We start from the raw sequence: 112,027 nt of genomic DNA, 5'->3' as shown, positions 1-112,027 counted from the left end.
GGAACGGTGGCGGTGCGCACCGCGAACTTTGCGCCAAAGAATATCGCCGACGGCAGCGACGTCCGGCTTGCCGCGGTGCCGGCCTATGACTTGGACGCCGCGGTCGCGCATCTGAGCGCGGCGGCGCAGATTCCGACGATCTCGCATCAGGACGCGGCCGACAACGACATCGCCGAATGGGACAGGCTGCACGCGTGGCTCGCGGCGACCTATCCCGCGACGCACGACGCGATGACGCGCACGATCCTGCCGAACCGCACGCTTATCTATCACTGGCCGGGCAGCGACGCGTCGCTGGCGCCGATCATTCTCATGGCGCACCAGGATGTGGTGCCGGTGACCGAGGGGACCGAAAAGGACTGGAAATATCCGCCCTTCGCCGGAACGATCGCCGAAAATTCGGTGTGGGGGCGCGGGACGGTCGACGACAAGGGATCGCTGATCGGCCTGTTCGAGGCGATCGAGGCGCTGGCAAAGCAGGGCTTCCAGCCGAAGCGCGGCATCTATCTGGTGTCGGGGCACGACGAGGAAGCCGGCGGTTCGGGCGCGGTCGCCGCAGCCGCGAAGCTGAAAGCTGAAGGCGTTCGCGCGCTCTATACACTCGACGAAGGCAGCGTCGTGCTGCTCGATACGCCGGTGATCGACGGGCCCGCCATCCTGATCGGCGTTGCGGAAAAAGGCTATGCGACGCTGAAAGTCACCGCCAACGCGCCGGGCGGGCATAGTTCGATGCCGCCGGCCGATACCGGCGTGACGACGCTCGCGCGCGCGGTGCTCGCGATCACCGAAAAGCCGTTCCCGATCGAGATGCGCGGGCCCGGCGCGGCAATGATCGAGGCGCTCGCCGCGCACAAGGGCGGGACGACGAAGATGGCGGTCGCGAACAAGTGGCTGCTCGGCTACCTGGTCAAGAACCAGTTATCGACGTCACCCTCGTCGGCGGCCGCCTTTCACACCACGATCGCGCCGACGATGCTGCAGGGCAGCCCCAAGGAGAATGTCCTGCCGCAATCGGCCACGGCGCTGATCAACTATCGCATCGCGCCGTGGAACAGCTCCGCCGACGTCATGGCGCGCGCAAAGGCCGCGGTGGGCGACGCGCCGGTCGAGCTCAGCTGGGTCAAGCCGCCGAACGAGCCGTCACGCGTGTCGTCGACGAACTCGCAAGGCTGGAAATATGTGGTGGCGGCCGCGCGCGCCGATACGCCTCGCGCCGTCGTCGCGCCCTATCTGGTCGTCGCCGCGACCGACAGCCGCAGCATGGAGCCGATTTCACAGGATGTGTACCGCTTCATGCCGATGCACTTCACGCTGAAGCAAACCGCGATGATCCATGGCACCAACGAACATATGACGATCGACAGCTTCAAACGCATGATCGATTTCTATGCGCGGCTGATTGCGACGTCTGCGGGATAGACTTGGCGTCAAAGCCTGTCTAAGGCGCCCGCAGCGTCGGGGAGTGGCGCAGCCCGGTAGCGCGCTTGCTTTGGGAGCAAGATGTCGCAGGTTCGAATCCTGTCTCCCCGACCATTTGCTGCTCGATCAGCCCCGTTTCTTCGCCGACGTGCGTCGTGGCGCTCGCGGGGCGAGCGACGCGGGCGGCTCGATCACCGCACCGCTTCGCGCATCGACTGTGCCGCGTAATTTGGCGGGATCCATGCGAACCTCCGCCGCCCAACGGCGAAGGTCGGGCGGGCGATATCCGGACGATTTGCGCCAGCGGTCGAACACGCTGGCGTCGATCGTTTCGTTGACGCTGAGCCATGTCCCTTTTTCACCCGGAACGGCGGGCGCGGCGACACGGCGGTGAAAGCGTCGACCAAGCTTGAAGATGCGATAGAAGCCCCCCAGAAAACTCCTGAAACTGTCGTGGATTGGCGCTCCGATCTCATGGCCGGTGGGAACAACTTCGCCGCGCCAGGCGAGACCGAGATCGCTGGCCTTTTTCATCAACCAGGCGAGTGGCAGCTGCGGCAGGTCGTCGCCGGCAATGCCGCCGCCGACATTGGCGTGCGCGCCCGCGAACCAGCGCTGTTCGACGATCGTCGGCCGGACGCGGCGCTTGCCCGGCGGATCGGGCGTGTCGGGGGTGAAGCGCGTCCAGAGCGTCGGCGCGAACGCCGCGCGATGCTCGTCGAGCGCGAGCGCCTGATAGGCATGCTCGAAGATCGCCGACAGCCGGGTGTTGTGAAAGCCGAAGCGTCGGCGGCTGATCCCGGGAATATTGCCGAACGGAATACCGAGCGCGCCGACGGTGTCCCAAACGCCGATCATCTTGACCGGGACGCGCCGCGAGTGGCGCAGCAGGCGCTTTTCCCCGGGCGGGAGCTTTTTCGTCTGGTGCAGTTCGACGAAAGAGGGCGCCCTGTCGTCGAGCCGATAGCGTTCGTAAAGCTCCTCGACCGAGAGCGGCGAGCCGGGGCGCAACAGGCCGCAGCGCGCGATCATGCCCGCAACGCTGCGCGCGGTGAAGGCACCGCGGCTGAAACCGAAGAGGAATATCTGATCGCCCTGGTCGTAGTGACCCATCAACCAGCGATAGGCGCCGATGACGTCGCGATCGAGGCCATAGCCGAGCGCGCCGCCCCGGATGCGTTCGCCGCGCGGGGTGCCGACCCCGGCGGTGTAATAGCAAGGCTGGGGCACACCCGCCGCATCCTGCGGCGCGACGAGCTGGCTGAGCCGCCAGACGCTCGTATTGTCTTCGGAACTGTTCCAGGTGCCGTCGAGCAGGAGGACGAGCCTCTTTCCCGGCATGGTCACGGGCCCTTTTGCCATCGCGCGCTGCTCTCCCATCGGGGTGGGGTCTTCTCATGTCCGCGGGGAGGCCGCAAGGCGACGGGCGCGAAAACCGCGGACACAAAAAAAGACGGCCTTCCCGAAGGAAGACCGTCCTTTTTCGTTTCAGTCAATGCCCCGAAGGGCTGCGACTTACTTCGTTTCTTCGGCCGGAGCGGCAGCGGCGTCAGCCGGAGCGGCAGCGGCGTCGGCCGGAGCGGCAGCGGCGTCGGCCGGAGCAGCGGCTTCGGCGCCAGCGGCAGCAGCGTCGGCACCAGCGGCAGCGGCTTCGGCGCCGGCAGCAGCGGCGTCAGCGCCTTCTTCAGCAACAGCTTCAGCAGCCGGAGCTTCGGTGGTGGCTTCTTCAGCAGCCTTTTCACCGCAAGCGGCGAGGGCGAACATGCTGGCAGCAACGGCGATAGCAGCAAACTTCTTCATGATGTGTGGGCTCCCTAAAATGCCTTTCCGCGTCCGGGAAAACTTCCCGTACCGCGAGCGGCGGGATTTAGCCGTTCCGCGTGAATCGTCAACAAAAATAATTGAGATGGTCGGCGTGCGCGGGAATCTGTCATTTATCCGTAACCGTCACGGAAGTTCGCTATCCTCGCTGTTCGCGAGAATCGCCAGAACCGCGCTCCAGACCACCACATTCTGCCGCAATTGGGCAGGGTCGATCTTGTCGAGCGTGTCGTCGGGCGTGTGGTGCAGGTCGAAATAACGTGTCCCATCCTGTGCCAGATCGATCGCCGGAACGCCCGCCTGAACGAGCGCGCCGATGTCGGCGCCGCCGTTCGCAGGCTGCTTGCCGCGAACGACGCCAAACGGCATCACCGCGGCCGCGAGCCGGTCAGCCAGGCCCTTGGCGCTGTCCGGCAATTTGAAGTCGATCCGCCACACGCGATCGGCGCCGAAATCGGATTCGAGCGCGACGGCGTGCTTCTCTTTGCCGTGCGCATCGAAATAGGCCTTGCCGCCGAACACGCCGACTTCCTCGGCGCCCGCCCACAAGATACGGATCGTGCGGCGCGGCTGGCCTGCGCTCATCACATGTTTGGCAGCGGCGGCGACGATGCCGCAGCCCGCCGCGTCGTCGATCGCGCCGGTGCCGAGGTCCCAGCTGTCGAGGTGGCAGGCAACGACAACCGGGCTCGCGGCGGGATCGCGCCCGGGAACCTCGGCGATGACATTGCCCGACTTCTTCGTCCCGAGATTCCGCGGGGTGAGGACGAGTTTCATGCGCAGCGGTCCGGTTGCCGTGCCTGCGGTCACGCGCTTCCACTGGCGGACGAGTTGGTCGGCATCGGGGTTCGAGATGGCACCGGCGGGGATTGGCTTCACCCCGGGCTCGAAATTGGTGCCGCCGGTGTGCGGGTTACGATGATCGTCGGTGCCGATCGCGCGGATGACGGTCGCGATCGCGCCCTTCTTGGCCGCGACATTGGCGCCGGTGAAGCGGCCGCGGCCGTAATAGCCATAGCCGCTGCCGTCCTGCGCGGGCGCCATCTGGTGATCGATGAAGACGATCTTGCCCTTCACTTGGGTGTCGGGCGCCGCAACCAATGCGTCGAAGCTTTCGAAATAGGCGATTTCGCCCTCGATGCCCTTCGCGCCGGTCGAGGCGCTGGTACCGAGCGCGGTGATTGCGAGCTTCTGCGGCAGGAAGGGACTGGTCAGCCACGCCTCCTCCTCGCCGCGCACCCACACCGGCATATCGAACGGCTCGTCGCGAACGTTGGCGAACCCCATCGATTGCAGCCGCGCGACCGCCCATTTGCGCGCGGCGGCTTCGGCTTCGGTGCCGGCCATCCGCGGGCCAATCTCGGTCGTAAGGTCCTCGGTGATCGACCAGGCGAGGTCGTCTCCGCTTTGTGCGAGCTCGACCGCGCTCGGCGGCGGCGGAATCGATGCCGACAGCGGCGTGGCGAAAAGGGCAAGGCTCGCGCCGCCAAGCGCGAGAAGGCGGGCAGGAATGGGGTTCGTCATGCCTTTGTCCTAGCGGGGCAATTCGGCCCGCCGCAAGCGCCGATTGCCAACCGCGCCCCCATTCGCTAACCGGCCCCCAACTCTCCCGGCCGCACGACCGCGGCCCAGCCACTACCGGAGCTTGACCCCATGGCCGCCCAATATAGTTTCGTGATGAAGGGTCTGACCAAGACCTATCCCGGCGCGCAGAAGCCGACGCTCAACAACCTCAGCCTGCAATTCTATCCCGACGCCAAGATCGGCATCGTCGGCCCGAACGGCACCGGCAAATCGACGCTGATGAAGATCATGGCGGGCATCGACAAGGATTTCGCGGGCGAAGCCTGGCCCGGCGAGGGCATCACCGTCGGTTATCTGGCGCAGGAGCCGCAGCTCGACCCGACCAAGACGGTCAAGGAAAATGTCATGGACGGCGTCCGCCCCGTCGCCGACATGCTCGACCGTTTCAACGAGATCAGCACGCTGATGGCCGACCCGCCCGCCGACGCCGATTTCGACGCGCTGATGGAGGAAATGGGCACGCTGCAGGAAAAGATCGACGCGATCGACGGCTGGACGCTCGACAACCAGCTCGAAATCGCGATGGAAGCGTTGCGCTGCCCGCCGGGCGACTGGAGCGTCGAGAATCTGTCGGGCGGTGAAAAGCGCCGCATCGCGCTCACCCGCCTGTTGCTCGAAAAGCCGTCGATCCTGCTGCTCGACGAACCGACCAACCACCTCGATGCCGAAAGCGTCGCGTGGCTCGAAAAGCATCTGGTCGACTATCCGGGCAACGTGATCCTCGTCACCCACGATCGCTATTTCCTCGACAATGTCGTGAACTGGATCCTCGAGCTCGATCGCGGCCGCTATTTCGTCTACGAAGGCAATTATTCGACCTATCTCGAGAAGAAGGGCAAGCGCCTCGAACAGGAAGCGCGCGAAGACCAGGGGCGCCAGAAAGCGATCAAGGACGAGCTCGAGTGGATCCGGCAATCGCCCAAGGCGCGTCAGGCCAAATCGAAGGCGCGTATCAAGAGCTTCGACCAGCTCGTCGAGGCGCAGGAAAACCGGACCCCCGGCAAGGCGCAGATCGTCATCCAGGTCCCCGAACGCCTCGGCGGCAAGGTGATCGAGGTGTCGAACATCTCGAAGGCCTATGGCGACAAATTGCTGTTCGAGGATCTGTCGTTCACGCTGCCGCCGGGCGGCATCGTCGGGGTCATCGGCCCGAACGGCGCGGGCAAATCGACGCTGTTCAAGCTGATCACCGGGCAGGAACAGCCCGATGGCGGCAATGTGTCGATCGGCGACACGGTGCGCCTCGGCTATGTCGACCAGAGCCGCGATGCGCTCGACCCGAACAAGAATGTCTGGGAGGAAATCTCGGGCGGTCACGACATGATGTCGATCGGCAAGCACGAGATGCAGACGCGCGCCTATGTCGGCGCTTTCAACTTCAAGGGCACCGACCAGCAGAAGAAGGTCGGGCAGCTGTCGGGCGGTGAACGCAACCGCGTCCATATGGCCAAGATGCTGAAGCAGGGCGGCAACGTGCTGCTGCTCGACGAGCCGACCAACGACCTCGACACCGAAACGCTCGCGGCGCTCGAAGAAGCGCTCGAGAATTTCGCGGGTTGCGCCGTGGTCATCAGCCACGACCGTTTCTTCCTCGATCGCCTCGCGACACACATCCTCGCGTTCGAGGGCGATAGCCATGTCGAATGGTTCGAAGGCAATTTCGAATCCTATGAGGAGGACAAGATCCGCCGCCTCGGCGAAGGCGCGACGCGTCCGCACGCGACGACTTACAAGAAGCTGTCGCGCTAAGCCCGATGGCGGGGGAGGCCGCACCCATATCGGAGCCAATCTCTTCGGGCGTGATCCGTTTGGATGCGGACGCGCTCAACGAATTCATGAAGCAGGCGTTTCCGCATTCCGAGCCGGGTTCGCGCGGCTATGTGATATCGGCCGTGCCCGGCCATATCCAGGCGCGGATGGACCCGAACGACAAGGCGCTGCGCCCCGGCGGGCTGATCTCGGGCCCGACGCAGATGGGTTTTGCCGACATGGCGGCCTATGCCCTCGTCCTCGCGCATATCGGCCCCGTCGCGATGGCTGTGACGAGCGCGCTCAATTACCAGTTCCTGCGCCCGTGCCGCCCGGGGCCGCTGTTCGCCGACGCGCATATGCTCCGCCTCGGCAAGCGGCTTGCGGTGATGGATGTGCGGATATGGACCGACGATGCCGACCGGCCGGTCGGGCAGGCGAATGTGACCTACGCGATTCCCTGAGACCGGTGGATGGGGGCCGCCGCTACCGCTTCATGCACTGGCGGACGTCGTCGCGCTTATACTCGCTGCAGTTCCACAGCGCCTTTTCGAACCCCGCCTTGTCGTCGCGGAGATAGGAGAAGCTCATCGCCGCGCGCTGCGTGTCGTTCATCGCGTCGCTGTCGGGCTTCAGCACCGGGTTGGTCCAGCCCATGAATTTGCAATAGGGCTTGTCGCCGCACAGCCGCAGCGCCGTGGTCACGAAGCTTTCGGGCGCGGCCTTGCGGTCGAGCTGGATATAGATGGTATCGCGGCCCGCGCTCTCGCCGGCGCCGGGCACGATCTTCGCCTCGCCGACCGCGGCGTTCGCATCGACCGGAGCGGTGTCGGCGGACAGGCCCAGCGCGATCGCGTGAAGCGGGGAAATCGCTGCCAGCTTTGCCACCGGCCCGTCGCTGCCCGATACCGCGCCGCGAAAGGCGCCCGGCGTCCCCCAATAGCCCGGCCAGCGGAAGAAGAGATGCGTATTGACGATCGCGATCTTTTCGAGGCTGTCGCTCCAATAGGGGCGCACCCAGTCGGTGTGATAATGGGTGGCGAGTCCGACCTTGGGATAGGTGCCGCCCGCCAGCATCAGGTCGGCATTGTCCCGCGCACGCTGCCACGCCGCGTCCGAATAGCGGCGTGCGAGCGCCCCGTCGCAGGTGAAGGTGAACTGGCAGCCGGTGACGCGCTCGGCGCCCTGGAACACGACGCCGCAGATAGATTTGGGGAAGGCGGGGTGGCGCGCGCGGTTGATCACGACCTGGCCGACCGCCTGTTGCCCCTTGGCATCGTCGCCGGCTTCATAGAGCATCGCGGCGGCAAGGCAGTCGCGCGCGCGCGCCTTGGCGTCGCCGCCGCCCGCATAGACGAAGGGGCGCGGCGCGGCGAAACCCTTGGTGACGAGCGGAATCTTCGCATTCTGCGTGCGCGCGTCGGCCTCGGTCACCGGCGCGAGTTCCATCGGCGGCGCTTCGGGCACGATGTCGGCGGGCGGCGCCACGGGGTGCGGCCGCGCCATATAGCGTGCGCCGTCTTTCGCGCCATTGGCATAGAGCACGCCGCCGATCGCCAGCGCGGCGATCAGGACGAACAGCCAGCCCGTCCAGTCGTGCCGCAGCGGCAACGCCGTGTCATCGCCCTCGCGGCGCATGGCGGAAGATCAGATTTCCGGCAGGAAATCGGGGACCGACAGATAACGCTCGCCCGTGTCGTAGTTGAAGCCGAGCACGCGGGTGCCGGGCGGCAGCTCGGCGAGCTTCTGCGCGATGGCGGCGAGCGTCGCCCCCGACGAGATGCCGACGAGCAGGCCTTCCTCGGTCGCGGCGCGGCGCGCGAAATTCTTCGCATCGGCGGCGTCGACCTTGATCACCCCGTCGAGCAGATCGGTGTGCAGGTTGCGCGGGATGAAGCCCGCGCCGATGCCCTGGATCGGGTGCGGCCCGGGCTGGCCGCCCGAAATGACCGGCGAGAGATCGGGCTCGACCGCAAAGACCTTCAGGTTCGGCCAATGCTCTTTCAGGAACTGCGCGCAGCCGGTGATATGGCCGCCGGTGCCGACGCCGGTTATCAGCACGTCGATCGGCGTGTCCTTGAAATCGGCGAGGATTTCGGGGCCCGTCGTACGGACATGAACGTCGATATTCGCCTCATTTTCGAACTGCTGCGGCATCCACGCGCCCGGCGTCGTCTCGACCAGTTCGATCGCGCGCTCGATCGCGCCCTTCATGCCCTTTTCGCGCGGCGTCAGGTCGAAGGTCGCGCCATAGGCGAGCATCAGCCGGCGGCGCTCGACCGACATGCTTTCGGGCATGACGAGCACGAGTTTGTAGCCCTTCACCGCGGCCGCCATCGCGAGACCGATGCCGGTGTTTCCCGACGTCGGTTCGACGATGGTGCCGCCGGCTTTCAGGCTGCCGTCGCGCTCGGCCGCCTCGATCATCGCGAGGCCGATGCGATCCTTGATCGACCCGCCGGGATTGCTGCGTTCCGACTTCACCCAGACTTCGGCGTCGGGGAACAGCTTGGCCATACGGATGTGCGGCGTGTTCCCGATGGTATCGAGGATCGAATTGGCTTTCATGATCGGTGCGCTCTTTCCTTGAATTCGAACCGCGGGTCGCGGCGGACGCGATTTGGCCAGTCCCCGGCGCGCAGCCAGCGGGCCTCGTCCGCCAATGCCGGCGTCGGCGCGGGTTGTAACGAGGCGAGGAGATACTGTCCATAAGGCCAGTCCCCGATCCCCGAGTCGGCGTTGATATGACCGAAGGGCCCGGCGTTGACGAAGCGCGCATCCCAATGCCGCGCGAGGCGCCACACCTGCGCGGTCTTGGCATAAGGATCATTGTCGCTGGCGACGACGATCATCGGCGTGCGCGATGTGAACGTAGGCGAGTCGGCAAAGCGCAGCGTCCTGTGCTTGTACCGCAGCCGGCCGAGGTCGGGCGGCGCGACGAGCAGCGCGCCGGCGATGCGCGTCCGCGTCAGCGCACTCGCGCCGGCGAACCAATGGGCAAAGGCATGGCAGCCGAGGCTGTGCGCGGCGATCAGCACCGGTTCGCTCTCGGCCTCGATCGCGGTGGCGATTTTCCGGATCCATTGGTCCTTGTCGGGATTGTCCCAGCTCCCGAGTTCGATTCGCTCGCTGTTGGGGAATCGATGTTCCCACAGGCTTTGCCAGTGGGTCGGGCCGCTGTTGTTGAGGCCTGGAATCGTGAGGATCTTATGGCGGATCGTCGCGCTGTGCATGACGGTTTCTCCATTGAGGGGACAAGGGGGAACCGCGGTGACGGGTAGGAGATAGATAACTCAACAAATTAAATTGACAATAGGTTTCGGACGAAACGAGCGCGAGGGGCGGCAAATGGTTTTGACCTATTGCTTGCTTTGCCTGAACTGCGGTTCGAAGGTGCGCGCGCGGCGGAGTTCGGGGAATATCCACGCCCAGAGCGCGGTCACGCCGATCGCGCCCGCACCGCCGACGACGACCGCGCCGACCGGTCCCAGCGCCGCGGCCATGGCTCCGGCACGCATTTCGCCCAGTTCGTTCGACGCCGAAATGGCTAGCCCCGATGCGGCGCTGACGCGGCCGCGCATATGGTCGGGGGTGTTGAGCTGGATGAGCGTGCCGCGCACGAAGACCGAGAACATGTCGGCCGCGCCCATGACCACGAGCACGCCGAGCGACAGCAACAGGTTGGTCGAGAGGCCGAAAATCACCGTCCCGGCGCCGAATACCGCGACCGCCCACAGCATCTTCACCCCGACATTGCGCTCGATCGGGCGGATGGCGAGGCCGACGGCGACCGCGACCGAACCCGCCGCGACGGCGGCGCGCATCAATCCCGCGCCTTCGGGCCCGGCGTGCAATATGTCGCGCGCGAAGACCGGGAACATCGCGGTTGCGCCGGCGAGCAGCACGGCGAACAGGTCGAGGGTGATCGTGCCGAGCAGGAAGCGTTCGACCCACACGAACTGCAGCCCGTCGACCATCTCGCGTAGCGGGTGGCGGCGGACTTCGGCGGGCGGGGGCAGAACCGGGCGCACGCGGCTCAAGGTGAAGGCCGAGACCGCGAGCAGCGCGGCGGCGAAGCCATAGACCGAGGCGGGGTGGGCGGCATAGATGAGGCCGCCCGCGGCGGGGCCGATCACCGACGCCGATTGCCAGGCGATGCTGCTCATCGCGATCGCGCGCGGCAGCACGGCGGGGGGCACGATATTGGGCGCGATCGCGCTCATCGCCGGGCCGGAGAAGACGCGCGCGACGCCGTGCAGCGCGGCGAGGCCGAAGAGCAGTGGCAATGTCAGCCCGTCCGTCCAGGTGAACCAGCCGAGCGTCGCGGCGATGAGCAGGTCGATGAGATTCGAGAAGATCGCGACGCTCCGCCGCTCGAACCGGTCGGCCGCCCAGCCGGCGACGGGCGTCAGGATTGCGAGCGGGACGAACTGAAAGAGGCCGAGCAGCCCGAGCTGGAACGACGCCTCCTTGATCGACATGCCATAGTCGGAGCGCGCGGTATCGTAGAGCTGGTAGCCGATCACGACGACCATCGCGATCGTCGCCATCACCGCGGTGAAGCGCGCGAGCCAGAAATAGCGGAAGTCGGGAAAGCTGAGCGGGGAGGGGGCTTTGGGCGCCGGTTCCGGCATCACCGGATCTTCGCCTTCGGGTGGGGGGATCGTCGCCATCGCCGACCGCCGTAATGGTGTTTGCGAAGCTGTCTAGGCCAATTGTGCCGTGGCCGTTTCGGCCGGAAGCGACGTAATCGGTTTGGCGAGCCAACTATAGAACCCGCGTCCCCGAGCGAAGACGAGGGGCTCGTTCGAGCGAAGCGAGAACCGCGTAGCCACGCTGCCTCGACTTTGCTCGGCATAGCCCCTCGTCTTCGCTCGGGGATGCGGTCTATTGAGTTCCCTTAGGGACCTATGTCCGCTCCCCACCCCAAAACTGCCGTTCGTCGATTAGCGGGTGTCACTTGTCGGTCAGGGTGGCAGAAACCCCCATCACTATCAGGGAGATACCGGGAATGACTCGCAAATTCACTCGTTTCGGCGGCGCTGCCATGGCCGTGACGCTGCTCGTGCTGACCGCTTGCAACGCATCCGAAAACAAATCGGCAACGGCCCCGAGCGCCAAGTCATGGACCGAGTTTCGCGACAATTTTCTCGCCGGCTATTTCCCGCTCAACCCGAATTTCGCCGTCTATCAAGGCAAGCATGAGTATGACGGTCAGCTACCCGACTGGTCGCCCGAGGGCCTCGAAAAGCAGGCCGCCTATCTCGAAAAGACGATCGCCGACGCGAAGGCGTTCGATGGCGAGATGACCGACGCCGAAAAATTCGAGCGCGACTATCTGATCCATGTCGCGCAGGGCCAGCTCTTCTTCCTGCGGGACACCGATTTCGCGCAGAAGAACCCGGCTTTCTACACCGGCGCGCTCGATCCCAATGTCTATATCGCGCGTCCTTATGCTGACGCGACCACGCGGATGAAGGCGTTCATCGCCTATGCCGAAAAGGTTCCGGCGGCGGCGGCGCAGATCAAGGCGAACCTCAAGCTCCCGCTTCCCGCGACCTTCGTTAAATATGGCACCGCGGGCTTCGGCGGCTTTGCCGATTATTACAAGGGCGACGCCAAGGCGGCTTTCGCGTCGGTCAAGGACGCGGCGCTGCAGAAGCAATTCGACGAGGCAGTAGCGAAAGCGGGCGCGGCGATGACCGACCTCGCCGAATATGTCGGGTCGCAGCCGGGGACGCCGGACGGCTATGCGCTGGGCGCCGACAAGTTCGCGAAGATGATCTTGACCAACGAGGGCGTCGATACTCCGCTCGCCGAACTCGAACGCATCGGCCGCGCCGACCTCAAGCGCAACCAGGACGCGTTGAAAGCGGCCTGCGCGACCTATGCCGCGGGGATGACGATCGCCGACTGCATGAAGAAGATGAATTCGGACAAGCCCGAGGGCGGCCCCGTCGCTGAGGCGCGGCGCCAGCTTCCGGTCCTGCGCGCCTTTCTGGTCGAGAAGGATATCGTGTCGATCCCCGGCACCGAACAGGCGCAGGTCGAGGAATCGCCGCCATACAACCGGCAGAACAGCGCCTATATCGATATTCCGGGGCCGTATGAGAAAGGCCTGCCGTCGGTCTATTATATCTCGCCGCCCGATCCGGCGTGGGACAAGGCGACGCAGGACGCCTTCATTCCCGGCAAGAAGGATCTGCTCTTCACCTCGGTCCACGAAGTGTGGCCGGGGCACTTCCTCAACTTCCTCCATTCGAACCGCGCCGAGAGCATCTTCGGCAAGCTGTTCGTCGGCTATGCGTTTGCCGAGGGCTGGGCGCATTATACCGAGGAGATGATGTGGGATGCCGGACTGGGCGAGGGCGACCTCGAAACGCACATCGGCCAGCTGTCGAACGCGCTGCTGCGCGATTGCCGCTATCTGTCGGCGATCGGCCTGCACACGCAGGGCATGACGGTCGCGGATTCGGAAAAGCTGTTCAAGGAGCAATGCTATCAGGACGAAGGCAATGCGCGCCAGCAGGCGGCACGCGGCACCTATGATCCCGCCTATCTCAACTATACGATGGGTAAGCTGATGATCCGCAAGCTGCGCGAGGATTGGACGAAGGGCGACCGGACGAAGTGGAAAGCCTTCCACGACGAATTCCTGTCTTATGGCGGCCCGCCGATCCCGATGGTCCGCGCCGCGATGATGAAGGAAGACGCGCCGAAGGCGGTGTTCTGAGGAGGTCTCCTCTTCCCGTCATCCCGGCCTTCGCCGGGATGACGATTCAAGTAGCCGGCGCGTTCGCGTGATTCAGTTTGAAGGCGCGCGCAGCCGTGCGACGAAGAAGCCGTCGAGGCCGCCCGCGTCGGCGAGCAGACCGGGAAAGGTGCGGATGAACCCACTGCCGTCGGGCGCGATCGCGTCGGGCAGTTCGTCGGGGCGGACGGGGTCGACGGCCCAATCCTTGTGATGATCGAGGAAGGCCGCCACCTGATCTTCCCCCTCGGCGCGTTCGAGGGAGCAGGTGGCATACACCAACGTCCCGTCCGGCTTGACCCAGCGCGCCGCGCGCGCGAGCAGATCGGCCTGCAAGGCGGCCATTTCGGCAATCTGCCGCGGCTCGATCCGATGGAGCACGTCGGGATGGCGGCGAAAGATTCCGGTCGCCGAGCAGGGCGCGTCGAGCAGGACCGCATCGGCGGGTGCGCCCGGGTCCCACGAGCGGATATCGCCCCGCACGATCGCGGCCGAAAGGCCGGTGCGCTCGATATTGGCGCGCAGCCGTTCGAGCCGCTTGGCGCTGGCGTCGACCGCGACGACATCCCAGCCCGCGGCGGCGAGTTGCATCGTCTTGCCGCCGGGCGCGGCGCAGAGGTCGAGCACCGTCCGGCCTTCGCCGGCACCGAGCAATCTTGCGGGCAGGCTGGCGGCCAGATCCTGCACCCACCAACCGCCTTCGTCGAAGCCGGGCATCGCCTCCACCGCCTGACCACGCGGCAGCCGGCGGTGGCGCGGCGCGAGCGACAGCGCTTCGGGCCATTCGTCCGCGCCGGGTTCGGCGGCGAAGCTGAGGTCGATCGGTGGCGGTGCGCTCCAACTTGCTTCGGCGGCTTCGACCATCTTCAGACCCCATTGCTCGGCCCAGCGCTCGGCGGCGGGCAGGGGCAGGGTCGCGCGGTCGGGAAGGCTCCATTCCTCCTGCTGCGCGCGCGACAGGATCGCGTGGACGAGCCGCCGCGGCCCGCCATCGACGAGCGGCAGCGCGGTAGAGACGACCGCATGGCCGGGGCTCTTTAGCGCCAGCAACTGCGCGAGCGCGATCCGCAGCACGGCGCGCGATTTGACGTCATCGGGAAGGATTTGCGCCGTCGCCCCGTCGATCAGCGCGTCGATGTCGACCATCCAGCGCATCGTTTCGGACGCGATCGCGACGGCGAACGCGCGGTCTGCGCCGGTCAGCCCCTGCGCGGCGGCGTGCATCGCGACGTCGAGCGGATCGCCGCGGCGCAGGATCGCATCGACCAGGCGGAGCGCGGCGCGGCGCGGCGCCATGCCCGGCGGATCGGCCTCGCCCGGCGACCGGCGGCGACGCGGCGGGCGACGATCAGCCATGACCGGGAAGGGCGTGGTTGGCGTGGCGCATGAAAAATCCTATATTGCGGGCATGACGAACGACAGCAGCCCGAACGCGACCATCGGCGGAACGCCGCGCGCTGTAAAGCGCCCCGCGCATATGAAGGCGCCCGAAGGCTGGACGAACAGCGCGGTTCCGGCGCCCCGGCCGATCGATGAGGACAAGGCCGAGGATCAGCCCGGCGGGCGCAACCCGGTGCGCTATGGCGACTGGGAACTCAAGGGCGTCGCAGTCGACTTTTGAGCCTGCGGCCGAGCGGTGCCGCCAAAACGCAAAAGGCCGCCCCCCGCACCGAGCCGGGAGCGGCCTTGTGTTTATCTGCCTTTAGACGGCGGGCAATTCGGTGTTCAGCGGCATCTTGCCGCTCTTGACCTGTTCGGCGAACACTTCGCGCATCAGCTGCAGCGAGAAGAGATGCGCGAAGATCAGGCCGAGGATGCCGTTCTGCATCAGCTTGCGCAGCACGTCGCCGCGCAGTTCGCGCAGCTTGTTCTCGTCGACCATCTGGAAGCCGCGATAGACATAGGGCTTGTCATTGCCTTCCTGCTGGATCGCGACTTCGCCGTCCATCAGAAGGTCGGCCTTTTTCAGCTCGTCCATGAACATGCCGGTGCGCTGGCCGGCTTCCTCGAAATTCTTGCAGAATTCGAGCACCGCCTTGGTCTGGTCCGACGGTTGCCCATCGACGAACAGCTCGTCGCCTTCGTCGAACTTGCCGAGCGCGCCCGAGGTCGGGTCGAAGCACAGCGACAGTTCGTCCGTATTGGGTTGGAGCTTGGCGAGCAGGAAGGGGTAGCGGCGGATATAGGCCGGGACATAGACCGGGTTGACCAGCTTGCCTTCGTCATCGACGAAGGTGTTGATGCCTTCATTGAGGCCCATCAACGCGAGCGGGACGGGATTGTCGCCGGCCGAAAAGACGATCGGGAAAAAGCGGCAGGCCGACACGAACTCGTCCGACGTCAGCGGAATCGCATGCTGGCCAACCAGAAATTCGGCGCTGTCAAGCGGGCGGGCGCGGAAATCGGCGTGATCGACGCTCGAAAGCGGAGCGAGGTCCTTGTAGAACAGCGGCAGGTTGGCAGGTGCGGGCGCAGTGGCCATGTTTCAACTCCGGTAGGTTCCCGTCGGCGGGACAAAAAAGATACAGCGCCTTATTGGCCCGCGCCGTGCGACGCAAGGGGGCGATCGTATGTGCGATGCGTCAGGCGATGAGTTTGCCGGGGTTGAGGATGCCCGCGGGATCGAGACCGGCCTTGACGCCGCGGAGCGCCGACAGCCGCGCCGGGCTGTCGAGTTCGGCCAATATGTCGCGCTTCATCTGGCCGATGCCATGTTCGGCCGAAATCGATCCGCCGAGCTCGACGACGTGCGAATAGACGAGCCGGCTGACCGCCGCGCCATGTTCGGCGAGCCATGGGGCAGCGTCGACCCCGGCGGGCGGCTGGACGTGATGATGAACGTTGCCGTCGCCCAGATGCCCGAAGGACAGCACCCCGATGCCCGGAAAGGCGCGATCCAGCCGGCGCGGGTTTTCGGCGATAAAGGCGGGCATCAGGTCGACGGGCACGCTGATATCATGTTGCAGCGCGGGCCCCTCGGCGCGCTCGGCTTCGGAAATCGAATCGCGCAGCCGCCAGAAATCGTCGCTTTCGCGCTCGTTTTTGGCAATCACCACATCGCGGATCAGGCCGGCGTCGATCGCCGCCGCGAGCTGCGGGTCGAGCGCGTCGCCCAGCGCCTGATCGCTGTCGCCGGCGAGCTCGATCAGTACGTGCCAAGGGTGCGCGGCGACAAGCGGTGCGCGCGTCTGGGGAATATGGCGCAGCACCGCATCGAGGCAGCTTTGCGGGATCAGCTCGAACCCCTCGAGCGCATCGCCGACCGCCGCGTCGAGACGGCGGAGCAGCAGAAGCGCGCTTTCGGGCGAATCGACGCCGATCCACGCGGTGCGCCGCGCCGCCGCCGCGGGGACGAGGTGCAGGCAGGCCGCGGTGACGATGCCCAATGTCCCCTCGGCGCCGCACAGCAGGTGCCGCAAATCATAGCCGCGATTGTCCTTCTTGAGCGGTGCGAGCCCGTCGAAGACGCTGCCATCGGGCAGCACCGCCTCTATCCCCGCGACCAGCGCGCGCATCGTTCCGTGGCGCAGCACCTGCGTCCCCCCGGCGTTGGTCGACACGAGCCCGCCGATCGTAGCCGACCCCTTGCCCCCGAGAGTCAGCGGAAAGCGCAGACCGTGAGTCAGCACATCGTTATGGAAGGTTTCGAGGATCACGCCCGCCTCGACGACGGCGAGCCGGGCGGCCTCGTCGACATGGCGGATCCGGTTCATCCGCCGCAGGCTCAGCAGCAACTGGTCGCCGCTGGCGTCGGGGGTGGCGCCGCCGACCATGCCGCTGTTGCCCCCCTGCGGGACCAGCGCGACCTTCGCGTCGGCGCACAGCCGGACGATGGCGGCGACCTCTTCGGTCGATGCGGGCGACAGCATCGCGGCGGCGCGGCCGTGATATTTGCCCCGCCAGTCGGTCAGCCAGGGCGCGATCGTGTCTGGGTCGGCGCTATAGCCTTTGGGCCCGAGCAAAGCCGCGAGGTCACGCAGCAGCGATGTCGATGGCGCCTGCGTCATAGCTTACACTCCGTAAATTCCTGCACCCCGATAGCGAATGAGGGGACGACAGTTCATTTGATGTTCAATCATCCTCGTTAAAGGGGGCGATGGACGAATCGCGTGTATTCGTCCAGCGGGGATGGACGCGGGAGCCAAGGGTGAGCAGCATCTTTTGTCAGGACGCCAAGGGAGCGGCGGCGCGGCTGTGCTGACAGCGGCGTTCCTGTGGTTTGCCGCGGCTGCGCCGGCCGCCGATGCAGCGCCGCCCCCGGCGGCGCCCGACCCGCTGGTGGCGATGTCCACGCCGACCGTCGATCAGGCATCGTCCTTCTGGCAGATGGTGATCGAGCAGCAATTGATCATCCGCGTTCCCGCCCGGCGGTCGCCGATCAACAATTTCGCCGCCGAACGCTCGACGCCCAGACGGGAAATCGAGTTGCCGATCGTCTGGAAGGAAAAAAAGGCCCCCAAATGCGTCGCCATGCGCAACATCATGGGGATGCAGGCGGTTCAGCGCGACAGTATCGACCTGATCACGCGGCAGAAGCAGAGATTGCGCGCCCAGCTCAATCGCGGCTGTCGCGCGCTCGATTTCTACGCCGGCTTTTACATGCAGGGCAGCAAGGACGGCAAGCTCTGCGAGGACCGCGATGAGATTCACGCGCGAACCGGCGCGAAGTGCGAGATCGACAAGTTCCGGCTGATGGTCCCGGTTCACGACGACGAGGACGATTGATCGCGTTCTTCGCGGCCTTTCCTTGACTTTTCTCCGCTATTTCCCCAAGGGCCGCGGCAACGTCCGCCTGCGTGGGAGGCGGCACGCTCCTTTTATTTCCGGACATATTGCCTCATGAATTTTGCCGACCTCGGCCTTTCCGACGAACTTTTGCGCGCGATCGACGAGTCGGGCTACAACGAACCGACCGCCATTCAAGCCGGCGCGATCCCCTCGGTGCTGATGATGCGCGACATGATCGGCATCGCCCAGACGGGGACGGGCAAGACCGCTTCCTTCGTGTTGCCGATGATCGACATTCTCGCGCACGGTCGCGCCCGCGCGCTGATGCCGCGTTCGCTGATCCTCGAGCCGACGCGCGAACTCGCGGCGCAGGTTGCCGAAAATTTCGAGAAGTACGGCAAGTATCACAAGCTTTCGATGGCGCTGCTGATCGGCGGCGTGCAGATGGGCGACCAAGTGAAGGCGCTCGAAAAGGGCGTCGACGTGCTGATCGCGACGCCCGGCCGCCTGATGGACCTGTTCGAGCGCGGCAAGATTCTGCTGACCGGCTGCAACCTGCTGGTGATCGACGAGGCGGACCGGATGCTCGACATGGGCTTCATCCCCGACATCGAGAATATCTGCACCAAGCTGCCGGCGAATCGGCAGACGCTGCTCTTCTCGGCGACGATGCCGCCGCCGATCAAGAAGCTGGCCGACAAGTTCCTCTCGAATCCGAAGACGATCGAGGTCGCGCGCCCGGCGAGCCGAAACGAGAATATCGAGCAGTTCCTCGTAAAGACGTCGGAACGCGGCAAGCGCGACACGTTGCGCGACCTGATCGAGGCGGAGGAAGTCGGTACCGCGATCATCTTCTGCAACCGCAAGACCACGGTGCGCGAACTGGCGAAATCCCTCCAGCGCTATGGCTACAAAGCGGGGGAGATTCAGGGGGACATGGATCAGTCGAGCCGCACAGCCGAACTCGACCGGTTCAAGGCGGGAACGATCAACATCCTAGTCGCGTCGGACGTCGCGGCGCGCGGGCTCGACGTCAAGGGCGTCAGCCACGTCTTCAACTTCGACGCGCCTTGGCATCCCGACGATTATGTCCACCGCATCGGCCGCACTGGCCGCGCGGGAGCCAAGGGACGCGCGTTTACCTTGGTAACCCCCTCGGACGATGAGGCGGTCGACAACATCCAGAAGCTGACGGGCTACAAGATCCCCGTCCATGGCGGCGGCAAAGCCGACGCCGCGCCGGCAAAGGACGAAGAAGGCGAACCGCGACGCGAGAAGTCGGGGCGCGGCGGCAGAACGAAGCGCGGCGATACGGAAAAGCCTGCGGCGAAGCCTGCAAAGAAAACCGGCGACCGCAAGCCGACGCCGACGAAGCCGCGCCAGCACGACGACGATGATCCGGACGACGGCTGGAACGGCCCGATGCCGGACTTTCTCTCGGTGGGTTTCGGTAGCTGAAGCCGGATTGGTTGCAGGTCAGAGCCTGACCAGCATTTTCCCGGTATTTTTGCCCGAGAACAGACCCAGAAACGCATCGGGCGTCGCTTCCAGCCCCTCGTGCACGGTTTCGCGCATCGTCACCGCGCCGCTGGCGATCAGGCCGCCCATGTCGGCATAGAATTCCTCCATGCACTCGATGAACTGGTCGGTGTAGATGAAGCCTTCCATGCGGATCCGCGCCGGGATCGCGCGGATGAGATATTTCATTTCCTGTGATTTTCCATCATTATAGACATCGATCATGCCACAGATTGCGAAGCGTGCGAAGTCATTCGCTGTCGCAAAGGCGGCGTCGAGATGCTCGCCGCCGACATTGTCGAAATAGACGTCGATTCCCGGCTTGCCGAGGCGTTCGAGCGCGGCGGCGAGTTGCGGCAGCACCCGTCCCGCCTTGTAATCGATCACGGCGTCGGCGCCGAGATCGAGGACCCATTCGCATTTTTCCGCGCCGCCCGCCGAGCCGATCACCGTCATTTCGCGCGCCTTGGCAATCTGGACCACCGCGGAGCCCACCGCGCCCGCGGCGGCCGAGACGAAAACCGTATCGCCGGGTTTCGCGCTCGCGATGCGCAGTAGGCCGATCCAGGCGGTGCCGCCCGTCAGGCCCATATTGTGCAGGAACGTCTGCGGCGTCATGCCCGCCGCCAGCGCCGCGGCGGGCAGCTTGTTCGGCATCATGTCGAGCCCGATCACGCCGCCGTCGCGCCAGCCGCCCATGTGAAGGATCAGGTCGCCGGGCGCGAAACCTTCCATCCGGCTTTCGACGACCTCGCCGATCGCGCCGCCGGTCATCGGCTGGTCGATTTGAAAGCTCGCCGCATAGCTTTTGGCATCATTCATGCGCCCGCGCATATAGGGATCGACCGACAGCCAGAGGTTGCGGACGCAAAGCTGATCCTTTTCGAGCGGTGCGTCGGGCAGGTCGCGGAGCGCGAAATTGTCGTGCGTCGGCAGCCCCTGCGGTCGACTGGTCAAATGCCATGCCTTGGCCATCGGAATCCCCCCATTCCTCAAATTTTTCCCGCGGCGGCGGCAATCGTCAGAAAAGCCGTTGCCACTGCCAGCCAGTGCCGTTAAGACCCCGCCCGTCGCGGGGCCGTAGCTCAGATGGGAGAGCGCTGCAATCGCACTGCAGAGGTCAGGGGTTCGATTCCCCTCGGCTCCACCAGCGACTTTCCTCCCCTTTCGTCGGCACCGGCCCGCTCCCCGCCCGGCCTCCCCGATGATAGTAGCCTATGGGAGGCCGGATGGGGGAGCGGACCGGTGTCGCTAGCCCTTAACCAGCGAAATCCCGAATCATATTCTTCGCGATCACTAGCTGCTGAATCTGCGTCGTCCCTTCATAAATGCGGTAAATGCGGCAGTCGCGATAGAAGCGTTCGGCCAGATATTCCTTGAGATAGCCGGCGCCGCCGTGGATCTGGACGACGCGGTCGGCGACGCGTCCGCACATTTCGCTGGCGAACATCTTGGTCGCCGCGGCTTCGACCAATATCTTCTCGCCCCGATCGGCGCGTGCGCATGCGTCGTTCAACATGCAATCGGCGGCATAGATTTCGGCCTTGCTGTCGGCGAGCATCGCCTGGATCAGCTGGAAATTGGCGATCGGCTCGCCAAACGCCTTGCGCTCCATCGCATATTGAAGGCCGGCGTCGAGCATGCGCTTGGCATAGCCGACGCTCGCCGCGGCGACCGAGAGACGGCCGTTGTCGAGGCTCTGCATCGCGGCGCGAAAGCCGATCCCTTCCTCGCCGCCGAGCAGCGCATCGCCGTCGACATGCACATCCTCGAGGATCACGTCGGCGATCTGCGATCCCGCCTGACCCATCTTGCCGTCGGGCTTGCCGATCGACACGCCGGGCGCGTCGCGCGGGACGAGGAAGGCGCTGACATGCGCATTCTTGGGCAATGCCCCGGCATTGGTGCGCGCCATGACGAGGATGACGTCGGCGAAGGGCGCATTGGTGATGTAGCGCTTGGTGCCGTTCAGCACATAGCCGTTGCCGCTCTGCACCGCGCGCGTCTTCATCGCCGCGCTGTCCGAGCCGCTGTCGGGTTCGGTGAGGCCGAAGGCCGCGATCGATCCAGCCGCGAGCTTGGGCAGCCAGTGTGCCTTCTGCTGCTCTGTGCCGAAACCGACGATCGATTTGCACACCATGCCGATATTGATCGACACGATCGAGCGATAGGCGGGGGAGGCGTAAGCGAGTTCGCGGATGAAGCCGACATATTGGCTGACGTTCATGCCCGCGCCGCCATATTCTTCGGGCATCGTCACCCCGAACAGCCCCATGTCGCGCATTTCGGCAAGAATATCGTCGGGAACGCGGCCGAGTTCCTCGAGCTGGTCCTCGGCCGGGATCAGCCGCTCGCGGACATAGCGTTGCAACTGCTCGATGAAGGCGTCGTATATGTCGGCATCCATTCCCGGATTGATCATGTCTTCCTGTTCCCTGGTCTATTGTTCGCCATAAGTGTCGATCGCGGCGAAGATGCGCGTCAATTGCTCGCGCTCGTCGGCATCGATGTCGGGGCGCCAGATTTCGAACAGCAGGATGGTGCGGTCGCTGACCCCGCGGTTCCACGCCTCATGCTCGAAGCTGTCGTCGAAAATCAGAAGCTCGCCCTCGCACCATCTGCGCGTTTCGGCGCCGACGCGCAGCCCGCAACCGTCGGGGACGATCAGCGGCAGATGACAGATGAGCCGCGTGTTGAGCATGCCGTGGTGCGGCTGGATATGCGTGCCGGGCGTCAGGCGCGAGAAGAGCGCGATCGGAGCGCGCGCCGGAATCACGGGCTGCGGCGCGAGTTCCAGCGCGGCGAGGGTCGCGGGACACAGCGCCGCCATCCCGTCGGCGACCGCGCCGTCCTTCCAGAGCCAGGCCGCGCCCCAGTCGGGCTTGTCGAGCAGCGGATTGTTCGGCGGTGGCCGACCGGGCGCGGCGGTGACATAGGGACCGAACGGATCGGAGGCGCCATCGACCATGGCGAGCAACTCGGCGCGGATCGCGTCGGTCGCGGCTTCGACCGCTTTCGCCCAGCCGAAATCGGACCGTTCGAAAAAGGGGCGTTGGGCGAGACCCGGAAAATAGAACATGTTCGGCTGTTGCAGGTAGAGCGGCTGCTCGCCGGCGAGCATCCTGAGCGCTTCGGCTACACGTGGCGCGGCGTTTCCGGTGTCGATACCCGCACCGCGCAACTGGCCGAGCAGGTGATCGGCAAAGGCGCGGTCGGTCTCGGCAAGGAACTGCTCGGCGCGTTGGAGTCCGGGATGAAGCGACGGCGGAACGCTGCGGGCCTGCGCGGCTGTGCCCAGCGCGAGGCGGTAATAGCTGCCCGCCGCGCGGTCGTCGGCGAGGCGGCGCTTGAGCTCCGCCATCGCCAGCAATGCGGGGATGTTGCCGCGGTCGGCCCGGATCGCGGTGTCGAGCGCGGCGGTTTCGGCGGCGACATCGCCGCGGCGATGGGCGTCGCGTGCCTGGTCCAGCCATGTCGTCTGCCCCGTCATGGCTCCAGCCATAACGGGGCGCCGGACCTTTGCAAGCGCGCGCCCGGATCTCAGTCGGCCGACGGCGCCGGAACGGCGGGCGTTTTGGAGGCTCCGTGCAGCCATTTCCGGATCGCGAGCGCGGGCGCCGTCCGCCATCCCGCGAGCAGCAACAGGAATAGCGCTGCCCATGGCAGGACCGCCGCCCCGACGACGAGGAGGAACGACAGCATCACGCTGCCGCTACGGATCAGCATGTTCAGCGCGTCGCTGAACGGATTGCCGTAGCCGATGCCGGGGAGCCCGCCGGTGCCGACATAGTCGAATTGCATCGGCGTGGTCGCGAGCATCGCTTCGCCGGCGCGGCGCGTGTCGCGCTCGCCATCAAGCTGCCGACGCATAGCGGAAATTTGTTGCTGCAATTCGGTGCGCTCGCGGTCGCCGAGGCCGCCCTGCTTGAGCCGTGCCTCCAACCGGGCGATTTCGGCCCCTATATCGGCGCTGCGCCGCTGCGAGTCGTTGATTTGCGTCCCGACATCTTCGCCGCTGATCCGCGCTTCCGCCAGCACGCCTTCAGCCCTTTCGACGCTGCCGAGCGCGTCGCGACCGAATTTGCGCGCGATCGCGGGGTCGAGCTTGAACAGCAGTTGCGCCTCGACTTCATTCCCGCGGACGAGGCGATAGGTCATGCCGGTGATCCGGCAGCGCGTCGTGCCGAGTGCTTCGCACGCCGCGGCGTGTTCCTCCTGCACCTTGGCGATGCGATTGTCGTCGAGCCGGAAGGCATAGGCATAGTTGAACGCGACCCCGGGCGCCGCGGTGACGTTGATATTGGGGCTACTCACAGTGGATGGCGCGGGAATGGCCTGGGTCGACACCGCTTCGGAGGCGTCGACCGGCGCCATGTCATAAGCAGGGGCCTCTCTGACCGCTTCAGCGGGTTTTTCCGAACAGCCGACCAGGGCGAGCGCCATCGCGCCCGCTAAGAGCTTGGTTTTCATGAAGTCTCTCCCAACATGCGACTCGGGTCGCATGTAATGTCATATCATAATTGATTGAGTAGACAATATGCGTCAGGCGAGCTTGACGAAGCTGTCGAGCACCCGCTTGCTGCCCGCTTGATCGAATTCGACTTCTAGCTTGTTGCCGTCGATATCGATGATTTCACCGTAGCCGAACTTCTCATGAAAAACGCGGATCCCGATCGCGAGGTCGGCGCGCGGTTTGGCGCCGACCGACGCTGCGGGGCCTTTCTCGCTGGGGGCCGGCGCGCGCGTGACGGTCGACGATGAGGCGAGCGCCCGCTGCCATGCGGGGCCGCGCGTCATCGTGCGCGCAGGCTGGCGTTCGGCGACATGCGCAAAGGGGTCGCCCTGCGCCGACCAATTGGCGCGCCACAGGCTCTGGCCGCCTCCGAAACTATTCTCGCTATCGACATGCTCGGGCGGGATTTCGCCGATGAAGCGGCTGGGGATGCTGCTCATCCACTGGCCATAGATGCGGCGGTTGGCGGCGTGATAGATGCTCGCGCGCTGGCGCGCGCGGGTGATTGCGACATAGGCGAGGCGGCGCTCTTCCTCGAGGCTGGCGGTGCCGCCTTCGTCCATCGACCGCTGCGACGGGAAGACGCCGTCCTCCCAGCCCGCGAGGAAGACATGGTCGAACTCGAGGCCCTTGGCGGCGTGGATCGTCATGATCGTCACCGTCTCGGTCTGGTCGTCGTTGTCGCGGTCCATGACGAGGCTGACATGCTCAAGAAATTCCTCGAGCGTTTCATATTCCTCCATCGCGCGGACGAGTTCGGAGAGGTTTTCGAGGCGCCCCGCGGCTTCGGCGCTGCGATCGGCCTGCAGCATCGCGGTATAGCCCGACTCGTCGAGGATGAGCTGGGTGAGTTCGGGATGCGACAGTTCGTTCGCCTTTGCCTGCCAACCGCGCATCTGCGCCACGAAATTGACGAGCTGGCGGCGCGCCTGCGGCGTCAGCTCGTCGGTCTCGGTGATCCGCGACGCGGCGTGGAACAGCGGCGCTTGCTCGGCCCGCGCGAACTGGTGGATGCGCGCGAGCGCCTTGTCGCCGAGCCCGCGTTTTGGAACATTGACGATGCGTTCGAAAGCGAGATCGTCGGCGCTTGACTGGACGAGACGGAGATAGGCGAGCGCATCGCGGATTTCGGCGCGCTCGTAGAAACGGAAACCCCCGACGATGCGGTACGGCATGCCGATTGCGATGAAGCGGTCTTCGAATTCGCGCGTCTGGAACTGCGCGCGGACGAGGATCGCGGCCCGGTCGAGCGACACGCGCTGGCGCTGGAGGCTTTCGAGCTCTTCGCCGATCCGCCGCGCTTCCTCGGGTCCGTCCCATACGCCGACGACGCGCAGCTTGTCGCCCGGGTCGAGTTCGGTCCACAAGGTCTTGCCGAGCCGGCCCGAGTTTTGCGCGATCAGCGCCGATGCGGCGGCGAGAATCTGCGGGGTCGAGCGGTAATTCTGTTCAAGGCGGATCACCGTCGCGTCTGGGAAATCCTTGTCGAAGCGGAGGATATTTGCGACTTCGGCGCCCCGCCAGCTGTACACTGACTGGTCGTCGTCACCGACGACACAGATATTCTTCCGCGCCTGCGCGAGCAGCCGCAGCCAGAGATATTGGCTGGCGTTGGTGTCCTGATATTCATCGACGAGGATATATTTGAAGCGTTGCTGATATTGTTCGAGCACGTCGCGGTGCGTCTTCAATATCACCAGCATGTGGAGCAGCAGGTCGCCGAAATCGCAGGCGTTGAGCGTCTTCAGCCGCGCCTGATAGAGCGCATAGAAATGCTGCCCCTTGCCGTCTGCATAGGCCTCCTTGTCGGCGGCATCGAGGTCGGCGGGGGTCAGCCCGCGGTTCTTCCACTTGTCGATCAGCCCCGCGAGCTGGCGCGCGGGCCAGCGTTTCTCGTCGAGCCCCTCGGCCTGGATCAGCTGCTTCAAAACACGGAGCTGGTCGTCGGTGTCGAGGATCGTGAAATTGCTCTGCAGCCCTACGAGTTCGGCGTGGCGGCGGAGCATCTTGGCGCAGATGCTGTGGAAGGTGCCGAGCCACGGCATGCCCTCGACCGCGTCGCCGATCATCCGCCCGATCCGCTCGCGCATCTCGCGCGCCGCCTTGTTGGTGAAGGTGACCGCGAGGATTTCGGACGGCCACGCGCGGCGCGTCGCGATGATATGGGCGAGGCGTGCGGTGAGCGCGGCGGTCTTGCCCGTGCCGGCCCCCGCGAGCATCAGCACGGGGCCTTCGGTGGTCAGGACCGCTTGCCGCTGCGGACCGTTGAGGCCCTGCAGATAGGGCGGGTCCGACGGGTCGGGGCGGGTCAGGTCAGGCGTCGAGGTGGGAGACATGTTCACGCGCGAACGATTAGGGAACAGCGAGCAGCCTGTCCAGTGCGGGGAGATGGTCCGAGGGCGTGGTTTCGCGGCGCTTGAGTTCGTCGAGCGTCGCGCGCGCCATCGCACGATAGGCGGGCAGCAGGCTAGGGCTATGCGCCTCGAGTGTTTCGAGATGGCCGCCGATCGTCTGCGCGTCGCCGCGCAAAAGCGGGCCCGACAATCCCGCAAAACCGTGCGCGAGGCTGTTATCGAGCGCGGCGCGGACGAGCGGAGCAAGCAATGCCGCCGGATCATCGACCCCGGCGCGCTCCAGTCCGTGCGCCGCGCCGCTGATCAGCGTGACGAGATGGTTCGACGCGTGGCAAAGCGCGGCATGATAGAGCGCGCGCCGATCCTCGGCGATTTCGACCGCAACCCCGCCGAACGATGCGACGATTTGCCGCGCCCGTTCGATGGCCTCGCCGGGCGCCGCTGTGATCGCAAACCGCGCTCCGGTCATGCGGATAACTTCCGCTTCGGGATCGCCGGTAAAGGTCATCGCCGGATGGATCGCGGCGACCATTGCGCCGGTCTTGCCGAGCGTTTCGAGCGCCGCCGCTCCGTTGCGTCCGCTGACGTGAAAGATGAAGGGAGAGGGGCCCGCGGGGAGCGCCGCCGCGATGCGGGACACGACATCGGTGAGGGCATCGTCGGCGACCGCGATCGCGATGACGTCGCATTCGGCGATCAGGCGACCGAGGTCCGGTTCCGCGACGGCGCCGACTGCGGTTGCCGCGCCGCCTGCCTTTTCGGGGGAGCGGCCCCACAGCATCGGCGGTTCGGTCGCATGTCGTCTCAGCGCGAGCGCGAGCGCCCGCGCGACGCGACCCGCGCCGACGATGCCGGGCCGATGAAAGCGGAAATCGGTCATGGGCCCGGATGTAATGCGCGAGCGGATGTTTGGCGAATGGAACATCGGCGTTCGGCCGGAAGCTGCCGTCGCCCCCGCGAAGGCGGGGGCCGCTGTCGGTTTACGCAGGCGCCGCTGAATAAGGCCGCTAGCGGCCCCCGCCTTCGCGGGGGCGACGCATTCTCTAAACGGCAGCTCCCCACCCCAAAGCCGCCCATAAGGACTTTATCTCCCCATATCCGGCCTCTACGGTCGCGCGATGCAGCGACGCTCGACAACGCAACTCGCCGGAATGACTTTACCCCTTCTGGCGCTCTCCGCGTGCGCCGGCGGCAATTATCGCCCGGTGGCCGACGCCCCCGTGCGTATCGGGCCCGCCTATAGCATCCGCGGCACGACCTATGTGCCCGCCGCCGCGCCCGCCTATGACGCGCTCGGTTATGCGAGCTGGTACGGCGGCGAATCGGGGAACCACACCGCCAACGGCGAGAAATTCCGTCCCGGCTGGGTCACCGCCGCGCACACGACATTGCCGCTGCCGACCTATGTCGAGGTTACCGCGCTCGATAGCGGGCGGCGGATCATCGTCCGCGTCAACGACCGCGGACCGTTCGCGCGCGGGCGGCTCATCGACTTGTCACGCGGCGCGGCCGAACAGCTCGGCATGAAGGCGCAGGGGCATGCGCCGGTGCGCGTGCGCCGCGTCGAGCCGTCGGAGAAGGACCGCGAACGGCTGCGCAAGGGCAAGCCCGCGGCTTCGATGTCGCGGGTGCCCGAGCGCGAGTTGGTGCGCCTGCGCGCGCAACTCGCCGCGGGGGGACGCTGACGTTCGCATTATGCTTGCGCGCGATGGAACGCGCGCCCAAAGCGTCGCCAACTTTGAAGGGGAGGGGCGTTGCCCGTGGATCTGGCACCCTATCGACAGCATCGACGCATCCTGACCGCGAGCCTCGCCGGCACCGCGGTCGAATTTTATGATTTCTACATCTATGGCACCGCGGCAGCGCTGGTGTTCGGGCCGCTCTTCTTTCCCGAAAGTTCGGCCTCGGCGCAGCTGATGTACAGCTTCATGACGTTCGGGCTCGCCTTTTTCGCGCGGCCCGTCGGGGCGATCGTCTTCGGCCATTATGGCGACCGGATCGGGCGCAAGTCGACCCTCGTCGCCTCGCTGATGCTGATGGGTGCCTCGACCTTGCTGATCGCCTTCCTGCCGACCTATGCGATGGTTGGCTGGGTCGCGCCGCTGCTGCTGTGCATCCTGCGCTTCGGGCAGGGCTTCGGGCTCGGCGGCGAATGGGGCGGGGCAGCGCTGCTCGCGGTCGAGAATGCGCCGCCGGGATGGAAATCGCGCTTCGGCATGTTTCCGCAATTGGGCGCGCCGGTCGGCTTCATCGCCGCGAACGGCCTGTTCCTGCTTCTGGGGCTGGGGCTGAGCGACGCCGACTTTGCCGCCTGGGGCTGGCGCATACCGTTCCTGCTGTCGGCGGTGCTCGTCGGACTGGGGCTGTGGGTGCGGTTGAAGATCGGCGAGACGCCCGATTTCGCCCAAGCCGTCGCCAAGGAAGCGCCGGTCGCGGTGCCGCTCGGCGAGCTATTCCGGCACCATCTGGTCGCGACGCTCGCGGGGACCTTCGCGGTCGTCGCCTGTTTTGCGATCTTCTATCTCGCGACCAGCTTCGCGCTCGCGCACGGGACGACCGCACTCGGCTATCCTAAGGAGCAGTTCCTGCTGATCCAGCTCGGCGCGATCCTGTTCATGGCCGCCGGGATCATCGTCGCGGGCTATTGGAGCGACGCGTCGAGCGCGCAGCGTGTGCTGAGCTGGGGCTGCGGCGCGACGATCCTGATCGGTTTCCTGTTCGGGCCATCACTGGCGTCGGAAAGCTGGCCGCTGATATTCCTCGGGCTGGCGACAGCGCTGTTCGTGATGGGGCTGGTCTATGGCCCGCTCGGAAGCTGGCTAACCGGGCTGTTTCCGGTGCGCGTGCGCTATACGGGGGCGTCGGTGGCGTTCAACGCGGGCGGCATCCTGGGCGGCGCGATGGCGCCGATCATCGCGCAGGCGTTGGCCGAACGCGGCGGGACCGAAACCGTGGGCTATTATCTGGCGCTTGCCGGGATTGTGAGCTGGCTCGGCCTGCTGATGGTCCGCGCGCGGATGCTCAGACCCGAAGCCGGTTGAGCCAAAAACGGTCGACGAGGCGGCCGTCGATCGCAACCAGCCCGGCGGCGATCAGCGCCATGCCGACCCAGTGCCGCGGCAACAACACTTCGCCTAGCAGCAGCGTGCCGAGCAGGATCGCGGTGACCGGAATGAGCAATGTGACGAGCAGCGTGTTGGTCGCGCCGGCGCGCGCGATCAGGCTGAAATAGAGGAAATAGGCGACTGTGGTCGAAAACAGCGCGAGCCCGCCGATCGCGAGCAGCGTGGTCGTTCCCGGGAGCGCGAGCCGCCAGGGCGCGTCGACGAACAGCGCGACGGGCAGGATAAGCAATGTTCCCGCGATCAGCTGCCCGGTCGCGACGTCGAGCGGACCGACGCCCCACGCACGGAAACGGCGGCCATAGACGCCGGCGAGCGCGTAGCACAGCGTTGCGCCGAGGCACGCCAATTGCGCGGACAAGTTGGTGCCGATCCCCGATAGCGCGGCGCCGCCGATCATCACGGCAACCCCGGCAAGACCAGCGCAGACCCCGGTGAGCTTCGCGGGCGTGGCCTTTTCGTCAAGGGTGAAGAGGTGCGCGACGATCACGCCCCAGAGCGGCGTGGTCGCGTTGAGGATCGAGGCGAGGCCGCTGGCGATCTGGGTCTGCGCATAGGCGAAAAGCGAAAAGGGGAGCGCGGTGTTGAGCAGCGCCAGAAGAAAAAGCGCGGGCCATAGCCCGGCGCGGCGCGGCATCGCGCGACGCGTCGCGGCCATGAAACCCAGCATCAGCAGCGACGAGAGGCCGAGGCGGGCGAGGACGAGGGTGAAGGGCGGCACCTCGCGCAGGGCGACCCCGAGAAAGAAGAAGGAACCGCCCCAGAGGACCGAGAGCAGGATCAACATGGCCCATTCGGCGGCGCCCATACGGAGGTTGATCGGTGCGGTCATGGCGCGGCCCTAGCGGCGAACCGGGGAGCGCAACGTCCCGCTTCTTGCGGTCAAAGCCCGCCCGCCCGCACAAGCAGCGTCAGCTTCGCCTTGCCGACCTTACGCTCGGCGTCGATTTCGAAGCCGGCGACGTCCACATTCTCGTTATGCGCCGTTTCGACCGAGATCCAGCTGTCGGGCCCGATCCAGCCGAGGCGGCCCAGCTTGTCGAGCGCGACACTCCCTGCACCCGTGTCATAGGGGGCGTCGAGCATCAGGAGGTCGTAAGTGCGCCTTGCCGGACCCAGCGCCAGGACCGATCCGGCGCGAATGTCCGCGCGCGGCGTTGCGCCGAGCGCTCCCAGATTCTTACGGAGCGCGTCGAGCGCATCGCGATCCTGCTCGGCGAACAGACATTGTTCGGCGCCGCGCGACAGCGCCTCGATCCCGAGCGCCCCCGATCCCGCGAAAAGATCGGCGACATAGAGCCCCTCGAAGCTGCCGAGACGGCTCGCGAGCATCGAAAAGAGCGTTTCGCGCGTGCGATCGGCCGTGGGGCGGGTGGCGTCGTTCTTCGGTGCGAGCAGCTTGCGCCCGCGCCATTCGCCCGAAATCACGCGCATCAGCTCAAACGCCGGCGGAACTTGAAGAGTTCGTCGCGCGGCACGACCTCGACCGCGCCCATGTCGAGCCCGGCGAGGGTGAATTCGCCGTAGCGGGTGCGGATCAGGCGGCTGACCTGCAGCCCGAAATGTTCGAGGACGCGGCGGACTTCGCGGTTCTTGCCTTCGGTCAGCGTCAATTCGACCCACTGGTTGCGCCCCGTGCGGCGTTCGAGATTGGCGTCGATCTTGCCATAGCGCACGCCATCGATCTCGATCCCCATCGCCAGTTCCTCGAGCTGCGCCTGGCTGATGTCGCCGAAGGCGCGGGCGCGATAGGTGCGTTCGACTCCGCTCGCGGGCAATTCGAGCTGGCGCTTGAACTCGCCGTCGTTGGTGAGCAGCAGCAGCCCCTCGGTATTATAGTCGAGGCGGCCGACGGGCATCAGGCGCGGCAGTCCCTTGGGCAAGAGGTCGTAGATCGTCTTGCGTCCCTTGGGATCGCGCGCGGCGGTGAGGCAGCCGGCGGGCTTGTGGAAGCGATAGAGCCGCGTCGATACGGGCTTGGCGACCGGATTGCCGTCGACCGTCAGCCCGTCGAGCGAGGCGAGCAAAGGCGCGGGCTGGGCGATCACCTCGCCGTTCAGCGCGATCCGCCCTTCCTCGATCATCCGCTCGACGTCGCGGCGCGATCCGACGCCGGCGCGCGCGAGCGGCTTGGCGATGCGCTGCGGCCCGTCCTCGCGCTCTTCGGTGGGCTTGGTTTTGAGCGCCGATGCGGCGCCGCGCGCGTCGCGGCGGCCTTTCGGGGCGGGGCGGCCTGCGGGGGGGCGGTTTGCGGCGGGGCGAGACGTCGAGCGAGGCGGGCGGCGGGTCGTCATCGGAACGGATGCGGCTTTCTTGTCGTTTTCAGGGGAGAGTGTTGCGTCGTGATCACGCTCATAGCCGGAAAAGACCCGCTTCGTCGATGGCAAGCAGAAGCGATCTTGCGGGACGGCGCGGAGCGAGTCATGGCGACGTCAAAGGGAGTAACTATGCTCTTCGCGTCCCGCCCGACCTGCATCAAGCGGCTGCTGATCATCGAGGATGATCCGCTGACCGCTTTCGACAATGAACACACGCTGAAACACGGCGGGTACCAGGTCGTCGCGACCGTCGATTCGGGCGAGGCCGCAGTGGCGGTGATGGCGGCCGAGCCGGTCGACGCGCTGGTGCTCGACCTGGGGCTTGCGGGCCACATGACCGGGCGCGAAGTGGCAAGGCTGGCGCGCGACCGCGGGATCGCAGTGCTGCTGGTGACGGGTCGTTGCCCCGCCGACGCGAGCGAGATCGCGCTCGCCTGCCTCGGCAAGCCGCACAGCGCGTCGGCGCTCGTCGCGGCGCTGAAGGCGCTCGAAACGATGATCTGCAAGAATGAGGCGCCGCGCAAGGTAAGCGGGCTGACGACTTTTTGGCGACCCGAAGCCGCTTGAGCGCGACCGGTCGAGCGTTGGCGCGGTCGATCCGCCATTTAGCCGCTTCCAATTTGAGGCCAAGGCTTTAGGCCTTTCACCTCCGAGGGTCCGCATGAGCGGATATGGGGAGGTTCGCGATGCAGCTTGGGCTCGATTCTTTGATACTGCTCCTCGTGATCGCGCTCGTTATCGGCCTGGCGTTCGTGATCCCGAGCTTCGCGCCCTATCGCAAGCCGATGCCGATCGTCGCCTTTCTGCTCGGCATTTCGAGCGGCTTTCCGCTCACGTTGCTGCTGGGGACTATGACCTTTTGGCTATCCAAGGTCGGGATCGAAAAATCGACGATCGGCTTCGCGATCGGGCTGACAACGCCCTATACGTTGAAATTCCTCTGGGCGCCGCTTGTCGACCGGCTGCCTCTGCCTTTTCTGACCAAGACGTTCGGGCAAAGGCGCGGCTGGCTGTTCTTCATCCAGGCGCTTCTGGTCGTCGCGATCTGGCAGCTGGGGACGAGTAACCCGACCAATGACAATCTGGCCGCCTTCGCCTTCTGGGCGATCATCGTCGCTTTCCTGTCGGCGACGCAGGACATCGTCATCGATGCCTATCGCATCGAGATATTGAGCGACGCCGAATTGCCGCACGGCACCGCGATGAACCAGTTCGGATATCGGACGGGTAATCTGATCGCGGGTGTTGGAACAATCGCGCTGGCGTCGCCCGAGGGGTTCAACCTCGGCTGGGCGGTCGCCTATGGCTTTACCGGGCTCGCCGTGCTGCCGGCGCTGCTCGGCGCGCTTTATGCGGGGCCCGGACGCTTCGATCCCAGCCGCGCGCGCGCTGCGGGCCAGAGCTTCGGCAGTTGGCTGCAGGACACGGTGGTGAATCCATTCCGCGAATTCTTCACGCGCCATGGCGCTGTGCTGATCCTGCTCTTCGTCCTCGTCTACAAGGTCGGCGATGCGATGGGGCAGGGGATGCTCAATCCGATGATCGTCGAGCTGGGATTCACCGACACCGAATTCGTCGCGATCAACAAAGGCGTCGGTTTCGTCGCGCTGATCGTCGGATCGGCGGTCGCGGCGCCGTTCATAGCGTGGCTCGGCATGGGACGCGCGCTGCTGGTCTCGGGCCTGTTGATGATGTTCAGCAACCTGCTGTTCGCCGTGCTCGCCTCGGTCGGTCATTCGCCGCTGATGCTCGCGATCGCGGTGGGAACCGAGAATTTTACCAGCGGCATCGGGCTGACGGTATTCGTCACCTATCTCTCGGGTCTGTCGAGCCTCGCCTATACTGCGACGCAGTTCGCGCTGCTATCGTCCTTCGCGGCGGTCGGGCGCACCTGGCTCGCCGCGCCGGGCGGATATATTGCCGAAGGGCTCGGCTGGGTCGGTTTCTGGCTGTTCACCGTCGCTATCGCCGTGCCCGGAATGCTGCTGCTCTGGATTCTCTGGAAGAAGGGTTTCGTGGTGCAGACGGTACGCCAGCCAAGCACCGAGGATGACGGGCACGAGCTCGCGCACCCCGAAGAGGACAAGCCTATTCCGGCAGTTCCCGGTTCGCGCTGAGCACTTCGCCGGCGAGGTAGAGCGAGCCCGCGATCAGCACGATTTCGCGCGCAGGGTCTACGTCGAGTTCGCGAAGCGCGTCACCGACCGAGACGGCGGTTTTCGCATCGGACCCAAAGGCGGCGGCGTCATGATGCGCGTGCCCCGGTACCGGGACGACGGTCAGGCTGGCAAGGCGACCGGCAAGCGGCGCGATAATCGCGGCGGGATCCTTGTTCGCGAGCATTCCGGTGACGAGGTGGATGCGCCGCGGTTCGCCTGCAAATTGCCGTGCGAGCGCGAAACCCGCATCGATATTATGGGCGCCATCGAGCCAAATCTCGGCGCGGTCAGGCAGCAGGTCGGCGAGCGGTCCTGCGCCGAGGCGCTGCATGCGGGCCGGCCAGAAGGCATTTGCGACACCGCCTACGATCGCGTCGTCGGTTGGCTGCGGATTGGGAGCGAGTCGCAGCATCGCGATGGCGAGCCCGGCGTTGCGCATCTGGTGTGCGCCCGTCATGCGCGGGTGCAGCAACGGCGCGACCGAGCCCAGTTTCGAGGTCCAGCGAAAAGCGTCATCTTCTTGCTGGATTGTCCAGCCGTCGCCCTCCGGAAAGAGCGTGGCGCCGACATCGGCGACCTTGGCGGCGACGGTGTCGCGCACATGCGGCGGATAGGCAAGCGTCGCGACGGGGGTCTCGGGCTTTATGATTCCGGCTTTTTCCCACGCGATCCGCATTGCCGGATCGTTGGGCGTCCCGGCTTCGGGCGCGAGCAGGAAGGCTTCGTGGTCGATGCCGAGCGAGGCGATGCCCGCGACCGCAGGGGGCGGGATGATGTTGGTCGCGTCGAGACGTCCGCCGAGCCCAACTTCGATGATGCAGTCGTCGGCGGGGATGCGGGCGAAGGCTAGGAAGGCGGCGGCGGTGGTGACTTCGAAAAAGCTCGCCTGCAGGTCGGCCGCCTCGTCGAGCACTTCTTCGAGGAGGGCGGCGAGCAGCATATCGTCGATCAGCGTTCCGGCGAGGCGGATGCGTTCGTTGAAACGGACGAGATGCGGGCTTGTATAGGCGTGGACGCGGCGCCCCTGCGCTTCGAGGATCGCGCGGAGATAGGCGCAGGTCGATCCCTTGCCGTTGGTGCCCGCGACATGAAAGGTGCGCGGAAGCTGGAGCTGCGGATTGCCGAGCCGCGCGCAGAGTTCAGCGATCCGCTCGAGCCCAAGAATGTCGCGCCCCGGCGACAGCGCGGCGAGCCGATCGAGCTGCGTTTGGACCGCGGGGTCGGAGCTGTAGGCGTGGTCGGGCATGGTCGAGCCTTGATCGTGGGACGGTCGTCAGGGCCTGCTTCTCGTTCGTCATGCCGGACCTGATCCGGCATCCATTTGCCGCTGCGGTCGTATGGACCCCGGATCAAGTCCGGGGTGACGAAGGAAAAGGCCTGTCGCCGGGTCCGCTTAGGCCGCCTTCTCGGGCGCCAGATAACCGATCAGGCGCCCCAGCGTTTCGGGCAGGTTCTTGCGGTGGACGACCATGTCGATCATCCCGTGGTCGAGCAGATATTCGGCGCGCTGGAAGCCTTCGGGCAGTTTTTCGCGGATCGTATTCTCGATCACGCGCTGGCCTGCGAAGCCGATCAGCGCCTTGGGCTCACTGATCTGGATGTCGCCGAGCATCGCATAGCTGGCGGTGACGCCACCGGTGGTCGGATCGGTGAGCAGCACCACATAGGGCAGGCCGGCGCGGCGCAGGCGCGCGAGCGCCACGGTGGCGCGCGGCATCTGCATCAGCGACAGCGTGCCTTCCTGCATCCGCGCGCCGCCCGCCGCGGTGATCGCGATATAGGGGACGCCGCGCTTGATCGCATCCTCGACCCCCGCGACAAAGGCTTCGCCAACGGCGACGCCCATCGACCCGCCCATGAAGGCGAAATCCTGGACGCCGATCACCGCGCCCTGGCCCGAGATACGGCCGAACGCATTCTGATAGGCGTCGCGGTCGCCGGTCTGCGCGCGCGCCGCCTTGATGCGGTCGACATATTTCTTGGTGTCGCGGAACTTCAGCGGATCTTCGGGCGCCGCGGGGGCAGCGATCAACTCGTGCAAGCCGCCGTCGAAGAGCTGCGCAAAGCGTTCCTTGGCGCCGATGCGGTCGTGATGGTCGCAGCGCGGGCAGACGTTCAGATTGTCCTGCCATTCCTTGACGAACACCATCTGTTGGCATTGGCGGCATTTGTGCCAGAGATTGTCGGCGGTGTCGCGTTTCGCCCCGAAGGGCAGCGCGTTGCGGACGCGGTCGAGCCAGCTCATGCGGCGATCTCCTTGGCGCTATGGATAGCATCGGCGAGGGTGCGGGTGAAAGCCTCGACATGCGGCGCCGCGGCGTCGCCATGTTCGGCGATGATGTCGATAAACGCCGACCCGACGACGACGCCGTCGGCGACCTTGGCGATCTGCGCGGCCTGTTCGGGGGTGCGGACGCCGAAGCCGACCGCCACGGGCAGGTCGGTCGCGGCTTTCAGACGCGCGACGGCGCCCTCGATACTCGCCTGCGCGGCCTGCTGGAGCCCGGTGATGCCCGCGACCGAGACATAGTAGAGGAAACCGCCGGCGCCATTCAGCACGTCGGGCAGGCGCGCGGCGTCGGTTGTCGGCGTCGCGAGGCGGATCGGGTCGACCCCCGCGGCGCGGAGCGCGGGGCCGAGTTCGGCGTCTTCCTCGGACGGAATGTCGACGCAGATCACGCCGTCGACCCCGGCCTTCGCGCATTCGTCGGCGAACCATTCGGGGCCGCGGATCGTCATCGGATTGGCATAGCCCATCAGGACGAGCGGCGTGTCGGAGTGGCGCTGGCGAAAAGCGGCGGCAATCGCGAACAAATCGGCGGTCGTCGTGCCCTTGGCAAGGCTGCGCAGGTTCGCAGCCTGGATCGCGGGGCCGTCGGCCATCGGATCGGTGAAGGGCATGCCGAGCTCGATCACGTCGGCCCCCCCCGAAACGAGCGCGTCGAGGTTCGCGGCGGTATCGCCGTCGCCACCGGTGATGAAGGCGACGAGCGCGGGGCGCGGCTTGGCGAAGGTGGCGGCGAAGCGGGTCATTCGGCGGGCTTTTTCTGGTTGGCGGCCTTATCGAGCCACACGAACATCAACGACACAAGAACGACGACCACCCAGGACGGCGACTGGAACCGGTCGCCGAGGCCGAAGATCCTGCTGATCAGCGGAAAGCCGAGTGCCTGAACGGCTGCGGCGATCAGAAAGACGACGAGCGCGCGACGTTGATCGGGCTTCACAACGAAACTCCCAACGCATCGGCCACGGTGAAGATATCCTTGTCCCCCCGGCCCGAGCAATTGACGATGATGATCTTGTCCTTGCCCAGCGTCGGCGCGATGCGTTCGGCGGCAGCGATTGCGTGCGCGCTTTCGAGCGCGGGGATGATGCCTTCGAGCTTCGTCAGCTTCTGAAAGCTCGCGAGCGCCTCGGCGTCGGTGACGGGTTCGTAACGGACGCGGCCGATTTCGTGGAGCCAGCTATGTTCGGGCCCGATACCCGGATAGTCGAGCCCCGCCGAGATGCTGTGCGCCTCGGTGATCTGGCCGTCCTCGTCCTGGAGCAGATAGGTCTTGTTGCCGTGGAGGATGCCGGGGCGTCCGCCTGCGAGGCTGGCGGCGTGCTTGCCGTCGAGGCCTTCGCCTGCCGCCTCGACCCCGACGATCTCGACGCTTTCGTCGTCGAGGAAGGGATGGAACAGCCCGATCGCATTCGAACCGCCGCCCACCGGCGCGATCAGCATGTCGGGGAGGCGCCCCTCGGCTTCCAATATCTGCGCCCGCGCCTCGTCGCCGATCACCGACTGGAAATCGCGGACGAGTTCGGGATAGGGGTGCGGCCCCGCTACCGTGCCGATGATGTAGAAGGTGTCGTGGACGTTCGCGACCCAGTGGCGCAGGGCCTCGTTCATCGCGTCCTTCAGCGTCTTCGCGCCGCTTTCGACCGCGACGACTTCGGCGCCGAGCAGTTTCATGCGGAACACGTTCGGCTGCTGCCGTGCGACGTCGACCGCGCCCATGAAGATGGTGCAGGGCAGGCCGAAGAGCGCGGCGACGGTCGCGGTCGCGACGCCGTGCTGGCCCGCGCCGGTTTCGGCGATGATCTTCGTCTTGCCCATCCGCTTGGCGAGCAGGATCTGGCCGATGCAATTGTTGATCTTGTGCGCGCCGGTATGGTTGAGATCCTCGCGCTTGAGGTAAATCTTCGCCCCGCCGAGGTGCTCGGTCAGCCGCTGCGCGAACCACAGCGGGCTCGGGCGGCCGACATAATTTTTGAGCAGATCGTCGAACTCGGCTTTGAAAGCATTGTCCTGCTGCGCCGCGCGATAATGGCGTTCGAGGTCGAGGATCAGCGGCATCAGCGTTTCGGCGACATAGCGGCCGCCGAACTGGCCGAAATGACCGCGCTCGTCGGGCTGGGTGCGGAGGCTGTTGGGTAGGTCGGTCATCGACCCGCCGCTTTAAGGAAAGCCGCGATCTTGTCCACATCCTTGACGCCCGGCGCGCTTTCGACGCCCGACGAGACATCGACGAGCGGGGCGCCGGTTTCGGCGAGCGCCTGAGCGACATTGCCCGGCGTCAGTCCGCCTGCGATGCCCCAGTCCATCGTGTGGCGGTGGTTCTTGAGCAGCGACCAGTCGAACCGCGTTCCCGTCCCGCCGGGCAGGGCGGCCGCGGGGGCATCGAACAGGATGCGGTCGGCGATCCCGTGATATTTCTGCATCCGCACCAGAGTCTCGGAATCCTTCAACCCCACCGCCTTCCAGATTTCCGCCGGCGCGAGCCGCTTCACGACCGCAAGCCATTCGGGCGTCTCGCTGCCGTGGAACTGGATGATGTCCGGCCGCACCATGCCGAGTGCATCGCCAGTCAACTGCTGCGAGGCGTTGACGAGCAACAGCGCGACCTTGACATGCGGCCCCGCGCGCTTGCGCAACGCTGCCGCGGTCTTGAGGTCGACGTGACGCGGGCTCGGCTCATAATGGACGAGGCCGATATGCGTCGCGCCGCCGTGAATGGCGGCGTCAACCGTTTCGGGCGTCGACAGCCCGCAGATTTTGACGAGAGGGAGCATGGCCGCTCTTTGCTCGTCAATCGGCGTCGAGGCAACCGTCGATGTAGGGCATATTGGCAGTCCCGGGCATTATGCTAGGTTCCGCTCAAGGGGGAGAGTGCGGTGTATCGATTATTGCTGGCTTTATCGTGCCTTTGTCTCGCCGCCTGCAATCCGGTCAATGCGACCGCAGAGCTTGCAGCATCGGAAAAGGCCGTTGCCGCTTTTCACGCGTCTGCGAATGCGGGAAAGTTTGACGACATCTATTTCGGATCGGCAGATGAAATGCAGAACACCGCCGATATTGTGGAGTTTGAGGAGTTTCTGGGAGTCGTTCAACGCAAGCTCGGCAAAGCAGGGAAATCGACGCAGCAGGGGTGGCGGGTCAATTACGGGAGCGCGACGTTGATCGTGCTCAATATGCAAACGAAATATGAAAAGGGCGACGCGACCGAAACCTTTACCTTCAAATCGTCGCCGAAGGGACCGATGCTTGTCGGCTACAATATCCAGTCGCAAGCGCTGATCATGAACTGAGGCCTGCCCTTTAAAGCGTCGCCTCGATTTCGCGCGCGGCGAGATCGGGGTCGGCCGACTGGCTGATCGGGCGGCCGACGACGAGGATCGAGGCGCCGTCCGACATCGCCTGCGCCGGCGTCACGATGCGTTTCTGGTCGCCGCTCTTGCCGTTCGCAGGGCGGACGCCGGGGACGACGAAATAGCCGCCGGGCCATGCCTTGCGCGCGGCTTTCACCTCCTGGCCCGAGCAGACGATACCGTCGAGCCCGGCTTTGCGCGCCAGCGCAGCGAGGCGCACGACCTGATCGTGCGGGGTGCCGCCGACGCCGATGTCGTCGAGATCGGGCGCGTCGAGGCTGGTGAGCACGGTGACCGCGACGACTTTCGTATTGGCGCCGGCCACCGCCTTGGCCTCTTCGAGCATCGCGCGGCCGCCCGCGGCGTGAACGGTCAGCACCGCGGGTTCGAGTGGACGCAGCGCCTGGATCGCCTTCGCCACCGTATTCGGAATATCGTGAAGCTTGAGGTCGAGAAAGATCGGCAGGCCGAGTTTCGCCATCTCGTGCACGCCATGGTGGCCGTTGGCGCAGAAGAATTCGAGGCCCAGTTTCAACCCGCCGACATGGCGCCGCACCTTCTGCGCGAGCGTCAGCGCGGCATCGAGGTGCGTGGTATCGATGGCGAGGTAAAGCGGGGAGGTCATGGCTTGTCCGTCGAGAAGAGGTCAGTGGGGGCGGGCGGAATATCGTTCACCGGCTCAGTCGCGGGGGCAGGGGCGACCGGACGGTTGGCGAGCGCGCGCAGGTCGGCGGCCTGCCGCTCGCTGGCGTCGAGGCGGCGCTTCAGCGACCAGCGCGTCGTGCGCAGTGCGACCCACATCGGCACGCTGCCGATCAGGAACGAAGCGAAGATGACGACGGGCAATTTGGTCTCGGCTTCCCAGCCCGGCCAGATCGTGACGGTGACGACTTGCCAGTTCGCCATCGCGAAGATGACGAGCACGGCGGTTAGCAAGACCCAGATGATCGTACGCAGGATTCCCACTTCGTCTTGCTCCTCTGTCGATCCGGCGACGACACTATGACAGAATGCCGCGCGTTTCCAGCCCGCGGCTAGGCCGCTTTGAACACCCTCTCGAAGATCGTGTCGACATGCTTCATATGATAGCCGAGGTCGAAAAGTTCCGTGAGCTGATCCGCCGACAGCCGCGCGGTCACATCGGCGTCGGCCTTCAGCAGTTCGAGCAGCGAGAGCTGGCCGTCCGATTCCCACACCTTCATCGCGTTGCGCTGGACCAGCGCATAACTGTCCTCGCGGCTGGCGCCCGCCTGCGTCAGCGCCAGCAGCACGCGCTGCGAATGGACGAGGCCGCCCATCCGGTCGAGATTCTTTTGCATCCGCTCGGGATAGACGAGCAGCTTGTCGACGACCCCGGTCAGCCGCGCGAGCGCGAAGTCGAGCGTGATCGTCGCGTCGGGGCCGATGAAGCGTTCGACCGACGAGTGGCTGATGTCGCGCTCGTGCCACAGCGCGACATTTTCCATCGCGGGGATGGCGGCGCTGCGCACCATGCGCGCAAGGCCGGTCAGATTTTCGGTGAGCACCGGATTGCGCTTGTGCGGCATCGCCGATGAGCCCTTCTGTCCGGGCGAGAAATATTCCTCGGCCTCGAGCACTTCGGTGCGCTGGAGGTGGCGGACCTCGACCGCAAGGCGCTCGATCGACGAGGCGATGACGCCGAGCACCGCGAAGAACATAGCATGGCGATCGCGCGGGATGACCTGCGTCGAAACGGGCTCGATCGACAGGCCGAGCTTGGCGGCGACATGCGCTTCGACGCGCGGATCGATATTGGCGAAGGTGCCGACCGCACCCGACACTGCGCAGGTCGCGATCTCTGCGCGCGCGGCCTGGAGGCGCAGCTTGCAGCGCGAAAATTCGGCATAGGCCTCGGCCAGCTTCAGCCCGAAAGTGACGGGCTCAGCGTGAATGCCGTGGCTGCGGCCGATCGTCGGGGTCAGCTTGTGCTCATAGGCCCGGCGCTTGATCGCATCGAGGAGCGCGTCGAGGTCGGCGAGCAGGATATCGGCCGCTTGGGCAAGCTGGACCGCGAGGCAGGTGTCGAGCACATCGGAGCTCGTCATGCCCTGGTGCATGAAACGGGCTTCGTCGCCGACATTTTCGGCAACCCAGGTCAGGAAGGCGATGACGTCATGCTTGGTCACCGCTTCGATCGCATCGATCGCGGCCACGTCGATCGTAGGGTTCGTCGCCCACCAGTCCCACAGCGCCTTGGCAGCGGATTTGGGGACGGTGCCGAGTTCGGCGAGGGCGTCGGTCGCGTGCGCTTCGATCTCGAACCAGATGCGAAAGCGATTCTCGGCCGACCAGATCGCGGTCATTTCCGGCCGTGCGTAACGCGGAACCATTGAATTTCCTTCCTTTTCGGGCGGCTTGTCGCGGAATCCCCGCGTAACCGGGACGGGGCGCCCCGTAGCAGGGACGGGGCGTTTCGCCAAATCTCCCGCAGCGGCAACTTTGCCGAAATCCGGTGTGTTGATCTTTCGCCCCATCAGAAAGGCGACCGATCAATCAAGGTCGCCGATACAGGAGAATGAATGTGTTGAAAAAAGTGCTTTTGATCGGCGCAGCGGCCGTCAGCTTCCCCGCCCTGGCCCAGACCACTCCCCCGGCAAGCGAAGAGCAGGCTCCGACGACCCAGACGCCGCCGGCTCCCACCGATAGCACCGCGCCTGCTCCGGACAGCACCCCCATGGACGAAACCAAGCCTGCTGACGAGGCGCCGACCGAGGACGCGGTCCCCAGCGACACGCCCCCCGCGGCTGAGCCGACCCCTCCGGCCGATCAGCCCGCTCCGGACGATGAGGAAAAGCCCGAGTCGGAACCGGAATAATCCGCTACACTGGAGATAGACCATGTTGAAACAGATGCTTTTGATCGGCGCCGCCGCCGTGAGTTTCCCGGCGCTGGCTCAGACGACCCCGCCGGCTTCGGATCCGATGAATCCGCCGACGACGACCGAGCCGGCTCCGATGCCCGACACGACGACGCCGGACACGACCGCTCCGGCTCCGGCGCCCGATTCTTCGACGCCGCCGGCTGCGACCGAACCCGCGCAGTCGGGTGCGGCGACGCCGACGCAGATCGCGCAGATCGTCGATCAGGAATTCCCGACTTATGACGGGGACAAGAATGGCGATCTCAACGAGACCGAATTCGGTGCGTGGATGAAAAAGCTGCGTGCCGCGACCGACCCCGCCGCCGATGTCGAATCGGCCGAGGTGAAGAGCTGGATCGGTCAGGCGTTCGCATCGGCCGACGGCGACAAGTCGGGCGGCGTGAACAAGACCGAACTTACCGGTTTCCTGTCGCGCGGCGCCTAAGCGCGCCTCGCGGGGTGGTGCGGCCGTCGGAGCGATCCGGCGGCCGCATCGCCGTTCATGCGGCGCGTACTGGCTGCTCGACCGCGACGATCGTCAGCCGGTGCTCGATGCCGCCGCGGTCGGGCCAGTTGATCGACTGGCCGACGCTGAGTCCGATCAATCCCGCGCCGACCGGCGTCAGAATCGACATTCGTCCGGCGGCGATATCGGCGTCGGCGGGATAGACGAGGCGCACCGTCCGCTGGGCGCCGCTTTTTTCGTCGAGGAAGGTGACGCTCGACCCCATCGTGACGACGTCGGGCGGGATGTCGGCGCGGTCGCAGATCGCGGCGCGGTCGATCTCGTCGAGCAGCAATTCATGGAAAGAGATCGAATCGCGCTGATTTTGCAGCGTGAGTTCGGTCAGTGCGTCGGCTTCGCTGTCGATCATGCGGATAAGGGGCATCGCGGCCCCGCTTTTCTTCTTGGTCATGGCGCGGACTTTCCGGCTGGCGCGCGGCCTTTCGCCACGCGCGGCAATATGGGACGGAAGGTGCCCCGGGCTCGGGGCGATCGCGCCGGAACCCGGGGCTAAATGCCCGCGAGAAGCTGTCCTCCGTGGAAACGGAAGCGGAGAAGGCCGCGTCGAATCTGCATCACGCGATGATGTCGCCGGGGGCGGAATAAGTCAAATGGGCTAAAGAAGTCCCATCGCGCGAAAGCTGCGATACTCCGAACCGCCGATGACGATGTGATCGTGCAGCGCGATCCCGAGCTTTGCGGCCGCGCTCGCGATCTCGCGGGTGATGGCGATGTCCTGCCGGCTCGGTTCGGGGCTGCCGCTTGGATGATTGTGGACGAGGATGATCGCTGAGGCGCCGAGTTCCAATGCGCGCTTGATCACCTCGCGGACATAGATGGCCGACTGGTCGATCGATCCCTCGCTCGCAAGCTCGTCGCGGATCAGCATGTTGCGCGAATTGAGATAGAGGACGCGGACGCGCTCGACGTCGATCGGTCCCATGTCGGCGCGCAGCCAGTCGAGAAGGGCGTCCCAGCTCGACAAGAGCGGTTTGTCGCGAAACTCGCCTTTCAAAAGGCGCAGAGCGGCCGCCTGGACGATCTTGAGTGCCGCGATCCCGGTGTCGCCGAGCCCGTGGACGCGGCGCAGCGATTCGGGATCGGCGCTCACAAGCTGCGCAAGCGACCCGAATTCGCGGAGCAGCGCCTTTGCGAGCGGCTTGGTGTCCCGGCGCGGGATCGCGAGGGCGAGCAGATATTCCACCAGTTCATAATCCGCGAGCCCTTCGGAATCGGCGAGCAAACGCGATCGCAGCCGCGCGCGGTGCCCGAGATGATCCGGTGTTTCCCTGTCCCCCATGGTGCGGGAATAACCGCCTTGTGGGGCGCACTCAACGGTCATAGGAAAAGGAAGATGGCGAACCGGATCAGTTTCTTGCAGCGAAATATGATGTCCGGCGTTTCTCCCCTGAACAGGATTTGGGGTGAGGGACGAGATTTTGCCGCCATGACGTCATCGGCCAGCCTAGCATGACTGACGCGACGGACGGAGCGGCGCCGAGGTTCAAATACCGGAAGCTGCTGTTCAAGAAGCGATGGCTGACCGCCGGCGCGGTGATCGTCCTCGTCGCGGGGGCCTGGATCGCGCGCGAACCGATCGCCGACGAGTTTATCCGGGGGGAACTCAGTGGCCGCGACGTTCCCGCGCGTTACACGATCGAGCGGATCGGCTTTCGCAGCGAGATATTGTCCGACATCGTTATCGGCGACCCGAAGCGGCCCGACCTGACGGCGCGGCGCGTCGAAGTCCTGCTCGGCTATGGCTGGTCGGGGCCCTATGTGTCGGGAATCAACGCCGAGGGTGTCCGGCTTTATGGCCGCTTCATCGACGGGCGGCTGTCGTTCGGTTCGCTCGACAAGTTTCGCGATCCCGAAAGCAAGGATCCCTTCGCCTTGCCCGATCTGTCGGTGGCCCTCCGCGATGCGCGGGCGCGGGTCGAGACGCCGTGGGGCGACGTCGGCGCGGCGCTGAACGGCGGCGGCAATCTGCGCCGCGATTTTACCGGCAAGCTCGCGCTGATTGCTCCGCGGGTCGCGGCGGCGGGGTGCAACGGCGACGATGTCAGCTTCTATGGGACAATCCTCGTCCGCGATGTCCGGCCGCAGCTGGTGGGGCCGCTGCGCGGACGCTCGCTTCGCTGCGCCGACGGCAGCGTCAGTGCGGCGTCGCCGCAAATCGCGCTCGACCTGTCGCTGACGGAGGATTTGCAGAGCTGGAAGGGCAAGGCCGACGCCAGCATCGTGCGGTTGATCGCCGGATCGCTCGCCGCCGACCGGATGGGGCTGCTCGCCAGCTTCGACGGGACCGCAGTGCTGACCAAACTCGCCATCGACGCCGACATGGCGCGCCTGCGTGGACCCGATTTCGCGGCCGAGAGCGTGAATCTCGAGGCCGAGGGCAGCGTCGGCAGCGCGGCGCCGAAGTTCGACGGCCGCATTGGTTTCGCACGCGCGAGCGGCAGCGCGGATTTGCGCCGCTCGCTCGCCGAAAGCGCGCGCGGACTGGCGGGATCGCCGGTCGGGCCACTTGCGGAAAAGGCGATGGCGGCGCTTGGCCGCGTGCTCGCCGATGCGAGCGGCAGCGCGGGGTTCGCGCTCGCGGGCGAGGGGGCGACCGCGCGGGTCGACCTGATCGCGCCCGAACTGACGAGCGCGAGCGGCGCCCGCTTCACCGGCAGCGCCGACAGCCGCATCGGCTATCTCTATGGCGCGGACGAACCCGCGGTGATCGCGACGGGCCGCTGGAGCATCGATGGCGGCGATCTGCCGTCGGGGACGCTCAGCATCGATCGCGACGAGGACGGCCGGGTGACAGGCCTTGCCAGCTTCGAACCCTATAGCGCCGAAGGGGCGCGGCTTGCGCTGACGCCGGTGCGCTTTTCGGGCGGCGTCGGCGGCCTGCTCCGCTTCGCGACGACCGCGGCGCTGTCGGGCCCGCTCGTGGGCGGGCGCGTCGAGCGGCTGACGGTGCCGCTGAACGGTTTTCTCGCTCCAACTGGAGCCCTTGCGCTCGACGGCGGATGCAGTCGCCTCGCCGTCGACCGGATCGAGGTCGGCGGATTCCGGCTCGGTCGCAGCGCGATCGATCTGTGCAGCCGTCCGGGCGCGCCGCTGCTCAGCGCCGGGCCGGGCGGGCTGCGCGGCGATATCCGCATTCCGCGCATCGCCTTGCGAGGAACGAGTGGCAGCTCGCCGCTCAGCCTGACGAGCGGGCCGGCGAACATCGACCTCACGGCGATGCGCTGGTCGCTCGCGGGCGCCGATATCCGAATGGGCAAGGGGGAGGGCGCGACGCGCTTCGCCGCCGACAGCCTGAACGGGCGCGCGATACCGCACGGCATGGCCGGCGAGCTTCGCGGCGCCGAGGGCAAGATCGGCGCAGTGCCCCTCAACATGAGCGAGATTGCAGGGCAGTGGCGTTTCGCTAATGGCGCGTTGACGCTCGACGGCGGGCTTTTGCTCACCGACGCCGCGCCCGACGCACGCTTCTCCCCGCTCGTCAGCGATGATGCGAACCTGCGTTTCGCCGATGGAATCATCGAAGCGAAAGCCGGCTTCAACGAACGGAAGACCGGAACGAAAATCCTCGACACGCTGATCCGTCACCGTTTCGCCGACAGCAGCGGCTCGGCGGACCTCGTCGTCGAGGAACTCCGGTTCGACGAGGCATTCCAGCCTGACCAGCTGACCAGCCTCGCGCTCGGCGTTGTCGCCAACGTCCAGGGCTCGGTGGTCGGCGACGGACGGATCGAGTGGACCGCCGACGGCGTCACGAGCCGCGGCACCTTCGCCACCGCCGATGCCAGCCTCGCCGCGGCCTTCGGTCCGGTGACCGGGCTGACGACGACGCTGAGCTTCGACGATCTGATCGGACTCAAGTCGGCGCCGGGACAGATCGCGAAGATCACGGAGATCAATCCGGGTATTCCCGTGGTCGACGGTGAGATCGAATATCGGCTGCTCGGCGACAACCGCGTCCGCATCGAGGGCGGGAGCTGGCCCTTCGGCGGCGGCAAGCTGCTGCTCCACCCGACGACGCTCGATTTCAATGCCGACAAGGCGCGGCGGCTGTCGTTCGACATCGTCGGCGTCGACGCCGCGGTGTTCCTGCAGAATTTCGGGTTCGACAATATCAACGCAACGGGTGTGTTCGACGGGACGCTGCCCGTCGAATTCGACGGGCTCGGCGGGCGCATCGTTGGCGGACGCATCGATTCGCGCGCCGGCGGCGGCACGCTCGCCTATGTCGGCGAATTGTCGAACCGCAATCTCGGCACGATCGCCAATTTTGCCTTTGGTGCGCTGCGCAGCCTCAAATATGACGATCTGACGATCATCCTGAATGGGGATCTCGACGGCGAAATGGTGACCGACATCCGCTTTGGCGGCGTAGGACAGGGCGAGGGGGCGACGCGCAATTTCCTGACCAATCAGGTTGCGAAACTGCCGCTGGTCTTCAATGTGAAGATCAAGGCGCCGTTCCGCCAGCTCCTCACCTCGGCGAAGGGGTTTTACGACCCCTCGCTGCTGATCGAACAGAATTTGCCCGCCCTGATGCGGGCCCAGGAAGAAGCCGAAGCCGCCGCAGGGGGTGAGGCCGCCCCCGTTCAGCCACCAGAAAGCGAGCCTGTGCGATGAAGAGAACCAAGATAGGAGCAAGGAGGCCGACCATTGACGTCAGGCATGTTGCGGTGATGATAGGTGCGCCGACCCTGATGGGGGCCCTTACGGGCTGCGTGCAGATCGAAACGCCCGACAAGCCGATCGAGATCAACCTGAACATCAACATCCGGCAGGAAGTAGTGTACAGGCTTGATGGCGATGCCAAAAAGCTCATCGAGCAGAATAGCGAGATATTCTGATGGGGAAGAATGTGATGCGTATGACGAAGTGGAAACCGACCGGATTGGCCCTTGCCGCGATCGCGACGACGGCGGCCGTGGCGCTTGCCGTGCCGTCGGCGATGGCGCAGCGCGACCCGGCCTATGCCGCCGCGCGCGCCGCGGGACAGATCGGCGAGCAGCCAGACGGCTATCTGGGCTTTGCGACGCCGCCGACGCCGGCGATCCGCGCGCTGGTGCAGGACCTCAACATCAAGCGCAAGGCAGCTTATACCGCGAGCGCGCAGTCGACCGGCAGCACGGTCGAGCAATTCGCCTTTACCAGCGGCTGCAACCTGATCGCGAAGACCAAGCCGGGCGAAAAATATCAAACCCCCGGCGGCGTATGGAAAACGCGCGACGCGAGCCCGCCCGAACGCGACGCGCGCTGCCCGTAAGATCCGAAACCGAATAACGGAGCCCGAGGGCTCTCAGATGCCGCCGCGCCCCTAAACGCGGCGGCATTTTTGTGCGCACAAGCAGAAGCATTGACTTAATGGGGCCGCGTTCCTAAACGGACCGCGCCTTAGGGGTCCCCCGAATTTTCGGGCCTTTTTTTGCAGGCGGAATCGGGAGTTTCCGGTTCCGTTTCAGGAGGATGGCGCAAATGACGGGGAATGGCAGCGATCCGGAACTTGACTCTGAGGATTCGCGCCTGGTCTCGCTCGAAGAGCGATTGGACCGGGCCGAAACCGCAGAAGCAAGAAGGACCGCAGCGACCGCCGGACCGGAGACCGATGCCAATTACAAGCTCGGTAATCGCGTCCTGGCCGAGCTGCTGGGCGGGATCGGTGGCGGCGCGTTGGTCGGTTGGACGATCGACCATTTTGCCGGCACGTCGCCCTGGGGCCTGTTGGCGGTGCTGTTCCTCGGAATAGTCGTCGCCTTCAGGAACATATTTCGGATTGCGAACGTCCGGCCCAAGAAGCCGGATTGATTGGATTTTAGGCGAGGTATCGCGTGGCGGATCAAGGCAAAGTGGACCCGATGCACCAGTTCGAGGTGCAGAAGATGTTCGACATGTTCCATGTCGGCAATCATGAGGTTGCCTTCACCACCAGCGCGCTGTGGATGGTGATCGCCGGCCTTTTGCTGTGGGTTTTCATGATCGGCGGGATGAAGCGCCAGCTCGTTCCCGGCCGCTGGCAGGTCGCCGTCGAGGGCTTCACCGGCTTCATTTCGGGGATGATGAACGCGAATATCGGCCCCGAAGGCCGCAAATATACGCCCTATGTCTTCTCGCTCTTCATGTTCATCTTGATGCTGAACGTGCTGGGTCTGATGCCCTTCGGCCTGTTCGGCCTGCATCCCTTCACCGTGACGAGCCATTTTGCGATCACCGGCGTGCTCGCGATCCTCAGCTTCGCGATCGTGCTGATCGTCGGTTTCTGGCGCCACGGCTTCCATTTCTTCTCGCTTTTCGTGCCGCACGGCACCCCGATCTGGCTGATGTGGCTGATCCCCGTTATCGAACTGGTGTCGTTCCTCGTTCGTCCGTTCAGCCTTGCGCTGCGACTTTTCGTCGCGATGACCGCGGGCCACGTGCTGATGAAGGTGTTCGCGTCGTTCATCATCGACGGCATTGCCGCCGGCCCCGCGATCGGGATCGGCGTCGGCCTCCCCAGCATGGCGTTGATGATCGGGATCAGCGGTCTCGAACTGCTGGTGGCGGGCATCCAGGCCTATGTTTTCGCGCTGCTCACGTCGCTCTATCTGAACGACGCGATCAATCTTCACTAATTTTTCAACTGCATAATCTACGTTTTTCCCAAGGAGTATAAAATGGACGTTCAAGCTGCTTCGCTCATCGGTGCCGGTCTGGCCGCTATCGGTGCCGGTATGGCCGCCATCGGTGTGGGCAACGTGTTCGGTAGCTTCCTCGAAAGCGCGCTGCGCAACCCCGCGGCGGCCGACGGCCAGCAGGGCCGCCTGTTCATCGGCTTCGCGGCCGCCGAACTTCTCGGCCTGCTGTCGTTCCTGATCGCGATCCTGCTGTACCTCAAGGCAGCCTGATTTCGTCTGCGGGGTCTGCTCGCTAAAACAGGCCCCGCGACTGCTTTTCTTTTGTCGGTCGAGTATATCCATGCCTCAAATCAGCCAATTCGCTGAAAGCTGGTACGCCGCATCGCAGATTTTCTGGGTGCTGCTGACCTTTGGCTTCGTCTTTTTCGTCATCGGCCGCGGCATGCTGCCGAAGATCGAGGCGACGGTGGACGCCCGCGACCGCAAGGTGGCCGACGATCTGGCGGCGGCGAAAGCCGCGCACGCCGCGGCCGACAGCCTGGAAGAAAGCTACCGCCAGCAGAGCGACGCGAGCCGCGCCGCCGCGCAAAAGGCGGTGACCGACGCCAAGGACAAGGCCGCAAAGGACGCCGAAAAGCGTCTTGCCAAGGTCGATGCCGAACTCGCCGACAAGCTGGCGGCGGCGGAATCCGACATCGGCGCGGCGCGCACGTCGGCGATGGCGGAAATCGAGGCTGTCGCGGCCGAAGCGGCGGGCGACCTCGTCGCCAAACTGTCGGGTGTGAAGGTCGCCGCGGCGGATGCCAAGGCGGCGGTGAAGGCGGTGCTCCATGGCTGATTTCCTCATGATCATGGCCGAAGGGGCGGCTGAACCCGCGTCCTTCGGTATCCTTACGGCGACCACATGGGTGTCGATCGCAATGGCGATCTTCATCGCGATCCTGCTGTGGAAGAAAGTGCCGGCGTTGATCGCGGGCATGCTCGACAACAAGATTGCCGAGATTTCGAAGCAGCTCAAGGAAGCCGAGCAGTTGCGCCTCGACGCCGAGTCGCTGAAGGCCGAATATGAGGCGAAACTCGCCGACGCGGCCAAGGAAGCCGAAGAGATGCGCGCCCGCGCCGACGCCGAGGCCGAGGCGCTCGTGACCAAGGCGAAGGCCGATGCGACCGCGCTGATCGCGCGCCGCAAGCAGATGGCTGAAGACCGCATCGCCGCGGCCGAAGCCGGCGCCCTCGCCGAAGTCCGCACCGCTGCCGCGAAGGCGGCGACCGATGCGGCGGCGAAGCTGATCGCCGACAAGCATGACTCCGCGGCCGACAAGGCGCTGGTCGATCAGGCCATCGCGGGCGTCGCTCGGGGCTGAGCCCAGCCACGCATTGCCGGAATAACGAAACGCCCGCGGTTTTTCCGCGGGCGTTTTGCTTTGAGTGATGTGGCAGGGTTTAGCCGAATGGCCGATCGCGACCGGAAGCGGACGTACAGATCCTCCCCATCGCGAAGCGCTGGGGAGGGGGAGTGTTGGGTCGTCCAGTCCCCCGGACTGGACTTGGATTGCCGGGGGCAATCCAACCCTACACTCCGCGAAGCGGTGGTGGAGGGGGCTGGCCTTGCACCGACGCCTGACGGCGTCGACCCCTCCGTCAGCCCTGCGGGCTGCCACCTCCCCATTGCTGCGCAAAGGGGAGGATCTGGACGACAGCTCCCCACCCCATTTCGGACATCGGAAAATATGTGGGCTTAGCTTTCGGCGTACTCGCCGGGCGTGCCGCTACTCCTCGTCCCGTCTGACCGCCGAAGCCTTTGGCTGCATGATGCGTCTCGCGAGCCCGTGATACAGTCGGGTCGGGCAGATTTGCGCGCTCGTCCAGTCGGCAATCAGCGCGGTGGCGAACAGCGGCAGGATGATGCCGCGCGCCGCGGTGGTTTCGATCAGAATGATCACCGCAGTCAGCGGAGCGCGCACGACCCCGACGAAATAGGCTGCCATGCCCAACATCACGACCGCGCCCGCCGGGCTGTCGGGAAAGGCGGGCGTCAGAAGGTTGCCGAAACCGGCGCCGACCGCGAGCGACGGCGCAAAAATGCCGCCCGGCGCGCCGCTGAGCGTCGAAGCGAGCGCCGCGGCGAATTTGGCCGGAAAAAACCAGAGCTTCCCCTGATTGCCTTCGACGAGGAATTTCGTGACGTCGTAACCGGTGCCCCAGGTGCCGCCGTTGGTTGCAATCCCGACCAGCGCAACGACCAGCCCGCATCCCGCGGCGAACAGCACCGGCTGCGCAGCAGCGCGCCGGGCCCAACCCGCCGACCGGTCGCTCGCCGCGAGAACGATCCGCGCGAACAACCCGCCGGCCAAGCCGCCGCCGATCCCGGCTATCGGCGCGATCAGCAGCACGTCGGCGATGGGTAGCGTATCGCGCATCACGCCGAAATAGACATAGTCGCCCGCGACCGACAGGCTGACGAGACCGGCGATCAGCACGGCGCCCATCGTCAGCACCGCGACGCGCTGTTCATAGGCCGCGGCGAGTTCCTCAATGGCAAAGGCGATGCCGGCGAGCGGCGTATTGAACGCCGCCGCGACGCCCGCCGCACCGCCCGCGATGAAGACGCCGGCGGTGACGCGGACCTTCAGCCAGCGGTGCATCGCGACCATGATCGCGGCGCTGACCTGCACCGTCGGACCTTCGCGCCCGACCGATCCACCGACCGACAGCGTCGCAAGCGTCAGGCCCAGCTTGGCGAAGGCGGTGCGCAGCGAGACGAGCGCGCCGCCGGCCTCCTGTTCGGGACGCCGCCCCGCCGCGATGATCTGCGGAATGCCCGATCCGCGCGAGGCGGGGAAATAGCGGTTCGCCGTCCATACGATCAGTGCGAAGGCAGCCGGGGTCACCACCGCCGGCAGCCACCACGCGAAGTCCGACATCCGGAATATCGCGTGCTGCGCCCGATCGCCCGCTGCGGCAAAAGCCAGCGCGACGAGCCCGAGCAGGACCGCGCCGCCGACCATCGCGATCCGACGGCGGATATCGCCGACTTCATTCCGGGCGCGACGGTGGAAGCGCAACTGCGCGAGGCGCAGCCAGCGCGGAATGACCGGCTTGAAGGACATGATGCTGCTGTGAACCGGCCGAATGCCGAGCGCAACCCCCGGCCTGAAGACGCCAGCTAGGCGGGGGCCTCTTGCCACAGGATCAATTTGGTCGCGTTCACATTGTCGCGCGCCGCCTGCGCGTCGAGGCGGGTCAGTTTGATGTCGCCCTTGAGCGCCCCCATTTCGATCATCGCGTGGATCACCGCGACCCCGCCGGGGCCCAGATCGATCTCGAACTCGGCGGGACGTGCCAGGCTTTTCTTCGCCGTGGCGACATGCAGATGATGACGCCCCGGTTCGACTTCCGCCATCAGCATCTGACCTGATTTGATCTGGCCGCGTTCGCTGCCGTCGAGCGTGACGTCCATCCCCTGCATTGCGGCTACGAAACCCCGGCGGCAAACATAGATGCGCGCCTTTCCTGCCTGCGGCTGCATCGCGCGCGCGTCGGCAAGCGCGGGCCCGTCGGCCTTGATGCCGCGTTTGTTGCTCGACAGGGCCCAGACGCACACGCCGACGAGGAGGATCAGAAGGATCGGCGCGAGGATCATCATCGTCGTGTCGCCCACGGCCTCGAAAATCGGAGGGCCGAGGAAGGCGCCGATAAGGGCCGCGATCGCGATGATCGTCAGCCACATCATATTTCTGAAACTCATCGCATTCTCCCCTGTCAGGCGGGAGCGAATTCTCCCGTCGCGTCGTCCATCACATGCAATATTCCGTCGCTGATTGCGAAAAAGGCGCCGCGCAGTTTCAGGCTTCCGCGCTTTTCCTTCTCCTCGATACAGGGGAAGGTCCGCAGATTCGCTATGCTCACGCGCACAGCTGCCATTTCCATCGCGCGCCCCGCGTCGCGATTGTCGATGTCGGGATGCGCCGCGCGCACTTCGGCGCTTGCTTCGTCCAGCACGCCGATCCAGTCGGCGATGAAACCGCCGCGCCCGGGTTCGGCGCCTTCCATCGACCGGTGCAATGCCGCATGGCAGCCGCCGCAGAGGCCATGCCCCATCACCACGATTTCCTCGACCTTCAGAAACTGCACCGCGAATTCGAGCGCCGCCGAAACGCCGTGGCGTCCGGGATTCGTTTCGAACGGGGGCACCAGCGCGGCGACGTTGCGCACAACGAAGATTTCGCCCGGATTGGTGTCGAAAATCTGCGACGGTTCCGAGCGGCTGTCCGAACAGGCGATCACCATCACCTTGGGAGATTGCCCCTCGGCAAGCTGTTCCCAGCGTTCGCGTTGTTCCGCCCAGCCGCCGTTACGGAAACGCCGGTATCCTTCGATCATGTCTGCAAAGTGAGTCATGGAGGCGCCTTAGCATAGGTAGAGAGGTTGAGAAGAGGCGCGTGCACGACTATGTGGGCGCCATGAACGCTCCCGCTCAATCCCAGCCGGCCTCCGCTACCACTCCCAGCCAGCGCGCGCGCAAGCCCGACTGGATCCGCGTCAAGGCGCCGACCAGCCCAGGCTATGCCGAAACCCGCAAGCTGATGCGCGAGCTCAACCTGCACACGGTGTGCGAGGAAGCGGCGTGCCCGAACATCGGCGAATGCTGGACCAAGAAGCATGCGACGGTGATGATCCTCGGCGACACCTGCACCCGCGCCTGCGCCTTTTGCAACGTCAAGACCGGCATGCCGCGCCCGGTCGACCTGCTCGAGCCCGAGCATACGGCGATCGCCGCGGCGAAGATGGGGCTGACGCATATCGTCATCACCTCGGTCGACCGCGACGACCTGCCCGATGGCGGCGCGAGCCAGTTCGTGAAGGTCATCAACGCGCTGCGCCGCGAAACGCCGCAGACGACGATCGAAATCCTGACTCCCGATTTCCGCAACAAGCCCGAAAGCGCGGTCGCCGCGATCGTCGATGCGCGCCCCGACGTCTATAACCATAATCTCGAAACCGTGCCGCGGCTCTATCCGACGATCCGGCCCGGTGCGCGCTACTATGCCTCGCTGCGCCTGCTCGAAAGCGTCAAGCGCCGCGATCCGTCGATTTTCACCAAATCGGGGATCATGCTCGGCCTCGGCGAAGAGCGGATGGAGGTGCATCAGGTGATGGACGACATGCGCAGCGCCGACATCGATTTCATGACGATGGGCCAGTATCTTCAGCCGACGCCGAAGCATGCGAAGGTCGCCGAATTCGTCACGCCGCAAGCGTTCGACGCCTATGCGCAGATCGCGCGCGCCAAGGGTTTCCTGCAGGTCGCCTCATCGCCCCTGACCCGTTCCAGCTACCACGCCGGCGACGATTTCGAGCGGATGCGCGCCGCGCGCGAGGCGCAACTGGCGCGCGTCAAGGCGGACTGAGCGGCCTTTGCCAAGGCATCACGAAACGCGCGAGTTACCGTACAGCGACGAGCAGATGTTCGCGCTCGTCACCGATATCGCGCGCTATCCCGAATTTCTGCCATGGGTCGTCGCGCTGCGCATCCGCGACGATAGCGAGCATGAAACCGTCGCCGACATGATCGTCGGCTTCAAGGGGCTGCGCGAAAGCTTCTCGTGCCGCGTCCACAAGCAGCGGCCGCACGAGGTTATCGTCAGCTATATCGACGGGCCGATGAAGCACCTCAGCAACGAATGGCATTTCCATGCCCTCGAGGGCGGCGGCTGCCGCGTCGATTTCATGGTCGATTTCGCGTTCCGCAGCCGCATGTTCGAAGCACTCGCCGGACAGATGTTCGACAAGGCCCTGCGCAAGATGATCGCAGCGTTCGAGGCGCGCGCCGACGCGCTTTACGGGGCGGGGAGGGCGATATCCTCCGACGGCCGCAGCCCGTCCTTGTCGGGCTGAAGCAGGTCGAGAGCAAACAGCGTCGCATGGTGGCGGATGGTGGCGCGATCGGTCGATTCGAACTGGACGCGCTGGGTGAAATAATCGTCGGGATTCTGCCCGCGCAGCGCGCGTGCGAAAACGACAAGACCGACGGGCTTCTTTTCCGACCCGCCGCCCGGTCCGGCAATGCCGGTGATCGCGACCGCGACGTCGGCGTCACTGTTCGCGAGCACACCCGCGGCCATCGCCCACGCCGTGGCGAGCGAAACTTCGCCGAAGGTTTCGAGGATTTCGCTGCTGACGTCGAGCTGCGCCTGTTTTGCTTGTCCCGAATAGGTAACGAACCCGGCAGAAAACACATCCGAGCTGCCCGCGATATCGGTCAGCGCGGCGCTGACCATGCCGCCGGTGCAGCTTTCGGCAACGGCGACCCTGCGACCTGCGGACCGATTGCCGGCGAGCACGGCGGCGGCAAGTTCGTCGCGCGCGGCAAGGCGCGCTTCTTCGACAGATTGCAAGATCAATTCTCCGGAAGTTGGATGGTCGCGACGGCCTGGGCCGATATCCCCTCGCGACGGCCGGTAAAGCCGAGCCGCTCTGTCGTTGTCGCTTTCACACTAACCCGTCCGACCGGAATCGCAAGGATTTCGGCAATTCGTTCGCGGATCGCGACGCGGTGCGGCCCGATTTGGGGGGCTTCGGCGATGATTGTCAGATCGAGATGCGCGATCCGTCCGCCGTTCGCAGCGATGCGCTCGCCGGCAAAGCTCAGGAAGCGATGGGATGCCGCGCCGCGCCACTGCGGGTCGGTGGGTGGAAAATGATCGCCGATGTCGCCATCGCCGAGCGCGCCGAGGATTGCGTCGGTCAGTGCATGAAGCCCGACGTCGGCATCGCTATGGCCTTCAAGTCCATGACTATGCGCAATTTCTATGCCGCCGATCCATAGGGGTTTTCCTTCCACCAAGCGGTGGACGTCATATCCCATGCCGACGGCGGTTCGCATCATGGCGCCTGTCCCCAATAGCCCCGAGAGTATCGCCATATCCTCGGCATATGTCAGTTTGTGGAGCCGCGCGTCGCCGGCGACGGTCGCGACGGCGGTGCCGGTCTGCCGCACAAGCTGGGCATCGTCGGTCGCGCTTGCGCCAGCTGCCGCGGCGTGCGCGCGGCGCAGCGCGCCAAGCCGGAACGCCTGCGGCGTCTGGACCCGCGCCAACCGCTCGCGCGCGATAACATCGCCCGCCGCGCTATCGGCCTGCTCGACCAGCGTATCGGGAACGGGAAGCGTGGGAATGGCCGCGTCGGCGTGAGAGAGCGCTTCGAGCAGCCGGTCGATCACCTCGGGGCCGACACCGGGTCGCGCCGCGTCGTGGACCAGGACGATCGCGTCATCCTCCCATTCGGCGAGGGCGGCGAGCGCATTCGCGACCGAATCCTGCCTTTCGGGGCCGGGGTTGGCGGAAATCCATCCTTCGGGAAGCGGAGCGACGACAGCCTTGACGTCGCCGTTGCCAACCAGAACGCCGCCCGAAACCGCCGGATGCGCATCGAATGCCTCGAGGCTCCAGCACAGCACCGGCTTCCCGCCGAGCCATTCAAGCTGTTTTGGCTGTTCGAACCCAGCGCGCGTGCCTGTGCCCCCGGCAAGCAGGATCGCGGCGACGCGCAGAACAGAAGAAGAAACGGACTCGGTCATCGCCCGCGCGGTTAGCGCAGCCGCGCCTTGCGGGAAAGCTGCTTAGCGTGTAGGGGCGCTGCTTAAATTTTAGGCAATTCGACGAAAGCTCCCCGCCATGGCGCCGCTCCGGCCCATCCAGATCGGCAATATCACCATCGCGGATCCCGTGATCCTCGCGCCGATGACCGGCGTCACCGATCTGCCGTTTCGCAAGCTCGTGCGCTATTATGGCTCGGGGCTCAACGTCACCGAGATGATCGCGAGCGAGGACGCGATCCGCGAAACGCGCCAGTCGATCCAGAAAGCGGCGTGGGATCCGGTCGAGGAACCGGTCTCGATGCAGCTCGTCGGCTGCACACCCTATGAGATGGGCGAGGCCGCGAAGCTCAACGAGGACCGCGGCGCGTCGATCATCGACATCAACATGGGCTGCCCGGTGCGCAAGGTCACCAACGGCGACGCCGGATCGGCGCTGATGCGCGACCTGAAGCTCGCCGCGGCGCTGATCAAGTCGTGCGTCGAGGCGGTCTCGGTGCCGGTGACGGTCAAGATGCGTATGGGCTGGTGCCACGACAGCCTCAACGCCCCCGAACTCGCGCATATCGCCGAGGATCTGGGCGCGAAGCTCGTCACCGTTCACGGCCGCACGCGCAACCAGATGTATCGCGGCGAGGCCGACTGGGGCTTTGTCCGATCGGTCAAGGATGCCGTGTCGATCCCGGTCATCGTCAATGGCGACATCTGCTCGGCCGACGATGCCCGCACGGCACTCGCGCAGAGCGGCGCCGATGGCGTCATGATCGGCCGCGGCGCCTATGGCCGCCCTTGGCTGCTCGGCCAGGTCATGGCGGCGCTGCGCGGCGAGGCCGAGCGGCCCGATCCCGGCCTCGACGAACAATATGACGTCATTACATCGCATTACCGCGCGATGATCGACCATTATGGAGAGATGACCGGCGTCAATATGGCGCGCAAGCATCTCGGCTGGTACGTCAAGGGGCTGCACGGCTCGGCCGAGTTCCGCAACAAGGTCAACCAGATCCCCGACAGCAAGGGTGTGCTCGACGCGCTCGAGGCCTTTTACGGTCCGCATTTGACCAGGGCCGCTGCGTGAGCGCTCTGACGTCGAGCATCCCGAGCTTCGACCATGACGAGCTGATCCAGTCGCACCCCGTTCCCACGCTGCTCATCGACGGCGGCGGGGTCGTGCTCTTCGTCAACGCCGCCGCCGAACAGCTTTGCAACGTCAGCCGCTCTGCGATGGTCGGGCGCGTCATCTATGACGTGATCGCGATGGATCGCAGCTATCGTCAGCGGATGAGCGACGCCGCGACGTCGGCGCTTTTCGCGCATCGCGCCGAAATCTCGGTCGGCGGGCGCAAGGCGGTCTTCGTCGACATGCAGATGGTCCCCTATGGAAACAGCGGCCACCGTATCCTCGCGCTCGTCCCCTCGCCAAGCGATGCCGAGCTGATGGGGGGCGCGATCGGTCGTTCGGGGCGGGCGGCGGGCGCCGCCGCGTCGATGCTCGCGCACGAGATCAAGAATCCGCTCGCGGGCATCAAGGGTGCGGCGCAGCTGCTCGCGCGCAAGACCGACGCCGGCGGGCAACGCTTCACGACGCTGATCTGCGCCGAGGTCGACCGGATCGCGACGCTGATCGACCAGATGGAGCATTTTTCGCGTGGCCAGCCGATCGCGTGCAGTCCGATCAACCTGTATCAGCCGATCCATCAGGCGATGGAAACCGCGCGTGCGCGCCAGTTTCCCGGCGTGCGCTTTGCCGAGGATTTCGACCCTTCGCTGCCGCTCGTGCACGGCAACCATGACGCCATGGTACAGATATTGCTCAACCTCCTTACCAACGGGTGCGAGGCCGTGGGCGGGCGCGACGACGGCGTCGTGCGGTTGACGACCGCCTATCGCCACGGCCTGTCGATCGACAATGGCGACGGGCGCGGACGCATCGCGCTGCCGATCGAGGTCAGCGTCAGCGACAATGGTCCCGGCGTTCCCGCCGACATTCGCGGCGATCTGTTCGATCCCTTCGTGACGACGAAGCGCGAGGGACGCGGGCTCGGTCTCGCGCTCGTCGCCAAGCTCGCGCGCGACATGGGCGGCACGGTCCAGCATATCCGCGACGGCGAATGGACGCGCTTTCGCGTCCACCTGCCCGTCGCTAGGGAAGGGCGCGCGGCATGACGCAGGGCAAGACGATCCTGCTCGTGGAGGACGATCCGGCGATCGCGATGATCATCCGCGAAACGCTTGTCGGCGAATGCGGTCATTTCGCATCGGTCGGCAGCCTTGCCGAGCGCAACGCCTGGCTGGCCGACCATCGCCCCGACCTCGTCATCACCGACGTCGTCCTGCCCGACGGCGACGGCATCGATTCGCTGGCGCACACGGGCATCGACCCTGCGACGCCGGTGATCGTGCTGTCGGCGCAGAATACGCTCGACACCGCGGTGCGCGCGACCGGCATCGGCAGCTACGACTATCTGCCCAAGCCCTTCGATCTCGACGAACTCACCGCCAGCGTCCGCGCCGCGCTCGAACGGAGCAGCGAACCGGCGGCGCGCGACGCCACCGCACCCGCCGACAGCCACGGACTGGTCGGGCGTGCGCCGGCGATGCAGGCGGTCTACCGCACCATCGCCCGCCTCGCGTCGAACGACCTCGCGGTCCTCATCCTCGGCGAATCGGGCACGGGCAAGGAAGTCGTTGCGCGCGCGATCCACGCGACCGGACTGCGCCGGGGCGGGCCTTTCGTGGCGATCAACATGGCTGCGATCCCGCGCGAGTTGATCGAAGCCGAGCTGTTCGGGCACGAAAAGGGGGCGTTTACCGGCGCGCACAGCCGCAATGCCGGGCGCTTCGAGCAGGCCGCGGGTGGCACGCTTTTTCTCGACGAGATCGGCGACATGCCGCTTGAGGCGCAGACGCGGCTGCTCCGCGTGCTCCAGAGCAACGAATATTCAACCGTGGGCGGCAGTCAGGCGCTGCGCGCCGACGTCCGCGTCATCGCCGCTACGCACCGCGACATGCGTACGCTCGTCGCCGATGGCCGCTTCCGCGAGGATCTCTTCTACCGCCTCAACGTCATCCCGGTCACGCTGCCGCCGTTGCGCGACCGCCGCAGCGACATCGCCGCACTTGTCGGTCATTTCGTCGATGCGGGGCGCAGCTCGGGGCTTCCGCACCGCCAATTCGCTCCCGCCGCAATGCAGTGGCTCGAACGCTATGACTGGCCCGGCAATGTCCGCGAGCTGGGCAATGTCGTCCAGCGGCTCGCCGTGCTGTCGCGCGATACGGTGGTGACGGCGCGCGATGTCGAAACATTGCTCCGCGAAAACGGCGAGGGGGGCGGGGCGGTCGAGCCCGCGGCGCTGATCGCGCGCGCCGTCGACGACTGGGCGCGCGAGCAGATGGCGGATCCGACGAACGACGGCGACATTCACGAACAGCTCGAGGCCATCGTCGAGGCGGCATTATTCCGCCGCGTTCTGCGCGAAGTGCGCGGAAATCAGCTGGAGGCGGCGCGGCGACTCGGGATCAACCGCAACACGCTGCGCAAGCGGCTGGGGCAGCTCGACATCGATCCGGCGCATCCCTGACCGGGAAATAATCCTGAAATCGGTGCGATTGGGCGACATTCGCACGGATTGTGTGTTTTCTATGCAACAGGATTGTCGTAACGCGGCAACAATGGCGCGATCGACTTCCCTGGCCCTCGACATGGATTCGGACGAAGAGGAAGCGCGTTCGGGCTTCTGGCGCTTTGGAACGCCCGAATATTACACGCTCGGCATCATCGTCAGCGTCGCGATCGCGACCTATATTTTCGTTACCGGCGACGCGCAGAGCGAGCGGTTGCTGACCCCGGCGCTGGTGGCGGCGATCATGGTCGTCAACCTTGTGCCGGCGATGGCGCTGATCGTGCTGATCGGCAGCCGCGTCGCGCGCGCGCGCGCGGTGCGTTCGATGGCAGGTGGCAACGGCCGTCTCCATGTCCGGCTCGTCGCGCTTTTTTCGCTGATCGCGGCGGCGCCGACGCTGCTCGTCGTGATTTTCGCTTCATTGTTGTTCCAGTTCGGCGTCGACTTCTGGTTCTCCGATCGCTCGCGCGGCATGTTCGAAAACGCCGCCAACCTTGCCGAAGGCTATTATCAGGAAAATCAGCGACAGGTCGGCGCGAACACCTTTGCCATGGCGACCGACCTCGGCACGCGATTGCAGCAGTTTCCGATCGATGCGCCTGGATTTAACGATTATTATTTCCAGCAGGTCGTCGTTCGCAGCCTCAATGAATCGGCGATCATCGAGATCGGCAGCGATGGCGTCGCGCGGACGGCGACGGCGATCGATCCGGACGAACGCCCTGCCACAAGCCGGCTGAGCAAGGCGATGATCGCGCGCCTCGACGCGGGCGAGGATGTCGTCGTCGTGCGCCGGTCCGATCGCATCGAAGCCGCGGCGCGTTTGCCGGGAACCGATCGCGCCTTTGTCTATGCCTCCCGCGATACCAATGTTCCAGGGTTTCAGCAATCGGCGCGCGCGGGTGCGGTCCTCGCTGACTATAATCAGCTCTTCGACCGGTCGCAGATGCTCCAGCTCCAGTTCAACGGTGCGCTCTATCTCGGGTCGCTTTTGCTGCTCGCGCTCGCGGTGATCGCCGCGATCGTGGTCGCCGACCGCATCGTGCGGCCGCTCGGGACGCTGATCGGCGCGACGCGAACCGCCGCCGATGGCGACCTGTCGGTCCGCGTGACACCGCCGGTCCGCGACGACGAAATCGCGGTACTGACCCGTGCTTTCAACCGGATGACCGAGCAGCTGGAGGGGCAGACCGGCGTGCTCGTCAATGTGAACGAGCAACTCGAGGCGCGGCGCAGCTTCATCGAAGCGGTGCTCAGCGGCGTGTCGTCCGCAGTGGTCTCGGTCGATGCCGATCGCCGCATTCTGCTCGCCAATGCCGCTGCCGAGCGGCTGATCGGTCAGCCTGCCGACGACCTTGTCGGCCTTTTTCTCGACGATGTTGCACCCGAACTGGCGCGCCTGCTGACGAGTGACGAGCGCGAAGCGATCGTGCAACTCTCGCGCAAGGACGCCGAACCCGCGACGCTCGCCGCCAAGGCTGTGGCGCAGGGCGACGGTTTCGTCCTCAGCTTCGAGGACATCACGCAGCAATTGCTCGACCAGCGTCGCGCCGCCTGGTCGGATGTCGCACGCCGCATCGCGCACGAGATCAAGAATCCGCTGACGCCGATCCAGCTTGCCGCCGAGCGGCTCCAGCGCCGCTTCGGCGATAAGGTCGAGGGCGATGCGGCGACCTTCCGGAAGCTCACAGACACGGTGATCCGGCAGGTTCACGACATGCGGCGCATGGTCGATGAATTTTCGAGCTTCGCGCGGATGCCCAAGCCGACCTTCGGCGTCGAGGACGTGCGCGACATATTGCGCCAGGCGGTCTTTCTGTTCGAGGTCGCAAAGCCCGACATCGCCTTCTCGGTCAAGACCCCGGCCGAGACCGAACCGCTCGTCTGCGATCGCCGCCTCTTGTCGCAGGCGGTGACTAATATCGTCAAAAATGCGGTAGAAGCGGTTGAAGAAAAACATAAAAACTCCGATACCGCTGCGACGGGCCACATCAATGCGGCGCTCGACATCGGTGCGGGCGGGGAGGTGATCATTCGCGTCACCGACGACGGTATCGGGTTGCCCGAGGCGCGCGACGCGATCGCCGAACCTTATATGACGACGCGCCAGGGCGGGACGGGCCTCGGCCTCGCAATCGTCAAGAAGATCGTCGAGCAACATTATGGCGAACTTGAATTTTCGGACAATCCGGCGGGGCAGGGGACGTGCGTGACCCTGACGCTCCATCCCGACCGGCTCCGGCCCTTGGCCGGAAAGGGCGGGGAGCAGAATATGGGGCAGAACGAAACGGTCCCGGGGCGCATCCGGAACCGGCAGGACAGAGAAGATCATGGCGCTTGATATTCTGATCGTCGACGACGAACGCGACATTTGCGACCTAGTCGCCGGGGTCATGGAAGACGAAGGTTATGAGGCGCGCACCGCGTCCGACAGCGATTCCGCGCTCGAAGCAATCCGTCAACGGCGGCCTTCGCTCGCACTGATCGACGTCTGGTTGCAGGGCTCGCGGCTCGACGGCCTCGGTCTCGTCGAAGCGATCAAGGCGTTCGATCCAACGCTGCCGATCATCGTCATTTCGGGCCATGGCGGCCTCGATACCGCGGTCGCGGCGATCCGGCGCGGCGCGTTCGACTTCATCGAAAAGCCGTTCGAGGCGTCGCGCCTGCTTCATCTCGTCGCGCGCGCGACCGAAAATGAGCGGCTGAAATTCGAATATGAGCAGCTGCGCGAAAAGGCGGGTCCGTCTGACGAACTCACCGGCACCAGCGCGGCAATCAACAATGTCCGCGCGACGCTGAAGCGCGTGGCGGGGACGGGAAGCCGCGTGCTGATCACGGGCGCGCCGGGCGTTGGCAAGGAGGTTGCGGCGCGTGTGCTGCACGGATGGAGCGGACGGCAAAATGCGCCCTTCCGCGTCATTTCGTCGGCGCGCATGGACCCGGAAACGGTCGAGCTCGAATTGTTCGGGTCCGAGGCGGAGGACGGTTCGATCCGCGTCGGCCTGCTCGAGCAGGCGCACGGCGGCACCCTGTTCCTCGACGAGGTCGCGGACATGCCGCTGACAACGCAGGGCAAGATCCTGCGCGTGCTGACCGACCAGAGCTTCGCCCGCGTCGGGGGACGCACGATGATCCGCGTCGACGTCCGCATCATTTCGGGTTCGGCGCGCGACCTGATGACCGAAATCGCCGAAAGCCGGTTCCGCGAGGATCTTTATTACCGGCTCAACGTCGTGCCGGTGCATATCCCGCCGCTGCGCGAGCGGCGCGACGATATCGCGAGCCTTTGCGACCATTATGTCCGGCGCTATGCGGCCGACCGCCGGGTCCCGCCGCCCGAGATCAGCGCCGAGGCGATGGCGGCGCTGCAGGCGCATGAATGGCCGGGCAACGTCCGCGAACTGCGAAACGTCATCGAACGCGTCATGATCCTTGCACCAAGCGACCGGCTGGCGCGGATCGACGCCGACATGCTGCCCGCCGAACTGGTACGTGGCGGGGCCGACATCTTGCCCAATTCGGAATCGATCACCGCGATTCCACTTAAGGAAGCGCGCGAGAATTTCGAGCGCGAATATCTGCGTATCCAGATCAACCGCTTTTCAGGCAATATTTCGCGCACCGCGACCTTCATCGGGATGGAACGGTCCGCCCTGCACCGCAAACTGAAACTTTTGGGCCTTACCGAGAGTTCGGAAGGCGAAGGTTAGGCTTTGCGCTAGACGTCCCACGCGCTTTGCCGCATATTGCGTTTCAGAAGAAGGTCTTGAATGCCGGAGGAAACCGGCACCGTACCCCGCGGTTACACCGCCAAAAACAGGAGGCAAATGTGTCCGATAAAAACCAGAATCTCCAGGATATTTTCCTCAACGCCCTCCGCAAGAGCAAGACCCCGGTGACCATGTTCCTGGTCAAGGGCGTCAAGTTGCAGGGCATCATCACCTGGTTCGACAATTTCTCGCTGCTGCTCCGCCGCGACGGGCAGTCGCAGCTGGTGTACAAGCATGCGATCTCGACCGTGATGCCGTCGCACGATTTCGACCTGTCGCTGCTCGGCGACAATCTGCGCGATGCGCCGGCGAGCAAGGGCAAGGCGTTGCAGGATGTGTTCCTGAACGCGGTCCGCCGTTCGGACGAGTCGGTCACGATGTTCCTCGTCAACGGCGTGATGCTGCAGGGCGACATCGTCGCCTTCGACCTCTTCTGCATGCTGCTCGAGCGCGAGCGGCAGGTGCAGCTCGTCTACAAGCACGCGATTTCGACGGTTCAGCCGAACGGGCCGATCAACCTGACCGACAATGGCGAGGGTGACGGCGAAACGGACGACGCCTGATCGACCCGATAATTGACAATGAAGACGAGGTAACGCGCGGCGCTTCCGCGCTTGTCATCGTGCCCGAATGGCATAGCCAGCGGCTCGTGCGCGATCTCGACGCGCGCGCCGAGGAGGCGCGGGGGCTTGCGCTCGCGATCGGGCTCGATGTCGTCGCCGTCCACACGCTCCGCCTGCGCCAGACGCGGGCCGCAACGTTGCTCGGCGTCGGGCAGATCGACGCGATCGCGCCCGACATAGCGGCGAAGGGCGTCCAGCTCGTGGTCGTCGATGCGGCGCTCACCCCGATCCAGCAGCGCAATCTCGAAACGGCATTCGGCACCAAGGTGATCGACCGCACCGGCCTGATCCTCGAAATCTTCGGCGAGCGCGCCGCGACGGCCGAGGGCCGCTTGCAGGTCGAACTCGCGCATCTCGATTATCAGGCGGGGCGGCTCGTGCGCAGCTGGACCCACCTCGAGCGCCAGCGCGGCGGTTTCGGCTTCCTCGGTGGCCCCGGCGAAACGCAGATCGAGGCCGACCGGCGGATGATCCGCAACCGGATGGCGCGAATCCGGCGTAGCCTTGAGGACGCGCGCCGGACGCGCCAGCTTCAACGGTCGAAACGCCAGCGTGCACCATGGCCCGTCATCGCGCTCGTCGGCTATACCAACGCCGGAAAATCAACTTTTTTCAATAGGTTGACTGGAAGTGACGTCATGGCGGAAGATATGCTTTTCGCCACGCTCGATCCGACGATGCGCGAAATCCGGCTGCCCGGCATCGACAAGGCGATCCTGTCCGACACGGTCGGCTTTGTGTCCGACCTGCCGACCGAGCTCGTCGCCGCTTTCCGTGCGACGCTTGAGGAAGTCACCACCGCCGACCTGATCGTTCATGTGCGCGACATCGTCCATCCCGACAGCGAAGCGCAATATGACGATGTGCGCGCAATCCTCAATTCGCTCGGCGCGAACGGCCCGCAGGATGGCGGGGAGGGCGATACGGCCGAGGCCATCCCGCAGATCGAGATATGGAACAAGATCGACACCGCCGATATCGATCGCCGGGCGATCATCGAAGAAATGGCGGCGCGGCGTCCCGACGTCGCGGTCATTTCCGCGGTGACGGGCGAGGGCGTCGAGGACGCGCGCATCCTCATGGCGTCACAATTGACCGCGCGGCATCAGGTGCAACGTATCCATCTGGGCTATGAGCAGGGCGAGGCGATGGCATGGCTCCATGCGCGCGGCGAGGTGCTCGCCGACGAGCCGGAGGGTGAGGGGCATGTGCTGACCGTGCGGCTCGATCCCGCCGACCGCGCGCGGTTCGAACGGCTGTGGCCGAACCTCAGGGACGCTCCGACAGCTTGACCGCTTGCCAATGCGCTTCCTGCGCGTCGAGCGACAGGCCCGTCAGCGTTCCGCCTGCGCGGTCTTCCATGGCCGCGAAGCGGCGCGCAAACTTGGCATTGGCATCGCGCAACGCACCTTCGGCATCGACACCCAGCTTGCGCGCGTAGTTGACGACGGCAAACAACAGGTCGCCCACTTCCTCGTGACGCTCGCTGTCATCGGTGGCACCCGCCACTTCGGCCAGTTCTTCGGCGATCTTGTCGCGCGGGCCGTCGGTATCGGGCCAGTCGAAACCGACGCGCGCGGCACGGCCTTGCAGCTTTTGGGCGCGGAGCAGGGCGGGTAGCGACAGCGCGACGCCCGCCAGCGCGCCGCTTGGTCCTTCGGCGGCGCGCTCGTCGGCCTTTATCGCTTCCCATTGCCTGCGGACATCGTCGGTTTTTGCATCTCCGAAAATGTGCGGATGGCGGCGCTCCATCTTGTCGCTGATCGTATTGGCGACATCGTCGAAACCGAACAGGCCGTCGTCGGTCGCGATCTGACTGTGGAACACAACCTGAAGCAGAAGGTCACCGAGTTCGTCGCGGATCGCGGCAGGATCGCCGCTGGCGATCGCGTCGGAAACTTCATAGGCTTCCTCGATCGTATAAGGCGCGATCGTCGAAAAATTCTGCGCGAGATCCCATTCGCAACCGCCGTCGGGATTGCGCAACTGGCGCATGATGACGAGCAAGCGATCGATGGGGGATTGGTTCGCCGCGTCGGGCATATATTTATCCGATAATATATATTATGTTAAATGCTATTAGATTGGTACGTGCAACGGGCGGTATCCCATCCACCCTCACGGCAAATCATAAACCCCGTCTAAAATCGCTTCTAAAATCGCTTCATGCGACAGTAAAGCCTGAGCACCCCATGTCTGAATGGGTTGCCGCGAATGAACCTTTGCCGACGAATATTATCGGTGCCGGACCCATCCGACGTCCCGCGCCGCCCGTTCACCGCTGGCGTCGAGCGCATCGCGCTTCATCATGGCGGCCGCCGCCGCGGCAAGTTCGCCCGATGAGGCCTGCCGGTAATCACCGCGCCTCTGGCCCGGCAACGTCCTTTCGATTTGCCAGCGATCCTGCTCGCGGCACCCGATGCCGTCGATGGCGCGGCTTTCGAAGCTGCGGCAATAGCGGCCGGCCTTGTCCTCGAAGCTGAGGACGATCCGCACCGCGGGATCGCCCGGCTGGGTCGAGGCGAGCTGCGTATCGAGCGCCTCGGCGAGCGGGCCCGCCGCGACCAGCGTGCCATTGTCGATCGCGACATCCGCGGCAGGCATCCAGGGGCGCAGCCCGATCGTGAGTCCGAGTATGAGCGATGCTGCGATGGCGCTCCAATGAATGCCGCTGAAGCGCGCACGCCGGGCGCTGCGGCGATTGGCCAGACTGGTATCGACCTTGTCATCGACTGCATCATCGACCGCGAGCAGCGACCGGAGCCGTTCCGGAACCGCTTCTTCCGCGACGGGAGTATAATGCGCCATCAACTGCGCCTTGAGCGTGCGGTGGCGCGCGATCTCGGCCGCGAGCGCCGCGTCGGTCGCTGCCTCGCGCTCGATCCGGCGCGCTGTCAGGTCGTCGAGTTCGCCGTCGATGAAAGCCGCGACGGTGGCGGGATCAAAGCTCATGCCGCTTCTCCGAGATAGAACATCAATGCCTCGCGCCCGCGCGCGAGGCGCGAGGTAACCGTGCCGACCGGCACATCGAGTATCTCCGCGGCTTCGCGATAGGCATAGCCTTCGACGAGTACGAGCATCACGACTTCGCGTTGTTCGTCGGGAAGCCGGGCCATGGCGCCGTCGACATCGCCGCGAAGCGCCCCCGCCTCGACCTCGGCGGCGCCTTCGCCCGCGACTTGCGTTGCCGCGTCGTCGATCGGGGCGTGAACGCCGCGCCGGCCTGCCGCGCGGCGCTCGTCGATCCAGAGATTGCGGGTGATGCGGTACATCCAGCTGTCCAGTCTCGTTCCTTGTTGCCATTGGTCGCGCGATTTCAGCGCGCGCTCGATCGCGGCCTGGCACAAATCGTCGGCATCGCTTTGATGACGCGCCAATCCACGCGCAAACCGGCGCAAGCGCGGCAGCAGTTCGACCAGTTCCTCTTCGAAGCGCATATTCGCCTTTTCATCGGGTTCGAGGAAGAAACGACGCCACTCTATCGTTTCTTCCGCAGCATGCTAAATTTTTCGGACGCGATTGGTTCCCCTGCCTTTCCGTTCGACGATATGAGGAGTTTCGATGCGCGTCTTGATCGCCCTGCCCGTGATGTTCTCGCTTTTGTGCGCGGGAATCGCGGTGCGTGTCGACGCCCAGATCGCGCTGCCATCGGTTCGGCTGCCCGACACGTCGCGCACCCTGCCTTCGCTGCCGGACATCGTCGCCGAGCCATTGGAAGCTGCGGGCGATACGCTCGCACGGGTCCGGCTCGACCGGATCGACAGGCTGCTTCGCGACAATCGCGACCGGATAGAGCCCGACCGCAACGGCCAGCCTGCGGTGCGCGGCATACTCGTCGCTACCGGCGTCGACGAAGCGATGATCGCGCGCGCTGCCAAGGAAGGGTTTCGGCTGATCGACCGCGATCGGATCGAAGGCATCGATCTCGGCATCGTTCGTTTCGCCGTTCCCGACGATCATAGCCTCGCTCGCGCGCAAAAACGTCTCGCCAAGCTGCTCCCCCATGCCGAAGTCGATGCCGATCATATCTATTTCGCGAGCGGTCCCGGCGGCGCGCTGCCGACAGCCGTTTTGGCGACGGCAGCGTCGCCCGGCCAAGCCCGGCTCGGACTGATCGACGGCGGCGTGGCCGCGCATCCGTCGGTCGCAGGTCGCGTCGAGCAGCGCGGTTTCGCTGCCGGCGCGCCGCATGCGAGCCGTCATGGGACCGCCGTGGCGTCGCTGCTAATCGGCAGCGGGCGGGTGCGCGGCGCGGCTTCGGGACAGAAGCTGCTCGCCGCCGACGTTTACGGTTCCGATCCGGCGGGCGGCAATGCGAGCGCCAGCGCGCGCGCGCTCGGCTGGCTGGTTCAGCGCGGCGTCGCTGTGGCCACGATCAGCCTCGTCGGGCCCGACAACAAATTGCTGGCGGCCGCGGTGTCGCGCGCGCAGCAGCGCGGCATGCTGATCGTCGCGGCGGTCGGCAACGACGGCCCCGCCGCCCCGCCCGCTTACCCCGCCTCCTATAAGGGCGTGTTTGCCGTGACCGGGGTCGATGCCAGGAATCGCGCCCTGCCCGAGGCTGGTCGGGCGCTGCACCTCGACTTTGCCGCGCCGGGCGACGCCGTGCTTGCCGCGACCGGGCTCGACACAACCGACCGCCTGCGCGGCACCTCTTTCGCTGCGCCATTGGTCGCCGGGCGCCTCGCCCTTCGCTATCCCGCGCCGGCGATCGAACGGATCGGACCGGCGGTTTCCGCGCTGGTCTTCGAAGCGCGCGACCTCGGCAAAAAGGGTCGCGATAAAATCTATGGCCACGGGCTAATTTGCGGGGATTGCGGCGGGCGCTGACCCGCCCGGCACGGTTTTTCGGAAGAAATTCGAACGCGCCATCGTTCTTCCTTCAGGCCCTCCCCTCCGGGCCGCAATGAAGGAGAAGAATGGTGGCACATCGTATTTTCATGCCGGCGCTCGCGCTCGCCGCGTCGGCTATCGCAATTTCGACCCCCGCCGCGGCGCAGCTGCTCGGCGGCAGCGGTGGACTCGGCGGCGGCTTGGGCGGAACGATAGGCGGCACGCTCGGCAATCCCACCGGGCCGATCGGCGGCACGCTCGGCACCGCGAACGACATCACAGGTTCGGGCCGCGGCGACGCCAATGTCGATCGCCGCTCGGGCCGCGTTCAGGGCAAGGGCAGCGCCGATGCGAACGGCAAGGGTTCGGCCAATGGCGACGCGAATCTGCTCGGCCGCACGATCGGCGGCGACGCCAGTGGTTCGGGTTCGGCATCGGGTAGCGGCAGCCTCGACGCGCAAGCCGTCGGCACCGATTTCGTGGGCCAGACCACGCGTGGCGCCGTCGGCACCGCGCATGGTGCCGCTTCGACCGTCACCGGCACCGCGCGCGGTGCGGTCGGGACTGTCCGTGATCGGGCCGGCGGCGCGCTGTCAGACGTCTCAGGCAGTGCCAGCGGCGCCGGCTCGATCGCGGGCAGCTTCCAGGGCAGCCTCGGCCAGCTTGCCGCCGCGGGTAGCGGCGCAGCCAGCGGCAACGGCATGTTCGCGGTCGCTCCGGGCATGCCCGTCACCGACCCGCGCGGCAAGGTGATCGGTCACGTCCAGAATCTGCGCCAGACCGGCCGCGGTGTCGTGCAGGCGGTGACGGTCGAAGTGGGTGACCGGGTTGCGACGCTGCCCGCCGCAAACTTTGCGGGTTCGGGCGACGTGCTCGTGACCGGGATGACGAAAGGCCAGCTCAAGGACGCGGCCGAACAACAGGAAAACGGCGAATAACCGATCGAATGGGGCGATCGGCGATGACCCCAATGCCGCCGATCGACAACTGGGCGGGCCGCGACGCGGCCCGCCCTCTTTATGTCACCGTCTGCCACGTCCGGATCAAGAGGAACACGAGGCCGAATATCGCAACCCATGCGAGGGCCATCTTGAGCCAGTCGGCCATCGGCAAACGGCGCGCGAGCAACGAGCTTAACACCAGCGCGAACGCGCCGGCGAACCACAGCGTCTGGACGACGGTATCTCCATTCATAGCTGGACCTCCAACCCGTCATAGCCCGGTTCGACCCCCGCGGGCAATTCGGCCGCAAGATCCTCATAATCCATCGTATTATCCATATGCGTGATGATCGCGCGCGGATTGCCGACCTTGGCCAGCCCCTCCAGCGTCATCTGAAGGTGCGGATGCGTCGGGTGGGGGTAGCGGCGCAGCGCGTCGATGACGAACAGGTCGACGTCCTGGAAAAAATCGACCATCTCGTCCGTAAATTTAGAAAAATCAGTGGCATAGGCGATCTTGTGAGCGCCATCGCTGAAGATCAGCCCGCTCGCCTTGATCGGTCCGTGCGGCATTTCGATCGCCGAAACCTCGATCGGGCCGATCGATTGATGATCGTGGAGATCGATCGGATCGACCGACGCCGGATAGCCTGCATTGCCCGCAAAGGCATAGGTGAAGCGCCACTTCAATATGTCGAGGACATGGTCGCGGGCGTAGACCGGGACCGCCGAGCGGCGCAGGTGCATAACCTGGCGCAGATCGTCGAGACCGTGGGTGTGATCGGCATGCTCGTGCGTCCAGATGACGGCGTCGATCTCGCCGATCCCCGCGTCGAGGAGCTGTAGCCGCATATCCGGGCTGGTGTCGACGAGAATACGGAAGCCTCCGAGCGATACCATGATCGACGCGCGGCTGCGCAGGTTGCGGGGATTGTCGGGGTCGCACTGCCCCCAATCGTTGCCGATCCGCGGCACGCCCGACGACGTGCCGCAACCCAGAATTCTCAGCTTCATTGCGCGTGCGACGTCATGGTGCCGCCTTGTCGAAAAGCGCATAGAAATTGGCGCTTGTCGCGGCTGCCAGCGCATCGCTTTCCTCGCCGCGAAGGTTGGCGAGAAACGCGAGTGTGTCGGCGACGAAGGCGGGCTCGCCGGGCTTGCCGCGGTGCGGGACGGGGGCAAGGAAGGGGGAGTCGGTTTCGATCAGCAGCCGGTCCTGCGGCAGCCATTTGGCGGTCGCCTGAAGATCGGCGGCATTCTTGAAGGTCACGATTCCCGAAATCGAGATGTAAAGGCCGAGATCGAGCGCCTTCCGCGCGAAATCGTCGCTCGCGGTGAAGCAGTGGATCACGCCGGGAAAGCTCGCCCGGCCCATCTCCTCGCCGAGCAGCGCCAGCGTGTCGGCTTCGGCATCGCGCGTGTGGACGATGATCGGCAGGCCGGTTTCCTGCGACGCGTGGATGTGGCGGCGGAAACTGTCCTGTTGGCGCACGCGGTCGCTTTTGTCGTAATAATAGTCGAGCCCAGTTTCGCCGATCCCGATCACGCGCGGGTGCGCGGCGCGTTCGACCAGCTTTGCGGTGTCGATATCGGGATGATGGTCGGCATCGTGCGGGTGGATGCCGACGCTGGCCCAAACATCTGCGTTCGCCTCGGCCGCGGCGAGCACCTCGTCCCATTCGCTTTCACGCGTCGCGATGTTGAGCATCGCGGTAACCCCGCGTGCCCGGGCGCGCACCAGCACCTCGTCCTGCTGTTCGGCAAGGCCCTTGTAATTTAGGTGGCAGTGCGAATCGACGAGCATCAGGCCTCCCCTTCCCCTTCTCCCTCTGGCAATTCGAGGCGCGGGAAGATCGGCACGGGCTGGCCGACCGCGAAGCCGCTTGCAACCAGCTTCGCGAACCAGTCGGTGTCAGAAAGTGCCGCAAAATTGCGCGCATCCTCGGCGATACCCATCTGGTCGAGCAGCTTGTCGGCCGCAGCGGGCACGACCGGACGGATGGCGATCGCGAGCGTGCGGACCGCCTGAAACAGCGTCATCAGCACCGCACGCATGCGTTCGGGGTCCGTCTTACGCAGCGCCCAAGGCGCCTGCGTGTCGACATATTGGTTGCAGGCGAAGACGGCGCGGATCCAATCCTCGATGCCCACCGAAAAGGCGAGCTGCTCGAATTCGCGCGGCAGACGGACCGCCGCCATGTCGGCGAGGTCGGCCAGCAGGTCGATATCGTCCTGAGCAGGCGCATAGTCGTCCGAAAGCTTGCCATCCAAATTCTTGAAAATCATCGACAAGCTGCGCTGCGCAAGGTTGCCGAAGCTGTTCGCGAGGTCGGCGTTTGCGGTGCGCACGATCGCTTCGGCCGAATAGCTTCCGTCCTGACCGAAGCTGACTTCGCGGAGCAAATAATAACGCAGCGCATCGACGCCAAACCGGTCGGCGAGCGCCATCGGGTCCACGACATTGCCGAGCGATTTCGACATCTTCTCGCCGCGATTGAGCAGAAAGCCGTGGCCGAACACCTGCTTGGGCAGCGGCAGGTCGGCACTCATCAGAAAGGCCGGCCAGTAAACGGTATGAAAACGAACGATATCCTTGCCGATCATATGGATATTCGCCGGCCAGAACGTCCCGAAGTCGCTGGCGGGATCGGGATAGCCGAGCCCCGAGAGGTAGGTGGTCAGCGCATCGACCCAGACATACATCACATGCCCCGGCGATCCCGGCACCGGCACGCCCCAGTCGAAACTGGTGCGCGAGACGCTGAGATCCTTGAGTCCGCCTTCGACGAAGCGCAACACCTCGTTCCGCCGGCTTTCGGGACGAATGAAATCGGGCTGCTCGTTGTAGAGCGCGAGCAGCCGGTCCTGATAGTTCGACAGGCGAAAGAACCAGCTTTCCTCCACGGTCCATTCGACCGGCGTCCCCTGCGGCGAAAGGCGCGCGCCCCCTTCCCCGTCGCTCAGCTCGCTTTCGTCGTAGAAAGCCTCGTCGCGAACCGAATACCAGCCTTCATAGCGGTCGAGATAGAGATCGCCCTTCGCCTCCATCGCTTTCCAGATCGCCTGCGAGGCAGCATGGTGCGCGGCGTCCGACGTACGCATGAAATTGTCATAGCTGATGTTCAGCTTGGCATACATCTCACGGAAATATCCTGACATTTCGTCCGCAAGATCGATCGTCGCACGGCCCTGATCCCGCGCTGTCTGGAACATCTTCAGCCCATGTTCGTCGGTGCCGGTGACCAGCCGGACGTCGCGGCCCCGCGCGCGCTGGAAACGCGCCACGACATCGGTGGCGATCGCTTCATAGGCGTGACCGATATGCGGGCGACCATTGGGGTAGCTGATCGCGGTGGTGATATAGAAAGGTTGGTTATTTTCGGACATGCGCGCGCCTTAGCCGCTGGCGCGCGGGAGGGAAAGCGTCAGCGTGCCGCCCGATCGTGCCGCGGCGCCAACTCGGCCAGGCAGTTGCCGATCTCAAAGCCGACCATCGCACCGTCATAAGATCCGCGGATCGCATCGCGAACGGTGCGCTGGACGCGATCCCATTGCGCGAGGACCGGCGCGATTTCGGAGGCGGGGCGTTCGCGCGCGATACGCGAGAGCAGGCCCGGCACGATATCGATGACCAGTTCGAGGCGGGCCCGATTGCTCGTGCCGCCGACCTCGCGCGCAAGCGCTTCGCGCAGCCGGTTCTCCGGGTCGCCGCTCGCCGCAATCGCGAGCAATTTCTTCTCCATGACCGCGACGTCGCTATCGACGAGTGCAAGCGCCTTGCCCGGAACGCCGCCCGACGCGGTGACGATCGCGCGCACCTCCTCCATCTCGATCATCGGCCGCAGATCATGCAGCCATGTCGTCATGGCGTCACGCTCAACAGGCTGAAAACGCAAGGTTCTGCACCGCGAGCGGATCGTCGGCAACAGGCGTCCGGGCGAGTGGCTGACGAGCAGGAAAAGGGTTTTCGCCGGCGGTTCCTCGAGCGTCTTGAGCAGCGCGTTCGCCCCGTCGGTTTCGAGGTCGTCGACCGCATCGACGATGATCACCCGCCACTCGCCGAGCGACAAAGAGAGATGCAGGCGGCGGATCATCTGCCGCACCTGTTCGATCGTGATGTTGCGCGCGAGTTCCTTGGCCTTGTCCTTCGGCTGACGGGCGAGGCGCAGGATTTCGGGGTGATTGCCCGCGTCAACCAGCCGCGCGGCGGCATCGTCGCCGCGATCGTCGAGCGGCGCCGTTTGGCCTTCGCCGCTGCGCCCGTGGGTGACGAGGAAGCGTGCGACGCGCTCGGCGAAAGTCCCCTTCCCCATCCCCTGCGGCCCCGCCAGCAGCCAGGCATGATGGACGCGGCCGCCCTGCCACGCTTCGAGAAATGCCTTTTCGGCTTCCTGATGGCCGATCATGGTAGCCATTCCGCAAGGTCCGCAAGGATTGCCGCCGTCACCTCTTCGGTGCGCCGGTCGGCGTCGACGATCCGCCAGCGTCCGGATTCGACCGCGGCCATTTCGACGAAGCGCGCGGCGAGGCGCGCCTGATAATCGAGCGGCTTGTTTCCCATGCGGTCGCTGCCCCCGCGCTCGGAGAGGCGCCGCGCCGCCTCTTCGGCGCTGACGGTGAGCAGGAACGTACGATCGGGTAACAGCCCTTCGGAACCGAAGCGGTGCAGCGCGAGGAGATCGGCATCGGTGATGCCGCCGCCGCCGCCCTGATAGGCGCGGCTCGAATCGACGAAACGGTCGCACAACACCCACGCCCCCCCAGCCAGCGCCGGACGGATCGTGCGCGCGACATGGTCGGCGCGCGCCGCGGCGAAGAGCAAGGCCTCGCTGCGCGCGTTCCAGCGGTCCTCGCTGCCTTCCATCAACAGCGTCCGGATCGCCTCTGCGCCGGCGCTGCCGCCGGGTTCGCGCGTCGCGACGACTTCGAGGCCTCGTTCTTCGAGGGCTGCCGCCAGCGCACCGATCTGCGTCGACTTCCCGACGCCCTCGCCGCCCTCCAGCGTGATGAAACGCCCGGACGTCACGTCGCTAGCCCGCGATGGATGAAAAGGAAAAGCACGCCGCGCATGAACCGGCCGTAGCCCGGCGGATCGGCTTTGTCATCTCGCCGCGGCAGCGCTTGTCCGGCCTTTCGCAGCAACCGATGTGTTGGTGGGCGCAAAGCCCCAGTTCATCAGCCGTTCGGCCTCGTCGCGGCGCGCCTTTGCGCTGGACAGGCCGGCCACGACCATGACCAAGCGGCGCCCGTCACGCTTCGCCGAGCCGAGAAAGCAATAACCGGCTTCCGACGTATGCCCGGTTTTAAGCCCGTCCGCGCCGGCGAAACGGCCCAGGATGGGATTGCGGTTCGCTTGGATGATCGGCTGGCCGTCGGGCGATACGCCGTGCTGGAATTTCGGGATCGAGAAATAGCGGGCATAGCCATCGGGATGATCGCGGATCAGTCGGCTGGCAAGCAGGACCAGATCGCCCGCGCTGACTTTGGTTACGCCGCCGTCGGGCCAGCCGCTCGCGGTGCCGAATCGGCTCGACGCCATACCCATCTCTGCTGCCATCTCATTCATTCGTTGGACAAAGGCATCCTCGTTGCCATCGATCCCTACAGCGAGAACCGATGCCGCATCATTCCCCGAAACGGTGATCAATCCCTTGAGAAGATCATCGACCGACACCTTTTCGCCCGCGCGCAGGAACATCGTGGAGCCGCCTCGGCGGGCGCTCCACTTCTTCCATGTCGCGTCTTCGACGGTGATCAGCTTGTCGCGCGACAATTGCCCCTTCTCGATCAGGTCGAGAACGACATAGGCGGTCATCACCTTTGCCATCGACGCGGGCGCGAAACGTTTGTCGGCGCCGCGCGAGAAGAGAATCCGACCCGAATCGAGATCCTTGAGCATCACGATTGGGGCTTCGGTCTCATAGGGCGCGCGGACGACCGGCGCGCTTTTCGGGCGAGCCTCGCCGGCCGATGTCGCGGGACTGGAAACAGCCAGCGCCAAACCCGACAGGAGGATCGCGCCGGTTCGCAAAAACAGGGCTGGCTCAGTCATATCCGGCCGTCAGCGGTCGCGTTGGACGAAGGCGTCGCGGAAACCTTTGGCTTTCGCGGCGCCAAGCGCGCTGCGGGCTTCGGCGTCACTGGCAAACGGCCCCATACGCACGCGCCACAGCTTTCCGGTCTTGCTGACGTGTCCCCCGACCGACTTCGCCGCGGCATTGGCGCGGCTTTCGGTGCTGAAGGCGCCGACCTGCACGACATAAGTGCCGGTGGCGGCAGGTTTCGCCGCCGGGGTCGCCGACTTGGCGCTCTGCGCGGGTTTTATGGCCGGCTCGGCGTTGGGCGCCGGCATCTTCGTGCTCGGTCCTTCGACAATGAAACGGTCCTCGCCTCCCTTTCCGGTCGCCGATGCGGTCGCCGGACTGGCGGGCGCCGACGCCGTCGCGGCCTTTGGCACCGGCAATTCCTTCGCCTTGGCGCGGAGAATCGCCAGCAGCGATTGGGGCGTGGCGATCCGTTCGCGGACCGACTGCCCGGTCCGAAGCCGTGCGCGCTCGGCGGCGGGCGGATTGGTGCGGCGCACGCGGACGGCGGTGGCGCCATCGGTGATGCCGAGTTGCTCGGCCGCGCCGCGCGACAGGTCGATCAGGCGGTCGGTGACCATCGGGCCACGGTCGTTGACGCGAACCAGGATTGTCCGCCCGGTATCGAGCGCGGTCACTTCGACATAGCTCGGCAGCGGCAGGGTCTTGTGCGCCGCGCTGATCGATGCCGGATTGAAGTTTTCGCCGTTCGCGGTCGGTTTTCCGGCGAGTTCGTCGCCATATGAGCCCGCGTAGCCGACCTCGTCATAATCGGCGACGTCGATGGGCGTATAGGTCACCCCGCCGATCTTGTAAGGCTCGCCGATCATCACAGGCACGTCGACTACGCCCGTCACCGTGGTCGCAGGCGCGGGGCTTGCGGTTGGCCCCTCCGCCCGCTGACCATTAAAACTGCCGCAACCGGAGAGCAGCAACGCCGTCCCGGCCATCAGGCCCCCGCCCCTAACGATCGATTTCATCCGCCAGCAACCCCACAGACAATGCGTAAAAATTGGAACAATTATAGTCCAATATCGCACGATAGTTACCGGTCAGCAAATATGCCGTCCGGCCGGGGCCATCGGGTTCGAGCAAGGTCGCCTGGACATTGCCGTCGGGCCAGCGCCCGCTGAGCGGCTGGATGCCCGCCGCGCGCCATTCGGCCATCGAGCGCCAGCGGCTGTGGCGGTCGAAAACGCGCGGGCATCGCGTCGGGTTAAGGCGATTGGCGACCGCGCCGCGATTGAAGCTCGCGGGGACCGTGACCGCGACGCCCCACGGCTGTCCGGCGCGCCAGCCGGCGTTCCGGAGATAGGAACCGATCGACTCGATCGCATCGGCTTCGCTCGACCAGATCCGTGCGACACCGTCGCCGTCGCCGTCCTCGGCGACGCGCAGATAGACCGACGGCAGGAACTGGGGATAGCCGAAGGCGCCGGCCCAGCTGCCCTTCAGCGCGCTGCGCGGGACGCCGCGCTCGACCATCACCATCGTCGCGATCAGTTCGGGTTCGAACAGGCTGCGGCGACGCCCTTCATATGCCAGGGTGGCGAGCGCCTCGGGCAGGTCGAAATTCCCGGTCACCTGACCATAGGCGGTTTCGTGGCCATAGATGGCGATCATGATGCTCGTCGGAACGCCGGTGCGCTGCTCGATGCGCGACAGGAGCGGAAGCAAGCGGTCATGGACGCGGCGTCCGCCCCCGATGCGCGCGGCATCGACATGCTTTGCCCTGTAAGGCGCGAAGGCCGGGATCGGGGTATTGGGGTTTGGCGGGCTGCCCAGATTGTCGCGATCGAGCGCAACGACGCGGGGATTGTAACGCAGTCCCGCCGCGACGCGGTCAAAGGTGGTGCGCGACACACCGCGCGCCTGCGCCTTGGGCCACAGTGATTGGACATAGCTATCGAAGCCGGCATCGCCGCTTTGCGCATGAAGCGGTGCCGAAGCGGTGAGCATCCATGCCGACAGGAAGGCTGCGGCGATCCCGAAAAGGCGTCCGGTTCTGAAACGTATAGCGTGCATCATGTCCCCACCCATAGGGTGTGTGTCGCACAGATGCGAGCGGCTTGGCTAGGCTGCGGCGGGACGAGGCGAGTCATTCGCACGATGGGTCGAGCGGGCAAGGTTTCGCTTGCCGCCGGGCATCCGCGCGCTATGGCGGCGGCACAAGGACAGGTGGCCGAGTGGTTTAAGGCAGCGGTCTTGAAAACCGCCGTGGGTGCAAGCTCACCGTGGGTTCGAATCCCACCCTGTCCGCCATCATGCGAAATGCAGCCGCCGGTATTTTCCGCGAAAATAGAGCAGCGGGTCGCGATGCGGTTCGAACTGCGCGCGGACGACGCGGCCGACGAGGATAAAATGATCGCCCGCTTCGTGGAGCGATTCGCGTTGGCATTCGAACGACACGAGCGAACCGCCGAGGAGCGGCACGCCGGTTTGCCCGGGCGCCCACGGCTGGTTGGCGAACCGGTCTTCGCCCTTTGCGGCGAACCGGTTCGACGTCGGCTGCTGGCCGATTTGCAGGACATTGACTCCGAAATGCGCCGCGTCACGCAGTATCGGCGCGGTTCCCGCCGTGTTGGCGATGCAGACGAGGAGGAGCGGCGGGTCGAGCGACACCGAGGTAAAGCTGTTCGCGGTCAGCCCGACCGGCGTTCCTGTCGCGTCGAGCGCGGTGACGATCGTGATTCCGGTCGCGAAACAGCCCATCGCATCGCGGAGGGTGCGCGGGTCGGATCCCGCCTTGAACTCCATCGCCTCGCGCGGCTGGTGACGTTCGAGAAATTCGAGGAGTTGCCCGAGCAGCGCCTCTTTCCGGTCCGATGCCAGCGCGAGGTCGCAATCGTCGATGTCGGCGCTCTCTCCCATCGGCAGCGCGACGTTGAAGGCATCGCCCACCGCGCTGCTTTGCGCGGGCGAGAAACCGCCGCGTATTACGAGGGTCGGAACCGCGACACGGGCCGCAAGGCCGTCGGCGATCGCCCCCTCGTCGACCGGCATGTCGACAACGACGAGCCCGGCGGCAAGGTGGGCACCGTCGAGCGCGAGCGCGCGCGCTGCGACCCATCCGCCGTCGGCTGCGGCGACCACGACGGGGCGCGACCCCATCTGCGCCAGCACCAGGCGGAGATCCTCGACATGCGGCGCCAACGGCTGTTCGTCGCGCAGGCCGAGGTTCACGACACGCCGCCCCGACAGCACGAGCGCGTCGGCGACCTCGCGCCACGCGGCGCGATCCTGCCCGATCCCGGGGACCAGCAACACGGCGGGATCGTTCTCGTCGCCCAGCATATCGGCGGCGAGGCGGACACCGCCGAAACCCTTATATTCGATGAGGCTCAAACATCCCCCTTGCCGCGCCGGCGGGCGCGGGCGCCGGCGGGCTTCGATACGGTCAAATTGCGAAGAATCGGATCATATCGAAAGCCGTTGCGGCGCGCCAGCGGCTAAGGTCAGGCCTTTGGGCGCATCAGGTGCGCAACGACGCCAGCCGCTGATCGACGATCGCATCGGCTTCCGACATGATCCGGTCGATCAGTTCCTTGCAGGTCGGTATGTCATGGATGAGACCCTGCACCATGCCCGCCCAGAACACGCCCTTGCTGAGGTCGCCGGTTTCGAGCAGTTCGCGCCCCGCTTTGCCGTTCACCAACTCGGCGACGTCGGCGAAGGTCGCGTCGGGGACCGCGAGGCGGCGGACGACTTCTTCGCTCACCGCACTCTTGCCGACGCGCGCGGTATTCTTGAGGCTGCGGAAGATCAGGAAGCTGCCGCGCTCGTCATTGTCGACATAGGCCTGCTTCACATTGTCGTGGATAGGGGCTTCCTTCGTCGCGCAGAAGCGTGTGCCCATGTTGATGCCCTCGGCACCGAGCGACAGCGCCGCGACGAGGCCGCGCCCGTCGCCGAAACCTCCGCTCGCGAGCATCGGGATCTTCACCTTGTCGGCCGCCGCCGGGATCAGGATCAGGCCCGGAATATCGTCCTCGCCTGGGTGGCCCGCGCATTCGAAGCCGTCGATCGAAATGATGTCGCAGCCCGCGCGCTCGGCCGACAGCGCGTGGCGGACCGCGGTGCATTTGTGGAGGATGGTAACGCCATGCGGCTTCAGCATCTCCCAAATCTCGCGCACCGCCTGCGTGCCCGCGGTCTCGACGATCTTGACCCCGCCATCGATGATCGCCTGCGCATAGGCGTTGTAGTCGGGTGCGTTGATCGTCGGGAAGACGGTCATGTTCACGCCGAACGGCTTGTCGGTCATCGCGCGGCACCGCTCGATTTCGGCGCGGAGCGCTTCGGGCGTCGGCTGGGTCAGCGCGGTCAATATGCCAAGGCCGCCGGCGTTCGACACCGCGCTCGCAAGCTCGGCATAGCCGACGCTCTGCATCCCGCCCTGGACGATCGGATGTTCGATACCCAGCATTTCGGTGATGCGTGTCTTGAAAGCCATCTCGATCCTCCTGTGCGGTCCTGCCCTTACGGCATCGTCGCGGTGGTCCATGAAATAACTTGACGCTTACGTCAACGTCGGGTTGACTGAAAAGAAACTTAGATAACGAAGGGAATCGGAATGACGGCGGGCGAAGGCATATCGGATCGGGCGCGGGCCATCGCCGACCAGGTCGAAGCATTCGTCCGCAAAATCGTGATTCCTTACGAAAGCGACCCGCGCCGCGACCATCACGGCGCGCCGACCGACGAGTTGGTGATGGAAATGCGCGAGCATGCCCGCGCCGCCGGGGTTTTGACACCGCATATCTTCGACGACGGCAGCCATCTCAACCAGCGCGAGACCGCCGTCGTGCTGATCAAGAGCGGTCTGTCGCCGCTCGGCCCGCTCGCGTGCAACACGATGGCACCCGACGAGGGCAATATGTATCTGCTCGGTAAGGAAGGCAGCCCCGAACTCAAGGAACGGTTCCTGAAGCCGATGGTCGAGGGCCGCGTCCGTTCGGCCTTCTTCATGACCGAGCCCGCCGATGAGGGCGGCGCGGGATCCGACCCGTCGATGATGAAGACGACCTGCCATCTCGACGGCAATCATTGGGTGGTGAATGGCCGCAAGACCTTCATCACCGGCGCACAGGGCGCGCGTGTCGGCATCGTAATGGCGAAGGCCGAGCAAGGCGCGTGCATGTTCCTGGTCGACTTGCCCGACCCTGCGATCCGCATCGACGAAGTACCCAACACGATTGACAGTTCGATGCCCGGCGGCCATGCGACGCTGACCATCGACAATTTGCGCGTTCCCGCTGACCAGATGCTTGGCGAAGCCGGCGAAGGCTTCCGCTACGCGCAGGTTCGCCTCTCCCCTGCCCGCCTGTCGCACTGCATGCGCTGGCTCGGCTGCTGCATCCGCGCACACGAGATCGCGACCGACTATGCCAACCGCCGCGAGGCGTTCGGCAAGCCGCTGATCGACCATGAAGGTGTCGGCTTCATGCTCGCCGAGAATATGATCGATCTGAAACAGGCCGAACTGATGATCGACTGGTGCGCCGGCGTGCTCGACACCGGGTCGCTTGGCACCGTCGAAAGCTCGATGGCGAAAGTCGCGGTGTCGGAGGCGCTGATGCGTATCGCCGATCGCTGCGTTCAGGTGATGGGCGGTACCGGGGTCACCGACAGGACGATCGTTGAACAGGTGTTCCGCGAGGTACGCGCGTTCCGAATCTACGACGGCCCGACCGAGGTTCACAAATGGAGCCTCGCGAAAAAGATCAAGCGCGACTGGAAAGCCGGGCACGCCTGACACGGCCGTCAGTTGACCGGCGAGCGGCCGTAGCGTCAAAACACTTGACGTTTACGTTAACGTCCGGATGATGACCGAAAACATAGGGTAGAGGAATCGAGCCAATGTCGATCTTGTACGACGAAGGGCAACAGGCGATCGCAACCGAATCGCGGCGCGCGCTCGAAGCGCGGGTGAACAAGGACGAGCTACTCCCGCTTCTCCAGACCAGCGGCCAATATCATGATGGTTTCTGGACGACGGCGAAGGAACAGGGCTGGACCGCGCTCGCGCTCCCCGAGGCCTATGGTGGCCTTGACCTCGGCCTCGTCGAGCTGGGGCTGATCGCGCATCAGGCGGGGCGGTCGCTCAGCGGCGCGCCGTTCCTGACGTCGAGCTTCGGGGCGGCCAAGGCGATCGAGCTTTACGGTAGCGACGAGCAGAGGGCGCGCTGGCTTCCGGGCCTCGCGAGCGGCGAGACGATCGGTGCCATCGCCTTTGTTTCGGGGCCGGATGCCCTGCCCGCTGTCCCGCCCGTGACATCGAAAGCGGGTCAGGTTGCAGGAACCGCTCCGGGCGTATCGGGCGGACTGTTCGCCGATGTCGCCATCGTTTTCGCGCAAGAGGGCGGAACACCCGCGCTGGCGATCGTCGATCTCGCCGGCATCGAACGCAAGGCCGTCGACAGCTTCGATAACAGCCGCTGCATCGCCGACCTTCTGTTCGCCGGGGCTCCGGGCGAAGCGCTCGTCACCGGCGACGCTGCGCGCGCGGCCGCGCTCCATATTCTTGCGCTGCAAGCGGTCGTGACCGCGCACGAACAGACCGGCGGGGCCGAAGCGCTGATGGAGATCGCGCGCGACTATGCGCTAACCCGCAAAGCCTTCGGCCAGCCGATCGGCGCCTTCCAGTCGATCAAGCACCGCATCGCCGAGCTTTACGGCCTCGTCGAACTCGCGCGCGCAAACGCCATCCATGCCGCGGCGCGCGAGGGACAGAATGATTTCATCCCGGCCGCCGCCGCCGCGCGCCTGTCGGCGACCGAGGCCTATGACACCGCGGCGCGTGATTGCGTGCAGATCCACGGCGGGATCGGCGTAACGTGGGAGATCGGATTGCATCTCCACATGCGCCGCGCACGCACGCTCGCGCTCGAGCAGGGGAGCAGCTTCTTCTGGGAAGATATACTCGTCGACCGGTTGGCAGGAGCACACGCATGACCGATCTCGAAGCATATCGCACCCAGGCGGCAGCCTGGTGCGAATCGATGGTGCCGACCTTCGGCAAGGCGGCGCGCAAATGGTTGAGCGTCGAGGAGGATCTCGCGCTCGGCCGCCGTTACCAGAAGGCGAAGTTCGACGCCGGTTACGCCGGGATCAACTGGCCGACCGACCTCGGTGGTCAGGGCCTCGGCCATATCGAGAAAATCACCTTCGAGGGCGAGGAGATGAAGCATGGCTTCCCCAACGTCTATTTCGGCATCTCGCTCGGCATGCCCGTCCCCGTGCTGATGCAGTTCGGCAGCGACCGCGAGTTCGTCAAGGAACGCGTGCTCAAGGCGCTCAAGGGCGAAGAAATCTGGTGCCAGCTCTTTTCGGAGCCCTCGGGCGGCACCGACCTTGCCGGCCTGCGCACGCGTGCCGAGACCGACGGCAACGGCTGGAAGATCAACGGACAGAAGGTTTGGACGAGCTGGGCGCAATATAGCGATTATGGTGTTATCGTCGTGCGCACCGATCCCACGGTCGCGAAGCACAAAGGCCTCACCTATTTCTGGGTCGACATGAAGGCGCCCGGCGTCACCGTGCGCCCGATCAAGCTCGCGGGCGGTGACAGTCACGTCAACGAGGTGTTCTTCGACGATGTGAAGGTCAGCGACGACCATCGCATGTCGCCGGTCGGCGGCGGCTTCGCGGTCGCGATCGCGACCTTGATGATCGAGCGCTATGTCGCGACCGACAGCGCGGGTTTCGGGCCGCACCTCGACCTCTTCGTCGAGCTTGCCAAAGAGGTGCGGTTGAACGGCCGCCCCGCGATCGAGGACGGTCGTATCCGTCAGCAGATCGCGCGCAACCATGCGATGCGCGCCGGGCTCGATTCGATCAACCGGCGCGCCCGGCTGATGATGCAGGCGGGCATGACCCCGGGCCCCGAAGGCTCGCTCAACAAGCTCGTCGCGGTGCGCTCGCGCCAGAAGCTCTCCGAACTCGCGCTCGACCTTCAGGGCACCGATGCCTTCGCGTTCGACGAACATGCCTCGCCCAAGGACGATTGGGCGTCGAGCTGGATCAATGCGCCGACAGGCCGCATCGCGGGCGGATCCGACGAAACCTTGCTCAATACCATCGCCGAGCGCATCCTCGGTCTGCCGCAGGACCATCGCCCCGACAAGGGCGTCCCCTTCAACCAGATTCCCGCCTGAGGAGCCCCCCATGAAAATCGATTCCAGCTTATCGGCCGTGATCACCGGCGGCGCGTCGGGCCTCGGCCGCGCAACCGCCGAGGCTCTCGCAGCCTCGGGGGTGAAGGTCGCGATCTTCGACATCAATGACGCGCTTGGCGAAGAGGTCGCGGCGTCGATCGGCGGGCTGTTCGTGCATGTCGACATTACCGACGAACAATCGGTCCTCGACGGCTATGCGAAAGCGCGCGCAGCGCATGGGCAGGAACGCGTGTGCGTCCATTGCGCGATGACCTCGCGCCGCGGCAAGACGCTCGCGTACGACAAGGAAAGCGGCGGTTATCGCCGGACGCCGACCGCCGATTATGCCTTCGGTGTCGAAGGCATTTTGACCGCGAGCTATCGCGTTGCGTCGATCGCCGCCGAAGGCATGGCGACACTCCCCGAAATGGAAGACGGCGAGCGCGGCGCGATCGTGCTGACCGCCTCGGTCGCGGCGCAGGACGGGCAGATCGGCCAGGTCATCTATGGCTCGGCAAAGGCCGGCGTGAACGGCCTCGTCCTGCCGATGGCGCGCGACCTGATGGATCTCGGTATCCGCGTCAATTCGATCATGCCGGGCGTATTCGGCACGCCGCTCCTCAACAATATGAACCCGAAGGTAAAGGAGAGCCTCGAGGCCTCGGTCCCCTTCCCCAAACGTCTCGGCAAGGCCGAGGAATATGCGAGCCTCGCGATGGAGATGGTCCGCAACACCTATTTCAACGGCCAAGCCGTCCGCCTCGACGGCGCAATCCGCATGGCCCCCCGCTAAACTCCCCATCAACGCGCTTTTCAATCGACCGACGATCTTCAAAGCTCTCCACGAAAGGATACCATCATGGCCGAGGCCTATATCATCGACGCCGTTCGTACACCCCGCGGGGTCGGCAAGCCGGGCAAGGGCGCTCTCTCGCACCTCCATCCGCAGCATCTCGCCGCGACCGTGCTCGCCGCGATCCGCGACCGCAACAATCTCGACACCGCGACGGTCGACGACATCGTCTGGTCGACGTCGAGCCAGAACGGCAAGCAGGGCGGCGACCTCGGGCGCATGGCGGCGCTGTCGGCCGGCTATGACACGAAGGCCAGCGGCACGACGCTCGATCGTTTTTGCGGCGGCGGCATCAGCTCGGTGAACTTCGCCGCTGCCAGCGTGATGAGCGGTATGGAAGATTGCGTCATCGCGGGCGGGACCGAGATGATGAGCTACACGACCGCCTATGCGGCGGAACAGGCAAATGCGGGCCTGCCCCCGCGTTTGATGGGGTCGGGTCATGAAGCGCTCGACGAAATCCACCCGCAATCGCATCAGGGTGTGTGCGGCGACGCGATCGCGACGATCGAAGGCATCAGCCGCGAGGCGCTCGACGCGCTCGCGCTCGTCAGCCAGCAGCGCGCCGATCGCGCGATCAAGGAAGGCCGCTTCGCCAAGTCGGTTGTCCCTGTGTACAATCCCGACGGCAGCGTCGCGCTCGACCGCGAGGAGTTTCCGCGCCCCGAAACGACCGCCGAAGGCCTCGCCGCGCTGAAGCCGAGCTTCGCCGGCCTCGCCGATTTCGACATGGGCGGCGGTTTCACCTTCCGGAAACAGATCAACCGCCGCTATCCCGATCTCGAAATCCAGCATTTCCACCATGCGGGCAATTCGTCGGGCGTCGTCGACGGCGCCGCGGCGATCCTGCTGACGTCGAAGGACTATGCCGAGAAGAACGGCCTGAAACCGCGCGCACGCGTCGTCGCCTATGCCAATATCGGCGACGATCCGACGTTGATGCTCAACGCCCCCGTCCCGGCGGCGAAGAAAGTGCTGGAAAAGGCCGGGCTGACCAAGGACGATATCGACGTCTGGGAAATCAACGAGGCCTTCGCGGTCGTCGCCGAGAAGTTCATCCGCGACCTCGATCTCGACCGTGAGAAGGTGAACATCAACGGCGGCGCGATGGCGCTCGGGCACCCGATCGGCGCAACGGGCTCGATCCTGATCGGCACCGCGCTCGACGAACTCGAACGCTCGGGCGGCCGCTATGGTCTCGTCACCATGTGCGCCGCCGGCGGCATGGCGCCCGCGATCATCATCGAACGTATCTGAGGAACAGGAGAGCATCATGGCCGGGCCGCTGAAGGGCATCAGGATCATCGAATTTGCCGGCATTGGTCCCGGTCCCTTCTGCGGCATGATGCTCGCCGACCATGGCGCCGAGGTCATCCGCATCGATCGCCCCGGCGGTTTCATGGATCCACGCGATCCGCTGAGCCGCAACCGCACGTCGATCGCGCTCGACATGAAGAACCCGGAGGCGGTGCGGATCGCGCGCGAACTTTGCAAGAGCGCCGACGGGATTATCGAGGGCTATCGCCCGGGCGTGATGGAGCGGCTCGGACTCGGGCCCGAGGTGCTGCTCGCCGACAATCCGAAGCTCGTCTACGGGCGCATGACCGGCTGGGGCCAGTTCGGCCCCTATGCGCAGGCGGCGGGGCACGACATCAACTATATCTCGCTGTCGGGTGTGCTTCACGGCATCGGCCGCGCAGGCGAAAAGCCCGTCCCGCCCGTCAACTATGTCGGCGACTTCGGCGGCGGCGGCATGATGCTCGCCTTCGGCATGTCGAGCGCGCTCGTCCACGCGGCGCGCACTGGCGAAGGTCAGGTGATCGACTGCGCGATGACCGACGGATCGGCGCTGCTCGCGGGCATGACCTGGGGCTTTCTCGCCGCCGGGCGGCTCAAGGACGAAGCGGGCGTCAACATGCTCGACGGCGCGGCGCATTTCTATGACTCCTATGTCTGCGCCGACGGCAAATATATCTCGATCGGCTCGATCGAGCCGCAATTCTATGCGCTGCTCCGCGAAAAAACCGGGCTCGCCGATGACCCTGATTTCGATGCGCAACTCGACCCGTCGAAATGGGGGCCGCTCAAGGAAAAGCTGACCGCGCTGTTCCGGACGAAGACGCGCGATGAATGGTGCGCGATCATGGAAATGACCGACGTCTGCTTCGCGCCGATCCTGTCGCTGACCGAAGCCCCGCAGCATCCACATAATGTCGAACGCGAGACCTTCCTGACCGTCGGCGGCGCGATCCAGCCTGCCCCCGCCCCGCGCTATTCGGCGACGGTCAACGATACGCCGCGCCCGGCGCCTGCGGTCGGCGGCGATGGCGATGCGGTTCTGGCAGGGCTTGGCTATGACGCCGATGAGATAGCGGCGCTCCGAGACGACGGCGCGGTCCGTTAGGGTTCAGGCGTCGCGCGCGGTCATCGCTTCCCAGAGACCGCGCCCGCCGAAACCGGCGACCTGACGGCCGAGGATTTGCGCCCAATGCGCGTCGTTACCGTGCGTACCGCGCCAGCGCATTAGCGGGACGGTGACACGATGGAGGTCATATTCCTCGGTAAAACCGATCGCACCATGCACCTGATGCGCTACCGACGTCACAACTCCGACCGCCCGATTGGCGCGCAGTTTCGCCGCTGCGATCTCGAAGCCCGCGGCCAACGCATCGCCCCCCGTCGCGTCGAGCCGCGCCGCCAGCGCCGCCGCCGCGGCCTCGACCGCGCGCACCTCACATGCCATCACGGCAAGCGATTGCTGCACGGCCTGGAATTTGCCGAGCGGGCGGCCGAACTGCTGGCGCGTGTTGACATGGTCGATCGACAGGGTGAGCGCCTGCCCCATCGCGCCAGCCATCAGGCTGACCGTCGCGGCGGCGTGCAGGGCAGGATCGACATCGCCCAATCCCGACAGGATCAGCGCCGCGACGGGTAGGTCGGGCACGCTATGACCCGCAATCCACAGCACCGCGTTCACGTCGCCCCAGTCGCCGCCGAACCCGCCGTCGGCCTCGGGAACGAGCAGCAGGCCAAAGCCCGCATCCTCGACCGGCCCGATGCCCACGCTCGCCGCTTCGGTGAATACGGCGCTTGCCGTATCGCACAGCATGTCGCGCGCGGCGCTCATCGCAGGCCCAATCCGCGTGCAATGATCCCGCGGATCACTTCGCGCGTTCCGCCGCGCAGCGAGAAACTCGGCGAAGCGATAAGCAGCGCGCGGAGCAGTTTTGCGAGGTCATCGGGATCATCCCAGCCGCTTGTCACGATCGCCTGCACGCGGCGCGGCATATCCTGTTCGAACGCATTGCCCAGTTCCTTGACCACCGACGCCTCGACCATCGGATCCTCGCCCGCCGCGAGCTTCGCTGCGGTCGACATCGACAGCTGGCGCAGCGTCCACATTTCGGCGGTGAGTTCGCCGATCAATGTCGCGACCGCCGGATCGGGGTCGGCGCCCGCCGCGTCGATCAATGCGACGAGCAGCGCATGGCTCGACAGATAACGCTCGGGCCCCGAACGTTCGAGCCCGAGTTCGGCGGTGACCTGTTGCCCCCCCTGCCCGCGCTCGCCGACGAGGGCGCCGTGCGGGACGAGCACATCGTCGAAGAACACTTCGTTGAAATCATGGTGGCCCGCCATGTCGATGATCGGTCGGATCGTGATGCCGGGGGTGGCGAGGTCGATCAGCAGCTGGCTAAGCCCCGCGTTGCGTTCGCTGCCCTCTTCGGTCCGCACGAGCGCGAGCATGATGTGCGAGAAATGTGCGCCGGTGGTCCAGATCTTCTGGCCGTTGATGCGCCAGCCTTCGGCGGTCTCGCGCGCCGTGGTCCGCACCGCTGCGAGGTCGGACCCCGCGCCGGGTTCGGACAGGCCGATGCAGGCGTAGAGCTCGCCTTTCGCGATGCCCGGCAGATAGCGCTCGCGCTGCTCTTCGCTGCCGTAACGCAGGATCAGCGGGCCGGTCTGACGGTCGGCGATCCAGTGCGCGCCAACGGGGGCGCCCGCCGCCAGCAATTCCTCGATCACGACATAACGTTCGAGCGGATGGCGGTCGCCGCCGCCATAGCGCGCCGGCAGCGTCATCCCGACATAGCCCGCGGCACCGAGCGCGCGGCTGAAACCGGCGTCGAAACTCACCCAGCAATTCGCCCGCGCCACCAGATCGCCCTGCAGCTGGTTCACCGCAAGCCAGGCCCGCAAATCGGTGCGCAGTGCGGCAATGTCGCTAGGCGGATCGAACGGATAGAGCGCAAAGCCTTGCATGTCGCACCAGCCATGCAATAGCTTTGGTTAGGCAGCAAAGGATAATTGAAGATGGGCGAATTTTTGAGTGTCGAGCGGCGGGGCAAGATCGCGATCCTGACGATGATCAAGCCCGGAAGCATGAATGCGATCGGCACGCACGAGGACTGCCAGGACATTATCGACACGCTGCGCGACCTTGGCGAAGACCGCAGCGTCAGCGCGATCATCCTGACCGGTAGCGGCAAGGCGTTCAGCGCCGGCGGGAACCTCAAAGGCATGCAGGACCGCACCGGCATCGGCGTGCTCGACCAGCCCGATTCCACCCGCGCCAATTATCGCAAGGGCGTGCAGGCGGTGATCCGTGCGCTGATGGACTGCGAGGTGCCGATGATCGCGGCGGTCAACGGTCATGCGATCGGGCTCGGCGCCGACCTCGCCTGCACCTGCGACATTCGCATCGCGGCCGAGAGTGCCAAATTCGCGTGCAGTTTCATCAAGGTCGGGATCGTCCCGGGCGACGGCGGCGCCTGGCTGCTCCAGAAGATACTCGGCTACCCGCGCGCCGCCGAGCTGTTCCTGACCGGCGACCGCTTTGACGCCGCGCAGGCAAAGGAATATGGTCTGGTGACGGACGTCGTGCCCGATGCGGAGCTGCTCGACCGGGCGATCGCCATCGCCGAGCGGATCGTCTGCAACCCGCCCCGCGCGCTGCGCCTGACGAAGCGTTTGTTGCGCGAGGCGCAGCACAGCCGGATGAACGATATTTTGGAGTTGAGCGCAGCCTATCAGGCGATCGTCCACGAAACCGCGGATAACCGCGAGGCGATCAATGCGTTCGTCGAAAAGCGTCCCCCTATGTTTACAGGAGAATGACCATGCTCGCCGAGCGTGTCCTGCCGCTGTCCGGCATCCACAATTTCCGCGACTATGGCGGCTATGCCGTCGATGGCAACGGGCGGCTGCGCGATGGGATGCTGTGGCGATCGGCGCACCATGAGGCGGCGACCGACGAGGATCTGACCGCGCTCGACGCGCTGGGGCTCGAAACGGTCGTCGATCTTCGCGGCGACGACGAGCGCGAGCTGCATCCGTGCCGGCGGTCGGACAATTTCTCGGCGCGCGTGCTGTTCGCGGGCGGTGTGACTGCGGGGCTCGCGCCGCATCTGCAGGCGGCGGGCGGGACGATCGACGTCGCGACGGCGCGCGACCGGATGATCGATACCTATGCCGGCATGCCCTACCGCCCCGCGCTCGTCGCGACGCTGCGGCTCTATCTCGCCGCGCTGTCCGAATATGATGCGCCCAGCCTCGTCCATTGCGTCGCGGGCAAGGATCGCACGGGGTTCGCCGTCGCGATCGTCCACCGGCTGCTCGGCGTCCATGAGGACGATCTGATGCACGATTATCTGCTCACCAACACCGCGGGCAAGATCGAGGAACGCATCGCGCAGGGCGCGGCGCATATCCGATCGCGTTACGGCGCCGAGATTCACGACGATGCGATCCGCGCGCTGATGTCGGTCAATCCCTCCTATCTCGACGCCGCGCTCGCCACGGTGCGCCGCGACCATGGCGATATCCCGACCTATGCCGAGGCGGTGCTGAACTTCACGCCCGAGATGCGCGAGGCGATGCTCGACCGGCTGGTGGTCTAGGGGCTATTCGCCCCTCACCAGCACCCCGCCCTTCACCACCGCATCGACGCTTTCGAGCTGACGTACGTCGGTCAGCGGGTCGCCGTCGACCCCGACGATGTCGGCATAGCGGCCGACCGCGATCGCGCCGACGTCCTGCTCGCGGCCGAGCGCCTCGGCGGCGTTCTTCGTCGCGGCCTGGATCGCCTGCATCGGGGTCATCCCATATTCGACCATGACGCGGAACTGCTTGCCGACCTCGCCGTGCGGCATCACCCCGGCGTCGGAGCCGAACACCATGCGCACCCCGGCTTTCACCGCCTTGCGGAAATTGTCGCGCTGGATCTGCGCAATCTCGCGGTCCTTGCGCAGATTATCCTCGAGCACGCCGTTCTTCGCGCCTTCGGCCTGGGTATATTCGGTGTTGTAGATATCCATCGAGAACCACACCGGCCGCTTGCGCTGGGTAGCCATGCGGATGCCCTCGTCGTCGACCAGGCTGACATGCTCGATCGTGTCGATCCCCGCGGCGATCGCGGCGCGGATGCCTTCGGCGCCATGCGCGTGCGCGGCGACGCGCAGGCCCCATTGATGCGCCTCGTCGGCGATCGCGGCGAGCTCCTTTTCGGAAACCTGCAACTGCCCCGGTTCGGTGTTGCGCGAAAAGACCCCGCCGGTCGCGCACACCTTGATCACCTCGGCGCCATATTTGCGCTGGCGGCGGACCTGATAGCGCAGTTCGTCGGGCGTATCGCCGATGCCCTCTTCTTTGCCGTCCTCCCTTTCGAGGCTTGGCGGCAGAAAGGTGCTGTCGCAATGGCCGCCGGTGGCGCCCAGTGCATAGCCCGCGGGCACGATGCGCGGGCCGGTGGCATAGCCCGCGTCGATCGCCTGCTTGAGCCCGATATCGTTGCGGTCGCTCGACCCAAGGTTGCGCACGGTCGTAAAGCCCGCGCCGAGCATGTCGTTCGCATTCTTGACCGCGGTCATGCCCCAGAAGCTGTCGGTGAATTCGAGCCCGCGATAGCCGCCGATGTCGGCGGGGCCGTCGAGATGGACGTGCATGTCGATCAGGCCCGGCAGCAGCGTTCTGTCGCCAAGGTCGACATGTTTGACGTTCGATCCCCAGCGCACGGTGCGCGCATCGGCGATGTTCGTGATGCGGCCGTCGGCGCCGACGAAGATCGCGGGATTGTCGACCGTTTTGCCGGTCAGCACGTCGACGTAACGCGCGGCGGTGATGACGATCTGGCCGGCACTATCTTGCGCCTGCACCGGGAGCGCAGCGGCTCCGGCCAGCGCCGTCGAGACAAAGATGATTCCCCGCAGAAAACTGCCGAACTTTACTCGCGATTGCATGTTTTTCCCGCCCCTTTTCAGTGCCCGCAAAATGGATGGCAAAACGGGACTTAATAGGACAGCAGAATTTTCACGCGGCGGTGATTTTATGCCGTGCCAGATAGTCGTAACCGGGACGGCAGGCATCGGCGACCGCCCGCCCCTCCGCCGTCAGTTCAGGTTGCGGCTTGTCGGGCGGACCGAAGCCCGTACTTGACGCGACGGCATCGTACCAGTGCGAGGCCCAGACGCCATCCGTATCGTGGATTCCGGCCTTCCAGCGCAGCATCGCGGGGTCCCATGCGATGCCGAGCGCTGCGCACAGCTTCTGCAGCATCGCGGACGGATCGCGCAATATGTCGGCGCTGTCGATCACCGGCGGCGCGTGGCCCAGCCGGTCGGCCTCGCGGTCGAAAAATTCGACCTGCTTCGCGGTGCCGAGATGATCGGGGCGCACCGCAACGCGCTTTGCCGCATAGCTCGCGATCACGCGCGCGGGGTCGCGGATCAGGAAGGCGTGGCGCAGGCCGGGAAGATCGTCGTAGGCGATCGGGCCGACCATGTGGTGCGCCATATGCTTCTGGTACCAGAGCTTCGCGCCGGTCGGACAGGTGCCCGCCATGCTGCGCGCAACGCCGCCCCAGTCGCAGTCCATCGACGCCATGACCGCGTCCATCATCGGCTGCGGATCGCCGGTTTCCTTGAGATATGCGCCATAAAAGGGCTCGTCGCTGACGAAGCTGTCGGCGCGGCTGCCGAAACTGCGCATCATCGCGGTCGACAGATTGCGCGGCCCGGACCACATTGCGATCTTGAGCGGTTCCCCGCTCGGGGCGATCCTGAGCGGATCCCCGCTCGGGGCGATACGCACGCAGTCTGTCACGGCCGCGACCGCCCGGCAATGTCGCGCTCGATCAGCGCCTTGTAGAGGCTTTGCAGTCGTTCGACCATCGCCCTCCTTCCCTCGGTCAGCTTGCGCCCGTCGATCGTGTGCGCGGGCACGACGCCGGCGAAGGTGCCGGTAACGAACGCCTCATCGGCGCCATAGACGTCGGTGAGCGAGAAATTCTTCTCATAGACCGGAATGCCGTTTTCGCGGCAGATGCGGATGACATTGCCGCGCGTGATGCCGCCAAGGCAATAATCGCCGCTCGACGTCCATACCTCGCCCCCGCGCACGATGAAAAAATGCGTCGAATTGCACGTCGCGACGAAACCGTGCGGGTCGAGCATCAGCGCCTCGTCGGCGCCGGCCTGTGCCGCCTGGATGCACGCGGTGATGCAATTGAGCTTCGAATGCGAATTGAGCTTGGGGTCCTGTACTGCGGGGTCGCCGCGCCGGACATGGACGGTGAAAAGCGACAGCCCCTTCTCGACCGTCGCGGGGAGCGGATCCTTGTGCTCGGCGATGATTACGATCGTCGCGGGCGAGACGACAACGCGCGGGTCCTGATAGGGCGTCGAACGGATGCCGCGCGTCACCATCAGGCGGATATGGCAATAGTCCATGCCGTTCGCGTCGATCGTGTCGTAAAGGCGCCGTTCGAGCGCGTCGCGCGTGATCCCGATATCCATCGCGATCGCCTTTGCGCCTTCCCATAGCCGGTCCAGATGCTGGTCGAGAAACGCCATGCATCCTTTGTGAACGCGGATGCCCTCCCACACGCCGTCGCCGAGCATGAAGCCGCTGTCGAACACCGATACGCTTGCCTGTGCCCGAGGAACGAGGGTCCCGTTGACGTTGATCAGGATCGCGTCGTTGCGCGGATCGGGAATGAAATCGTGGGTACCTTGAGCCATGCCGCAAGGTTAGCCGTTGATCGCCGTCTGTCGAGAGGAAAGCCCGGCCCACCACGCACCGAGCAGCGCGAAGGCGCCGCCGAGCATCGTGCCGCCTGCGATGTCGCTCGCCCAATGGACGCCGAGCATGATGCGCGAGAAAGCGTTGAGGACGATCATCGTCGCGGCGAACGCCCAGGCAAAGGGGCGCCAGCGCGGCGGGGCGAGCCAGGCGAGGAGCAGATAGACGACCGCGGCGCTGGTCGCGTGGCCGCTCGGGTAGGAAAAGCTCGTCTGATGGTCGAGATGATCGATCAGATCGGGCCGCGCGCGGCCGAAGCCGAGCTTGAGCAAGCTCGACGCGAGGTTCGAAAGCAGCGACGCGCCGCCGAGCGCCACCGCGCAGCGCGGCCCGCACCAGTGCCAGACGAGCGCGCAGAGCAGGATGACGATGATCCAGCGCGGCGTGCCGCCGCCGATCCAGCTTGCGCCTTGCATGAAGGCAATGAAGGCGGGGTCGCTTTCGTCGATGCGCAGCGAGAGCAGGTGTGACACTTGCCAGTCGGCATCCTGCGTCCAGCCCGCGCCGACCGCAAAGCCGAGCGCGAGGACAGCGATGATCAGCGAAATCGCGGCAGGCACGTGCCTTTGCTTGCTGGCCCCCGTCACTACCCGCGTCATTGGCGGCGTCACGACCGGTCCCCCCTTGCCGTTCGCGCCGCCGATTGGCGCCAGCTGTCCAGATGGGCTGCGAAACGCCGTAAATGCTCCGCCCCGCCGTCGAAGTCATTGTCGATCAGGCACACCTCCTTCAACGAACCATCGACGCGGTAGCGAAGGTAAAGGCCGTGCCGTAGGCGGGCGCCGAGCTTCGCCGATGCGGGGCCATCGCCCGGCAGCCGGTCGGTGCGGTCGAAGAGCGCCTCGGCGATGGCATCGAGCGGCAGCGGGTTCGGCCGGGCGCCATAGCTCGGATGAAAGCGCAAGGCCCCGTTTTCGATCTTCACCGCCTCGCTTCGCATGAAGCCCCGGAGGCCGTGCCGGCCAACATAGAATAGGCAAACCCCGCCCGCGATCATCAGGAACGGGACCTTGAACGGCGCCAGCGGGTCGCGATGCGGCGCCGGCGCGGACAGTTCGATATCGGGCAGGCGGACGGTCCGCGGCGGGGCTTCGCGCTCGGCGTGCATCAGGCCGGAGACAGTGAAAGCGATCGCCGCCATCCCCAGGAAGAACAGCGCCTTGAGAACGCTGCCCGTCCGGGAGAAATGAAGGATCGACGGGTTCAAGCGCGCCTAGATATGCAGCGGACGTCCGAACGCGGTGAGCACGCCCTCGTGCATCGTCTCGCTGAGCGTCGGATGCGGGAAGACCGTGCCGATGAAATCATCCTCGACCAGCTCGGCGGTCTTGCCGATCGTATAGCCCTGAATGAGCTCGGTGACCTCGGCGCCGATCATATGCGCGCCGAGCAGCTCGCCGGTCTTCGCGTCGAACACGGTCTTGGTGAAGCCTTCGGACTCGCCCAGCGCAATCGCCTTGCCGTTGCCGATGAAGGGGAAGGTTCCGGCCTTGACCTCGTAACCCAGTTCCTTCGCCTTCGCCTCGGTCAACCCGACGCTGGCGATCTGCGGGCGGCAATAGGTGCAGCCGGGGATGTTGCGGACGTCCATCGCGTGCGGGTGATTGCCCGCGATCGCCTCGACCGCGATGATCGATTCGTGCATCGCCTTGTGCGCGAGCCACGGCGGCGCGGTGACGTCGCCGATCGCCCAGATACCGGGGACGTTGGTGCGGCACATCGCGTCGGTGTCGATATGGCCCTTGGTAGTTTTCACGCCCAAGGCCTCGAGCCCGATATTCTCGGTGTTCGGGACGATGCCGATCGCGACGATCGCGTGGCTGAACTCGGCGCTTTCGGTCTTGCCGTCCTTGGTCTTGATCTTTGCAGTGACGCCGGTCGCGGTCGCCTTCAATTCCTCGACGCCGGCGCCGGTAAAGATCGTCATGCCCTGCTTCTTGAGCTGCTTTTCGAGGAAGGCCGAGATGTCGGCATCCTCGACGGGCACGAGCCGGTCAAGCATTTCGACGACGGTAACTTCGGCGCCCATGTCGCTGTAGAAGCTCGCGAACTCGATGCCGATCGCGCCCGATCCGATGACGAGCAGCTTCTTGGGCATTTCGGGCGGGACGAGCGCGTGGCGATAGGTCCAGATGCGCTTGCCGTCGGCAGGCGCGAAGGGCAGATCGCGCGCGCGGGCGCCGGTCGCGACGATGATGTTCTTCGCGGTGAGGGTTTCGCTCCCCTTCTCGCCCTTCACTTCCAGCTTGCCCGGTGCGGTCAGCTTGCCTTCGCCCATATGGACGGTGATCTTGTGCTTCTTCATCAGGAAGGCGACGCCCTGGCTCAGCTGCTTGGCGACGCCGCGGCTGCGCTTCACCACCGCGTCGATATCGGCGCTGATCTGCTGGGCGATCAGGCCGTAATCGCCCGCATGCTGCATATAATGATAGATTTCGGCCGAGCGCAGCAGCGCCTTGGTCGGGATGCAGCCCCAATTGAGACAGATGCCGCCGAGATTCTCGCGCTCGACGATGGCCGTTTTCAGCCCCAGCTGCGCCGCGCGGATCGCCGCGACATAGCCGCCGGGGCCCGAGCCGAGGACGATGAGGTCGTAGTTTGTGTCAGCCATTATGGGCTCCTTCAAAAGCCCCCTCTCCCCTTGCGGGAGAGGGGTTGGGGTGTGGGGTCGGCGCGCGTCTGCGCGCCTGAAGAATCGATGACGTCCAATATGCTCGCAACGACGCCATCGCTGTTGGCGAGTATGTCGTTGTTCCAAAAGCGAAGGACGCGGAAACCCTGCGCGTTCAGATAGGCATCGCGTTCGATGTCGTAAGCATTTTTGCCATGCTGGCCGCCGTCGGCTTCAACGATCAGCCGATGCTCGAAGCAGATGAAGTCGACGATGTAGAGGTCATCGATCATCTCTTGGCGGCGCCATCTCAGACCTTCGAGCCGACCAGCGCGGAGGATCGACCAGAGCTTGCGTTCAGCATCGGTCGGGTTCGAGGGCATCTGGCGGGCACGGTCCAGCAACAGGGCTTTGCGGGCGAGGACTTCGGAGAGAGTCTTATGCGCCGCTGCCGCGGCGCGGACCCCACTCCCCAACCCCTCTCCCGCAAGGGGAGAGGGGCTAATGTTCCTCGCGGGCATTTTACGCCACCAGCCCCAGCGGGTTCTCCACCAGTTCCTTGAAGGTCTTCATCAACAGCGCGCCGTCGGCGCCGTCGATCGCGCGGTGGTCGAAGCTGCCGGTTGCCGACATGACGGTCGCGATCGCGAGCGCGTCGTCGACGACATAGGGCCGCTTCTCGCCCGCGCCGATCGCCATGATCATCGCCTGCGGCGGATTGATCACCGCGGTGAACTGCTTGATCCCCATCATCCCCATGTTCGAGATCGAGGCGGTGCCGCCCTGATATTCGTTTGGCTGGAGTTTGCCTTCCTTCGCCTTCGCGGCAAGCTCCGACATTTCGGTCGAGATTTTCGACATCGACTTGCCGCCCGCGTCGACGATGATCGGGGTGATCAGGCCGCCGGGGATGCTGACCGCGACCGAGATGTCGGCGCGGCTGTACTGGCGCATCACGTCGCCGCCGAAGCTGACGTTACACGAGGGCACGCGTTCGAGCGCGACGGCGAGCGCCTTGATCAGCATGTCGTTGACGCTGAGCTTGACGCCGCGGCTCTCGAGGCTGGCGTTGAGTTCGCCGCGCAGCTTCAAGAGCGCGTCGAGGCGGATGTCGACGGTGAGGTAGATATGCGGCGATTCCTGCATCGACTGGCTGAGGCGGCGCGCGATCGTCTTGCGCATGCCGCTGAGCTTCTCGTCCTCGTGCGGGATGCCGAAATCGGGGATCGCGCCGGCGGCTGCCGGGGCCGGAGCGGCCGCGGCGGGAGCCGGAGCGGCGGTTGTCGCGGCGGGGGCTGCGGCGCCCGCCGGGGCGCCTTCGAGGTCGGCCTTGACGATGCGGCCGCCCGGGCCGGTGCCGGTCACGCTCTTGAGGTCGATGCCCTGCTCGGCGGCGAGACGCTTGGCGAGCGGGCTCGCCTTGATACGGTCGCCCGATGCGGCGGGGGTGGCTGCCGGCGCGGGGGCCGGGGTCGGCGCTGGAGCCGCCGCCGTAGCAGCGGGTGCCGGCGCCGGGGCTTCGGCCTTCGGCTCGGCGGCGGGCGCAGGCGCAGCTTTCGCGCTTGACGCGTCCTCGCCCTCGCCCGCGATCGTCGCGATCACGGTGCCGACCTTCACATTGTCGGTGCCTTCGGTGACGAGAATCTGCGCAATCGTGCCTTCATCAACCGCCTCGAACTCCATCGTCGCCTTATCGGTCTCGATCTCGGCGAGCAAGTCGCCCGACTTGACCGTATCGCCCTCCTTCACCAGCCATTTGGCGAGGGTGCCCTCCTCCATCGTCGGCGAGAGAGCGGGCATTTTCAGTTCGATTGGCATGTCTAGGCTTGTCCCTGTCAGTCTTGCAGGCGGGGCCTGCCGCTACGGATTCTTCTTCGCCATAAGCCCTGTACCGATCAAGGTCCAGCGGGCCAGCTTGCGTTTCATACGAATGTGACGCACTCTTTGGGCCAAGCAAAAACACGAGGGGTCGGGGTGATGCGGACATATCTGGTGGTGATCGACGACAGCCCGGAGGCATCGCTGGCGCTGCGCTTCGCGGCGCGGCGCGCAGCGCGAACGGGCGGCGGCGTCACCGTGCTCGCGATCATCGCGCCGCACGATTTCGTAGCCTTTGGCGGCGTCCAGGCGACGATCGAAGCCGAAGCGCGCGAACATGCCGAGGAACTGACCGCCGCGGCTGCCGATGCCGTGGTGCAGGAAGCGGGCCTGACGCCGCAGATATTGATCAAGTCGGGAAAGCCCGTGGAGGTCGTGCGCGAATTGATCGGTGCGAGCGACGAGATCGCCGCGCTGGTCCTTGCGACGGCGCCGTCGGGAGCGCCCGGGCCGCTGGTCGCGCATTTCACCGGACAGGATGCGGGAACCCTCCCCTGTCCGGTGATGCTGGTGCCGGGCGGGATCGATATCGCCCGGCTCGATGCGCTGAGTTAGGCGGCCGCGACACGCGGCGTCGCCACCGCTTTCCATTCGAGGATCGCGAAACCGAGCACGCCAAAGGCCTGCGCGACGACGACCGCGATGCCGATGCCGGTCATTCCGGCGGCAAAACTCGCGACCACCGCGAAGCTCGCCGCGACCCAACCGAGATTGCCAAGCGCTATCAGCTTGACCAGCGCGGCGTGCGGCACCTTCTGCAGCGCGGCAACGACCATCAGCAGCGCGGCGGCGAGGCAGATCCAGCCGCCGATCGCGACGATATTGGCTGGCAGACCGAGCAGCGCGCCGACCGGCGCCGCGGCGAGCAGGCCGATGGCGAAGACGCCCGTGCAGGTGACGGCGTCGGCGATGAGGATATTCTTGAGATTGCGGATCGACATAGTGATTCTCCTTTCGACCCGCCCCAATTGGACCGCGAATGGAATGGCGTCGATTACGCCCGAGGTAATGGAAAAACCGAAGCCAGGGGTATAGCGGACGTTACGAAGGAGAATGATGATGAAGCCCGCAGCCCTTGGCGAACAGCTCCGCGAATGGCGCGTCCGGCGCCGGATGAGCCAGATGGACCTCGCGCTCGACAGCGAGATTTCGACCCGGCATCTGAGCTTCATCGAGACGGGCCGCTCGAAACCGAGCGCGGCGATGCTGCAGCGGCTCGCCGATTGCCTCGAGGTGCCGCACCGCGCGCGCAACGCGCTGCTGCTCGCGGGCGGTTATGCCCCCGACTATCAGGAGCGACCGCTCGACAGCCCCGAAATGGCGGGAATGCGGGCGATCGTCGAGCATGTGCTGAAAGGACACGAGCCCTATCCCGCGCTCGCGGTCGATCGCCACTGGAACATGGTCGCGGCGAACGCCGCCGTCGCGCTGCTCATGCAACTCGTGGCGCCCGAATTGCTCGAGCCGCCGGTCAATGTGCTGCGCGTCGCGATGCACCCCAATGGGCTCGCGCCGCATATCGTCAACCATGGCGAATGGCGTGCGCATCTCCTCGAACGGCTCGATCATCAGATCGATGCGAGCGCCGATGCTGGATTGATCGCACTGCGCGAGGAACTCGCGGGCTATGGCGGCGGCACCCACGCGCATGACGGCAGCGCGGCGAACGGGATCGCGGTGCCGCTGATCCTGGACACGCCGATGGGGCAGGTCCGCTTCGTGTCGACGGTGACGATCTTCGGCACGCCGGTCGATATCACCCTGTCGGAACTGGCCATCGAGGCGTTCTTCCCGGCCGACGCGGAGAGCGCGGCTCTGTTGCAGGCGATGGCTGCGGCCTGAACTACCGTTTCCGTCCTTTGTGCTTGATATTCGCCGGGCGCCCCCGCTTGCCGACCATATGCTTGCCCGCCCTATCTTTCCCGGCGCCCTTGCCGGTCTTCTTCACCCCGTCGCGGCGCGGCGACCGATTCCGGAAGCCGCCCTCGGGCGCATCGGGCAGTTCGAAGCGCAGCGCGCCGCTGATCGGATTGGCGTCGAGCAATCTGAGCTCGATCCGCTGTCCGACCGTATAGCTTACGCGCCCATGTTCGCTGTCGAGCGTCCGCGCCGCTTCGTCGTAGAAGAAGCGTTCGCTGCCCAAGGTCGAGACCGGCACGAGCCCGTCGCCGCCGAGCCCGTCGACGGTCGCGAAAAAGCCGAAGGGCTGGACCCCGGTGATGCGCGCGACGAGTATCTCGCCCGTTTTGGTCGCGAGGTAAGCCGCGACATAGCGGTCGACGGTCTCGCGCTCGGCCTCCATCGCGCGGCGTTCGAGCGCGCTGATCGTCTCGCCGATGCGCGACAGTCCCTTGGCGTCGGCCTCGCCCAGCCCGGTGCGCGCGGGCAGACCCTTGGGCTTGCCCGGCACTTCGAGGCGATAGCTGTCGACGAGCGCGCGGTGGACGATCAGGTCGGCGTAGCGGCGGATTGGCGAAGTGAAATGTGCATAAGAGCCGAGCGCGAGGCCGAAATGACCCGCGTTGGCGGGGCCATAATAGGCCTGCGTCTGGCTCCGCAGGATCGCCTGCATGATCTCGGGCAGCCGGTCGTCCTCCGAAAATCCATCGATCAGGCGGTTAAACACCGCAGGGGTGATCACCTGCCCGAGCGCGAAGCTCTGCTCGAAGGTTTCGAGATAATCCTTGAGGCTCACGAGCTTCTCGCGGCTCGGCGGTTCGTGGATGCGGTACATCACCGGCGATTTCTTCGCCTCGAGCGCCTTCGCCGCCGCGACGTTCGCCGCGATCATATAATCCTCGATCAGCCGCATCGAATCGAGCCGATCGCGGACGCGAATTTCCGCGATGCCTCCCTGCTCGTCGAGAATGACCTGACGTTCGGGCAGGTCGAGATCGAGCGGCGCGCGGGCGGCGCGAGCCTTTGCGAGGAGCGCCCAGCACGCCCAAAGATTTTTGAGCGTCGGGAGCACATCGGCGTCCCACTCCTCGCGCGGCGCGTCGGCGTCATAGGCCGCCTGCGCATGTTCATAGGCGATGTTCGCGCGCAGCCGCACCAACGCGCGGGCGAAACGCCATGACGTCACCTTGCCATGCCTGTCGATGACAAGATGGCACGCCATCGCAGCACGGTCTTGCCCCGCTTTCAGCGAGCAGACGCCCGCCGATAATGTTTCGGGAAGCATCGGCACGACCCGGTCGGGGAAATAGACGCTGTTGCCGCGTCGCCGCGCTTCGCGGTCGAGCGCGCCGTCGGGGCGGACATAGAAGCTGACGTCGGCGATCGCGACGATCGCGCGAAAGCCGCCCTTGTTGCCGGGGTCCTCGTCGAGGATCGCCCAGACGGCATCGTCATGGTCGCGCGCGTCGATGGGATCGATGGCGACGATCGGCAGCTCGCGCAGATCCTCGCGCCCGTCGGGGGTGAGCGGAAGTTTCGCTGCCGTCCCGGCCTCGGCGAGCGTTTCGCCGTCGAAGACGTGCGGAATCTCATGCCGCGCGATCGCGATCATGCTCAGCGACTTCGGCGCGAAGGGATCGCCGATACGGTCGATGACCTTCGCCTTGGTCGCCGGCCCGCGCCCCGTCAGTTCGGCGCGCACCAGATCGCCGATTTCGGCATCGCCCTTGTCGGCGACCGCGAAGTCGAAGCGCGCGCGCTTGTCGGCGGGACGCAGCCAGACCATCGGCTTGCCGCCGGGCGACTTGTCCTCGACGAGCACCCCGATCACCATCTCTGCGCTCGCCTGCAGCCGCTTCATCGGATGCGCGACATGGCCGCTGCCGCGTTCCTCGGTGCGCGCGAGGATGCGGTCGCCGACGCCGAGCGCGCCCCCCGTACGTTTCGGGCGTCCCTGCTCCATCACGCGCAGCCGCGGCGCGGGACCGGCGCCTTCCCAGCGTTCGGGCACCGCCCAGACATTGCTGCCCTCGATCGCCGCGACGCGCAGCACGGTTACGCGCGGCAAGCCGCCATGTTTGTGAAAGGCGCGGCCCGGCGCCAGATCGACGAGCCCCTCGTCGGTCATATCCCTGAGCAACGCCTTCAGCGCGATCTTGTCATTGCCGTGGAGCGCGAAATGCTTCGCGATCTCGCGTTTGCCGACGGGCTGGTCGGACGCCGTAATGAAGTCGAGGATCTGCTCACTGGTCGGCAGGCCGGGGGCTATATTCGAACGTTTTTTCATTGGTCCAAGGCTATAAGCGCGCCGGGCGCCTTTACCAAGCGATAGCGCGCGATCGGACGATGTCAGCCATAGGCGATCCAGCGCCCCGATGCGCCCGCCGCGAGCCAGAGGAGCAGCGATGCGCCGGCCATTATCCGCGCCGGACGGGGCACGCTGTCGGCCCAGCGCGCCATGTGCGGGTTCCATATCCGTCGAAAAACGGCGGCGTTTGCCAACGCCGCTGCGATAAGGAGCAATTTTCGTTCGAAAATGGCCGATCGCGCCAGCGCCGCGCCGTCGGCGGCGAACAATATCGAGCCGCTGGCCATCATCAGGACCAGCCCCGCGACGGCAACCCGCGTCAGAGCGCGCGACAGTTCCGCCATCGGCAGGCTGCGCCAAAGACCAATAACCCGCAAATCGACGACGCCGATTCCGCCGACCAGCATGACGAGGCCCAGCAGATGCAGCGTATTGGCAACGGGATAGACCAGCGCCGATCCGCGCGCCCATGGCCCGACGCCGATCGTATCGAGCCACGCCGCGGCGGCGGTCAGGACAGGCTCCACGCTGCCCGCCTCAGCGAAGCTCGACCGTTTTCTTGCCGATCATCACGCGCTCGATCCGCATTTCGGGCGCGCCGTCGCGCCGGAGATAACCGGTCAGGCGAAAGCGTTTGCCGGGCTCGATCTCGGCGCGCGTCAGTCCGCGTGCCTCCATGCGGCCGACCGGCGCCAGGATGACGTCCCAGACCTTGCCCTTCCAGCGCATCTTCGCGCTGCCGTGCGGGTTTCCCCACGACAATTCGGTGAATGACGCGGTCAAGGTGACCGGCTTGGTCTCGTCATAGGACGACCAGCCATGATGGGCCGCGGCGGGGAGCGCGGCCAAGGCCAGCGTCGTTGCCGCGATCAGCAGGGGGTAGCGCATCGACAGTCTCCTTCGAGCCCCTCGGCGTGAAGGCTAAAGACCCGCAGCCCTCGGTGCAAGAGCGTCGGGCTCAGTAAGTTCGCCCGATCAGCACCCGCTCGACCGCGGGTTCGCCGGTGAAGAAGCAGGCGCCGTCCGCCGGCGCGGCATCGAGCGGCGTGTTACGCATCGTCAGCTTGAGCGCCTTCAACTGCTCGACGATCTTGTCGAGCGCCGCCCCGCTGGGGCGCGACCATTGCACCTCGGCCCAGCCGACGAACTTGTCATCGCCCGCGAAATGCGCCTTCAAGTCGGTGACGTCGCGGCGGATGTTGCTGTGCAGCCGCCCGCGCGCTTCGGCATGAAGGCTCGACTGGATGTCCTGAAGCGTCGCAACCGCCTCGGCGATGAAATCGCCCTTTGCGACGAACGCCGAGTTGAGCTTGCCGTCATCCTTGTAGAGCCGGTCGCGGCGGATCACCGCGACATTGCCGCCCGCGACGTCGCGCGGGCCGACCTCGACGATGATCGGCGCGCCCTTCTTGACCCAGCCCCAGCGTTTGGTCTGCGCCTTGTTCGCGCCGGTGTCGAACAGCACGCGCACGGGTTCGCGGAACGCGTCGAGCGTCTTCAGCTGCGTTTCGAGGTCGCGGCAATAGTCGAGGATCGCGGCATCCTCGTCATTGTCGCGCAGCATCGGCACGATCACGATCTGGTGCGGCGCGATGCGCGGCGGACAGCGCAGCCCGTCGTCGTCGCCGTGCGTCATGATCACGCCGCCGATCATGCGCGTCGAGGTGCCCCAACTCGTCGTGTGACAGAGGCTGTGACCCCCGTCCTTGTCCTGATAGCGGATGTTCGCGGCTTCGGCGAAGCCGGTGCCCAGATAATGCGAGGTGCCGGCCTGGAGCGCCTTTCCGTCTTGCATCATCGCTTCGATCGAATAGGTCGCGACGGCGCCCGGGAAACGCTCATTCTCGGGCTTCTCGCCCGCGATCACCGGCATCGCCAGCACATCCTCGGCAAAGGCGCGGTACATTTCGAGCGCGCGCAGCGTTTCGGCCATCGCGTCATCCCTGTCGGCGTGCGCGGTATGACCTTCCTGCCACAGGAATTCGCTGGTGCGCAGGAACATTCGCGTGCGCATTTCCCAGCGGACGACGTTGGCCCATTGATTGACCTTCAGCGGCAGGTCGCGCCAGCTCTGCACCCAGCGGCTCATCGCCGAACCGATCACCGTTTCGGAAGTCGGACGAACGATCAGCGGCTCCTCGAGCTTCGCTTCCGGATCGGGGACGAGCTTGCCCTTCCCGTCCGCGATCAGCCGGTGGTGGGTGACGACCGCCATTTCCTTTGCGAAACCATCGACATGGTCGGCTTCCTTTTCAAAGAAGCTCAACGGAATGAAGAGTGGGAAATAGGCGTTCTGGACGCCGGCGTCCTTGATCGCGGCGTCCATCACCGTCTGGATACGTTCCCAGATGCCATAGCCCCACGGCTTGATCACCATGCAGCCGCGCACGCCCGATTCCTCGGCGAGGTCGGCTTCGGCAATGACATCCTGATACCAGGCCGCGAAGTCGGCCTGACGGGTTACGCTGAGCGCATGCTTGATCATCTGTCCTGTTTTCTGTGCTTGGGAGCCGGGAGAGCGGCCCCCGTTATTTCTTGGCGAGCTCAGCCTTGAGCTCGGCGATTTCGGCTTTCAGCGCGGCGATCTCGGTATCCTTCGCCTTGCTGCCCGCAGCACCTGGCATGAAAGCCCCCGCCGCCTGCTGGAACATTTCCATATTGCGGCGGGTGAGTTCGGCGAGCGGGTTCGCGCCGAGCGCCCCTTCGAACGCCGAACGGACGTCCTGCTGGTTCTTGCGGAACGCCGTCATCGAGGCTTCGAGATATTGCGGGACCATCGACTGCATCTTGTCGCCGTACATGCCGATCAGGTGGCGCAGGAAATTGACCGGCAGCAGCGTTTCGCCGCGCGTTTCCTCGTCCATGATGATCTGGGTCAGCACATTATGCGTGATGTCTTCGCCGCTTTTCGCATCGACGACGCGAAAATCGCGGCCATCGCGGACCATCGTCCCCAGATCGTCGAGTGTGATGTAGCAGCTGCGTTCGGTATCGTAGAGCCGCCGGTTGGCGTATTTCTTGATCGTGACGACATCGTCTTCCGCCGTCCCCTTGGACTTCGCCATTTTCACCCGCGCTCCCTGCACGCCCGGAACCTGGCGACCGCGCCGCACCGGACAGGCTGCCGCATTAGCATCAAATTATGATGCGTCGCAACATGCGCCGCCGTTCGCTGCGAGTCGTGGCGGCGCGCGCGCCGCCAGGCTGAACAGCGGCCGCTCGAGTCTTGCGGCGCCGGACCTCACCCCATGACAAAGGCTGGAAAGAAATTTAGTTTCTGCTGCAACGAGAAATCTGAAATATTGCTCTGTACGGAGGGCCAAGTGCGCTCGTTCATGTCGCGCGAGGCGAAGCATATTATCCGCGGCTTATTGCCGTTTCGCGACTCCGGTGTTGCGCAAATGTCACAAACGTCCTGTCATAAATCGCCTGCGTCGGGAAATCGCTACGGAAGGCTTGTGCTCGGATTTCTTTTCGGTCTTTCTGCTGCGTAATCCGTTCAACTTGTTTTTTGAACGGACAACCGGGGAGTTATCAATGAACAAGTCGCACCTGTTTCGGGGTGCTGCTGCCTTTGCAGTGGCCATATCGGTGAGCCAGCCCGTGCTGGCGCAGGACACCGCTCCGGCGGACACCGCCGAAGCAACCGATGATAATACCGAACGCTCGATCGTCGTCACCGGCTCGCGCATCGTGCGCCCGACGCTGGAATCGTCCGTTCCGCTTACGTCGGTAGACGTCGGCGAGTTGACCGACACCGGCGACATCTCGCTGGGCGACGCGCTCAATGACCTGCCGTCGCTGCGTTCGACCTTCAGTCAGGGCAACTCGACGCGCTTCATCGGGACCGCTGGCCTGAACATCCTTGACCTTCGCGGCCTTGGAACCGCCCGTACGCTGGTGCTCGTCAACGGCAAGCGCCACATCACGGCGTCGCCGGGCGACTATCTGGTCGACGTGAACACCATTCCGGTCGATCTGCTTGAACGCGTAGACATCGTTACCGGCGGCAATTCGGCGATTTACGGTTCCGATGCAGTCGCGGGCGTTGTGAACTTCATTACGAAGCGCGACTTCGAAGGTATCAACCTCCGCGCCCAGGGCGGCCTCTCGTCGCGCGGCGACCGCGGCAACGTCTTTGTCAGCGGCACCTTCGGCAAAAACTTCGCCGATGGCCGCGGCAACATCGCGATTTCGGCCGAATATGCAGAACAGACGCCGCTCTATTTCAGCGACCGCGACGCCCTGACGGGCGCTTATTCGGGTCGCTGTCAGTTCCAGACCGTCGAACCGACCGGCAGTGAGCCCGGTGGCTCGGACGGCATCACCGACACGGAGTTTTTCTGCGGCGTCAAAAATGGCTCGATTTCGGACGGCGGCACGCTCGGCCGTGTCGGTCGGGGGCAATATCTGCGCTTCAACTCGGTGGGCGACCTGTTCGTCGACGTTCCCGATGGCGATTTCGAAGCCGGCGGTTCCGCTAACATCCTTGGCGGACAGGGGTCGACGCTGCGCAACACCGGGCAGCTTGCCGCGGGCGTAAAGCGTTATGCCTTCAACCTGCTGGCCCATTATGATGTGAGCGACGCCTTCCGTCCCTTCATCGAGGCCAAATATGTTCGTGTCGATGCGCTGCAGGAAGGTCAGCCCAGCTTCTTCCAAGGATCGCTGGCGAATTTCTTCGCGCTGACGCAGGAACAGTTCGACGCGATCCCCGAACTGCGCTGCGACAACCCCTTCCTGACGTCACAGGCTTTCGGCACCCTGTCCGCCTATGGCGTTTGCGGTGCGACGCCGGATGCGACCGAGTTCACCATTTCCCGCTTCAACACCGACTTCGGTGGTCGCGGCGAAAAGCACAAACGCGAAACCTATCGCGTTGTAGGCGGCGTCGAGGGGACGTTCAACGACGACTGGGGTTATGAAATCGCCCTGAATTATGGCCGCTTTGAATCCAAGATGGATTCGCTGAACAATCTGGTGCTGTTCGACGAACAGGGCAACCTTGACGGCTTCCTGCTCGCCATTGACGCGGTACAGAATACGTCGGGCCAGATCGTTTGCCGCGTGAACGCCGATGCGGACCCGACCAATGATCGCCCGGATTGCGTTCCGATCAACGTGTTCGGCAGCGGGGCGCCTTCGCAGGCGGCTCTCGACTTCGTGAACACCAAGGCGAAGCGCGTCGAAAAGGCTGAAGAGTTCGTCGCAACGGCCAGCGTTTCCGGCGATCTGTCGCAGCTGTTCGAACTTCCCGGCGGTCCGATCGGTTTTGCACTCGGCGCCGAATATCGCGAAGAAACGGCATCGTCGGTTTATGACGCGCTGACGGCCAGCGGCGGTACGTTCCTGAACGCCATCCAGCCGTTCACGCCGTCAAAGCTGTCGGTGAAGGAAGCCTTTGGCGAAGTGAGTATTCCGCTGCTCGCCAATGTTCCGCTCGCTGAAGAACTGACGATCGGTGCGGCGGCCCGCGTCTCCGACTATAATACGTCGGCGGGCACGGTCTGGGCTTACAACGTCCAGGGTCTGTACGCGCCGATCCCTGACGTTCGTTTCCGCGCGGCCTATGCAAAGTCGGTTCGTACACCGACGCAGAGCGACCTGTTCTCGCCGCTCAGCCAGAACTTCGCTCAGTTGACCGACCCGTGCGACACCTCGTTCATCAGCAACAACCCGAACCGCGCGGCCAATTGCGCCGCCGCCGGGGTCCCGACAGTGTTCGACGCGGCTGCGGCCGCAGCGTGCGCCGGGTCGGGCGTGCCGGAAGACCAGCGCGAAGAGGGCGATCCGTGGGTGAACTGCCTTGCCCGCACCTCGTCGACCAGCTTCCTTTCGGGCGGCAACCCCACCCTGCTGAACGAAATCGGCAAGAGCCTGACGATCGGCGCGGTGTTCGAACCCAGCTTCCTGCCGGGTTTCAACTTCACGGTCGACTATTACAAGATCAAAGTCGAAAGCCTGATCGCGGCTCTTGGTGCACAGACGATCATCAATCTGTGCTATGACAGCCCGGACGGCATCAACAACCAGTTCTGTTCGACGGTGAACCGCCAGTCGACCGGCTTCTTCGATCAGCAGGCCGGTGCGGTCATTTCGGGCGGCGTCAACTTCGCCGCGCAAAAGACCGAAGGCATCGACTTCGACGTCGCCTATCGCCGGACGTTCGACAATGGTCATCGTCTGTCGTTCCGCGCGATCGCGACTTATCTGATCCGCCTCGACAACTACACCGATCCGTTGAACCCGGCGAACCCGAACCGCCAGATGAGCGAACTGGGCGATCCACGCTGGGCCGCGAACGCGAGCATCAACTACGATTTTGGCGATCTCGACCTCAGCTGGTCGGTGCGGTACATCGGCAAACAGACGATCGGAACTTGGGAAGCGCAGAACCCCTATAAGGGTGCCTGCCCGGCCAACGGCACGATCCCTGGCGGCGGCAGCTGCACACCGGGGAACATTGTGACGCTTCCGCCGCAGAACGCTGATCAGTTCCCGCAGGTCTATTATCCGGACGCATTTTATCACAATTTCCGGGCGAATCTGGAAATCGACAAGAAGTTCAACTTCTATGTCGGCATCGACAATGTGTTCGACAAGCTCCCGCCGCTCGGCTTGCTCGGTACCGCTGGCGGTGATCCGTTCGACAGCTTTGGTCGCTACTTCTATGCGGGCATCAAGGCCAGCTGGTAAGCCAATCGAGCTTCATGAAAATCGACCGCCTTCCTTTGGGAAGGCGGTCTTTTTTTGTTTGATTTTCCTTTTGCAACGCTCGCTCTAAATCCAACGCCTCTCGAACCGCGGCCCCAGCCCCGTCAGCAGCTCATATTGCGACAGGCCGCTGCGAGCGGAGGTCGATGGGAGGTCATAATCGAGCGTGAGCCAGTTGCCTTCCTGGAGTTCGTCCACCTCGCTGGCGTCGAAGGCGGTCAGATCCATCGATACGCGGCCGATGAGCGGTAGCGGGCGCGACCGCCACGTGGCCGAGCCCGATCCGGCATGGCAGCGTAGATAGCCGTCGGCATAGCCCAAGTTCGCAATTACGACCCGGCTATCCTGCCTCGCGGTCCAGGTTGCGCCATAGCCGACCGTCTCGCCAGCAAACACGTCGCGCACCTGGAGGGCGCGCACTTCAGGGAACACGACCTGCCGGATATGCCCCCCGGCTTCGCCGCGGGGTGTGCCGCCATAGAGCGCTATGCCGGGGCGCGTCAGGTCGAACGCATAGTCGGCGCCGAGGCAGATGCCCGCGCTGTTCGCGAGGCTGTAGCGCCGGGCGGGAACCGCCTGCCGGACGCTGTGGAACGCTGCCAGTTGCAGCGCATTCTGTTCACTGTCCTCGTCGGCCGAGGCGAGATGGCTGAGCAGGGTGCCGATATTCAGGCCGTCGAGCGCGCCGCCGATCGCTTCCTCTACGCGAAGCCCGAGGCGGTTCATGCCCGTATCGATCATCACATCGCACGGGCGCCCCTCCCCCGCTTCGCGCCAGCGCGCGATCTGTTCGAGGCTGCCGAGCACCGGGCGCGCCGGGAGCGTGCGCGCCGCGATCATGTCGCTCGCGCCGACGCCGTGGAGGACCGAGAGCGACACGCCTTCGGGCAAGGGCATCAGCGCGGCGGCTTCGGTCCAGGTCGCGACGAAAAAGTCGCGGCATCCCGCAGCGGAAAGATGTCGCATCACCTCGCGCGCGCCAAGACCGTAAGCATCGGCCTTGATCGCCGCGCCGCACGCCGCCGGACCGCTCTGCTGGGCGAGCCAGCGCCAGTTGGCGACGAGGGCTTCGGATGAAAGGCGAAGGCGAAGCGGCGAGGGAATGGCAATCATTCCTTCGCCCCTATACGGCTTGGCTGCCTCCGCCAATGGGGGCGATCATAGGGCCGGCCTGTCCCATTGCCCCTCGACCGGGTCCTTCAGCATGAAGGCCGTGACGAGGAAGGCGACGAGAACGACGACCCAGGTGTAGGGTCGTGCGGCTGAGCGGAACAGGAAAGTGTCGTAAGGGGCATTATTTCCTTTCAAAAGTCCCATTCGGAATTAGGTTGGCGTAGCGGTCTGAGGCCGCCGTTTGCGACGGCGTCAGGCACGGAGA

The 112,027-nt window shown here is 65.4% G+C and carries 111 protein-coding genes and 3 tRNA genes (1 of these 114 cut by a window edge); 47 read left to right on the top strand and 67 right to left on the bottom strand.

Going from position 1 to position 112,027, the window contains the following annotated elements:
- Both FG95_RS19665 and FG95_RS19660 read left to right on the top strand, forming a co-directional pair.
- Positions 1–1,419, top strand: the 3' portion of a protein-coding gene (locus tag FG95_RS19665) for a M20 family peptidase (RefSeq protein ID WP_037558218.1). The gene continues 57 nt to the left of window position 1, outside the view; only the last 1,419 of its 1,476 coding nucleotides appear in the window; its start codon lies beyond the left edge, outside the window; the stop codon is at positions 1,417–1,419.
- Positions 1,420–1,456: 37 nt separating this feature from the next.
- Positions 1,457–1,533 (top strand) — tRNA-Pro (locus tag FG95_RS19660).
- Positions 1,534–1,545: 12 nt separating this feature from the next.
- Here FG95_RS19660 and FG95_RS19655 read toward each other — a convergent pair.
- The 3 genes from FG95_RS19655 to FG95_RS19645 form a co-directional block, all read right to left on the bottom strand.
- A complete protein-coding gene (locus tag FG95_RS19655) occupies positions 1,546–2,781 on the bottom strand; it encodes a DUF2235 domain-containing protein (RefSeq protein ID WP_200880233.1) in 1,236 nt (411 codons plus the stop codon).
- Positions 2,763–3,161, bottom strand: a complete 399-nt coding sequence (locus FG95_RS20850) for a hypothetical protein (protein WP_161786586.1) — start codon at positions 3,159–3,161, stop codon at positions 2,763–2,765. Before FG95_RS20850 ends, FG95_RS19655 begins: the two co-directional genes overlap by 19 nt.
- Positions 3,162–3,366: 205 nt before the next feature.
- Positions 3,367–4,764: a M28 family peptidase gene (locus tag FG95_RS19645; RefSeq protein WP_037558170.1), complete on the bottom strand. Its 1,398-nt coding sequence runs from the start codon at positions 4,762–4,764 to the stop codon at positions 3,367–3,369.
- Positions 4,765–4,893: 129 nt separating this feature from the next.
- Between FG95_RS19645 and ettA the strand changes: the two genes are divergently transcribed.
- Together ettA and FG95_RS19635 are read left to right on the top strand one after the other, a co-directional pair.
- Complete coding sequence (ettA, locus tag FG95_RS19640) at positions 4,894–6,573, top strand: energy-dependent translational throttle protein EttA (RefSeq protein ID WP_037558168.1); 1,680 nt, start codon at positions 4,894–4,896, stop codon at positions 6,571–6,573.
- A 50-nt stretch (positions 6,574–6,623) separates the two neighbouring features.
- The gene (locus FG95_RS19635; protein WP_235211631.1) at positions 6,624–7,037 is read left to right on the top strand and encodes a PaaI family thioesterase; all 414 of its coding nucleotides are present in this window, start codon (positions 6,624–6,626) and stop codon (positions 7,035–7,037) included.
- A 22-nt stretch (positions 7,038–7,059) separates the two neighbouring features.
- Here FG95_RS19635 and FG95_RS19630 read toward each other — a convergent pair whose 3' ends face one another.
- From FG95_RS19630 to FG95_RS19615, 4 genes are all read right to left on the bottom strand, one after another.
- A complete protein-coding gene (locus tag FG95_RS19630) occupies positions 7,060–8,211 on the bottom strand; it encodes a cell wall hydrolase (RefSeq protein ID WP_052182537.1) in 1,152 nt (383 codons plus the stop codon).
- Positions 8,212–8,220: 9 nt separating this feature from the next.
- On the bottom strand, positions 8,221–9,141 hold the full coding sequence (gene cysK, locus FG95_RS19625; protein ID WP_037558213.1) for a cysteine synthase A: 921 nt from the start codon (positions 9,139–9,141) through the stop codon (positions 8,221–8,223).
- The gene (locus FG95_RS19620; RefSeq protein WP_052182536.1) at positions 9,138–9,806 is read right to left on the bottom strand and encodes an RBBP9/YdeN family alpha/beta hydrolase; all 669 of its coding nucleotides are present in this window, start codon (positions 9,804–9,806) and stop codon (positions 9,138–9,140) included. Before FG95_RS19620 ends, cysK begins: the two co-directional genes overlap by 4 nt.
- Before the next feature lie 126 nt (positions 9,807–9,932).
- Positions 9,933–11,246 (bottom strand): MFS transporter, encoded by a 1,314-nt coding sequence (locus tag FG95_RS19615; protein WP_081933279.1) that lies wholly within the window; start codon positions 11,244–11,246, stop codon positions 9,933–9,935.
- Positions 11,247–11,584: 338 nt separating this feature from the next.
- Between FG95_RS19615 and FG95_RS19610 the strand changes: the two genes are divergently transcribed.
- Positions 11,585–13,306 (top strand): DUF885 domain-containing protein, encoded by a 1,722-nt coding sequence (locus FG95_RS19610; protein ID WP_152567722.1) that lies wholly within the window; start codon positions 11,585–11,587, stop codon positions 13,304–13,306.
- 72 nt (positions 13,307–13,378) lie between these two features.
- Here FG95_RS19610 and FG95_RS19605 read toward each other — a convergent pair whose 3' ends face one another.
- Entirely contained in the window at positions 13,379–14,680 is a 1,302-nt protein-coding gene (locus FG95_RS19605; RefSeq protein ID WP_037558163.1) for an RsmB/NOP family class I SAM-dependent RNA methyltransferase, read from the bottom strand.
- Here FG95_RS19605 and FG95_RS19600 point away from each other — a divergent pair.
- Positions 14,679–14,945 carry a DUF1674 domain-containing protein gene (locus tag FG95_RS19600; protein ID WP_235211630.1) on the top strand — a complete coding sequence of 89 codons (267 nt, stop codon included), beginning with the start codon at positions 14,679–14,681 and terminating at the stop codon, positions 14,943–14,945. The two genes, FG95_RS19605 and FG95_RS19600, sit on opposite strands and share 2 nt — an antisense overlap.
- Before the next feature lie 81 nt (positions 14,946–15,026).
- On the opposite strand, the gene FG95_RS19595 is transcribed toward FG95_RS19600, so the two are convergent.
- Both FG95_RS19595 and FG95_RS19590 read right to left on the bottom strand, forming a co-directional pair.
- Positions 15,027–15,806 carry a SapC family protein gene (locus tag FG95_RS19595; protein ID WP_037558161.1) on the bottom strand — a complete coding sequence of 260 codons (780 nt, stop codon included), beginning with the start codon at positions 15,804–15,806 and terminating at the stop codon, positions 15,027–15,029.
- A 100-nt stretch (positions 15,807–15,906) separates the two neighbouring features.
- The gene (locus FG95_RS19590) at positions 15,907–17,331 is read right to left on the bottom strand and encodes an FAD-binding oxidoreductase (RefSeq protein ID WP_037558160.1); all 1,425 of its coding nucleotides are present in this window, start codon (positions 17,329–17,331) and stop codon (positions 15,907–15,909) included.
- 187 nt (positions 17,332–17,518) lie between these two features.
- Between FG95_RS19590 and FG95_RS19585 the strand changes: the two genes are divergently transcribed.
- Both FG95_RS19585 and FG95_RS19580 read left to right on the top strand, forming a co-directional pair.
- On the top strand, positions 17,519–18,049 hold the full coding sequence (locus tag FG95_RS19585) for a hypothetical protein (protein ID WP_052182543.1): 531 nt from the start codon (positions 17,519–17,521) through the stop codon (positions 18,047–18,049).
- Between the two features lie 114 nt (positions 18,050–18,163).
- Positions 18,164–19,510, top strand: coding sequence for a DEAD/DEAH box helicase (locus FG95_RS19580; RefSeq protein WP_037558158.1), 1,347 nt, complete (start codon positions 18,164–18,166; stop codon positions 19,508–19,510).
- Between the two features lie 18 nt (positions 19,511–19,528).
- Here the strand turns inward: FG95_RS19580 and FG95_RS19575 are convergent, their stop codons facing one another.
- On the bottom strand, positions 19,529–20,545 hold the full coding sequence (locus FG95_RS19575; protein ID WP_081933278.1) for an NADP-dependent oxidoreductase: 1,017 nt from the start codon (positions 20,543–20,545) through the stop codon (positions 19,529–19,531).
- Positions 20,546–20,644: 99 nt separating this feature from the next.
- On the opposite strand from FG95_RS19575, the gene FG95_RS19570 reads away from it, so the two are divergent.
- Positions 20,645–20,720, top strand: a tRNA-Ala gene (locus tag FG95_RS19570).
- A gap of 108 nt (positions 20,721–20,828) precedes the next feature.
- Here the strand turns inward: FG95_RS19570 and FG95_RS19565 are convergent.
- The 5 genes from FG95_RS19565 to FG95_RS19545 all read right to left on the bottom strand — a co-directional run bounded on the left by FG95_RS19565 (position 20,829) and on the right by FG95_RS19545 (position 27,317).
- Entirely contained in the window at positions 20,829–21,992 is a 1,164-nt protein-coding gene (locus FG95_RS19565) for an acyl-CoA dehydrogenase family protein (protein ID WP_037558156.1), read from the bottom strand.
- Between the two features lie 18 nt (positions 21,993–22,010).
- Positions 22,011–23,060 (bottom strand): aspartyl/asparaginyl beta-hydroxylase domain-containing protein, encoded by a 1,050-nt coding sequence (locus tag FG95_RS19560; protein ID WP_235211629.1) that lies wholly within the window; start codon positions 23,058–23,060, stop codon positions 22,011–22,013.
- Between the two features lie 50 nt (positions 23,061–23,110).
- Positions 23,111–24,040 carry a DUF4349 domain-containing protein gene (locus FG95_RS19555; protein ID WP_037558151.1) on the bottom strand — a complete coding sequence of 310 codons (930 nt, stop codon included), beginning with the start codon at positions 24,038–24,040 and terminating at the stop codon, positions 23,111–23,113.
- 72 nt (positions 24,041–24,112) lie between these two features.
- Positions 24,113–26,419: an ATP-dependent helicase gene (locus FG95_RS19550; protein ID WP_037558204.1), complete on the bottom strand. Its 2,307-nt coding sequence runs from the start codon at positions 26,417–26,419 to the stop codon at positions 24,113–24,115.
- 16 nt (positions 26,420–26,435) lie between these two features.
- On the bottom strand, positions 26,436–27,317 hold the full coding sequence (locus tag FG95_RS19545; protein ID WP_037558149.1) for a Rossmann-like and DUF2520 domain-containing protein: 882 nt from the start codon (positions 27,315–27,317) through the stop codon (positions 26,436–26,438).
- A gap of 271 nt (positions 27,318–27,588) precedes the next feature.
- Here FG95_RS19545 and FG95_RS19540 point away from each other — a divergent pair, with 271 nt between their 5' ends.
- Both FG95_RS19540 and FG95_RS19535 read left to right on the top strand, forming a co-directional pair.
- The gene (locus FG95_RS19540) at positions 27,589–28,122 is read left to right on the top strand and encodes a septal ring lytic transglycosylase RlpA family protein (RefSeq protein ID WP_037558147.1); all 534 of its coding nucleotides are present in this window, start codon (positions 27,589–27,591) and stop codon (positions 28,120–28,122) included.
- 69 nt (positions 28,123–28,191) lie between these two features.
- On the top strand, positions 28,192–29,478 hold the full coding sequence (locus FG95_RS19535; protein WP_235211628.1) for an MFS transporter: 1,287 nt from the start codon (positions 28,192–28,194) through the stop codon (positions 29,476–29,478).
- Here FG95_RS19535 and FG95_RS19530 read toward each other — a convergent pair.
- From FG95_RS19530 to FG95_RS19520, 3 genes are read right to left on the bottom strand one after another with little or no spacing between them, the layout of a single operon-like run.
- On the bottom strand, positions 29,459–30,391 hold the full coding sequence (locus tag FG95_RS19530; protein WP_037558145.1) for a DMT family transporter: 933 nt from the start codon (positions 30,389–30,391) through the stop codon (positions 29,459–29,461). The two genes, FG95_RS19535 and FG95_RS19530, sit on opposite strands and share 20 nt — an antisense overlap.
- A gap of 50 nt (positions 30,392–30,441) precedes the next feature.
- Positions 30,442–30,993: a 16S rRNA (guanine(966)-N(2))-methyltransferase RsmD gene (gene rsmD, locus FG95_RS19525; protein WP_037558143.1), complete on the bottom strand. Its 552-nt coding sequence runs from the start codon at positions 30,991–30,993 to the stop codon at positions 30,442–30,444.
- Positions 30,993–31,853, bottom strand: a complete 861-nt coding sequence (locus FG95_RS19520) for a pseudouridine synthase (protein ID WP_037558141.1) — start codon at positions 31,851–31,853, stop codon at positions 30,993–30,995. Before FG95_RS19520 ends, rsmD begins: the two co-directional genes overlap by 1 nt.
- A gap of 153 nt (positions 31,854–32,006) precedes the next feature.
- Here FG95_RS19520 and FG95_RS19515 point away from each other — a divergent pair, with 153 nt between their 5' ends.
- On the top strand, positions 32,007–32,444 hold the full coding sequence (locus FG95_RS19515; RefSeq protein WP_037558139.1) for a response regulator: 438 nt from the start codon (positions 32,007–32,009) through the stop codon (positions 32,442–32,444).
- A gap of 119 nt (positions 32,445–32,563) precedes the next feature.
- A complete protein-coding gene (locus FG95_RS19510) occupies positions 32,564–33,994 on the top strand; it encodes an AmpG family muropeptide MFS transporter (protein WP_152567721.1) in 1,431 nt (476 codons plus the stop codon).
- Here the strand turns inward: FG95_RS19510 and FG95_RS19505 are convergent.
- From FG95_RS19505 to FG95_RS19480, 6 genes are all read right to left on the bottom strand, one after another.
- On the bottom strand, positions 33,966–35,282 hold the full coding sequence (locus tag FG95_RS19505) for a bifunctional folylpolyglutamate synthase/dihydrofolate synthase (protein ID WP_037558137.1): 1,317 nt from the start codon (positions 35,280–35,282) through the stop codon (positions 33,966–33,968). The two genes, FG95_RS19510 and FG95_RS19505, sit on opposite strands and share 29 nt — an antisense overlap.
- A 147-nt stretch (positions 35,283–35,429) precedes the next feature.
- Positions 35,430–36,281 (bottom strand): acetyl-CoA carboxylase, carboxyltransferase subunit beta, encoded by an 852-nt coding sequence (gene accD / locus FG95_RS19500; RefSeq protein WP_037558135.1) that lies wholly within the window; start codon positions 36,279–36,281, stop codon positions 35,430–35,432.
- Positions 36,278–37,069, bottom strand: a complete 792-nt coding sequence (trpA, locus tag FG95_RS19495) for a tryptophan synthase subunit alpha (protein ID WP_037558132.1) — start codon at positions 37,067–37,069, stop codon at positions 36,278–36,280. The genes accD and trpA overlap by 4 nt, the downstream gene beginning before the upstream one ends.
- Complete coding sequence (locus FG95_RS19490) at positions 37,066–37,263, bottom strand: hypothetical protein (protein WP_037558129.1); 198 nt, start codon at positions 37,261–37,263, stop codon at positions 37,066–37,068. The genes trpA and FG95_RS19490 overlap by 4 nt, the downstream gene beginning before the upstream one ends.
- Positions 37,260–38,471, bottom strand: a complete 1,212-nt coding sequence (gene trpB / locus FG95_RS19485) for a tryptophan synthase subunit beta (RefSeq protein WP_037558127.1) — start codon at positions 38,469–38,471, stop codon at positions 37,260–37,262. Before trpB ends, FG95_RS19490 begins: the two co-directional genes overlap by 4 nt.
- Positions 38,468–39,097, bottom strand: a complete 630-nt coding sequence (locus tag FG95_RS19480) for a phosphoribosylanthranilate isomerase (protein ID WP_037558125.1) — start codon at positions 39,095–39,097, stop codon at positions 38,468–38,470. The genes trpB and FG95_RS19480 overlap by 4 nt, the downstream gene beginning before the upstream one ends.
- A 102-nt stretch (positions 39,098–39,199) precedes the next feature.
- Here FG95_RS19480 and FG95_RS19475 point away from each other — a divergent pair, with 102 nt between their 5' ends.
- On the top strand, positions 39,200–39,613 hold the full coding sequence (locus FG95_RS19475) for a hypothetical protein (RefSeq protein ID WP_152567720.1): 414 nt from the start codon (positions 39,200–39,202) through the stop codon (positions 39,611–39,613).
- A gap of 10 nt (positions 39,614–39,623) precedes the next feature.
- Here the strand turns inward: FG95_RS19475 and pyrF are convergent, their stop codons facing one another.
- The 3 genes from pyrF to purB form a co-directional block, all read right to left on the bottom strand.
- Positions 39,624–40,298 (bottom strand): orotidine-5'-phosphate decarboxylase, encoded by a 675-nt coding sequence (gene pyrF, locus FG95_RS19470; RefSeq protein ID WP_037558121.1) that lies wholly within the window; start codon positions 40,296–40,298, stop codon positions 39,624–39,626.
- Positions 40,295–40,639: a lipopolysaccharide assembly protein LapA domain-containing protein gene (locus tag FG95_RS19465; RefSeq protein ID WP_037558119.1), complete on the bottom strand. Its 345-nt coding sequence runs from the start codon at positions 40,637–40,639 to the stop codon at positions 40,295–40,297. The genes pyrF and FG95_RS19465 overlap by 4 nt, the downstream gene beginning before the upstream one ends.
- Positions 40,640–40,707: 68 nt before the next feature.
- Positions 40,708–42,024: an adenylosuccinate lyase gene (gene purB / locus FG95_RS19460; RefSeq protein ID WP_037558117.1), complete on the bottom strand. Its 1,317-nt coding sequence runs from the start codon at positions 42,022–42,024 to the stop codon at positions 40,708–40,710.
- Between the two features lie 191 nt (positions 42,025–42,215).
- Here purB and FG95_RS20845 point away from each other — a divergent pair, with 191 nt between their 5' ends.
- Positions 42,216–42,509 (top strand): hypothetical protein, encoded by a 294-nt coding sequence (locus tag FG95_RS20845; protein ID WP_161786585.1) that lies wholly within the window; start codon positions 42,216–42,218, stop codon positions 42,507–42,509.
- Positions 42,510–42,531: 22 nt separating this feature from the next.
- The gene (locus tag FG95_RS19450; RefSeq protein WP_037558114.1) at positions 42,532–42,999 is read left to right on the top strand and encodes a calcium-binding protein; all 468 of its coding nucleotides are present in this window, start codon (positions 42,532–42,534) and stop codon (positions 42,997–42,999) included.
- Between the two features lie 55 nt (positions 43,000–43,054).
- Here FG95_RS19450 and rnk read toward each other — a convergent pair whose 3' ends face one another.
- Both rnk and radC read right to left on the bottom strand, forming a co-directional pair.
- Entirely contained in the window at positions 43,055–43,471 is a 417-nt protein-coding gene (rnk, locus tag FG95_RS19445) for a nucleoside diphosphate kinase regulator (RefSeq protein WP_037558112.1), read from the bottom strand.
- A 204-nt stretch (positions 43,472–43,675) separates the two neighbouring features.
- Positions 43,676–44,359 carry a RadC family protein gene (radC, locus tag FG95_RS19440; protein WP_037558111.1) on the bottom strand — a complete coding sequence of 228 codons (684 nt, stop codon included), beginning with the start codon at positions 44,357–44,359 and terminating at the stop codon, positions 43,676–43,678.
- Between the two features lie 170 nt (positions 44,360–44,529).
- Here radC and FG95_RS19435 point away from each other — a divergent pair, with 170 nt between their 5' ends.
- From FG95_RS19435 to FG95_RS19400, 8 genes are all read left to right on the top strand, one after another.
- Positions 44,530–47,697 (top strand): YdbH domain-containing protein, encoded by a 3,168-nt coding sequence (locus FG95_RS19435; RefSeq protein WP_037558110.1) that lies wholly within the window; start codon positions 44,530–44,532, stop codon positions 47,695–47,697.
- Entirely contained in the window at positions 47,694–47,921 is a 228-nt protein-coding gene (locus FG95_RS19430; RefSeq protein ID WP_037558108.1) for a YnbE family lipoprotein, read from the top strand. The genes FG95_RS19435 and FG95_RS19430 overlap by 4 nt, the downstream gene beginning before the upstream one ends.
- Before the next feature lie 20 nt (positions 47,922–47,941).
- The gene (locus FG95_RS19425; RefSeq protein ID WP_037558198.1) at positions 47,942–48,337 is read left to right on the top strand and encodes a YdbL family protein; all 396 of its coding nucleotides are present in this window, start codon (positions 47,942–47,944) and stop codon (positions 48,335–48,337) included.
- A 209-nt stretch (positions 48,338–48,546) separates the two neighbouring features.
- Complete coding sequence (locus tag FG95_RS19420; protein ID WP_037558196.1) at positions 48,547–48,876, top strand: AtpZ/AtpI family protein; 330 nt, start codon at positions 48,547–48,549, stop codon at positions 48,874–48,876.
- A 50-nt stretch (positions 48,877–48,926) separates the two neighbouring features.
- Positions 48,927–49,679 carry a F0F1 ATP synthase subunit A gene (locus FG95_RS19415; RefSeq protein WP_052182534.1) on the top strand — a complete coding sequence of 251 codons (753 nt, stop codon included), beginning with the start codon at positions 48,927–48,929 and terminating at the stop codon, positions 49,677–49,679.
- 42 nt (positions 49,680–49,721) lie between these two features.
- Complete coding sequence (locus tag FG95_RS19410) at positions 49,722–49,952, top strand: F0F1 ATP synthase subunit C (protein ID WP_037515205.1); 231 nt, start codon at positions 49,722–49,724, stop codon at positions 49,950–49,952.
- Between the two features lie 70 nt (positions 49,953–50,022).
- Positions 50,023–50,520, top strand: a complete 498-nt coding sequence (locus tag FG95_RS19405; protein WP_037558104.1) for a F0F1 ATP synthase subunit B family protein — start codon at positions 50,023–50,025, stop codon at positions 50,518–50,520.
- A complete protein-coding gene (locus FG95_RS19400; protein WP_037558103.1) occupies positions 50,513–51,046 on the top strand; it encodes a F0F1 ATP synthase subunit B family protein in 534 nt (177 codons plus the stop codon). Before FG95_RS19405 ends, FG95_RS19400 begins: the two co-directional genes overlap by 8 nt.
- A 405-nt stretch (positions 51,047–51,451) precedes the next feature.
- Here the strand turns inward: FG95_RS19400 and FG95_RS19395 are convergent, their stop codons facing one another.
- The 3 genes from FG95_RS19395 to FG95_RS19385 are packed head-to-tail and all read right to left on the bottom strand — an operon-like array spanning position 51,452 to position 54,083.
- On the bottom strand, positions 51,452–52,792 hold the full coding sequence (locus tag FG95_RS19395) for a chloride channel protein (RefSeq protein ID WP_037558102.1): 1,341 nt from the start codon (positions 52,790–52,792) through the stop codon (positions 51,452–51,454).
- A 56-nt stretch (positions 52,793–52,848) separates the two neighbouring features.
- Complete coding sequence (locus tag FG95_RS19390; protein WP_152567719.1) at positions 52,849–53,430, bottom strand: DUF2846 domain-containing protein; 582 nt, start codon at positions 53,428–53,430, stop codon at positions 52,849–52,851.
- A gap of 14 nt (positions 53,431–53,444) precedes the next feature.
- On the bottom strand, positions 53,445–54,083 hold the full coding sequence (locus tag FG95_RS19385; protein WP_037558100.1) for a carbonic anhydrase: 639 nt from the start codon (positions 54,081–54,083) through the stop codon (positions 53,445–53,447).
- Between the two features lie 62 nt (positions 54,084–54,145).
- Between FG95_RS19385 and lipA the strand changes: the two genes are divergently transcribed.
- Both lipA and FG95_RS19375 read left to right on the top strand, forming a co-directional pair.
- The gene (gene lipA, locus FG95_RS19380; RefSeq protein WP_037558099.1) at positions 54,146–55,093 is read left to right on the top strand and encodes a lipoyl synthase; all 948 of its coding nucleotides are present in this window, start codon (positions 54,146–54,148) and stop codon (positions 55,091–55,093) included.
- Between the two features lie 7 nt (positions 55,094–55,100).
- Positions 55,101–55,580, top strand: a complete 480-nt coding sequence (locus FG95_RS19375) for a type II toxin-antitoxin system RatA family toxin (RefSeq protein ID WP_037558098.1) — start codon at positions 55,101–55,103, stop codon at positions 55,578–55,580.
- Here the strand turns inward: FG95_RS19375 and FG95_RS19370 are convergent.
- Entirely contained in the window at positions 55,523–56,080 is a 558-nt protein-coding gene (locus tag FG95_RS19370; RefSeq protein ID WP_037558097.1) for a CinA family protein, read from the bottom strand. The genes FG95_RS19375 and FG95_RS19370 overlap by 58 nt on opposite strands.
- A gap of 2 nt (positions 56,081–56,082) precedes the next feature.
- Positions 56,083–57,261, bottom strand: coding sequence for a bifunctional 2-C-methyl-D-erythritol 4-phosphate cytidylyltransferase/2-C-methyl-D-erythritol 2,4-cyclodiphosphate synthase (locus tag FG95_RS19365; RefSeq protein ID WP_037558095.1), 1,179 nt, complete (start codon positions 57,259–57,261; stop codon positions 56,083–56,085).
- Positions 57,262–57,358: 97 nt separating this feature from the next.
- Between FG95_RS19365 and dusB the strand changes: the two genes are divergently transcribed.
- The 7 genes from dusB (at position 57,359) to hflX (ending at position 66,587) form a co-directional block, all read left to right on the top strand.
- Positions 57,359–58,357 (top strand): tRNA dihydrouridine synthase DusB, encoded by a 999-nt coding sequence (gene dusB / locus FG95_RS19360; RefSeq protein WP_037558092.1) that lies wholly within the window; start codon positions 57,359–57,361, stop codon positions 58,355–58,357.
- Complete coding sequence (locus FG95_RS19355) at positions 58,354–59,445, top strand: two-component system sensor histidine kinase NtrB (RefSeq protein WP_037558088.1); 1,092 nt, start codon at positions 58,354–58,356, stop codon at positions 59,443–59,445. Before dusB ends, FG95_RS19355 begins: the two co-directional genes overlap by 4 nt.
- Positions 59,442–60,860 carry a sigma-54-dependent transcriptional regulator gene (locus tag FG95_RS19350; protein ID WP_037558086.1) on the top strand — a complete coding sequence of 473 codons (1,419 nt, stop codon included), beginning with the start codon at positions 59,442–59,444 and terminating at the stop codon, positions 60,858–60,860. Before FG95_RS19355 ends, FG95_RS19350 begins: the two co-directional genes overlap by 4 nt.
- A gap of 121 nt (positions 60,861–60,981) precedes the next feature.
- On the top strand, positions 60,982–63,243 hold the full coding sequence (locus FG95_RS19345) for a sensor histidine kinase (protein WP_235211626.1): 2,262 nt from the start codon (positions 60,982–60,984) through the stop codon (positions 63,241–63,243).
- On the top strand, positions 63,233–64,612 hold the full coding sequence (gene ntrX, locus FG95_RS19340) for a nitrogen assimilation response regulator NtrX (RefSeq protein WP_037558081.1): 1,380 nt from the start codon (positions 63,233–63,235) through the stop codon (positions 64,610–64,612). Before FG95_RS19345 ends, ntrX begins: the two co-directional genes overlap by 11 nt.
- Before the next feature lie 26 nt (positions 64,613–64,638).
- Entirely contained in the window at positions 64,639–65,235 is a 597-nt protein-coding gene (hfq, locus tag FG95_RS19335) for an RNA chaperone Hfq (RefSeq protein ID WP_081933275.1), read from the top strand.
- Positions 65,232–66,587 (top strand): GTPase HflX, encoded by a 1,356-nt coding sequence (gene hflX / locus FG95_RS19330; RefSeq protein ID WP_052182533.1) that lies wholly within the window; start codon positions 65,232–65,234, stop codon positions 66,585–66,587. Before hfq ends, hflX begins: the two co-directional genes overlap by 4 nt.
- Here the strand turns inward: hflX and mazG are convergent.
- From mazG to FG95_RS19315, 3 genes are all read right to left on the bottom strand, one after another.
- Positions 66,565–67,338, bottom strand: a complete 774-nt coding sequence (mazG, locus tag FG95_RS19325) for a nucleoside triphosphate pyrophosphohydrolase (protein WP_037558075.1) — start codon at positions 67,336–67,338, stop codon at positions 66,565–66,567. The genes hflX and mazG overlap by 23 nt on opposite strands.
- Before the next feature lie 192 nt (positions 67,339–67,530).
- Positions 67,531–68,247, bottom strand: coding sequence for a hypothetical protein (locus FG95_RS19320; protein WP_037558072.1), 717 nt, complete (start codon positions 68,245–68,247; stop codon positions 67,531–67,533).
- The gene (locus FG95_RS19315) at positions 68,244–68,732 is read right to left on the bottom strand and encodes an RNA polymerase sigma factor (RefSeq protein WP_037558070.1); all 489 of its coding nucleotides are present in this window, start codon (positions 68,730–68,732) and stop codon (positions 68,244–68,246) included. The genes FG95_RS19320 and FG95_RS19315 overlap by 4 nt, the downstream gene beginning before the upstream one ends.
- A 124-nt stretch (positions 68,733–68,856) precedes the next feature.
- Here FG95_RS19315 and FG95_RS19310 point away from each other — a divergent pair, with 124 nt between their 5' ends.
- Together FG95_RS19310 and FG95_RS19305 are read left to right on the top strand one after the other, a co-directional pair.
- On the top strand, positions 68,857–70,125 hold the full coding sequence (locus FG95_RS19310; RefSeq protein ID WP_037558067.1) for a S8 family serine peptidase: 1,269 nt from the start codon (positions 68,857–68,859) through the stop codon (positions 70,123–70,125).
- A gap of 89 nt (positions 70,126–70,214) precedes the next feature.
- A complete protein-coding gene (locus FG95_RS19305; RefSeq protein WP_052182532.1) occupies positions 70,215–71,066 on the top strand; it encodes a hypothetical protein in 852 nt (283 codons plus the stop codon).
- Between the two features lie 79 nt (positions 71,067–71,145).
- Here the strand turns inward: FG95_RS19305 and FG95_RS20980 are convergent, their stop codons facing one another.
- The 9 genes from FG95_RS20980 to FG95_RS19265 all read right to left on the bottom strand — a co-directional run bounded on the left by FG95_RS20980 (position 71,146) and on the right by FG95_RS19265 (position 79,180).
- Positions 71,146–71,322: a hypothetical protein gene (locus FG95_RS20980; RefSeq protein WP_200880231.1), complete on the bottom strand. Its 177-nt coding sequence runs from the start codon at positions 71,320–71,322 to the stop codon at positions 71,146–71,148.
- The gene (locus FG95_RS19300) at positions 71,319–72,083 is read right to left on the bottom strand and encodes an MBL fold metallo-hydrolase (protein ID WP_037558065.1); all 765 of its coding nucleotides are present in this window, start codon (positions 72,081–72,083) and stop codon (positions 71,319–71,321) included. Before FG95_RS19300 ends, FG95_RS20980 begins: the two co-directional genes overlap by 4 nt.
- Before the next feature lie 13 nt (positions 72,084–72,096).
- A complete protein-coding gene (locus tag FG95_RS19295) occupies positions 72,097–72,873 on the bottom strand; it encodes a TatD family hydrolase (RefSeq protein ID WP_037558063.1) in 777 nt (258 codons plus the stop codon).
- Positions 72,873–74,456, bottom strand: coding sequence for a methionine--tRNA ligase (gene metG / locus FG95_RS19290; RefSeq protein WP_037558061.1), 1,584 nt, complete (start codon positions 74,454–74,456; stop codon positions 72,873–72,875). The genes FG95_RS19295 and metG overlap by 1 nt, the downstream gene beginning before the upstream one ends.
- Positions 74,457–74,494: 38 nt before the next feature.
- Positions 74,495–75,484: a DNA polymerase III subunit delta' gene (locus tag FG95_RS19285; RefSeq protein ID WP_037558060.1), complete on the bottom strand. Its 990-nt coding sequence runs from the start codon at positions 75,482–75,484 to the stop codon at positions 74,495–74,497.
- Positions 75,472–76,095 (bottom strand): dTMP kinase, encoded by a 624-nt coding sequence (gene tmk, locus FG95_RS19280; protein ID WP_037558057.1) that lies wholly within the window; start codon positions 76,093–76,095, stop codon positions 75,472–75,474. Before tmk ends, FG95_RS19285 begins: the two co-directional genes overlap by 13 nt.
- Positions 76,096–76,170: 75 nt before the next feature.
- Positions 76,171–77,121 carry a D-alanyl-D-alanine carboxypeptidase family protein gene (locus FG95_RS19275; RefSeq protein ID WP_081933273.1) on the bottom strand — a complete coding sequence of 317 codons (951 nt, stop codon included), beginning with the start codon at positions 77,119–77,121 and terminating at the stop codon, positions 76,171–76,173.
- A gap of 9 nt (positions 77,122–77,130) precedes the next feature.
- Positions 77,131–78,009 carry a septal ring lytic transglycosylase RlpA family protein gene (locus tag FG95_RS19270; protein WP_235211625.1) on the bottom strand — a complete coding sequence of 293 codons (879 nt, stop codon included), beginning with the start codon at positions 78,007–78,009 and terminating at the stop codon, positions 77,131–77,133.
- Positions 78,010–78,115: 106 nt separating this feature from the next.
- The gene (locus tag FG95_RS19265) at positions 78,116–79,180 is read right to left on the bottom strand and encodes a lytic murein transglycosylase (protein WP_037558054.1); all 1,065 of its coding nucleotides are present in this window, start codon (positions 79,178–79,180) and stop codon (positions 78,116–78,118) included.
- A 144-nt stretch (positions 79,181–79,324) separates the two neighbouring features.
- Between FG95_RS19265 and FG95_RS19260 the strand changes: the two genes are divergently transcribed.
- Positions 79,325–79,414, top strand: a tRNA-Ser gene (locus FG95_RS19260).
- Here the strand turns inward: FG95_RS19260 and FG95_RS19255 are convergent.
- A complete protein-coding gene (locus tag FG95_RS19255; RefSeq protein ID WP_037558052.1) occupies positions 79,415–80,497 on the bottom strand; it encodes a flavin reductase in 1,083 nt (360 codons plus the stop codon).
- A gap of 127 nt (positions 80,498–80,624) precedes the next feature.
- Complete coding sequence (locus FG95_RS19250) at positions 80,625–81,605, bottom strand: NAD(P)H-dependent flavin oxidoreductase (protein ID WP_037558050.1); 981 nt, start codon at positions 81,603–81,605, stop codon at positions 80,625–80,627.
- A 120-nt stretch (positions 81,606–81,725) separates the two neighbouring features.
- Here FG95_RS19250 and FG95_RS19245 point away from each other — a divergent pair, with 120 nt between their 5' ends.
- From FG95_RS19245 to FG95_RS19220, 6 genes are all read left to right on the top strand, one after another.
- Complete coding sequence (locus FG95_RS19245) at positions 81,726–82,907, top strand: acyl-CoA dehydrogenase family protein (protein ID WP_037558047.1); 1,182 nt, start codon at positions 81,726–81,728, stop codon at positions 82,905–82,907.
- A 104-nt stretch (positions 82,908–83,011) separates the two neighbouring features.
- Entirely contained in the window at positions 83,012–84,106 is a 1,095-nt protein-coding gene (locus FG95_RS19240; RefSeq protein ID WP_037558045.1) for an acyl-CoA dehydrogenase family protein, read from the top strand.
- On the top strand, positions 84,103–85,308 hold the full coding sequence (locus tag FG95_RS19235) for an acyl-CoA dehydrogenase family protein (protein WP_037558043.1): 1,206 nt from the start codon (positions 84,103–84,105) through the stop codon (positions 85,306–85,308). Before FG95_RS19240 ends, FG95_RS19235 begins: the two co-directional genes overlap by 4 nt.
- Positions 85,309–85,318: 10 nt before the next feature.
- On the top strand, positions 85,319–86,101 hold the full coding sequence (locus FG95_RS19230) for an SDR family NAD(P)-dependent oxidoreductase (RefSeq protein ID WP_037558041.1): 783 nt from the start codon (positions 85,319–85,321) through the stop codon (positions 86,099–86,101).
- Between the two features lie 66 nt (positions 86,102–86,167).
- Entirely contained in the window at positions 86,168–87,418 is a 1,251-nt protein-coding gene (locus FG95_RS19225; protein ID WP_037558039.1) for an acetyl-CoA C-acetyltransferase, read from the top strand.
- A gap of 16 nt (positions 87,419–87,434) precedes the next feature.
- A complete protein-coding gene (locus FG95_RS19220; protein ID WP_037558037.1) occupies positions 87,435–88,565 on the top strand; it encodes a CaiB/BaiF CoA transferase family protein in 1,131 nt (376 codons plus the stop codon).
- 3 nt (positions 88,566–88,568) lie between these two features.
- On the opposite strand, the gene FG95_RS20020 is transcribed toward FG95_RS19220, so the two are convergent.
- A complete protein-coding gene (locus FG95_RS20020; protein ID WP_052182530.1) occupies positions 88,569–89,288 on the bottom strand; it encodes an acyl-CoA dehydrogenase family protein in 720 nt (239 codons plus the stop codon).
- A complete protein-coding gene (locus FG95_RS19210; RefSeq protein ID WP_037558036.1) occupies positions 89,285–90,424 on the bottom strand; it encodes an acyl-CoA dehydrogenase family protein in 1,140 nt (379 codons plus the stop codon). Before FG95_RS19210 ends, FG95_RS20020 begins: the two co-directional genes overlap by 4 nt.
- A 51-nt stretch (positions 90,425–90,475) precedes the next feature.
- Here FG95_RS19210 and FG95_RS19205 point away from each other — a divergent pair, with 51 nt between their 5' ends.
- On the top strand, positions 90,476–91,279 hold the full coding sequence (locus FG95_RS19205) for a crotonase/enoyl-CoA hydratase family protein (RefSeq protein ID WP_037558033.1): 804 nt from the start codon (positions 90,476–90,478) through the stop codon (positions 91,277–91,279).
- Positions 91,276–92,061, top strand: coding sequence for a tyrosine-protein phosphatase (locus FG95_RS19200; RefSeq protein WP_081933272.1), 786 nt, complete (start codon positions 91,276–91,278; stop codon positions 92,059–92,061). The genes FG95_RS19205 and FG95_RS19200 overlap by 4 nt, the downstream gene beginning before the upstream one ends.
- Positions 92,062–92,064: 3 nt before the next feature.
- On the opposite strand, the gene FG95_RS19195 is transcribed toward FG95_RS19200, so the two are convergent.
- The 8 genes from FG95_RS19195 to FG95_RS19160 all read right to left on the bottom strand — a co-directional run bounded on the left by FG95_RS19195 (position 92,065) and on the right by FG95_RS19160 (position 99,668).
- Positions 92,065–93,399 (bottom strand): Xaa-Pro dipeptidase, encoded by a 1,335-nt coding sequence (locus FG95_RS19195; protein WP_037558029.1) that lies wholly within the window; start codon positions 93,397–93,399, stop codon positions 92,065–92,067.
- A 70-nt stretch (positions 93,400–93,469) separates the two neighbouring features.
- Complete coding sequence (locus tag FG95_RS19190; RefSeq protein WP_235211624.1) at positions 93,470–94,249, bottom strand: sulfotransferase; 780 nt, start codon at positions 94,247–94,249, stop codon at positions 93,470–93,472.
- Between the two features lie 8 nt (positions 94,250–94,257).
- The gene (locus FG95_RS19185; protein WP_037558025.1) at positions 94,258–95,178 is read right to left on the bottom strand and encodes an aminotransferase class IV; all 921 of its coding nucleotides are present in this window, start codon (positions 95,176–95,178) and stop codon (positions 94,258–94,260) included.
- A 9-nt stretch (positions 95,179–95,187) separates the two neighbouring features.
- Entirely contained in the window at positions 95,188–95,799 is a 612-nt protein-coding gene (locus FG95_RS20015; protein ID WP_052182529.1) for a phosphatase PAP2 family protein, read from the bottom strand.
- A 47-nt stretch (positions 95,800–95,846) separates the two neighbouring features.
- Positions 95,847–96,446, bottom strand: a complete 600-nt coding sequence (locus FG95_RS19175; RefSeq protein WP_037558023.1) for a hypothetical protein — start codon at positions 96,444–96,446, stop codon at positions 95,847–95,849.
- Between the two features lie 6 nt (positions 96,447–96,452).
- Complete coding sequence (lpdA, locus tag FG95_RS19170; protein WP_037558021.1) at positions 96,453–97,850, bottom strand: dihydrolipoyl dehydrogenase; 1,398 nt, start codon at positions 97,848–97,850, stop codon at positions 96,453–96,455.
- A gap of 11 nt (positions 97,851–97,861) precedes the next feature.
- The gene (locus FG95_RS19165; protein ID WP_200880230.1) at positions 97,862–98,371 is read right to left on the bottom strand and encodes an endonuclease domain-containing protein; all 510 of its coding nucleotides are present in this window, start codon (positions 98,369–98,371) and stop codon (positions 97,862–97,864) included.
- Between the two features lies 1 nt (position 98,372).
- The gene (locus FG95_RS19160; protein WP_037558018.1) at positions 98,373–99,668 is read right to left on the bottom strand and encodes a pyruvate dehydrogenase complex dihydrolipoamide acetyltransferase; all 1,296 of its coding nucleotides are present in this window, start codon (positions 99,666–99,668) and stop codon (positions 98,373–98,375) included.
- 159 nt (positions 99,669–99,827) lie between these two features.
- Here FG95_RS19160 and FG95_RS19155 point away from each other — a divergent pair, with 159 nt between their 5' ends.
- Positions 99,828–100,283 (top strand): universal stress protein, encoded by a 456-nt coding sequence (locus tag FG95_RS19155; protein ID WP_037558017.1) that lies wholly within the window; start codon positions 99,828–99,830, stop codon positions 100,281–100,283.
- On the opposite strand, the gene FG95_RS19150 is transcribed toward FG95_RS19155, so the two are convergent.
- Positions 100,280–100,669, bottom strand: a complete 390-nt coding sequence (locus FG95_RS19150; RefSeq protein WP_037558015.1) for a hypothetical protein — start codon at positions 100,667–100,669, stop codon at positions 100,280–100,282. The genes FG95_RS19155 and FG95_RS19150 overlap by 4 nt on opposite strands.
- Before the next feature lie 118 nt (positions 100,670–100,787).
- Here FG95_RS19150 and FG95_RS19145 point away from each other — a divergent pair, with 118 nt between their 5' ends.
- Positions 100,788–101,570 carry a helix-turn-helix domain-containing protein gene (locus FG95_RS19145; protein WP_037558184.1) on the top strand — a complete coding sequence of 261 codons (783 nt, stop codon included), beginning with the start codon at positions 100,788–100,790 and terminating at the stop codon, positions 101,568–101,570.
- A 1-nt stretch (position 101,571) separates the two neighbouring features.
- On the opposite strand, the gene FG95_RS19140 is transcribed toward FG95_RS19145, so the two are convergent.
- The 5 genes from FG95_RS19140 to phaR form a co-directional block, all read right to left on the bottom strand.
- Positions 101,572–103,914 (bottom strand): ribonuclease R family protein, encoded by a 2,343-nt coding sequence (locus FG95_RS19140; RefSeq protein ID WP_037558013.1) that lies wholly within the window; start codon positions 103,912–103,914, stop codon positions 101,572–101,574.
- A gap of 62 nt (positions 103,915–103,976) precedes the next feature.
- Positions 103,977–104,462, bottom strand: a complete 486-nt coding sequence (locus tag FG95_RS19135) for a DUF6644 family protein (RefSeq protein ID WP_037558011.1) — start codon at positions 104,460–104,462, stop codon at positions 103,977–103,979.
- A gap of 10 nt (positions 104,463–104,472) precedes the next feature.
- Positions 104,473–104,823, bottom strand: a complete 351-nt coding sequence (locus tag FG95_RS19130; RefSeq protein WP_037558009.1) for a DUF6152 family protein — start codon at positions 104,821–104,823, stop codon at positions 104,473–104,475.
- Between the two features lie 70 nt (positions 104,824–104,893).
- On the bottom strand, positions 104,894–106,420 hold the full coding sequence (gene proS / locus FG95_RS19125; protein WP_037558006.1) for a proline--tRNA ligase: 1,527 nt from the start codon (positions 106,418–106,420) through the stop codon (positions 104,894–104,896).
- Positions 106,421–106,463: 43 nt separating this feature from the next.
- Complete coding sequence (gene phaR, locus FG95_RS19120) at positions 106,464–107,000, bottom strand: polyhydroxyalkanoate synthesis repressor PhaR (RefSeq protein WP_037558004.1); 537 nt, start codon at positions 106,998–107,000, stop codon at positions 106,464–106,466.
- 472 nt (positions 107,001–107,472) lie between these two features.
- Between phaR and FG95_RS19115 the strand changes: the two genes are divergently transcribed.
- The gene (locus tag FG95_RS19115; RefSeq protein ID WP_037558002.1) at positions 107,473–110,631 is read left to right on the top strand and encodes a TonB-dependent receptor domain-containing protein; all 3,159 of its coding nucleotides are present in this window, start codon (positions 107,473–107,475) and stop codon (positions 110,629–110,631) included.
- Positions 110,632–110,715: 84 nt separating this feature from the next.
- On the opposite strand, the gene alr is transcribed toward FG95_RS19115, so the two are convergent.
- Together alr and FG95_RS20875 are read right to left on the bottom strand one after the other, a co-directional pair.
- Positions 110,716–111,762 (bottom strand): alanine racemase, encoded by a 1,047-nt coding sequence (alr, locus tag FG95_RS19110; RefSeq protein WP_037558000.1) that lies wholly within the window; start codon positions 111,760–111,762, stop codon positions 110,716–110,718.
- 45 nt (positions 111,763–111,807) lie between these two features.
- Positions 111,808–111,966, bottom strand: a complete 159-nt coding sequence (locus tag FG95_RS20875) for a hypothetical protein (protein ID WP_162473311.1) — start codon at positions 111,964–111,966, stop codon at positions 111,808–111,810.
- Positions 111,967–112,027 lie beyond the last annotated feature (61 nt).

This window comes from Sphingopyxis sp. LC363 (assembly GCF_000756385.1).
Lineage (GTDB): Bacteria > Pseudomonadota > Alphaproteobacteria > Sphingomonadales > Sphingomonadaceae > Sphingopyxis.
The sequence above is the reverse complement of the archived record's forward strand: the minus strand, read 5'-3'. Positions and strand labels throughout refer to the sequence as shown.

Excerpts from the sequence above, each read along its gene's own strand:
- FG95_RS19130 (WP_037558009.1), bottom strand. The coding sequence starts at position 104,823 with ATGCGCTACCCCCTGCTGATCGCGGCAACGACGCTGGCCTTGGCCGCG.
- FG95_RS19645 (WP_037558170.1), bottom strand. The coding sequence starts at position 4,764 with ATGACGAACCCCATTCCTGCCCGCCTTCTCGCGCTTGGCGGCGCGAGC.
- FG95_RS19305 (WP_052182532.1), top strand. The coding sequence starts at position 70,215 with ATGGTGGCACATCGTATTTTCATGCCGGCGCTCGCGCTCGCCGCGTCG.
- FG95_RS19320 (WP_037558072.1), bottom strand. The coding sequence starts at position 68,247 with ATGAGCTTTGATCCCGCCACCGTCGCGGCTTTCATCGACGGCGAACTC.
- FG95_RS19510 (WP_152567721.1), top strand. The coding sequence starts at position 32,564 with ATGCAGCTTGGGCTCGATTCTTTGATACTGCTCCTCGTGATCGCGCTC.
- phaR (WP_037558004.1), bottom strand. The coding sequence starts at position 107,000 with ATGGCGAAGTCCAAGGGGACGGCGGAAGACGATGTCGTCACGATCAAG.
- FG95_RS19210 (WP_037558036.1), bottom strand. The coding sequence starts at position 90,424 with ATGCAAGGCTTTGCGCTCTATCCGTTCGATCCGCCTAGCGACATTGCC.
- FG95_RS19300 (WP_037558065.1), bottom strand. The coding sequence starts at position 72,083 with ATGAAGCTGAGAATTCTGGGTTGCGGCACGTCGTCGGGCGTGCCGCGG.
- FG95_RS19400 (WP_037558103.1), top strand. The coding sequence starts at position 50,513 with ATGGCTGATTTCCTCATGATCATGGCCGAAGGGGCGGCTGAACCCGCG.
- FG95_RS19565 (WP_037558156.1), bottom strand. The coding sequence starts at position 21,992 with ATGATCAATCCGGGAATGGATGCCGACATATACGACGCCTTCATCGAG.
- FG95_RS19345 (WP_235211626.1), top strand. The coding sequence starts at position 60,982 with ATGGATTCGGACGAAGAGGAAGCGCGTTCGGGCTTCTGGCGCTTTGGA.
- FG95_RS20875 (WP_162473311.1), bottom strand. The coding sequence starts at position 111,966 with ATGGGACTTTTGAAAGGAAATAATGCCCCTTACGACACTTTCCTGTTC.
- accD (WP_037558135.1), bottom strand. The coding sequence starts at position 36,281 with ATGAGCTGGCTCGACCGCGTCCGCAACGCGCTGCCCTTCGGGGCGAAA.
- FG95_RS19245 (WP_037558047.1), top strand. The coding sequence starts at position 81,726 with ATGACGGCGGGCGAAGGCATATCGGATCGGGCGCGGGCCATCGCCGAC.
- FG95_RS19605 (WP_037558163.1), bottom strand. The coding sequence starts at position 14,680 with ATGGCTGATCGTCGCCCGCCGCGTCGCCGCCGGTCGCCGGGCGAGGCC.
- FG95_RS19410 (WP_037515205.1), top strand. The coding sequence starts at position 49,722 with ATGGACGTTCAAGCTGCTTCGCTCATCGGTGCCGGTCTGGCCGCTATC.
- FG95_RS19595 (WP_037558161.1), bottom strand. The coding sequence starts at position 15,806 with ATGGCCACTGCGCCCGCACCTGCCAACCTGCCGCTGTTCTACAAGGAC.
- FG95_RS19365 (WP_037558095.1), bottom strand. The coding sequence starts at position 57,261 with ATGACCGAGTCCGTTTCTTCTTCTGTTCTGCGCGTCGCCGCGATCCTG.
- cysK (WP_037558213.1), bottom strand. The coding sequence starts at position 9,141 with ATGAAAGCCAATTCGATCCTCGATACCATCGGGAACACGCCGCACATC.
- FG95_RS19115 (WP_037558002.1), top strand. The coding sequence starts at position 107,473 with ATGAACAAGTCGCACCTGTTTCGGGGTGCTGCTGCCTTTGCAGTGGCC.
- FG95_RS19160 (WP_037558018.1), bottom strand. The coding sequence starts at position 99,668 with ATGCCAATCGAACTGAAAATGCCCGCTCTCTCGCCGACGATGGAGGAG.
- FG95_RS19450 (WP_037558114.1), top strand. The coding sequence starts at position 42,532 with ATGTTGAAACAGATGCTTTTGATCGGCGCCGCCGCCGTGAGTTTCCCG.
- FG95_RS19350 (WP_037558086.1), top strand. The coding sequence starts at position 59,442 with ATGACGCAGGGCAAGACGATCCTGCTCGTGGAGGACGATCCGGCGATC.
- purB (WP_037558117.1), bottom strand. The coding sequence starts at position 42,024 with ATGGTTCCGCGTTACGCACGGCCGGAAATGACCGCGATCTGGTCGGCC.
- FG95_RS19240 (WP_037558045.1), top strand. The coding sequence starts at position 83,012 with ATGTCGATCTTGTACGACGAAGGGCAACAGGCGATCGCAACCGAATCG.
- dusB (WP_037558092.1), top strand. The coding sequence starts at position 57,359 with ATGGCGCCGCTCCGGCCCATCCAGATCGGCAATATCACCATCGCGGAT.
- FG95_RS19390 (WP_152567719.1), bottom strand. The coding sequence starts at position 53,430 with ATGAGTTTCAGAAATATGATGTGGCTGACGATCATCGCGATCGCGGCC.
- FG95_RS19550 (WP_037558204.1), bottom strand. The coding sequence starts at position 26,419 with ATGTCTCCCACCTCGACGCCTGACCTGACCCGCCCCGACCCGTCGGAC.
- FG95_RS19140 (WP_037558013.1), bottom strand. The coding sequence starts at position 103,914 with ATGAAAAAACGTTCGAATATAGCCCCCGGCCTGCCGACCAGTGAGCAG.
- FG95_RS19415 (WP_052182534.1), top strand. The coding sequence starts at position 48,927 with ATGCACCAGTTCGAGGTGCAGAAGATGTTCGACATGTTCCATGTCGGC.
- FG95_RS19275 (WP_081933273.1), bottom strand. The coding sequence starts at position 77,121 with ATGACTGAGCCAGCCCTGTTTTTGCGAACCGGCGCGATCCTCCTGTCG.
- FG95_RS19205 (WP_037558033.1), top strand. The coding sequence starts at position 90,476 with ATGGGCGAATTTTTGAGTGTCGAGCGGCGGGGCAAGATCGCGATCCTG.
- FG95_RS19480 (WP_037558125.1), bottom strand. The coding sequence starts at position 39,097 with ATGCTCCCTCTCGTCAAAATCTGCGGGCTGTCGACGCCCGAAACGGTT.
- FG95_RS19165 (WP_200880230.1), bottom strand. The coding sequence starts at position 98,371 with ATGCCCGCGAGGAACATTAGCCCCTCTCCCCTTGCGGGAGAGGGGTTG.
- FG95_RS19145 (WP_037558184.1), top strand. The coding sequence starts at position 100,788 with ATGAAGCCCGCAGCCCTTGGCGAACAGCTCCGCGAATGGCGCGTCCGG.
- FG95_RS19310 (WP_037558067.1), top strand. The coding sequence starts at position 68,857 with ATGCGCGTCTTGATCGCCCTGCCCGTGATGTTCTCGCTTTTGTGCGCG.
- FG95_RS19425 (WP_037558198.1), top strand. The coding sequence starts at position 47,942 with ATGACGAAGTGGAAACCGACCGGATTGGCCCTTGCCGCGATCGCGACG.
- FG95_RS19530 (WP_037558145.1), bottom strand. The coding sequence starts at position 30,391 with ATGACCGCACCGATCAACCTCCGTATGGGCGCCGCCGAATGGGCCATG.
- trpA (WP_037558132.1), bottom strand. The coding sequence starts at position 37,069 with ATGACCCGCTTCGCCGCCACCTTCGCCAAGCCGCGCCCCGCGCTCGTC.
- pyrF (WP_037558121.1), bottom strand. The coding sequence starts at position 40,298 with ATGACCTCCCCGCTTTACCTCGCCATCGATACCACGCACCTCGATGCC.
- FG95_RS19655 (WP_200880233.1), bottom strand. The coding sequence starts at position 2,781 with ATGGCAAAAGGGCCCGTGACCATGCCGGGAAAGAGGCTCGTCCTCCTG.
- proS (WP_037558006.1), bottom strand. The coding sequence starts at position 106,420 with ATGATCAAGCATGCGCTCAGCGTAACCCGTCAGGCCGACTTCGCGGCC.
- FG95_RS19250 (WP_037558050.1), bottom strand. The coding sequence starts at position 81,605 with ATGGCTTTCAAGACACGCATCACCGAAATGCTGGGTATCGAACATCCG.
- FG95_RS19200 (WP_081933272.1), top strand. The coding sequence starts at position 91,276 with ATGACCATGCTCGCCGAGCGTGTCCTGCCGCTGTCCGGCATCCACAAT.
- FG95_RS19560 (WP_235211629.1), bottom strand. The coding sequence starts at position 23,060 with ATGACGGGGCAGACGACATGGCTGGACCAGGCACGCGACGCCCATCGC.
- metG (WP_037558061.1), bottom strand. The coding sequence starts at position 74,456 with ATGTCCGAAAATAACCAACCTTTCTATATCACCACCGCGATCAGCTAC.
- FG95_RS19195 (WP_037558029.1), bottom strand. The coding sequence starts at position 93,399 with ATGCAATCGCGAGTAAAGTTCGGCAGTTTTCTGCGGGGAATCATCTTT.
- mazG (WP_037558075.1), bottom strand. The coding sequence starts at position 67,338 with ATGCCCGACGCGGCGAACCAATCCCCCATCGATCGCTTGCTCGTCATC.
- FG95_RS19150 (WP_037558015.1), bottom strand. The coding sequence starts at position 100,669 with ATGTCGATCCGCAATCTCAAGAATATCCTCATCGCCGACGCCGTCACC.
- lipA (WP_037558099.1), top strand. The coding sequence starts at position 54,146 with ATGAACGCTCCCGCTCAATCCCAGCCGGCCTCCGCTACCACTCCCAGC.
- FG95_RS19265 (WP_037558054.1), bottom strand. The coding sequence starts at position 79,180 with ATGATGCACGCTATACGTTTCAGAACCGGACGCCTTTTCGGGATCGCC.
- rsmD (WP_037558143.1), bottom strand. The coding sequence starts at position 30,993 with ATGCGCGTGATTTCGGGCGAATGGCGCGGGCGCAAGCTGCTCGCACCG.
- FG95_RS19430 (WP_037558108.1), top strand. The coding sequence starts at position 47,694 with ATGAAGAGAACCAAGATAGGAGCAAGGAGGCCGACCATTGACGTCAGG.
- FG95_RS19610 (WP_152567722.1), top strand. The coding sequence starts at position 11,585 with ATGACTCGCAAATTCACTCGTTTCGGCGGCGCTGCCATGGCCGTGACG.
- FG95_RS19230 (WP_037558041.1), top strand. The coding sequence starts at position 85,319 with ATGAAAATCGATTCCAGCTTATCGGCCGTGATCACCGGCGGCGCGTCG.
- FG95_RS19520 (WP_037558141.1), bottom strand. The coding sequence starts at position 31,853 with ATGACGACCCGCCGCCCGCCTCGCTCGACGTCTCGCCCCGCCGCAAAC.
- FG95_RS20020 (WP_052182530.1), bottom strand. The coding sequence starts at position 89,288 with ATGAGCGCCGCGCGCGACATGCTGTGCGATACGGCAAGCGCCGTATTC.
- radC (WP_037558111.1), bottom strand. The coding sequence starts at position 44,359 with ATGGGGGACAGGGAAACACCGGATCATCTCGGGCACCGCGCGCGGCTG.
- FG95_RS19540 (WP_037558147.1), top strand. The coding sequence starts at position 27,589 with ATGACTTTACCCCTTCTGGCGCTCTCCGCGTGCGCCGGCGGCAATTAT.
- FG95_RS19220 (WP_037558037.1), top strand. The coding sequence starts at position 87,435 with ATGGCCGGGCCGCTGAAGGGCATCAGGATCATCGAATTTGCCGGCATT.
- FG95_RS19515 (WP_037558139.1), top strand. The coding sequence starts at position 32,007 with ATGCTCTTCGCGTCCCGCCCGACCTGCATCAAGCGGCTGCTGATCATC.
- FG95_RS19385 (WP_037558100.1), bottom strand. The coding sequence starts at position 54,083 with ATGACTCACTTTGCAGACATGATCGAAGGATACCGGCGTTTCCGTAAC.
- FG95_RS19590 (WP_037558160.1), bottom strand. The coding sequence starts at position 17,331 with ATGACGCAGGCGCCATCGACATCGCTGCTGCGTGACCTCGCGGCTTTG.
- FG95_RS19630 (WP_052182537.1), bottom strand. The coding sequence starts at position 8,211 with ATGCGCCGCGAGGGCGATGACACGGCGTTGCCGCTGCGGCACGACTGG.
- FG95_RS19580 (WP_037558158.1), top strand. The coding sequence starts at position 18,164 with ATGAATTTTGCCGACCTCGGCCTTTCCGACGAACTTTTGCGCGCGATC.
- FG95_RS19155 (WP_037558017.1), top strand. The coding sequence starts at position 99,828 with ATGCGGACATATCTGGTGGTGATCGACGACAGCCCGGAGGCATCGCTG.
- alr (WP_037558000.1), bottom strand. The coding sequence starts at position 111,762 with ATGATTGCCATTCCCTCGCCGCTTCGCCTTCGCCTTTCATCCGAAGCC.
- FG95_RS19615 (WP_081933279.1), bottom strand. The coding sequence starts at position 11,246 with ATGGCGACGATCCCCCCACCCGAAGGCGAAGATCCGGTGATGCCGGAA.
- rnk (WP_037558112.1), bottom strand. The coding sequence starts at position 43,471 with ATGACCAAGAAGAAAAGCGGGGCCGCGATGCCCCTTATCCGCATGATC.
- ntrX (WP_037558081.1), top strand. The coding sequence starts at position 63,233 with ATGGCGCTTGATATTCTGATCGTCGACGACGAACGCGACATTTGCGAC.
- FG95_RS19235 (WP_037558043.1), top strand. The coding sequence starts at position 84,103 with ATGACCGATCTCGAAGCATATCGCACCCAGGCGGCAGCCTGGTGCGAA.
- FG95_RS19225 (WP_037558039.1), top strand. The coding sequence starts at position 86,168 with ATGGCCGAGGCCTATATCATCGACGCCGTTCGTACACCCCGCGGGGTC.
- FG95_RS19435 (WP_037558110.1), top strand. The coding sequence starts at position 44,530 with ATGACTGACGCGACGGACGGAGCGGCGCCGAGGTTCAAATACCGGAAG.
- FG95_RS19600 (WP_235211630.1), top strand. The coding sequence starts at position 14,679 with ATGACCGGGAAGGGCGTGGTTGGCGTGGCGCATGAAAAATCCTATATT.
- ettA (WP_037558168.1), top strand. The coding sequence starts at position 4,894 with ATGGCCGCCCAATATAGTTTCGTGATGAAGGGTCTGACCAAGACCTAT.
- FG95_RS19555 (WP_037558151.1), bottom strand. The coding sequence starts at position 24,040 with ATGAAAACCAAGCTCTTAGCGGGCGCGATGGCGCTCGCCCTGGTCGGC.
- FG95_RS19285 (WP_037558060.1), bottom strand. The coding sequence starts at position 75,484 with ATGGCTACCATGATCGGCCATCAGGAAGCCGAAAAGGCATTTCTCGAA.
- FG95_RS19295 (WP_037558063.1), bottom strand. The coding sequence starts at position 72,873 with ATGCTCGTCGATTCGCACTGCCACCTAAATTACAAGGGCCTTGCCGAA.
- FG95_RS19405 (WP_037558104.1), top strand. The coding sequence starts at position 50,023 with ATGCCTCAAATCAGCCAATTCGCTGAAAGCTGGTACGCCGCATCGCAG.
- FG95_RS20980 (WP_200880231.1), bottom strand. The coding sequence starts at position 71,322 with ATGAATGGAGATACCGTCGTCCAGACGCTGTGGTTCGCCGGCGCGTTC.
- FG95_RS19420 (WP_037558196.1), top strand. The coding sequence starts at position 48,547 with ATGACGGGGAATGGCAGCGATCCGGAACTTGACTCTGAGGATTCGCGC.
- FG95_RS19395 (WP_037558102.1), bottom strand. The coding sequence starts at position 52,792 with ATGTCCTTCAAGCCGGTCATTCCGCGCTGGCTGCGCCTCGCGCAGTTG.
- trpB (WP_037558127.1), bottom strand. The coding sequence starts at position 38,471 with ATGACCGACCTACCCAACAGCCTCCGCACCCAGCCCGACGAGCGCGGT.
- FG95_RS19620 (WP_052182536.1), bottom strand. The coding sequence starts at position 9,806 with ATGCACAGCGCGACGATCCGCCATAAGATCCTCACGATTCCAGGCCTC.
- lpdA (WP_037558021.1), bottom strand. The coding sequence starts at position 97,850 with ATGGCTGACACAAACTACGACCTCATCGTCCTCGGCTCGGGCCCCGGC.
- FG95_RS19505 (WP_037558137.1), bottom strand. The coding sequence starts at position 35,282 with ATGCCCGACCACGCCTACAGCTCCGACCCCGCGGTCCAAACGCAGCTC.
- FG95_RS19315 (WP_037558070.1), bottom strand. The coding sequence starts at position 68,732 with ATGCGCTTCGAAGAGGAACTGGTCGAACTGCTGCCGCGCTTGCGCCGG.
- FG95_RS19545 (WP_037558149.1), bottom strand. The coding sequence starts at position 27,317 with ATGACCGATTTCCGCTTTCATCGGCCCGGCATCGTCGGCGCGGGTCGC.
- FG95_RS19185 (WP_037558025.1), bottom strand. The coding sequence starts at position 95,178 with ATGGCTCAAGGTACCCACGATTTCATTCCCGATCCGCGCAACGACGCG.
- FG95_RS19575 (WP_081933278.1), bottom strand. The coding sequence starts at position 20,545 with ATGGCCAAGGCATGGCATTTGACCAGTCGACCGCAGGGGCTGCCGACG.